The 115,343-nt window shown below is 48.9% G+C and carries 93 protein-coding genes, 1 tRNA gene, 1 other RNA gene and 5 pseudogenes (2 of these 100 running past the window's edge); 48 read left to right on the forward strand and 52 right to left on the reverse strand.

From position 1 onward, the window contains the following. Nucleotides 1-1,887, reverse strand: partial view of a chitinase gene (locus FIU95_RS21365; RefSeq protein ID WP_152454748.1) — the 5' portion only. Its footprint begins 516 nt before the window's first position; only the first 1,887 of its 2,403 coding nucleotides appear in the window; its start codon is at nucleotides 1,885-1,887; the stop codon falls past the left edge of the window. Nucleotides 1,888-3,026: 1,139 nt separating this feature from the next. Here FIU95_RS21365 and FIU95_RS16205 point away from each other — a divergent pair. Both FIU95_RS16205 and FIU95_RS21555 read left to right on the forward strand, forming a co-directional pair. Continuing rightward, nucleotides 3,027-3,488, forward strand: a complete 462-nt coding sequence (locus FIU95_RS16205) for a helix-turn-helix domain-containing protein (protein WP_172975433.1) — start codon at nucleotides 3,027-3,029, stop codon at nucleotides 3,486-3,488. Nucleotides 3,489-3,895: 407 nt separating this feature from the next. Next, on the forward strand, nucleotides 3,896-4,957 hold the full coding sequence (locus FIU95_RS21555; protein WP_152454749.1) for an NAD(P)/FAD-dependent oxidoreductase: 1,062 nt from the start codon (nucleotides 3,896-3,898) through the stop codon (nucleotides 4,955-4,957). Between the two features lie 31 nt (nucleotides 4,958-4,988). On the opposite strand, the gene cueO is transcribed toward FIU95_RS21555, so the two are convergent. After that, the gene (gene cueO / locus FIU95_RS16215; RefSeq protein WP_152454750.1) at nucleotides 4,989-6,560 is read right to left on the reverse strand and encodes a multicopper oxidase CueO; all 1,572 of its coding nucleotides are present in this window, start codon (nucleotides 6,558-6,560) and stop codon (nucleotides 4,989-4,991) included. Nucleotides 6,561-7,463: 903 nt separating this feature from the next. Between cueO and FIU95_RS16220 the strand changes: the two genes are divergently transcribed. After that, complete coding sequence (locus tag FIU95_RS16220; RefSeq protein WP_152454751.1) at nucleotides 7,464-8,819, forward strand: hypothetical protein; 1,356 nt, start codon at nucleotides 7,464-7,466, stop codon at nucleotides 8,817-8,819. Nucleotides 8,820-8,942: 123 nt separating this feature from the next. On the opposite strand, the gene FIU95_RS16225 is transcribed toward FIU95_RS16220, so the two are convergent. Continuing rightward, nucleotides 8,943-9,911 (reverse strand): IS30 family transposase, encoded by a 969-nt coding sequence (locus tag FIU95_RS16225; RefSeq protein ID WP_152454752.1) that lies wholly within the window; start codon nucleotides 9,909-9,911, stop codon nucleotides 8,943-8,945. Between the two features lie 647 nt (nucleotides 9,912-10,558). Then, nucleotides 10,559-11,104 carry a hypothetical protein gene (locus tag FIU95_RS16230; RefSeq protein ID WP_152454753.1) on the reverse strand — a complete coding sequence of 182 codons (546 nt, stop codon included), beginning with the start codon at nucleotides 11,102-11,104 and terminating at the stop codon, nucleotides 10,559-10,561. Between the two features lie 439 nt (nucleotides 11,105-11,543). Here FIU95_RS16230 and FIU95_RS21815 point away from each other — a divergent pair. Further along, nucleotides 11,544-12,659, forward strand: a pseudogene (locus FIU95_RS21815) (IS3 family transposase). 62 nt (nucleotides 12,660-12,721) lie between these two features. Here FIU95_RS21815 and FIU95_RS16240 read toward each other — a convergent pair. The 21 genes and pseudogenes from FIU95_RS16240 to rlmE form a co-directional block, all read right to left on the reverse strand. Then, nucleotides 12,722-13,678: pseudogene (locus FIU95_RS16240) on the reverse strand (tyrosine-type recombinase/integrase); the annotation flags it as partial. 2,008 nt (nucleotides 13,679-15,686) lie between these two features. After that, entirely contained in the window at nucleotides 15,687-15,893 is a 207-nt protein-coding gene (locus FIU95_RS16245) for a hypothetical protein (RefSeq protein ID WP_152454756.1), read from the reverse strand. Further along, nucleotides 15,890-16,234: a hypothetical protein gene (locus FIU95_RS16250; RefSeq protein WP_152454757.1), complete on the reverse strand. Its 345-nt coding sequence runs from the start codon at nucleotides 16,232-16,234 to the stop codon at nucleotides 15,890-15,892. The genes FIU95_RS16245 and FIU95_RS16250 overlap by 4 nt, the downstream gene beginning before the upstream one ends. Before the next feature lie 339 nt (nucleotides 16,235-16,573). Then, complete coding sequence (locus FIU95_RS16255) at nucleotides 16,574-17,332, reverse strand: hypothetical protein (RefSeq protein WP_152454758.1); 759 nt, start codon at nucleotides 17,330-17,332, stop codon at nucleotides 16,574-16,576. Between the two features lie 404 nt (nucleotides 17,333-17,736). Beyond that, nucleotides 17,737-18,318: a hypothetical protein gene (locus FIU95_RS16260; RefSeq protein WP_152454759.1), complete on the reverse strand. Its 582-nt coding sequence runs from the start codon at nucleotides 18,316-18,318 to the stop codon at nucleotides 17,737-17,739. Nucleotides 18,319-18,853: 535 nt separating this feature from the next. Beyond that, nucleotides 18,854-19,789 carry a hypothetical protein gene (locus FIU95_RS16265; RefSeq protein WP_152454760.1) on the reverse strand — a complete coding sequence of 312 codons (936 nt, stop codon included), beginning with the start codon at nucleotides 19,787-19,789 and terminating at the stop codon, nucleotides 18,854-18,856. Nucleotides 19,790-20,851: 1,062 nt separating this feature from the next. After that, nucleotides 20,852-23,668, reverse strand: a pseudogene (locus FIU95_RS21560) (DUF927 domain-containing protein). Nucleotides 23,669-23,898: 230 nt separating this feature from the next. After that, the gene (locus FIU95_RS16280; protein ID WP_152454763.1) at nucleotides 23,899-24,339 is read right to left on the reverse strand and encodes a hypothetical protein; all 441 of its coding nucleotides are present in this window, start codon (nucleotides 24,337-24,339) and stop codon (nucleotides 23,899-23,901) included. After that, on the reverse strand, nucleotides 24,329-24,817 hold the full coding sequence (locus FIU95_RS16285) for a hypothetical protein (protein WP_152454764.1): 489 nt from the start codon (nucleotides 24,815-24,817) through the stop codon (nucleotides 24,329-24,331). The genes FIU95_RS16280 and FIU95_RS16285 overlap by 11 nt, the downstream gene beginning before the upstream one ends. Further along, the gene (locus FIU95_RS16290) at nucleotides 24,817-25,065 is read right to left on the reverse strand and encodes a helix-turn-helix transcriptional regulator (protein ID WP_371416934.1); all 249 of its coding nucleotides are present in this window, start codon (nucleotides 25,063-25,065) and stop codon (nucleotides 24,817-24,819) included. The genes FIU95_RS16285 and FIU95_RS16290 overlap by 1 nt, the downstream gene beginning before the upstream one ends. A 153-nt stretch (nucleotides 25,066-25,218) precedes the next feature. Continuing rightward, entirely contained in the window at nucleotides 25,219-25,770 is a 552-nt protein-coding gene (locus FIU95_RS16295) for a hypothetical protein (protein WP_152454765.1), read from the reverse strand. A gap of 93 nt (nucleotides 25,771-25,863) precedes the next feature. After that, nucleotides 25,864-26,433, reverse strand: a complete 570-nt coding sequence (locus FIU95_RS16300; RefSeq protein WP_152454766.1) for a hypothetical protein — start codon at nucleotides 26,431-26,433, stop codon at nucleotides 25,864-25,866. An 82-nt stretch (nucleotides 26,434-26,515) separates the two neighbouring features. After that, nucleotides 26,516-27,469 (reverse strand): tyrosine-type recombinase/integrase, encoded by a 954-nt coding sequence (locus tag FIU95_RS16305; RefSeq protein ID WP_216646365.1) that lies wholly within the window; start codon nucleotides 27,467-27,469, stop codon nucleotides 26,516-26,518. A 27-nt stretch (nucleotides 27,470-27,496) separates the two neighbouring features. Continuing rightward, nucleotides 27,497-27,670, reverse strand: coding sequence for an Arm DNA-binding domain-containing protein (locus tag FIU95_RS21820; RefSeq protein WP_216646263.1), 174 nt, complete (start codon nucleotides 27,668-27,670; stop codon nucleotides 27,497-27,499). 246 nt (nucleotides 27,671-27,916) lie between these two features. Further along, nucleotides 27,917-28,002 (reverse strand) — tRNA-Leu (locus tag FIU95_RS16310). Nucleotides 28,003-28,009: 7 nt separating this feature from the next. Then, complete coding sequence (gene secG, locus FIU95_RS16315) at nucleotides 28,010-28,447, reverse strand: preprotein translocase subunit SecG (protein WP_152454767.1); 438 nt, start codon at nucleotides 28,445-28,447, stop codon at nucleotides 28,010-28,012. A gap of 68 nt (nucleotides 28,448-28,515) precedes the next feature. After that, on the reverse strand, nucleotides 28,516-29,250 hold the full coding sequence (gene tpiA, locus FIU95_RS16320) for a triose-phosphate isomerase (RefSeq protein ID WP_152454768.1): 735 nt from the start codon (nucleotides 29,248-29,250) through the stop codon (nucleotides 28,516-28,518). Nucleotides 29,251-29,377: 127 nt separating this feature from the next. Beyond that, nucleotides 29,378-30,730: a phosphoglucosamine mutase gene (gene glmM / locus FIU95_RS16325; protein WP_152454769.1), complete on the reverse strand. Its 1,353-nt coding sequence runs from the start codon at nucleotides 30,728-30,730 to the stop codon at nucleotides 29,378-29,380. A gap of 93 nt (nucleotides 30,731-30,823) precedes the next feature. Continuing rightward, nucleotides 30,824-31,672, reverse strand: a complete 849-nt coding sequence (gene folP, locus FIU95_RS16330; protein WP_152454770.1) for a dihydropteroate synthase — start codon at nucleotides 31,670-31,672, stop codon at nucleotides 30,824-30,826. 93 nt (nucleotides 31,673-31,765) lie between these two features. After that, nucleotides 31,766-33,694 (reverse strand): ATP-dependent zinc metalloprotease FtsH, encoded by a 1,929-nt coding sequence (gene ftsH / locus FIU95_RS16335; RefSeq protein WP_152454771.1) that lies wholly within the window; start codon nucleotides 33,692-33,694, stop codon nucleotides 31,766-31,768. Between the two features lie 174 nt (nucleotides 33,695-33,868). Beyond that, nucleotides 33,869-34,492 (reverse strand): 23S rRNA (uridine(2552)-2'-O)-methyltransferase RlmE, encoded by a 624-nt coding sequence (gene rlmE / locus FIU95_RS16340; protein WP_152454772.1) that lies wholly within the window; start codon nucleotides 34,490-34,492, stop codon nucleotides 33,869-33,871. 151 nt (nucleotides 34,493-34,643) lie between these two features. Between rlmE and yhbY the strand changes: the two genes are divergently transcribed. Beyond that, the gene (gene yhbY / locus FIU95_RS16345) at nucleotides 34,644-34,946 is read left to right on the forward strand and encodes a ribosome assembly RNA-binding protein YhbY (protein ID WP_152454773.1); all 303 of its coding nucleotides are present in this window, start codon (nucleotides 34,644-34,646) and stop codon (nucleotides 34,944-34,946) included. Nucleotides 34,947-34,989: 43 nt separating this feature from the next. Here yhbY and FIU95_RS16350 read toward each other — a convergent pair whose 3' ends face one another. The 4 genes from FIU95_RS16350 to FIU95_RS16365 all read right to left on the reverse strand — a co-directional run bounded on the left by FIU95_RS16350 (nucleotide 34,990) and on the right by FIU95_RS16365 (nucleotide 40,194). Then, nucleotides 34,990-35,370, reverse strand: a complete 381-nt coding sequence (locus FIU95_RS16350; RefSeq protein ID WP_152454774.1) for a hypothetical protein — start codon at nucleotides 35,368-35,370, stop codon at nucleotides 34,990-34,992. Between the two features lies 1 nt (nucleotide 35,371). Continuing rightward, nucleotides 35,372-37,018, reverse strand: coding sequence for a S41 family peptidase (locus FIU95_RS16355; protein WP_152454775.1), 1,647 nt, complete (start codon nucleotides 37,016-37,018; stop codon nucleotides 35,372-35,374). A 203-nt stretch (nucleotides 37,019-37,221) separates the two neighbouring features. Next, nucleotides 37,222-38,613 carry a Re/Si-specific NAD(P)(+) transhydrogenase subunit beta gene (gene pntB, locus FIU95_RS16360; RefSeq protein WP_152454776.1) on the reverse strand — a complete coding sequence of 464 codons (1,392 nt, stop codon included), beginning with the start codon at nucleotides 38,611-38,613 and terminating at the stop codon, nucleotides 37,222-37,224. A 15-nt stretch (nucleotides 38,614-38,628) separates the two neighbouring features. Further along, complete coding sequence (locus FIU95_RS16365) at nucleotides 38,629-40,194, reverse strand: Re/Si-specific NAD(P)(+) transhydrogenase subunit alpha (RefSeq protein ID WP_152454777.1); 1,566 nt, start codon at nucleotides 40,192-40,194, stop codon at nucleotides 38,629-38,631. A gap of 685 nt (nucleotides 40,195-40,879) precedes the next feature. Here FIU95_RS16365 and FIU95_RS16370 point away from each other — a divergent pair. The 9 genes from FIU95_RS16370 to FIU95_RS16410 all read left to right on the forward strand — a co-directional run bounded on the left by FIU95_RS16370 (nucleotide 40,880) and on the right by FIU95_RS16410 (nucleotide 53,576). Further along, nucleotides 40,880-41,467, forward strand: a complete 588-nt coding sequence (locus tag FIU95_RS16370; RefSeq protein WP_253868693.1) for an ANTAR domain-containing response regulator — start codon at nucleotides 40,880-40,882, stop codon at nucleotides 41,465-41,467. 37 nt (nucleotides 41,468-41,504) lie between these two features. Next, nucleotides 41,505-42,539 carry a CmpA/NrtA family ABC transporter substrate-binding protein gene (locus FIU95_RS16375; protein ID WP_253868695.1) on the forward strand — a complete coding sequence of 345 codons (1,035 nt, stop codon included), beginning with the start codon at nucleotides 41,505-41,507 and terminating at the stop codon, nucleotides 42,537-42,539. 183 nt (nucleotides 42,540-42,722) lie between these two features. Continuing rightward, nucleotides 42,723-44,186, forward strand: a complete 1,464-nt coding sequence (locus tag FIU95_RS16380; protein WP_152454779.1) for a NarK family nitrate/nitrite MFS transporter — start codon at nucleotides 42,723-42,725, stop codon at nucleotides 44,184-44,186. Beyond that, entirely contained in the window at nucleotides 44,176-45,954 is a 1,779-nt protein-coding gene (locus FIU95_RS16385) for a bifunctional protein-serine/threonine kinase/phosphatase (protein WP_253868697.1), read from the forward strand. The genes FIU95_RS16380 and FIU95_RS16385 overlap by 11 nt, the downstream gene beginning before the upstream one ends. Before the next feature lie 347 nt (nucleotides 45,955-46,301). Further along, nucleotides 46,302-48,839 (forward strand): nitrite reductase large subunit NirB, encoded by a 2,538-nt coding sequence (gene nirB / locus FIU95_RS16390; RefSeq protein WP_152454780.1) that lies wholly within the window; start codon nucleotides 46,302-46,304, stop codon nucleotides 48,837-48,839. An 88-nt stretch (nucleotides 48,840-48,927) separates the two neighbouring features. Further along, a complete protein-coding gene (gene nirD / locus FIU95_RS16395) occupies nucleotides 48,928-49,359 on the forward strand; it encodes a nitrite reductase small subunit NirD (RefSeq protein WP_152454781.1) in 432 nt (143 codons plus the stop codon). A gap of 5 nt (nucleotides 49,360-49,364) precedes the next feature. After that, nucleotides 49,365-52,133, forward strand: coding sequence for a nitrate reductase (locus FIU95_RS16400; RefSeq protein WP_152454782.1), 2,769 nt, complete (start codon nucleotides 49,365-49,367; stop codon nucleotides 52,131-52,133). Between the two features lie 269 nt (nucleotides 52,134-52,402). Beyond that, nucleotides 52,403-52,816, forward strand: a complete 414-nt coding sequence (locus tag FIU95_RS16405; RefSeq protein WP_152454783.1) for a VOC family protein — start codon at nucleotides 52,403-52,405, stop codon at nucleotides 52,814-52,816. A 34-nt stretch (nucleotides 52,817-52,850) separates the two neighbouring features. After that, on the forward strand, nucleotides 52,851-53,576 hold the full coding sequence (locus tag FIU95_RS16410) for a dienelactone hydrolase family protein (RefSeq protein WP_152454784.1): 726 nt from the start codon (nucleotides 52,851-52,853) through the stop codon (nucleotides 53,574-53,576). 82 nt (nucleotides 53,577-53,658) lie between these two features. On the opposite strand, the gene soxR is transcribed toward FIU95_RS16410, so the two are convergent. Next, nucleotides 53,659-54,147, reverse strand: a complete 489-nt coding sequence (gene soxR, locus FIU95_RS16415; RefSeq protein ID WP_152454785.1) for a redox-sensitive transcriptional activator SoxR — start codon at nucleotides 54,145-54,147, stop codon at nucleotides 53,659-53,661. Between the two features lie 262 nt (nucleotides 54,148-54,409). Here soxR and FIU95_RS16420 point away from each other — a divergent pair, with 262 nt between their 5' ends. The 4 genes from FIU95_RS16420 to FIU95_RS16435 all read left to right on the forward strand — a co-directional run bounded on the left by FIU95_RS16420 (nucleotide 54,410) and on the right by FIU95_RS16435 (nucleotide 57,867). Continuing rightward, entirely contained in the window at nucleotides 54,410-55,639 is a 1,230-nt protein-coding gene (locus FIU95_RS16420; protein WP_152454786.1) for an MFS transporter, read from the forward strand. A 61-nt stretch (nucleotides 55,640-55,700) separates the two neighbouring features. Next, complete coding sequence (locus tag FIU95_RS16425) at nucleotides 55,701-56,666, forward strand: ABC transporter ATP-binding protein (RefSeq protein WP_152454787.1); 966 nt, start codon at nucleotides 55,701-55,703, stop codon at nucleotides 56,664-56,666. Further along, nucleotides 56,663-57,424, forward strand: a complete 762-nt coding sequence (locus FIU95_RS16430; RefSeq protein WP_152454788.1) for an ABC transporter permease — start codon at nucleotides 56,663-56,665, stop codon at nucleotides 57,422-57,424. The genes FIU95_RS16425 and FIU95_RS16430 overlap by 4 nt, the downstream gene beginning before the upstream one ends. 17 nt (nucleotides 57,425-57,441) lie before the next feature. After that, the gene (locus FIU95_RS16435) at nucleotides 57,442-57,867 is read left to right on the forward strand and encodes a GFA family protein (RefSeq protein ID WP_152454789.1); all 426 of its coding nucleotides are present in this window, start codon (nucleotides 57,442-57,444) and stop codon (nucleotides 57,865-57,867) included. A 27-nt stretch (nucleotides 57,868-57,894) separates the two neighbouring features. Here the strand turns inward: FIU95_RS16435 and FIU95_RS16440 are convergent, their stop codons facing one another. Beyond that, nucleotides 57,895-58,536, reverse strand: coding sequence for a TetR/AcrR family transcriptional regulator (locus tag FIU95_RS16440; RefSeq protein ID WP_152454790.1), 642 nt, complete (start codon nucleotides 58,534-58,536; stop codon nucleotides 57,895-57,897). Between the two features lie 134 nt (nucleotides 58,537-58,670). On the opposite strand from FIU95_RS16440, the gene FIU95_RS16445 reads away from it, so the two are divergent. Next, nucleotides 58,671-59,789 (forward strand): efflux RND transporter periplasmic adaptor subunit, encoded by a 1,119-nt coding sequence (locus tag FIU95_RS16445; RefSeq protein WP_152454791.1) that lies wholly within the window; start codon nucleotides 58,671-58,673, stop codon nucleotides 59,787-59,789. Between the two features lie 52 nt (nucleotides 59,790-59,841). Beyond that, nucleotides 59,842-63,012, forward strand: coding sequence for an efflux RND transporter permease subunit (locus FIU95_RS16450; RefSeq protein WP_305848661.1), 3,171 nt, complete (start codon nucleotides 59,842-59,844; stop codon nucleotides 63,010-63,012). 126 nt (nucleotides 63,013-63,138) lie between these two features. Here the strand turns inward: FIU95_RS16450 and FIU95_RS16455 are convergent, their stop codons facing one another. The 3 genes from FIU95_RS16455 to FIU95_RS16465 form a co-directional block, all read right to left on the reverse strand. Next, complete coding sequence (locus FIU95_RS16455) at nucleotides 63,139-64,050, reverse strand: MBL fold metallo-hydrolase (RefSeq protein WP_152454792.1); 912 nt, start codon at nucleotides 64,048-64,050, stop codon at nucleotides 63,139-63,141. 64 nt (nucleotides 64,051-64,114) lie between these two features. Next, a complete protein-coding gene (locus tag FIU95_RS16460; RefSeq protein ID WP_152454793.1) occupies nucleotides 64,115-65,026 on the reverse strand; it encodes a glycerophosphodiester phosphodiesterase in 912 nt (303 codons plus the stop codon). A gap of 74 nt (nucleotides 65,027-65,100) precedes the next feature. Then, the gene (locus FIU95_RS16465) at nucleotides 65,101-66,582 is read right to left on the reverse strand and encodes a hypothetical protein (RefSeq protein WP_152454794.1); all 1,482 of its coding nucleotides are present in this window, start codon (nucleotides 66,580-66,582) and stop codon (nucleotides 65,101-65,103) included. Nucleotides 66,583-67,402: 820 nt separating this feature from the next. Between FIU95_RS16465 and FIU95_RS16470 the strand changes: the two genes are divergently transcribed. From FIU95_RS16470 to FIU95_RS16520, 11 genes are all read left to right on the forward strand, one after another. Beyond that, nucleotides 67,403-67,996, forward strand: coding sequence for a LuxR C-terminal-related transcriptional regulator (locus FIU95_RS16470; protein WP_152454795.1), 594 nt, complete (start codon nucleotides 67,403-67,405; stop codon nucleotides 67,994-67,996). After that, nucleotides 67,993-68,421 (forward strand): CsgE family curli-type amyloid fiber assembly protein, encoded by a 429-nt coding sequence (locus FIU95_RS16475; RefSeq protein ID WP_152454796.1) that lies wholly within the window; start codon nucleotides 67,993-67,995, stop codon nucleotides 68,419-68,421. Before FIU95_RS16470 ends, FIU95_RS16475 begins: the two co-directional genes overlap by 4 nt. Continuing rightward, nucleotides 68,421-68,840, forward strand: coding sequence for a curli assembly protein CsgF (locus tag FIU95_RS16480; RefSeq protein ID WP_152454797.1), 420 nt, complete (start codon nucleotides 68,421-68,423; stop codon nucleotides 68,838-68,840). Before FIU95_RS16475 ends, FIU95_RS16480 begins: the two co-directional genes overlap by 1 nt. A 30-nt stretch (nucleotides 68,841-68,870) precedes the next feature. Beyond that, on the forward strand, nucleotides 68,871-69,743 hold the full coding sequence (locus tag FIU95_RS16485; protein ID WP_152454798.1) for a CsgG/HfaB family protein: 873 nt from the start codon (nucleotides 68,871-68,873) through the stop codon (nucleotides 69,741-69,743). A gap of 42 nt (nucleotides 69,744-69,785) precedes the next feature. Continuing rightward, nucleotides 69,786-70,325, forward strand: coding sequence for a hypothetical protein (locus FIU95_RS16490; RefSeq protein WP_152454799.1), 540 nt, complete (start codon nucleotides 69,786-69,788; stop codon nucleotides 70,323-70,325). 775 nt (nucleotides 70,326-71,100) lie between these two features. Then, complete coding sequence (locus FIU95_RS16495) at nucleotides 71,101-72,051, forward strand: hypothetical protein (RefSeq protein ID WP_152454800.1); 951 nt, start codon at nucleotides 71,101-71,103, stop codon at nucleotides 72,049-72,051. Between the two features lie 508 nt (nucleotides 72,052-72,559). Further along, the gene (locus tag FIU95_RS16500) at nucleotides 72,560-73,579 is read left to right on the forward strand and encodes a hypothetical protein (protein WP_152454801.1); all 1,020 of its coding nucleotides are present in this window, start codon (nucleotides 72,560-72,562) and stop codon (nucleotides 73,577-73,579) included. 298 nt (nucleotides 73,580-73,877) lie between these two features. Next, nucleotides 73,878-74,900 (forward strand): hypothetical protein, encoded by a 1,023-nt coding sequence (locus FIU95_RS16505; protein ID WP_152454802.1) that lies wholly within the window; start codon nucleotides 73,878-73,880, stop codon nucleotides 74,898-74,900. Between the two features lie 390 nt (nucleotides 74,901-75,290). After that, on the forward strand, nucleotides 75,291-76,181 hold the full coding sequence (locus FIU95_RS16510) for a hypothetical protein (protein ID WP_152454803.1): 891 nt from the start codon (nucleotides 75,291-75,293) through the stop codon (nucleotides 76,179-76,181). Nucleotides 76,182-76,449: 268 nt separating this feature from the next. Continuing rightward, nucleotides 76,450-77,331, forward strand: a complete 882-nt coding sequence (locus tag FIU95_RS16515; protein ID WP_152454804.1) for a hypothetical protein — start codon at nucleotides 76,450-76,452, stop codon at nucleotides 77,329-77,331. Nucleotides 77,332-77,755: 424 nt separating this feature from the next. Further along, on the forward strand, nucleotides 77,756-78,634 hold the full coding sequence (locus FIU95_RS16520; RefSeq protein ID WP_172975436.1) for a hypothetical protein: 879 nt from the start codon (nucleotides 77,756-77,758) through the stop codon (nucleotides 78,632-78,634). A 64-nt stretch (nucleotides 78,635-78,698) separates the two neighbouring features. Here the strand turns inward: FIU95_RS16520 and greA are convergent, their stop codons facing one another. From greA to dapB, 7 genes and pseudogenes are all read right to left on the reverse strand, one after another. Then, on the reverse strand, nucleotides 78,699-79,175 hold the full coding sequence (gene greA / locus FIU95_RS16525) for a transcription elongation factor GreA (RefSeq protein ID WP_152454806.1): 477 nt from the start codon (nucleotides 79,173-79,175) through the stop codon (nucleotides 78,699-78,701). An 86-nt stretch (nucleotides 79,176-79,261) separates the two neighbouring features. Next, nucleotides 79,262-82,489, reverse strand: a complete 3,228-nt coding sequence (carB, locus tag FIU95_RS16530) for a carbamoyl-phosphate synthase large subunit (RefSeq protein ID WP_152454807.1) — start codon at nucleotides 82,487-82,489, stop codon at nucleotides 79,262-79,264. Nucleotides 82,490-82,869: 380 nt separating this feature from the next. Continuing rightward, nucleotides 82,870-84,018, reverse strand: coding sequence for a glutamine-hydrolyzing carbamoyl-phosphate synthase small subunit (carA, locus tag FIU95_RS16535; RefSeq protein WP_172975437.1), 1,149 nt, complete (start codon nucleotides 84,016-84,018; stop codon nucleotides 82,870-82,872). 330 nt (nucleotides 84,019-84,348) lie between these two features. Further along, nucleotides 84,349-84,927: a YfiR family protein gene (locus FIU95_RS16540; protein WP_253868699.1), complete on the reverse strand. Its 579-nt coding sequence runs from the start codon at nucleotides 84,925-84,927 to the stop codon at nucleotides 84,349-84,351. A 187-nt stretch (nucleotides 84,928-85,114) separates the two neighbouring features. Continuing rightward, on the reverse strand, nucleotides 85,115-86,053 hold the full coding sequence (rimK, locus tag FIU95_RS16545; protein WP_253869128.1) for a 30S ribosomal protein S6--L-glutamate ligase: 939 nt from the start codon (nucleotides 86,051-86,053) through the stop codon (nucleotides 85,115-85,117). 84 nt (nucleotides 86,054-86,137) lie between these two features. Next, a pseudogene (locus tag FIU95_RS21565) lies at nucleotides 86,138-86,539 on the reverse strand (ATP-dependent zinc protease); the annotation flags it as partial. A 191-nt stretch (nucleotides 86,540-86,730) separates the two neighbouring features. Next, the gene (gene dapB, locus FIU95_RS16550) at nucleotides 86,731-87,546 is read right to left on the reverse strand and encodes a 4-hydroxy-tetrahydrodipicolinate reductase (protein ID WP_152454809.1); all 816 of its coding nucleotides are present in this window, start codon (nucleotides 87,544-87,546) and stop codon (nucleotides 86,731-86,733) included. Between the two features lie 237 nt (nucleotides 87,547-87,783). Between dapB and FIU95_RS16555 the strand changes: the two genes are divergently transcribed. Then, entirely contained in the window at nucleotides 87,784-88,239 is a 456-nt protein-coding gene (locus FIU95_RS16555; protein WP_152454810.1) for a hypothetical protein, read from the forward strand. A 131-nt stretch (nucleotides 88,240-88,370) separates the two neighbouring features. Here the strand turns inward: FIU95_RS16555 and dnaJ are convergent, their stop codons facing one another. The 3 genes from dnaJ to grpE all read right to left on the reverse strand — a co-directional run bounded on the left by dnaJ (nucleotide 88,371) and on the right by grpE (nucleotide 92,437). Next, nucleotides 88,371-89,495, reverse strand: a complete 1,125-nt coding sequence (dnaJ, locus tag FIU95_RS16560; RefSeq protein ID WP_152454811.1) for a molecular chaperone DnaJ — start codon at nucleotides 89,493-89,495, stop codon at nucleotides 88,371-88,373. A gap of 225 nt (nucleotides 89,496-89,720) precedes the next feature. Continuing rightward, a complete protein-coding gene (gene dnaK, locus FIU95_RS16565) occupies nucleotides 89,721-91,670 on the reverse strand; it encodes a molecular chaperone DnaK (protein WP_152454812.1) in 1,950 nt (649 codons plus the stop codon). Nucleotides 91,671-91,795: 125 nt separating this feature from the next. Then, a complete protein-coding gene (gene grpE / locus FIU95_RS16570; protein ID WP_152454813.1) occupies nucleotides 91,796-92,437 on the reverse strand; it encodes a nucleotide exchange factor GrpE in 642 nt (213 codons plus the stop codon). A gap of 232 nt (nucleotides 92,438-92,669) precedes the next feature. On the opposite strand from grpE, the gene recN reads away from it, so the two are divergent. Further along, nucleotides 92,670-94,340 carry a DNA repair protein RecN gene (gene recN / locus FIU95_RS16575; RefSeq protein WP_152454814.1) on the forward strand — a complete coding sequence of 557 codons (1,671 nt, stop codon included), beginning with the start codon at nucleotides 92,670-92,672 and terminating at the stop codon, nucleotides 94,338-94,340. Nucleotides 94,341-94,614: 274 nt separating this feature from the next. After that, nucleotides 94,615-95,220, forward strand: a complete 606-nt coding sequence (locus FIU95_RS16580) for a 1-acyl-sn-glycerol-3-phosphate acyltransferase (RefSeq protein WP_152454815.1) — start codon at nucleotides 94,615-94,617, stop codon at nucleotides 95,218-95,220. A 42-nt stretch (nucleotides 95,221-95,262) separates the two neighbouring features. Here FIU95_RS16580 and fur read toward each other — a convergent pair whose 3' ends face one another. Beyond that, nucleotides 95,263-95,673 carry a ferric iron uptake transcriptional regulator gene (gene fur / locus FIU95_RS16585; RefSeq protein ID WP_020414626.1) on the reverse strand — a complete coding sequence of 137 codons (411 nt, stop codon included), beginning with the start codon at nucleotides 95,671-95,673 and terminating at the stop codon, nucleotides 95,263-95,265. A 276-nt stretch (nucleotides 95,674-95,949) separates the two neighbouring features. Between fur and FIU95_RS16590 the strand changes: the two genes are divergently transcribed. Beyond that, nucleotides 95,950-96,294: an outer membrane protein assembly factor BamE gene (locus FIU95_RS16590; RefSeq protein ID WP_152454816.1), complete on the forward strand. Its 345-nt coding sequence runs from the start codon at nucleotides 95,950-95,952 to the stop codon at nucleotides 96,292-96,294. Here the strand turns inward: FIU95_RS16590 and FIU95_RS16595 are convergent. Beyond that, a complete protein-coding gene (locus tag FIU95_RS16595; RefSeq protein ID WP_152454817.1) occupies nucleotides 96,291-96,644 on the reverse strand; it encodes an RnfH family protein in 354 nt (117 codons plus the stop codon). The genes FIU95_RS16590 and FIU95_RS16595 overlap by 4 nt on opposite strands. After that, complete coding sequence (locus FIU95_RS16600; RefSeq protein ID WP_152454818.1) at nucleotides 96,641-97,081, reverse strand: type II toxin-antitoxin system RatA family toxin; 441 nt, start codon at nucleotides 97,079-97,081, stop codon at nucleotides 96,641-96,643. The genes FIU95_RS16595 and FIU95_RS16600 overlap by 4 nt, the downstream gene beginning before the upstream one ends. A gap of 194 nt (nucleotides 97,082-97,275) precedes the next feature. Between FIU95_RS16600 and FIU95_RS16605 the strand changes: the two genes are divergently transcribed. From FIU95_RS16605 to FIU95_RS16640, 8 genes and pseudogenes are all read left to right on the forward strand, one after another. Further along, nucleotides 97,276-98,694 (forward strand): sodium-dependent transporter, encoded by a 1,419-nt coding sequence (locus FIU95_RS16605; protein ID WP_152454819.1) that lies wholly within the window; start codon nucleotides 97,276-97,278, stop codon nucleotides 98,692-98,694. 15 nt (nucleotides 98,695-98,709) lie between these two features. After that, nucleotides 98,710-99,189, forward strand: coding sequence for an SsrA-binding protein SmpB (gene smpB / locus FIU95_RS16610; RefSeq protein ID WP_152454820.1), 480 nt, complete (start codon nucleotides 98,710-98,712; stop codon nucleotides 99,187-99,189). A 39-nt stretch (nucleotides 99,190-99,228) separates the two neighbouring features. After that, nucleotides 99,229-100,575 (forward strand): sodium-dependent transporter, encoded by a 1,347-nt coding sequence (locus FIU95_RS16615; RefSeq protein ID WP_152454821.1) that lies wholly within the window; start codon nucleotides 99,229-99,231, stop codon nucleotides 100,573-100,575. A gap of 160 nt (nucleotides 100,576-100,735) precedes the next feature. Further along, nucleotides 100,736-101,125, forward strand: a transfer-messenger RNA (tmRNA) gene (gene ssrA / locus FIU95_RS16620). A 364-nt stretch (nucleotides 101,126-101,489) separates the two neighbouring features. Then, nucleotides 101,490-101,738: a hypothetical protein gene (locus FIU95_RS16625; protein ID WP_152454822.1), complete on the forward strand. Its 249-nt coding sequence runs from the start codon at nucleotides 101,490-101,492 to the stop codon at nucleotides 101,736-101,738. A 105-nt stretch (nucleotides 101,739-101,843) separates the two neighbouring features. Next, nucleotides 101,844-102,422: a hypothetical protein gene (locus tag FIU95_RS16630; protein WP_152454823.1), complete on the forward strand. Its 579-nt coding sequence runs from the start codon at nucleotides 101,844-101,846 to the stop codon at nucleotides 102,420-102,422. Nucleotides 102,423-103,337: 915 nt separating this feature from the next. Next, nucleotides 103,338-103,670, forward strand: a complete 333-nt coding sequence (locus tag FIU95_RS16635) for a hypothetical protein (RefSeq protein ID WP_152454824.1) — start codon at nucleotides 103,338-103,340, stop codon at nucleotides 103,668-103,670. 24 nt (nucleotides 103,671-103,694) lie between these two features. Next, nucleotides 103,695-104,111 (forward strand): annotated as a pseudogene (locus tag FIU95_RS16640) (integrase core domain-containing protein); the annotation flags it as partial. Between the two features lie 105 nt (nucleotides 104,112-104,216). Here the strand turns inward: FIU95_RS16640 and FIU95_RS16645 are convergent. The 5 genes from FIU95_RS16645 to FIU95_RS16665 all read right to left on the reverse strand — a co-directional run bounded on the left by FIU95_RS16645 (nucleotide 104,217) and on the right by FIU95_RS16665 (nucleotide 112,577). Beyond that, nucleotides 104,217-107,393: a type I restriction endonuclease subunit R gene (locus tag FIU95_RS16645; protein ID WP_152454825.1), complete on the reverse strand. Its 3,177-nt coding sequence runs from the start codon at nucleotides 107,391-107,393 to the stop codon at nucleotides 104,217-104,219. 14 nt (nucleotides 107,394-107,407) lie between these two features. Continuing rightward, nucleotides 107,408-108,646, reverse strand: coding sequence for a restriction endonuclease subunit S (locus FIU95_RS16650; RefSeq protein ID WP_152454826.1), 1,239 nt, complete (start codon nucleotides 108,644-108,646; stop codon nucleotides 107,408-107,410). Nucleotide 108,647: 1 nt separating this feature from the next. Then, nucleotides 108,648-111,413, reverse strand: coding sequence for a type I restriction-modification system subunit M (locus FIU95_RS16655; protein ID WP_152454827.1), 2,766 nt, complete (start codon nucleotides 111,411-111,413; stop codon nucleotides 108,648-108,650). Between the two features lie 64 nt (nucleotides 111,414-111,477). Next, nucleotides 111,478-112,383 (reverse strand): restriction endonuclease, encoded by a 906-nt coding sequence (locus tag FIU95_RS16660; protein WP_172975439.1) that lies wholly within the window; start codon nucleotides 112,381-112,383, stop codon nucleotides 111,478-111,480. Nucleotides 112,384-112,394: 11 nt separating this feature from the next. Further along, the gene (locus FIU95_RS16665) at nucleotides 112,395-112,577 is read right to left on the reverse strand and encodes a helix-turn-helix domain-containing protein (RefSeq protein WP_152454828.1); all 183 of its coding nucleotides are present in this window, start codon (nucleotides 112,575-112,577) and stop codon (nucleotides 112,395-112,397) included. A 156-nt stretch (nucleotides 112,578-112,733) separates the two neighbouring features. On the opposite strand from FIU95_RS16665, the gene FIU95_RS16670 reads away from it, so the two are divergent. The 5 genes from FIU95_RS16670 to FIU95_RS16690 all read left to right on the forward strand — a co-directional run. After that, a complete protein-coding gene (locus tag FIU95_RS16670) occupies nucleotides 112,734-112,994 on the forward strand; it encodes a restriction endonuclease (protein WP_253868701.1) in 261 nt (86 codons plus the stop codon). Between the two features lie 219 nt (nucleotides 112,995-113,213). Then, on the forward strand, nucleotides 113,214-113,786 hold the full coding sequence (locus tag FIU95_RS16675; RefSeq protein ID WP_152454829.1) for a hypothetical protein: 573 nt from the start codon (nucleotides 113,214-113,216) through the stop codon (nucleotides 113,784-113,786). Beyond that, nucleotides 113,783-114,106 (forward strand): hypothetical protein, encoded by a 324-nt coding sequence (locus FIU95_RS16680; protein ID WP_152454830.1) that lies wholly within the window; start codon nucleotides 113,783-113,785, stop codon nucleotides 114,104-114,106. The genes FIU95_RS16675 and FIU95_RS16680 overlap by 4 nt, the downstream gene beginning before the upstream one ends. Nucleotides 114,107-114,682: 576 nt before the next feature. Beyond that, nucleotides 114,683-114,868, forward strand: coding sequence for a carbon storage regulator CsrA (gene csrA / locus FIU95_RS16685; RefSeq protein WP_152454831.1), 186 nt, complete (start codon nucleotides 114,683-114,685; stop codon nucleotides 114,866-114,868). Between the two features lie 372 nt (nucleotides 114,869-115,240). Beyond that, nucleotides 115,241-115,343 carry the beginning of a hypothetical protein gene (locus FIU95_RS16690; RefSeq protein WP_152454832.1) on the forward strand. Its footprint extends 716 nt past the window's final position, so the window shows 103 of its 819 coding nt (coding positions 1-103); the start codon lies at nucleotides 115,241-115,243; its stop codon lies off the right edge, out of view.

Consider the following 115,343-nt stretch of genomic DNA (forward strand, 5'->3'; position numbering starts at 1 on the left):
CAGGGTGTAAATATCACCGTACATGGCCTGAGAGAAGGGACCGTAGTTATAGTTCCAGCTCAGCTGTTTGGCGCCGCGACCAAAGTAACTCTTGTAGCCACCATCCGCATTGATGGCGCAGGGCCATACATCTGCCGCCCAGCTGCTGCTGGATTCACAGGCACCATAGCCACCAGAAGTCTCTTCGGTCCAACCGATTTCGCGAATCCAGTAAAGACCCTGGCGCCATTCCGGCTCATCCCAGGCAGCTGCATGGGCACCAGTCTCCTGGCCGAAGTGGGCAAACATCACCGCCAGTACCTTGCGACAGATGGCATCGGAATCGCGGCCATCGGTGTACTCACCACAGAAGGCTGGAAACTTGGCCACCGCGCGCAGAAAATTGGTGTAGGTATATTCCTCGGCCCGCAACGGGAACAGATAATTCCAGGTATCTTCGGATATAACACTTTCAACGCGCTGCACGTTTTCCGGATTGGCATTGCGACCGGGCTGAACCGCTTCCACAATACTGTTATCACGGGTCTCAACGGTATGCTTCACCTCTTGCAGAAGCGAGTCGGTGGTACGGGTAGTCTCCTCCGCCTCGAGTTCACTCAGGCCCATCACATGACCACTGGCAGAGGCACAACCGGTTTGGTTGATGCTCACTTCCGCAACATCACTGGCCGCTGAGGAATCGGTAGCCGTCAACTGGAAGGTGTAAGTCACATTGCTGTACACCTCAGACAGGACCGCCTGGGTGGAACTGCCCACGTAGTTGGAGAGCTTGATCGAGGGACCACCGGTCTGGCTCCAGATATAGCTCATGCCACTGCCGCCGGTGGATTCGGAACCATTCAAAGTGATACTGCCGGAACAACCCACACTATTGGCGGAAGCGGAGATCACCGCATTCACTGCCCCACCGGAGTTGTCGTTATCGGTGGAATCGTCATCATCGCCAGTATCGACAGCGAAATTCTGCACAGTAATCTGTGCCTCTTCGGTGGTCTCGCCATCACTGACAATCAGGCTGAAGACATAACTCACATCATAGGTCGTAGCCGGTAGGGTCACAGAAGTGGAGGCACTGGCACCTGAGGCAATATTCGCTTCGGGGGAGCTCGGTGAGAGCTGCGCCCAGCTATAGCTAAGTGTGTTATCGCCACCGGATGCGCTGGCACTAAGTTGAACAGTACCGCCACCAGTCAGTTGCGATTGCGAGGAGGATACGTTTAGGGAGATCGGCGTGGAGCCTGAATTGCCATCGTTGCTGTCGCCGGTATCACCGTCATCGTCGTTGTCATTGCTTCCGCCATCGGCACAACCATCGGCCTCTTTGAGGATCCAGGGGGAGTCCCATGTATTTTGTGCGGTCAATGCATCAGAAGGTAAGTCGCTCCCATTGGCCCACCACTGAGCAAGGAAAACATCACCGGCGTAGCAAACTTCACTGCCCTTGCGGTAGCTTTGTCCGGATTGATAAGTGGCAACATCACTGGAACCGGAGCTACCAGAGCCACCCGTACTACCGGAATTGCCGGAGTCTGAGCCTGAACTATTACTGTCATCGTTGCTGCCAGAATCACCGTTGTCGGCACTATCGTCGGAATCGCCAGTATTACTACTATCTCCCGAGTCCCCGCCGGAAGCATCACAAGCTCCCGCCTCTTCCAAAATCCAAGGGGAATCCCAGGTGTTTTGCGCAGTTAGCGCCTGGGCTGGACGCTGTTCAGCAGTAGCCCACCACTGAGCTTTAAAAAGATCGCCGTCATAACAGACTTGACTGCCCCCTTGGTAGTGTTGGCCTTCCACATAGTCTTCAGCAGGCTGATCGGCAGCCGCGCTCTGGGCACCAATCACCAGTGCCGAAGCAATGGCAGTGCGTATAAAAAGGTGGTTCATAGAATCTCCGCTATTCGTTTTTAGGCTTCTATTAAAAACGTTGATATATGCGATGAGGTGGCTTAGCCGGCTGGCGTTATTTCAGGAACAATGAATTAAGAATTCGTGGATAAAACCTACAACGGTTTTTCTATCAATAATATATGACCCGAACGTCCCATATTTTCAGTCGAGCCTTCATTTACTGACAGGAATAATATTCCTAAACCCCGCTTACTCTTATTTCGGTACAAATAGCTGCACCAGTTAATATTTTCGACAAATACTTAAAATTGTTCTGTGCCCTAGCAAAAGCCCCATACAAGCACTGCAGATTCGATTGAGGCATGATGGAATGGTTCCCATAATGAAAAACAATTCTTTACAAAACGGAAAGCCTAGAAAAGCCAAAAAGTACCCTAAAAGACTCAAAGCGAAGAACTTTAATACCGTTTAAAAACCCAGATAACTGACAAATAGCCAGCCCTGCCCAAGCAAAATAGAAATTTAATTTAAATAAATAAATCCAGAACCAAGAAAGCCAGCAACTTCAATAGAAAATTTCTTCAATTAGAGCAGGTGAAAAACTTCTTCCATATTTCCTCCACATTTATAGGTTATCGGGCGTCACTTAAAGCCAATTTGCAGAGGCGCAAGGTAAGGAAAGGATCATCATAAGCTCTATCCAAGAGCAAATCCCAGCACTCATATTTAGTTCATAGAGCTAACACTTCGAAGGAAGAGCTACCGACAAGGAACACTAAGCTTGGAAAATAAAAAGTTATCAGTATTAAGCTACAATAGTGGTGCTTTATTTTAGCAATACGAAAATCCAGGTAGGCATCCCCTCTTCACGCTTGCCAAAAATAAGAGATACAAAATCTAACTTTCAAGCACAAAAGATTCGAACCCCCAAGAAAATCTGCCTTATCTAAACAGCAACTAAGCTAATAAATTAGCAATCAGGCAGAAAAATGAATATTAATTATCCTCCGGCACTCATTGGCAGGTCTAAGCTAAAGAAGTAAAGGAAAGTCTCTTAACTGTCGTTTTACAAACCATACTCTACCCCCTAGCCAATAAGACATTGCATTAAAGGCTTGCCAGGGAGAGCAGCGAAAACTAGGATACAACTTCTAGTCTGCTTGAGGTTGTTACAGATGGGTGATCCACGAGAAATAGATATTCGCCAAGTGTCCAAGCTTAGCGGGCTTCCCTCTTCGACTCTTAGATATTATGAAGAAAAGGGTTTGATTCAATCCATTAGCAGACGAGGTATCGCCAGAGTCTTTCATGCTAGTGTACTTGAGCAGCTCTCCTTGATCTCCCTAGCACGCTATGCCGGCTTCTCGCTTGACGAAATTGCCTGCATGTTCACTTATAGTGACAAACCCAATATCGACCGTGATCAGCTGCTTCAAAAAGTAGAAGCTCTGGATAAAAATATTCAACGCCTAGTAGCTATGCGCGATGGCTTTAAGCATTTAGCCAATTGCCCCGAAGACAACCAGCTGGAGTGTTCTAACTTCCAAAATCTTGTGAAGGGGGCAATGAATCTGCAACATGAGGATGAGCAAACTGTAAATCCAGACTGCTGTGTAAAAAAGACAAGAATAAAATAAGGCCCACGGTAAACATCACTAAATCCCAGATTTACTTCTCCCTGTCAGTCAAGCAACCTAGTTGATTAGTTATTTAGTTACTAGCGAATGAGAAGTAGAGTGATGTTCTGATAGTTATATTCTTTCAAGGATATTTCCTCTAAGATCTACCCACTCTAAAGTGTATATCCTCTTAGATCGACCTTGATTAGGTACTCATAGTCACAAAAGGATTGATGCAGAAACCCATTCGCACTCTTCAAGATCAATGCTACTCCCGTACAACACTAATTGACTAGGATAACGATTCTAGTCGATTCATTGCTGATTTTACGCCCCCCACTAACCAGGAATAAAGGGTCGGTGGCAGCTACCACTCCTGATTACTGTACTATTGTTGTAAATAAGAGAGAAAGCATCTGGTTTCTATGAAGGTACTAATTGTCGGTGCGGGGCCAACGGGTCTTACTCTTGCCGTGGAATTAGCACGTCGAAAAATATTCGCCAAGATTATAGATAAACGCGATAGCGCCTCGACTCTGAGCAGGGCTGTTGGAATTACCTCTAAAAGTTTGGAATTACTCTCCCATTCAGGGGTATCCAAAAAATTGATTGAAGAGGGGGTACCCATTCAAACAGCTTGCATCTATCGAGGTAGTCACCTTGCCTTGACTATGCCCCTGCACTCCAGCTCCTCTTATTTTCCAACCATCTTAGGTCTACCCCAGGATCGTACCGAAACCATCCTAGCAGAATCACTGGCTTCAAAGGGTGTGCAGGTCGAATATAAACTTGCGCTCAATACCTTTCGTGAGGAAGCGCAATACGTTGTGGCCCAGTTCTCTAACAACGAGGAGGAAAACTTCGATCTTATTATCGGCGCTGATGGTGTTCATAGCGTAGTTCGACAGAATGCCAACATCCCCTACCCCGGATTCGACTTAAAAGAACTTTGGTCTATAGCCGATGTAGAGGTTGATGATTGGCCTCACCCTCAAACATTTACGTTAGCTCAGATTAAGTCCGGAGTTGTGGTGGTTTCAGTTCCTATAGGCAAAAATCGATACCGCTTTGTAGCTAGCTGCGAAAAGGCATTGGAGGCATTTCCCCTCCCTCTAAGGATCCACAAAGTACGACGGGAGGGCATTTTCAAAATCTCTATCCGCCAAGCAAGGAGCTACTCCAAAGGAAGAGTGCACCTAGCAGGTGATGCAGCACACTGCCATTCTCCAGTTGGGGGGCGGGGCATGAATCTGGGGATTGCGGATGCGGCCGAGTTAGCCCGGTGTATCGCGGAAGGTCAACTGGATAGATATTCTGCGCTTCGTCATCGAGAAGATAGGAAGGTCATCGATATCACTGAACATGGAAGAAAAATTGTCACTGAGCAATCTTTCCTCAGCAAAATTGAATTTAGCGCCCTCTTGGCTGCCGCCAATCATCTGCCTTTTATTAAAAGGAGACTTAGCAGGTTTGTGGTGGAGTTTTAATAAAAGGAAATTCTCCCCAAACAAATTCACCTCAAGTCACACTAAATTCTGTCATCATGCCAGAATCCTCATGCTCGAGAACGTGGCAGTGTACCATGTAGGGCATATCCGGCATTGCCTCAAGGGGAAAGCGAACATAGATCTCCGCACTGCCAGCATTGGATATGGGTACCGTATCTTTCCAGCCACGCATATACGGGGGCGGAGTGGCGTCGTTAAGCTTGATCAGGCGAAACTGGCAACCATGAATATGTACAGGGTGCAGCATTGTGTCGCTGCCTTCTGAAATGCGCCAGCGCAAATCCTTGTTAATGGGGACCTTAAAGCCCGGCTCAGTAAATGAAAAGGAAACACCACTGACCGCATTGGCTGTCAGCTGGGCTTTCAGTGGCAAAGCCGGTGCCTCGGTTATCAATTTGAGAACCTTAGCTACCACTGCAGGATCAGTTGTTCCTGAGTTAACCATTTTCTCCAGGCCTGTGGCATCAATTAGCTTATCGGAGATCTTTCGGCGGTTCATCTGCATAACCAACTGCTGACTGACCGGAGGCAATGTTGTGGGTATGTCTGGCATTGAGACCAACTGCTCAGGCAGGGTTCCCTGCCCCTCCGAATTGCTAGGCAAGACACTGAGAAACACCACTGGTCCATCGAATGGAGGCAGGCGCATCACCTGCTGGGGCACCGGCAAGGTTAAAAAATCAAAGGGCTGGCCATTGCGGGCATCCACCATCACCTCATAGCGCTCCCCAGCAGCAATTGGTAGTTCTTTCACCTCTACCGGTTCCGGCAAAAATCCACCATCAGTGGCAATCACATATAGGGGCCGTTGATCACTAGTGGAAAGCCGGTAGTTGCGACCATTTGAGCCATCCAGGATTCTGAAACGCAGCCACCCTTTGGGAGGTTTGACCACCGGATTGATCACGCCATTAGTGAGTAGGTGGTCACCACAATAACCGGCGGCAACAGTAATTTCATTAAAGCAATGAAAGAAACTGCCATCTTTATTGAAGCGTCGATCCTGGATAATCACGGGGATATCATCCACGCCCCAGCGCTTAGGTAGAGGCAACGCATCACTATTTTCATCATCGATAATAATAAGCCCTGCCAATCCCTTGAGTACGAGCTCAGCAGTAGTGGGATAGAGATGGGGATGAAACCAAAGTGTCGCCGCCTGCTGGATAATAGGCAGTTTTGCAGTCCAAGTCTGACCTGGCTTGATGGGCATATAGGGGCCACCATCGGCATGACCAGGTACAATTAACCCGTGCCAGTGTGCAGTTACATTTTGAGTTAGCAGGTTATGTACATTGGCTACCACCGTTTCACCTTTGTGGAAGCGCAAAGCCGGCCCCAAAAAGGGCCCATTAAATCCATAGGTTGGCGTTGTTACTCCTTTCAGGAAAGTCTGCTTGGCTGGCTTAGCCACTAGATCAACTTTGCCCGATGAGTCAGCTCTCAATACAGGGGGAATTGGCAGTAAGGGCCTTGTAGAAGAGTCTGCGGGGCCAGTAGATTGGGCCTTCGTATGGGCTCCAGTCAATAGAGAAGCCGCCAAGGTACCTAAACAGAAGTCCCGACGCGATAAACGAGACACGAATAACACCTCCTTGTAACCCCGGCATTAGCAGTTAGATCTTTTATAGTGCTGCTTGAACAGTGTGTTTACAGTAACCGCGTCAAGCCTTAAGGCAGCATAGACCTTAAAAAACAACCAGTGAAATGGAAAATGAAATCGAAGCGCCAGATACTAAAGAAGCAAATGCAAAATCCAAAATTAACACTACGAAAAAACCATTGATGTAGGCAATATATTTTCATCTCTAGCGGGCGAAGAAACCACATAACTAAAAGAATTATACGGAATCCAATTTACTGGATATCCTGCAGTTTCCCACAAGCAAATATATCTAGCCCCTTAGGTAAAAACGACTCTATATTGATGCAGACAAACATGAAATATGAGAAATTTTTCTCGTATGCGAATCTCTTAAATTATCGATACTGGCAGGGAAAACTTCTGTGCAATCTTAAATAAATGATCAGAACTTTCACTTTGATGCAGTTGGCAATCCCAAAAATGGCACACAAGAAAACAATAAAAATGGTCTGGCCGCCAACCAATCGTTTATCACAGTTCCTCAATCTACCAATTATCCAAATTAAAAAATCGACGCCAATGAACGACCTTCGTGAAAATGGATGCCAGCACCATACTTTCTTCTCATATAATTAGTACTTATCTCTTATGGCGTGAAATCTGGCCTACTCCGATACTTTATGAGAAGTTTTACCCACATGCACGAAGGGGACTCAAAGTGAAGTATCTGGCCTCACAATATCTGGTTACTCAATAAATGGTTGAGTACAATTAGTCCTTCAACGAAAAGCCTCTATCTTTTTTGGCTTTTTACAACCTGTTAAATAAGGTCATAGGTTTCCAAAAGCCGACCTCCGATACTGACGATTTCCTTAGATTTAAGTAGTAAAGGAGACACTAATGCCCCCGTATATCAATTTTATTCCTGGGGTGCTTATTTTTCTCAGCGCCACGACTCTTGCGGTAGACAGCTCTATTCCACGAAACCAATTAGTCTCGAAAAGCAGCCTTAACAGCAATCAATTATCACTGGAAATTGACAACTCTATCGAGGAAATTCAGTCAGGTCATAACAATAAGACCATTATTGAACAAAAACCTGAAACTATTGATAGCAGTATTCAAGCCACCCAAACTGGCCAGAGAAACCAAGCCACTATTTACCAGATTGGCAGCATCTCATCGTCTATTACAACCCAACAGTTTGGTAACGCCAACATAGTATCTGCCAGCCAGAATAATAGCCTCGATAGCAAAATATCCATATTACAGATAGGCAACCAAAACTCATCTAACGCCACTCAAAATGCAGGGAAAAATAATAACATCACAAGCATTCAGGAGGGACATAATAATATATTTACCTCCACGCAAGAAACCAGCACTTCCAGCAATATAAAAGCTACTCAATATGGAAATAAACATAAAATTGCTGTAAAGGAAAATGAAACGAGTTTCTCCAACACCATATCGTCCCTTCAATTTAACAAAGAAAACTTTGCCTCTATTTATTTGGTTGATGTTAACAATAGCAATATTGACCTACTCCAAGATGGCGGTAAGAATTTCATTGAGATATCTCAATCTTTGTCTACCGAAAGCAGGTTAGAAGTCCGGCAGTATGATGAATTTAACCGCGCACTGATTAGTCAGGAAAAAAGCTTTTTTAGCAATATTACGATGTTGCAAAGGGGCGAAGCCAACCAGGCCTCAGTTATGCAGTCTGGGACATACAATACCATTGAGCTCAACCAGAGGGGGAAAGATAACGATGCCCTCCTAAAGCAAGTTTCTGATCAAAGCACAATGGAAATTCAGCAATCCAAATCAGGTAATCAGATCACCGCTAATCAACTCATTACAGAGCTAAGCACATTAAAATCTAACCAATTTGGCTCAGACAATATACTCACAGCGAATCAGAGTGGTCTCTCCATCAGTATCTCCAGCGAACAGCTTGGTGCTAAAAATATTAGCGAAATTGAACAAGCAGGAGAATACCTTAGTATTATCACACACCAGACAGGCTCTAAAAATTTTGCAAATATTATCCAGACAGGGGAAGATCTGAGCATATCTGCTAGTCAAGTTGGTGACCGAAATAACCTCTCTATCATCCAAAAAGGAATTTCAAACTATATAAAAAGCATACAAATCGGCAATGAAAACAGACAGGATATCGTGCAAAACAGCCAAAACAATTACATCATGGTTATTCAGGTTGGGCAAAATAATAGTAGCGTGATATGGCAATAAATTATTGATAAACCCAACTTCTAATACTGAGAAATACGTTAAATAACTCATCAATAAAAGCTGCATTATGTATCAACTGCAAATTTAAGACTATCTTGGTTTCAACTATTAAGTGCAATCTTTTTATACCGCAAGCAGATCATCTTGCAGCCCCATAAATAACTCATTCGGTGACCTTCCACCCCGACTCGCTCTTGGTCTACTATTCAGGCGATCCATTACAAATTTAACCTGCTCGCCTGTTACTTTATTAAAGTCGGTATCCTTTGGGAAATACTGTCGAATGAGGCCGTTAGTATTTTCATTAATCTCCCTCTCCCAGGATGAATATGGGTGAGAAAAATAAATATTAGCTTCTAAGCCTTCTGCAATTGTTTCATGACCAGCAAATTCAAGACTATTATCGAAGGTAATTGTTTTGAATTTATTTTTGAAACTCACCATGTGACTAACCGCTGCTTCAGCCAATAAGTCTGATCGTTTACCTGTTAATCTGACAATAACAGTAAATAGCGTCTTGCGTTCAATCATGGTCAGCAAAGCTCCACCACACCCCTTGTCTATAACGGTATCACCTTCCCAGTCACCTATCAGATTCATCCGATCAACAACTCCTGGCCGTTCATCTATGCTCACTCTGTTTTTAATTTTTCCACGTCGATCATACTTACCGTAGCGCTTACGATAAGGCTTTGATGCAAGCCTAAGATGCTTGTATAAGTCTCCACCATTTGCCTGATCTAAATAAATAAGTTGGTAGATCGTTTCATGATGTAACGATACACGTGTATGTTTCTTTAAATAGCTTGCAGTCTGCTGGGGACTTAATTCTTTCCGAGTCAGGATGTCTATTTGTTGCCAAACTCCATCAGTCACTTTCTGTGCCTTATACGCTTGTCGGCGTCTAAGCTCCGAGAGCTTATGTGCTTGCCCTGGGCGATACCCCCGCAAGCCTGTATTGCGTCGCAGCTCTCGGCTGATCGTCGAGGGATGTCTCTCCAACAGGTCTGCTATTGCTTTTTGAGAGTGTCCGGCTTTTCTTGGGCTGTAAATCTGGTATCGTTCGTTCTCGCTCAGTTGGTAGTAGCTCATTAGCGTCTTTCTCTTGGTCGGGAGAGGTGTCGACTCTACCAGCTGAGCCCTCCCTTACCAATTGCACTTATTATCCGAAACCAAGTATTATTTAACTGAACTTTTAAAATCAAACATTACCAGGCTGTCACCATAAGCAAAGCACGCTTACCTACCAGAAATTTCAGTGGATCAGAGAAAATGGACCCTTCCCTGATAAAACATTTATCCGAAACACTGCATCATGAATACAGATTCTTTGCACCGTGCTAATTCCCACTCCTTTCGTAAAGAAGGGTCTTAAAAGATTTTGGTTTTAGATAATATATGCAATTGGTAATGAATAGCCTGAGGGAGTCAAAGTAGAGGGTAACCGAATGAACTTTTTAAGTGGTTACAAGACAATCTACCTACAGGATAAGAGAATTCCAGTTATCACTTGGAACCAATCGATGTTAACCAACCAGAGCTAAGCCTCTTCATCTTTTGATGTATCCGCTCACTATTAATAGTAATGCTAGTTCTTCACGGAGTTCTGATTATTTATTCTGGAAAGCATTTAGATAGGGAACGAAGGTAGACTAACACTTCTGGACAAACTGCCATATGAATTTTTAGACTGATTAAAATGGTGCCAATAATTTTTACCGGCACCACCACTCTACTAACTAAAACTTTTCGTAAGTAAAGACTTTTAAATCTACATCGTTAATTACATCCAAGTCACCCTGGATATCGATGGTTAAGGTTTCACACTTCTCGCCAGAAATTGAGGCGTTGTCTATAGTTAAGACCACCTCACTACGAAAATCTGAAATAGGTACACTGGTGTAAACATTCTTATTATCCCTGTCAGCTCCTATTGCCGTTCTACTACCATCTTTAGCAACACAGTTTGCGGTGACCCTAACATCATAAACAAAATCGAAAATCCTGGGATGATTTCTTGTGTAGCAATTATCCCTTCCGTATGTATAACGACAGATAACATCGGGGTTCAACCGACCTAAACCTGAAACGATTGCGGTAATATCAAAAGTTATTTCCTGCCCCTCATCACCTAGGATATCAATGTCGGCAACTCGCTGAGTATCTGAACTATGAGAGTATTCTGTGACACTATGCTTAACTCCGCTAATAAAAACCACTTCAGCAAACGATTGATTCACAAACAGTAAAGCCAGTGCGGGCAGCATATACTTCAAAAACTTCATTTTTCATCCTTAAAAAAATATATACGAGCAGGCAGTATAAATACTCTGTTATTAACTAACAAGAAATCACCAACCTCACTCAGAAAAACTGTTAAGATTCCCTAGCCATAAGAATCCCTCCACCGCAGTCATTTTAGGAGGCGGCAAATATACTTCGAGCTTTAAAACCGCCAACATGCTTCTGAGAATGTACCAAGGTGCCACTAACTGACAAACAAATTGAGTAGCGACAGGTCTGGCAGACAGACTTCTTATATGAATCTCGAAAACCCTTTTCAAGGGACCAAGAACATCAATAATTCCTCTGTCTATTTCGAGAGTAGCTCTAGGCTTCGCACATCAATTTTGTACTCTTGTGCTGAATTGTAAAGTGTAATGTTCTACTAAATCCGGACACCAATTTAGATGGTAAAGTTGCCACCGAAGATAGAGGTATTAAATTAGCAAGCAACTTCGATTTTTTTCTCCTGAATTTACACTAGCTAATCGTAGAAGAAAGCTATTCGAGCCTGGAACCAGCCCCATCAACGGGTGTTGTGCAACGGTTATCCGGCATTGGGTGAAGCAACTAGAGGCTGAGCGTCGCGGATAGACGCCTACAAGTAAAGTGCTGATCACCAAGTAAAAGAAAATTAAGGAGCATGAAGCTCGTATCAGTCCCTTAAAAAAGGAGAAAGAAATCCGAAAAAAGGCTACCGCATCTTAGTGTCTGGCGAGATGAATCGTATGTGTTGATTGACCAATTAAGTAAACAGGAGTTCGTGGAACTGGTCCGCGAAGCGTTTGAAATATTTCAATCAAGTTACCACGAATATAGGAAACAAAAGAACCCCTCTGATTTACCCAGAGTGTAACTCTGCTCCAAAATCATTGAGGCCTTCGAGCGCGGTCGTAGCTCTGCCAGAAACCGTACAATCGTAGCTTTACTCTGCGAGCAGGGGTACCAATCGGGCACTTTAAAGCTCGAAGGCTCATGTATGAAACGGACTTGGTATGTAAGCAACCTGGTCCTCATAAGTAAAAGAGAGCAATCGTAGAGCGCTTAGATATAGCAAATAAACTTAACCACCAGTTTATTGTAGATAAGCCCATCCAAGTTTGATGAGGTGATATTACCTATATTCAAGCTGGTGTTATCTAGCTACGGTTATAGCGCCGTATCGTTGGGTAAGCCTTCTCCCGGTAACCAAATGGATCATTAGCTATAAAAGGCCTGGAAGCAGTGAGGAAAGCCCGATGGAGTTATGCTCCACCCGGATCATGATAGCCAGTATGCCAGTCATCCGTTCCGCCAACGGCTGTGGCGCTACCAAATGGCTCAGAGTATGAGTCGGCATAGAAATTGCTGGGATAATGCACCAACGGAAAGACCGTTTCGGAACCTAAAAGTGAATGGATACCGTCTCTCGGTTACACATCCATCACAGAAGCAAGGCGAGACATCAGTCATTACCTGATGACTTACTACAATTGGAAGCGTCCCTAGCAACACAATGACGAAATACCGCCAGCGAAAGCTGAAGAAAACCTTAACTTACTATCCGGAAATAGTTGATCACTATAAGTGATCGCTTTACTTCTTCCCTCTTGAGAGCCGTCCCACCCCATTTTAAAAATTGCCCCACGCATAGTGTTATCGGACATTGGCCGAGCCCTTTCCCACTCAGAGGGGAAAAGAAGAAAGTACTGGCCAGTTAAAGACTTCAACTCTTCAAGTGCACCAAGAGCTTGTGAAGACAGCGGCACAATATGATCCGTGCCCATCTTCATACGCTCACCGGGGATTCGCCAAAGAGAGGATTCAAAGTCAAACTGCTCCGAACGTGCACAACGTAATTCGCCCGGTCGAACAAAGGTGAGTAATAATAACTGGATAGCGAGCTTGGTTAATATCCGCCTTCGCTCCTGATAAAGCTCTAACTCTTTCAGGAAGTAAGGTAACTCTTCTCGTGGGAGGGAAGCCCGATGGCTACTTTTTCGGCCACGCAAAATACCCGTAAACTCAATCGCGGGATTATGTGTAAGCTTGCCAACTTGAACCGCATAGCGACAAACGCGGCGAATATCTTGCAAAACCCGTTGCGCAACATCCATCGCATCCCACTCCTCAATATCACGAACAATGGCTATTACATCTTGGGGCTGAAGATCAACTATGGGCCTTTGGCCAATTCGAGGGAAGGTATCATCTCGCAGCTTAGTCCATACACAGTTGGCATGGTCCTCTGTCCAAGTTCCTTTCTGGTGGTTCCACCAGTCTTCAGCAACAGCAGCAAAGCTTTGGTCAATATTGACTCTAGCTTGGTGTTTCTCAACTTGCTTTTGTACTGAGGGGTCGCGGCCCTCCTCCAACAACTGCTTTGCTTCAGCTAACTTCTGTCTCACCTGCTTGAGACTTACAGAGGAGTAAACGCCCAAGGCCAACGTCTTTTGTTTTCCTTGGAATCGATATTTAAGCCGCCAATACTTGGAGCCAGTAGGTTTGATCAACAGGCGCAGTCCCTGTCCATCCGTAAGCCACTGATCCTTGTCGCTTGGTTTGGCTTGTTTGATTTGAGTATCTGGCAGGACCAAGGTGGTGCTACCAGTTTCTAAATTGAACTAGGTAGCACCAGATTAACACCGGATGTCAACGAACGAGAGCGGAGGGCTGTGTACCCTCCAGACAGCAAAAAGCCCGGATTTACCGGGCTTTTTGGATGATTCCGAATTTCTTCGGATCTTGATGTGGTGCAGGGCGGGACTTGAAAATCACTCTATAGGCCAGTAATTACGGGATACACATGGAGCTTCAACAGAAAAATAGCACCATATGTAGCACCACTTTGAATTCCTACCCCCAACTAGAGGGGTTTAACAGCAGTACGTACCACTGAAGCCTCTATACACATCTTGCCGTACCACCTGCCTTTGACCCTAGCCTTAGCCTGTTTCCATGTACCTCAAACCGCGAATCTGGCGGTTTGGCTAGCATTCGACAGGGGATCGGCTTGAGTATGAACGGCTTCTTGAGCGCATAAGATGGAGCCGCGAATCGCGACGTCACCTCAGCATTCAGGTCGCCTATGTTTCATCACCTCCAAAACCGCAGGACTGGCGGTTTTGAGAGTTAAACCAAAACCGGCAAATCACCGGTTTCACTGCCAGACAAAAACCGACGCTTTGTCGGTTTGAAACGCCCAGAACAACTACCTAATTATCACTCCCCCCTACCTGAATTAAGCCATTGTGAAATCTAAGCTAGGACGGCAGTGCCGGATACAAGGCTGCCAGATATCCAACCTACCCCTCGTGGGTTCAGCCGGTCAGAACACCAAACCCCGAACTAGGGGTTTACCCCTGACTGACTCTAAGGAAGGTATAACCCCCTTAGGAAAAATCAGATATCTGCTAACAGAGCAGGGTCCGAATTACCCGTGTGTTCGCTCCTCAGGAGGACCCCTTGAACCCTAAGCTTGGCTTAGAGTTCAGCCATAGCCACCAAACCGATTAGCGGGCAGTTAATCTACACTCTGCCCCAGTAGCAGAAATATTAGATGTCGTCGCCCACCTAAGGCTCAGTCATAAACTAGAGCTACTTCGTTACGTCAGGTAGATATTCACAGTCTGGGCCAATACAAATGGGAGTGAATTAAACTCACACTCCTACCATCAGGGGCCGGCACAATCTACCGATCCTGTACGAGAAGCAACCACAGTCAAATAGATTCGCCAATCCGTTAAGAGTGGAGTCCCTAAAGTAATTCAGAAATGCTCTCTCTATATTCTGTTGAGGGCATCCCCCCAACATCTCACAAGTTGATGATACCCCCTACTCCGCAGTCCCAGTCTAGTCAAAGGGGTGAGGGGGGAGCAGCCAACTCCTACCTCTATCAAATAAAGGTGTTACAGGTGTACAGGTGTTACAGAATCGCTGTAAGCCGCATGGTTACTGGCTTTGCACTGTCACACCTTTCTGTTACCCCCAATTTCTCACAGTCCAAAGGTGTTACAGCATACTTTTAAACTGCGGCAATTTTGGCTAGGTACAACTAGTAATCTTGTGACCAAACATTTCAGAACCGATAGCGTCTTACAGAGAACCAATCAGTAAAAGACAAAATGATTGAGCCAAGCCTGCCCTCACTATGGTCAAACCACTGAGGCAGGCAGATTTTGAGCAGGGCTAAATTAAGAAAGGAGAGTAAAAATCCACGCGAAGCGGGTTGATGATTCCAGTAGCTGCATGACTGCAAGAATTGCCAGCCCGATAGCAATAATGAAAGCAATATGCAACGGATGATTAGATATAAATATTGATGTCACACTTGCCACCAGAATAGTAAGCAATACTGGACAGGATAGAAAGGTCCCCCGGATTAACGTTGATAATGACCTGTTCTGCGCATGTTGACCAAAATACATACCTCTACTGCAATCTTGATTACTCAACAAGGGGGTACCCCTTTATTTCAACTTAGCTCCTTTACTTTTCATCCGAGCCTTAATCTGAGCTGCAAAAATAGTGGCCTTAGTGCAAGCTTCTTCTGGGGATACCTCTCCCTTCTAAGGCACCTGTTGCTTTTCCAAATCGGACAGTTTCTTAGTCTTCTTTGTCGTCATCCTTACATATCTCTTCGATAGATTTTTGGGTTCCAGAAGCTAGATGATCAGGCTCCTCAATATCCTCGGAAATTTTCTTTAGTTCACGGCTGCGGCGCTTGGCAAATTCTTCGATTTCCTTTTGTGTCCAGCCTTTCTTTTGTCTGGCCTCAGCCAGGCGTTTCACTTTATCTTTATCAGTCATCACAATATATCTCTTGTCAGGTAGTTGCCCTTGGCGATGTACTGATATCCGTATCTCTCATAGAAGGCTCTCACCGTTTCATTAACCGGATTTATGATCCTAATACGATTGGCATTGATCATCCGCGCATAGATTTCATACGCTAGGATAATTGTATCGAATACATTGGAGCGTTCGCCTAGGTCGCGCGGCATGGCTTCCACTACGTCCAGGCGCATCCCTGTAGCATGATAGGTAGGGCGGCCTAGAGAGATAGCCGTAAGTATGTTGTTTTTCCACACGGCGATTTCAAAACGCTTGGGGTAGCTTTCTTGTAGTAGCTGTAGTTTTGCGGCCAGTCCCATTTGTACTGCCGAAGCCTAGAGAATTCCCAGCTTTGGGTGGCCTCTAGGGCTTGAGGGGCAAGACTATGATTTTTTTCTTAATAATCTTTTTACATAGTTGTGAACTAGATAAACGTTTTAGTCTCAACCATATTGCTTGATTAGTATTTTCTGCAACAAACCATTCTGTTTCTTTATATCTCATAGAGTTCCTGATTCAAAATCTCAAAACGCTATCACCTAACGTCTGCTTAAGTCGCACCAAAACCAGAGTGTTATTATGTTAATCTTTAGGTATATAAAGCTATACAATAACACGGAAACTTAGGTGGTCAGACTGCAAGCGTGCGTCATTTATTTTTAATTAAATACCTGTTCAATGAGTCGTTTAATCGTTTGGTTCTCTAGTTTCGCTGCTATAGGTGAAATATTGTCATGTCCTTCACGCCAATGCATTCCATCATTGTAGATAACACCAAGTAAATAGAAATATTCAGGTATGGTTACTCCACTCCTCTCAGCGAAGGAAAGCTTTTCCCTGGTTTTAAATGTAGATAGAAAAATCTGTCTGCTGGCATCATTATTTAGTTGCTGATAAACAGATTTTTCAATTGCTACTCTCACAGCGCAACAGACAGCCAAAGGATCGAGTTCATCCTCTTCTTCAATGTACTTCCTGGCTTCTGCTTTGGTGAATCTTGAGAATTTATCACCTTCACCCCAAGTCTGGCGCAAGCCGAGCGCATGAAATTCTGCGCGCTTGTTAATTTCATTAGGATGATAGTGCAGTAAAAACTTAGATACATCGTTCTTAATTGAAAGCTCATCGCGCTTCCTTAGAAGCTTGACCATTGCTTGATTTGGTTGGATCTCCTTTTTATCTAAGTAGTAAATTTTTTGATTGCTAAATGCAAAATTTTTAAAATAATATGGATTGAGGTGAGTAAGAATAAGTGGGTATAAGCGGCGACCATCATTATTAAATTTATCGATAAGTTTCGTAATGTAATATTGAACAGCAACTAGATTGGCATCATCTAGATAGTCAAAAACTTCATCAATTACAAGAATGGCATTGAGTCCGGTTAGCTTTCTTTCGGCTCGATACAATAGTGCCACAAATGTAATGACGTCCCTCTGACCATTTGATATATGGTTCGCCTTTGGGAGCTCTACAACAAGCTTCTTCCCTCTCTCCTTAGGGGAGATGTTGCACCAAGAACTATTAAATGCTTCAAGTATTTCTTTGAATCCATTTTTTCAATAATGTAGCGACTATATTTTACCGCCCTTTTAAATTTTTCTTTATCTTTTCTGTATTCAGAATGCAGCTGAATTGCAATCAAGAAAGCTAACTCGCGTCTATCTACACCTAAGTTTGCGGCTAATATATGGTTAGCTATATTATTTAATGGTTCTACTTCAGCAAGCGTGTCAGATCTGTTATTTAAGATCCAATCTTTTAGCTGCTCTGCATTTCCATTCTGTCCATTAATTTCAGAAATTACCTTGTCTACTTTTGCTTAATTTCTCACCTGGGACATTCGATTAAATTCAATGAAAAAATCACTAAGCGAACTGGAAAAATAAGGGTTTTTAAGATAAGAAGAAATGTTGGGTAGCACTTTCCCATTGATCCCAAAATCGCTTTTTTGTGAGAGATATGAGTAGCTGAAATCCTCCTTCTTAGGAATGGTGTCAATCAGTGTGACTGGTTCAACGGCTATTGAAGCGCTAACAGCGGTCCTGCCCCCAAAGTTTCTACCTATTCCTTTCGCTTTTATTTTATTGTTAATTACAAATGAGGAAAAGTGATTGGTAATATTGTTATTCTCCAAATCGGCTGCTAAACAATATTCATTTCCGTCGCCATCCTTATATTCTATAGATAGTTTTGGCTGTAAACCTGAGTCGCTTTTATGCTGGAGGTCATCATGAACAGATATTTTTTTACTCTGGAGGCTAAGGAATGCTGTGGCAAATGAACTTTTACCAAAGCCATTTGGAGCCACTAATAAACTTGGCTTATTTGGAATTATATCCAATTCAAAAGATCGATCTGATATTCCTTTGACGTTTTCTATTCTAATTTTCTTTAGTGTCACATCTATATCCACTTAAATAACTAATTCTAAGGGCAATACACTAAACATCCTTTGTCGCCACCCTTCGCTAGGGATTCTGATGCCAGCCAAGACCTATATGCCTTGGACAAAGAACGCCAATTGCATAAGCTTCCAGCAAGACTCTGTGTCTTGAGTTTACAACAGTGAGGCATTTGAAAGAATGGCCCTTTCTTAGTTTTGAGCCGTCGCCAGACAAATATTTTTTTGTGAAAGATGAAGAACCACCTAGGTGGTTCTTTAGCCTTTGATGAATGCCATTCTTACCTCTAGGTGTATTTCCCACGTGTAGAATAGAGCCACGATTGGTTATAATAATGTAGACCCCTCTTTGATTCGGTGCGTCCAGGCGCTGACCTTTCTCCGGGAACGGGTAAGCCTCTGATGCGATTAACTTCTGGAATAAAGCTTTAATCTTATTTAATTCCTGACTCAAAACTAACCCCCTAACTTCACGCTTACAGGCAAATCTGAAAAGCAGCGGAAATTATTTCCAATTAGAACACACCGTCAAACATTAAGTTTGATCGAGGATTTGTAATATATCGCCATCAAGACTTACCTTTGCTTTTACAAAGTTACGTACTACGCCACCAAAAGCATTTTTGCCGCGATATGTAGTTCTAATGACTAAGTGATCCCCCCTGTCCCAGTAAACCGTTTCATCATGTTCGTAACTATCGGGGTCATTCATTGATCTTTTGATAAGACGCTCCAGATTGTTATGTGAACCATCCCACGCGCTGAATTGGCGGTCAATTCTTTTCTTCCTTGCTTCCACTGCAATTTTGGCCTGCTTCTCCTCTTCAATTTTTACGGTGTAATGGGTCAGCTTCTCTTTGTATTTCTCATTACTCGGATGCATAATTAACAGCTGTTGATACAAATCTCTGTTTTGCTCAAATTTAGATGCAGGAATGGTTTTGAGTTTAGCGAGTAGCGATTCTGTCTTTTGAACTTTTTCTTTCTCTGCTATTGCAGCTTTTGCTGAATTGCTAATTTTTATTAGCTGCTCATCACCAGAAACTAAAAACTTAGACGTTTGAGAAACTACCGCTTGATAATTCTTTTGAGACAATGCCGTATTCGCTTGCGCTAGGATTTCCTCTTTATTATTATTGAAATAGTCGATATTTTCCTGTCGTACTTGCGCGGCCCTTTCTGCCTGTTCTCGAGCTTGCTGTGCTGCTAGTTCTTGCTCTTTCCTACTCTGTGCCTGTCCAACAAATAAGCCAAAAGCCATAAATAGAGCAAAAACAGTTACTGATCTAGCTTTAACCGATAACTCTTTGTTAGTTTTTGAATAAGCGAAACTTCTTGAAGGAGGGAGCAGCAACAAAGCAATTGCAATTAAACACAGAGCACCCACAGGAGACTCGAATAAAGATGTTAGACCTGCTAGTAAAAATAGAACTCCAAATGCCCAATTGAGTATCAAATACACATATTTCATTATTGTATCCTTTCTTTGAACTGCGGTACTTTTATACCTAACAATTTATTAAAGAGCCGATGGGTTACTATCCATCTTGCCTTCATTTCTGAAATTTATCCTGCGGGCTTGTAAAAAATCTATTATTTACAGTATGTTATTAATTCTTATCAAAATAGCAGCCAGAGCTAGTAAATTATCACCTAAAGTCCTCTAGTTTACCCTCCCGCGCTTGAGCACATTTTACCCAAAAATAAGCCAATAAGTTAGGAAAAATTTTCTGCGGCTGTACGCCATGGCTCTATAATTTGCTCCTTGACACTAGTGATTCTCACATCCATTAATGCATGTAAATACTTATATAGGGGTACTATCATTGATGATGTTCATCACAGGCTGTCCAACATTCAATAAAGTTCATCCTCTGCTTTCGACGTTATATACACTAGACAGGTCTAGCTTATCGGATAAAATAGACATACGTTCATCGAATAAAGCGCTTTATCCATTTTCTTAAACTACGATATCCTCAGACGATCGGGTCGGCCTTGCTAGGGCCGGTAACTCTTTATCCATCTGTCGGCCAACCACCATTGCTCCATTAACACCCGTGGATTGCACTAAATACGCAGGTGTGTCTTTATAACCGTTTTTTTGAAGCCGGTACTTACAACATTGGCTTTATGTCAACAAAGCAATTTTGCTGCCTTTCAGTTGTTTATAGCCGGGAAGAGATTAGAGCCATCATCTCAAAGCTGAAAGAAGACTACTTCCTTCAACTTGTACTAGTACGGCACGGAACTCAAATGTGCCGTATGCCTGTCATTGAGAGTTCAGGACATTGATTTTGTCGGCTACAATGTGGTCGCGATGAAGTAAAGGTAATAAAGGCCGGACCACACTACTACACATGTTCAGGTCCGCAACGCTGCAAATAGAATCCCCTAGGAAATTGGCCAACTTAAGCCACCAGCAAGCTTTGGGTTTATCCCCTACAAGCTAACTGTTTACTAAATAGCCAGCAACTTATTTGGAGAGTGTAAACGGCTGCACACCGTTTACAACACCTGTAAACGGCATGGGCTACGCGGCCTTTTTCGTAAGTAGTCCCTTTTCTCCATCATCCTCAACAGGAATCAAGTGAGGTCGAATGATTAGCACCCGTTCAGGGTTACGCCCACTATTCGGCAAGCGCGTTGGTATCGAGAATTTCCCATTGCCATCACGCTCCAAAGCACCACAGGCGGCCAGTAGTTGCTTTGCCTTCCGATCACTTAGCCCTTTGCAAACCTCTGCTTTGAAGGTGGCCGGGTAAACGTAGTAAACGGTCTCAGAACATGCCTGTCCCTCAAGGGCATTACTGTCCTGTAGCGTTTTTCGGTATCCGCAACGCTTCAAAGTACGAACAGTGTGATCATCAGCCGTGAAGTCCTCTCGATCCCAGCGGGTAAAGTGGGACTCTCCGTAGAGATCAAAGAATAGCCTCAGCGCTGCCAAGGTCTGCCGGTCCTCCAGGTTTCCAACACATACCCAAGCGCTAAAACAGGTTTTGGCTGCTTCCATGGCCATGCCTTTAGGCCAGCCTGTAATTCCCGCAGTGGAAGCCAGCTCTCCGGCAAAACCAACGAGAGCAAACTTCTCTGCTGCCCTGCGTACTTGGCCACTCACATCATCAGACAGCTCTGCAGCAAAGTTCACCAGCTCTCGGCGAATCTGGGTTGCCAGCTTTTCCAAGTTGCTAGCGCAAAGCTCTCTGATAAACGTATAAAGAGCCACTCCATGGAATAAGGACGCTTCCTCAACCATATAGCGGGATAACGCAGCCCCCCCGGCAAACCCATGCAATTCATCAAAGATGCCGGCACCGCTCCCTGTATCTGAGGGAATAGCCAGTAATCGCACTTCTTGCCCGGCTTTTGCTTTCTTACCCACTTCAGCCATCTGTTGATCAAGAGTGCGCTCGCCGGTTGAGAGGAAGACAAGCCTCCATTCAAACGCATTCCCGCGTACGCCTCCGCGATCATTAGCCCTTGCTTTGCCAGTGCCATTTCCCAGCATATAGGCAATATCTCCCACAATACGGGGATCGCATTGGCTGATCTCATCGAGAATTAAGAGGCCGTCTGAGTGGGAGGCTGCAATACTTTCCAGCGCGTTATCAGTACTCCGCCAGGTACGAACAAAATCAGGCCCACCATAAACAGAGGCAGCCACTTTAAGTAAGGTCGTTTTTCCTTGGGAGCTATCGCCAAAGAAATGAAAGCCAGTCGTTTCCATACCAATGAGATTTAATAGGGGTCCTGCAAATGCCGCTGAAACTGCAAATAACAACCGGGTATTGTTCTTACAATAGCTCGCTATATGCTCACGCCATTACTGAAGTTCACCACTAAACTTTATTTTATTGAGATCTGGACTTGTGGAGTAAAAATACAGGGGCTCTACAGGAGTTCCCAGGGTTTCATTTGGTAGTAAGTAGGCATTGCCATGCCAGCCAAGTTTATTCACCAAGACATAGCGATTGGGGCTTTTTGCCGTTTGTAAGTACTGAACGATTCTGCGTCTTGGTTGCTGCCCCGCCTCAGCACGAAGGCCCATGCTATACAGTTGCTTGAGCACTTCTGCACCGCCTTCAGTTGCTAGATACTCACTGGGTATATTCCATTCTTTAACAATGCCATCAGGGTCAAGGAATCGAACCAAGGTGCCCCAGTTTCTTCCTTTGGGGTCACGAGTTAAAGCAAGCACATCCAGACGATCACAGATTCTCATTAGTGAAGGCTCATCATCTGTCCCCTGAATCGGGAAGAAAACCCCGCGATCATTTACTACAAATTGTCCAGACTCGGCCCCTTTATTACTTCCTCCCTTATTTTGGGCTTGATGTTCCGTTGCTACGGGCTGATAGGACGTTAAAAACTTTCCTTCTGTAATTAAAGCTGAAAGCTGCTCTCTTGTAATACCGGCAGCTTCCACATCAGCCGCATCGCCTTTAGCTGGCCACTTAGGTCCTAAGGACTCTAAACACACCATAGAAATCTTACACTCCATAGTGTGTAGCATCGCAGCCAGCTTAAGCATACAGTCTTTACCTGCTGCATCATTGTCGGGCCAGAGAAGTACCTCCCTTCCATGTAGAGGCTTAAAATCTGCTTTGCCCAGCGCTTTACTACCACCGGGCCAGGTCATACAAACATAACCCGGCAGCAGGCTAGCAGCTGCATCCGCAGCCTTTTCACCCTCGGTTAGCAATACCGGAGCTTTAGAGCGCTTTGCCAATAGATCCAGCTTATAGAGTGGCCGCTTTTTTACCGGCTGCTTCCATCTCCAAGAATTGCGACCCTTCGAATCCCGGCAATAGGTTAAGGGGCGATAGTCTTTTGATCTTGCATCGCCTTTCTGAATGTAAAAACGCATCACCTTCATTAACAATGAGCCGCACTGCCCACGGTACTCCCAAACTTTAGAGGGTTTACCGTTATGGGGATGGGTTGTTGGGCAAGATTGCTCTGCTTCTAAAGGTACCGGCAATACGGCTTCCCAGGAGTTACCGGCTGGCTTTTTGGGTTTCGACTTATAGGTTGAGCGAGGTGGAATAGACTCCCTTTCAGAGAGCCCCAGAAAAGCAGCAAGCCTTTGCGCTGCCTCTCCATTGTTAACCCTCTCAAGATAGGCAACCAGCGATACGAGGTCCCCACCTTTTTCATCCGCTGCAAAATCTGCCCATGCGCCAGTGTTGCGATTTACAGAGAAGGAGCCTTTGCTGCTATCAGATCGAGTTGGGTTAAGAGCATTATATTCAGCTCCCTGATATGAGCCATCTGGAGCCCAGTGCGCCAAGACTTCATCAGCCCGATCAAGGGCGAGGTCTGCCACTCGTTTAATATCAAAGCGTGCCATTAGCTTTCCTTATATTTAGTTTTAACCCCAGCCCCATAAGGCTTCCAACAGAACTGCGGGCCTCACTCCTGTTACACCTTTTTGCTGTAACACTCTTGGGGTAACAGAAAGGTGTGACAGCGGAAAGCCAGTAAATACGGAGCTTTCAGCCATGCTGTAACACCTGTACACCTGTAACCCTTTTTTTAAAGAGGGGGTAAGATCGCCCCGAATAGAGGCAATAGTCTTATTTACCGTGGTGATAAATTTGGCGGTAGGGAAACCGCTACGCCCTTAGGTTCCGTAAACCGTTTTGCATCGCGTAAGTTGGCCAGACGGATACGTTTTGCTTTGTCCTGTGCGTGATATTCATCATCACTGTAATGATGTAATCGTGCCAAGATCGCTAATTTAGCCTGATAAAAAAGCCAGGTTTCCGAGTCAGCGGTAGGGATACAACCATCGTTATAAAGAATAATTCGCCTCGGATCAGGATCTCCTTTCAGGGAGATTGCTGCTGCTCTTTTGGGTGTAATTCTGACATTGAAAAGCACAGGGTATTCTTCATAGTAGACAAATGATCTACTGCTAAAACCAACTGGCTTGTAGTTTCGATTGAGTAGTGCGTAGCGACCGCATGGCTGCAAATTTAGGCAATATGGCATGGCGAGGGCACGTATATTAGCTGACATTTCTAAGCCCTCCATTGCGAAGCGCTAGGGCATCAGCTTCTTCTGATGGGTGGTATTCGAGTTGGATACCATCCCAAACTAACCAACCTCCCAGAGAGAGACCTGCTCTAAGGCGGTAAAGGTTCACCACCTCAGTATCAGGAAGGCCTAGTACTGTTGTATTAGGGGAGGAGAGATACCAATGGGCACGGCCATGTTGCTGATCAACAATAGGGTTAAATGAGTCAGAACCTACAGCTAGAAATGCTGCCTCACCCGTTGGCCATAGAAATAAAAGCAACTCATAACCAGGGATAGAACAGCCTCTATCAAATGTCTCCATGACAGAGCTGAGGAAGAGTTTCTGATCTTTAGGGCTCAGGTTTGAATTTGAGAGAAGTATTTTCTGCTCAAACTCAGCGCTTTCTGTTTTCCGATAGCTTCGAGCAAAATCAGCTACTTGCTGGTGTGTGTAGGGAGAGTAGGCACGAAGAGTCATTACTTGCCTCCCGCACGAGAAATAGCAACTCGATCTTGCACCCATTGGCAGACCTCAGAAGAAAGCCAACCACTAGCGCGCTCACCAAGCTTGATAGGGGTGGGGAATTCGCCTTTTTTCACCAGGGCGTAGATATAAGTCTTCTTGAGTCCAGTCTGACGCTCTACCTCGGGTAGGCGCAAAATAGGGTCATTCGTGAGGCTAGATACAGCATCTGGCACTTGGCGGTGAGTATTTGAGAGGGTCACATTCAATCTCCTTTAATAAACCACAGTGAACGTCTGTGGCGGTGAGGAGATTGAATCAATGAAAGGAAAGCCAGGATATCCGCTTACCGGTTAAAGATTCTTTCTACCGGTTCAAAGAATCTTTTTACCGGTAGAAAGATAAATTAGACAGCATTACCAATTGCAGTACGATTCCTTGTTGTTTCGGATTTTACCGATTTCCTGCTCAAGAAACTTCTTAGCGGCATCATCATCCTTCCACTGAGAGCCATCAGCCGATCTTCGCCTCTCCTTAGCTTCTTGAAGATACTTATATGCAACTTTGTTCGCAGTTCCATAGCTTTGGCTAAGCTTTTCACGAATATCAAATAGCCACTTTCGAATACTTGATGTCCACCGATCGCGCTTTTCTCTTCGGCTCCGCTGATCATCGCTAAGTACCTGCCCGGCTTTATGCTCACCTTGAAATTTTACGGCCTGGCGAATAAAACCTTCAGCCTCAGCTAAACAATGGTCGATCCATTTCCTGTCTTCTCGCATTATTGGCTGAGCGTCACATTCAAGAGCATCAAGCAAATCAAGGCCCTTATGAGCCCATATGATCGCATAGAGGGAATATATCTCAGCATCTGTAACTCGCTCATCCAACACTGGGAAAGGCCGACTAATCTTTCGAGCAAAAGGTAAGACAAATTTCGGGTCTATCTGACTCTCCAAGAGATTCATAGGGCTTTCGTCAGTAGCAAAAGCAGCGGGTTTCCACTCATTTCCAAGACGTTCTGCCTGTTGAAATACAGCGTCTCTACAATGTTTTAATTGTCAGGCCTGCACTTTTTTCCACTCTTCGATGCTATCCGTCTGACCCCAAATTTTTCTTCCTTGTTGGATTATTGAGGCAAGCCGGCCTGCCTTTGAGGATGGAGACATATCTTCTAATCTGGGCCATGGGCCGGTTAAAGGATCGAAGTCAGTCCGCCCTAACTTTGGATTTGAATGAGTAGAAGCCCTATGAGTAAGACTCGCCCCAAGCTCCATTGCATAGAGTATCGCTTCCTCATAGTCACGATTCTTTAAGGCCGCTTCAAAACACGCCCCAGTAGCAAGTATATGTAGCACCCGAAGAGGCGAGTCTATTTCGTTCGCTGCATTATCTTTTTTGACTTGATCAACAAGCTCGAAAAATGAATTTGGGGCTAAAGTGCTTGTTTTCTCTTCATTGGCAATTAATCCCTCACTTTGAAGAGAGAAGGAAATCTGACTCCTAAGCTGGGCAAGGAAATCTTTCAAGTTTTCTTCCGGTGCCCGAGTATTTCCTTCAAACTGCTTCAAAGCTGTTTCAATACTCATTACAAGCTTATCGGTCTCAATAATTCGTAGTGAATCATCCATAACTGTATCCCTACTGAACCCACAATGAGCGAGCTACGTTAAAAATTACCTCAACCTAACATTCAACCTTCGAAGGAAAGCTCTAACTTTGCTGTGCAAATATCGGTACTACCTTTCCACTTCCCCGCATCTCATCAAGATAATTTGCCCACCACTGCATCATCTCTTTTCGCTCATCCATATAACGAGCATGGTGGGTATACGCAGCCCGTACCCCATTCCTTTCCATGTGGGAGAGTTGCCTCTCAATAGCATCAGGATTGAAGCCAGTCTCATTTAAGATTGAGGAAGCTGTAGCGCGGAAGCCATGGGGGTTTGCTTTACTTCTTCCTTCTTGGGAACCATCCCAGCCCATTTTAAAAATTGCTTTACGCATAGTGTTATCGGACATGGGCCGGGCCCTTTCGCGCTCAGAGGGAAAAAGTAGAGAGTACTGGCCAGTTAAAGACTTCAACTCTTCAAGTGCAGAAAGTGCTTGTGAAGACAGCGGCACAATATGATCCGTGCCCATCTTCATACGATCACCAGGGATACGCCATAGAGCAGATTCAAAGTCGAACTCTTCCCAGCGTGCACAACGCAATTCGCCAGGTCTAACAAAGGTGAGTATCAGTAACTGAATAGCAAGCTTGGTTAATATCCGGCCCCGCTTTTGGTAGAGGTCTAACTCTTTCAGGAAACCAGGTAACTCTTCTCGTGGGAGGGAAGCCCGATGATTACTTTTTCGGCTACGCAAAATACCCGTTAACTCAATCGCTGGATTGTGAGTAAGTTTGCCAACCTGAACGGCATAGCGACAAACGCGGCGAATATCCTGTAAAACCCGTTGCGCAACATCCATAGCATCCCGCTCCTCAATATCGCGGACAATGGTTATTACATCTTGGAGCTGAAGATCGGCAATGGGCCTTGGGCCAATTCGAGGGAAGGTATTATCTTGTAGCCTAGTCCATACACGGTTGGCATGGTCCTCTGTCCAAGTTCCTTTCTGGTGGTTCCACCACTCTTCAGCATCAGCAGCAAAACTCCGGTCAATATTAACTCAGGCTTGCTGCTTCTCAACTCATTTTTGTGCTGAAGGGTCACGGTCCTCTGCTAGTAGCTGTTTTGCTTCAGCTACTTTTTGCCTCGCCAGTTTGAAACTTACAGAGGGGTAAATGGCCAAGGTCAACGTCTTTTGCTTTCCTTGGAATCGATATTTAAGCCGCCAATACTTAGAGCCAGTAGGCTTGATCAACAGGTGCGGTCCCTATCCATCCGTAAGCCACTGATCCTTGTCGCTTGGTTTGGCCTACTTGACTTGCTTGATTTGAGTATCTGGCAGAGCCAAGGTGGTGCTACCAGTTTCTAAATTGAACCAAGTAGCACCAGATAACACCGGATGACAACGAACGAGAGCGGAGGGCTGTGTACCCTCCAGATAGCAAAAAGCCCCGATTTACGGGGCTTTCTGGATGATTCCGAACTTCTTCGGATCTTGATGTGGTGCCCAGGGCGGGACTTGAACCCGCACGAGCATAGCTCACTACCCCCTCAAGATAGCGTGTCTACCAATTCCACCACCTGGGCTAAAATTTTACTGTTGTTCCTCGTCACCATCCTGACCAGCGGCTGGCTCTTGAGATTCGCCGCTTTCTGCTGGAGCCTGAGGAACATCACCGGCTTCCAGATCTGTTTCAAGTTGCGGTATATCGCTTTCGATTTGTGGCAACTCATTGGCCGGTCCAACTTGCTCTACTGCAGCAGGTACTTGCGGCAAATTAGGATCGATGTTGGCATCTGCGTTTTGGCGAGCCAGGAAGGCCAGCCCCAAACTGGTGACGAAGAATACCGTCGCCAAAATTGCTGTCAAGCGGGAAAAGAAATTTCCGCCACCTTGACTGCCAAAAACAGTCTGAGAAGCTCCTGCACCAAAGGAAGCACCAGCCTCAGCACCTTTACCCTGCTGCAATAAAATCAGGCCAATGATACCTAATGCAACCAGAACATGTATACCTAAAACAATTTTTTCCATTTTCTGGAAACTCTCTGCCGGGGTTATACTAACCCGTTTTCAGTATTCCCTAATTCGCTCGCTGAATATTATCCAGCAGCGCGACAAATTGCGGCGAACTCTTTCGCATCAAGCGAAGCGCCACCCACAAGGGCGCCGTCAATATCAGCCTGCGCAAATAACGCGCTGGCATTAGCGGATTTTACACTACCGCCATATAAAATCTGTACTTCATCGCCCACATCTCCGAGTTCTCCTCGAATAAACTGGTGGACGTCCTGAGCCTCTTCAGGAGTTGCGGTCTCACCGGTGCCAATGGCCCAAACTGGTTCATAGGCCACAACCGAACGCTTCCAGACATCACTCTCTGTGATATCGCCGACAGCTTTAAGCTGGTCTGCGACTACCTCGAGAGTTTGCCCTTGCTCGCGCTCTTGCAAGGTTTCCCCCACACAGAGGATCGGAATCAAACCCGCCTCTTGAGCAGCCACAAATTTCTTGGCTACCAGCTCGCTTGTCTCCCTATAGAGACTGCGGCGTTCGGAATGCCCGACAATGACATAGCGGACATTCCAGTCGAGCAACATTTCAGCAGATATTTCACCGGTGTAAGCACCACTGGACTCCTGACTGAGGTTTTGCGCACCGACGCTAAAGCGCTCCTTATTCTCTCCAACCTGGGAAACCAAGGGGATATAAGGAAACGGTGGACATACAACAACCTGAGCAGCAATAGCCTGCAAGTCGAAGTCAGAAAAAAAACGCTCGGCAAATGCTTTACTGCCGTTCATTTTCCAGTTTGCTGCTACCAGCGGTATTCGCATGTGTGCTCCTTCAAGGGGCGCAAATCTTAGCGACATTGCCGCCAACATACAACCAAAAATATACGAGTTTGTTTAAGTCTCTGGTGGCGCCCTATAGAACACAGCAAAGGCGACCCGAATAAAGGGCTCAGCCGCCCCCAACCCTTTGCACTACAGAGGAAATTTGCTGTGCCAGCTGCTCTACTTGAGTGCTATCACGACCTTCCACCATCACGCGAATCAGGGGCTCCGTGCCAGAGGGGCGCAATAACACGCGTCCATTCTCAGCGAGCTGAAGCTCCGCATCACTGACTGCGGCCACCACCTCTGGGTGATCGAGTATACCATCGCGATGCCCAAGTCGCACATTGATCATGTGCTGGGGAAGCATCTGCATACGCGCCTTGAGTTGGTGCAGTGGTTGATCAAACTCTGAAAGGGCACGAAGTACCTGGAGAGCAGCAACAATACCATCTCCTGTTGTGGAGGCATCGGCACAGATAATATGACCGGAAGACTCGCCACCCAGCATCCAGCCATTTGCCTTCATTTTTTCGAGCACATAGCGGTCGCCAACTTTAGCGCGTTCAAACGGGATATTGCGCTCGCGCAAAGCCAGCTCAAAGCCATAGTTGCTCATCAGGGTGCCGACAATGCCTTTACATCCGCCGAGATGCTCCTGTTGATACAAGCCAATGATAAAGAGCAGTTGGTCACCATCGACAAGCTCACCGTTGCGGTCAACAAACAAGACTCTGTCGCCATCACCATCAAAGGCAATCCCCAAGTCTGCATCCTGCTCCACTACCGCGCGCTGTAGCTGCTTGGGTTTGGTGGAACCGCACTCCAGGTTGATATTCAGTCCGTCGGGGCTTGCGCTCAGGGCTGTAACTTCCGCCCCCAACTCACGAAAGACCTTCGGCGCTATGTGATAAGTGGCCCCATTTGCACAATCAAGGACAACCTTCAACCCACCCAGGGAGAAGTTCCAGGGTGTCGACGCTTTGCTAAATTCGATATAGCGTGAGGCAGCATCATCGACTCGATAAGCCTTGCCAAGGTTTTCAGCCGCTTCCATCGGAAGCTCTAGAGCGGCTTCGATCTCGCGCTCTACTTCATCGGGAAGTTTATAACCTTCACCACAGAAGAACTTGATGCCGTTATCATGGAAAGGATTATGCGAGGCACTAATAACAATTCCCGCTCGGGCATGGAAAGTGCGGGTGAGGTAGGCAATAGCGGGGGTAGGCATGGGGCCAAGCAAACCCACATCGACTCCAGAATAGATCAACCCCGCCTCCAGGGCCGCTTCAAACATATAACCGGAAACCCGAGTGTCCTTGCCAATTAAAATGTAGGGGCGATTGGACCGTTTTCCCGCAGACATTTTCCCTAGCACTTTACCGGTGGCGTATCCCAACCGCAGCATAAAGTCTGGGGTAATCACCCCCTCTCCCACATGACCACGAATTCCGTCAGTGCCAAAGTACTTTCTTTCCATATCTTTTCTCTATAGACGTTAGTTGCACCGCATTATTTGACTGGTATAGGACAGATTGCCCCCACAACTTGAAATCGTTAAAGATTGTGAGAGTTAAGCGTTAAAACCATCAATGATTTGCTGCAAACGCAAAACATCTACCGTTTCAGCAACGTCGTGCACCCGTAAGATCTTTGCCCCTCGTTGGGCTGCCAGCATAGCCAGTGCCAAACTGCCAGGCAGTCGATCCTCTACCTCTCGCTGCAAAAGACGCCCGATCATAGACTTGCGTGATAAGCCAGCCAGTATAGGAGTTTCCGCTGGTCCCAGTTGGGATAAAGCCCTCAAGAGAGCAAGATTATGGGCGTCAGTCTTCCCAAAACCAAAACCTGGATCCAATAGGAGGTGTTCTCGGCTAATACCCGCGGCCTCGCAGGCCTCAATGCGCCCTGCCAGGTAATTTGCGACTTCAGAAACGACATCTCCATAAGCGGGAGCGCTTTGCATAGTATTGGGCTGTCCCTGCATATGCATCAGGCATACTGGCAGACCTGTTTGAGCAGCAGCCTCAAGAGCCCCATCTCGCTCTAGCGCGCGAACATCATTAATAAGCCCTGCGCCCACTACAGCAGCTTCACGCATAACCGCTGGTGTACTGGTATCAACCGAGACGACAACATCCAGCCTAGCGCAAATAGCATCCACTACAGGCAGTACCCTGTCGAGCTCCTCCTGCTCGGAAACGGGATCGGCTCCGGGGCGAGTGGACTCACCGCCTACATCAATAATTGCGGCTCCCTCTAATAGCATTTGCTCGGCCCGACGCAAGACAAGGGATAGATCTAGCATCCCGGCCTGATAGTAACTACCGCCATCGGAAAAGGAATCAGGGGTGGTATTTAGAACCCCCATCACCACAGGTGAGGAGAGATCCAGGATGTGTTTTCCACAGGTAATTTTCATATACAGAGATAAAAAAACGGAATGTCGAATCGGGTTGGATTGACGCCATCCCGATCTACATTCCGTTTATGTCCTTTGAACTTTTGCTGAGAATCAGTGCTCGTTTAACGGGCCACCAACCGAGTTACTTTTGTCAGCCTCGGTGGAAGCTTCAGAAGTATCGGTTTTATCCGTTTCATCGGTAGAACTGTTGCCACCGGAGCCGAAGTTATTGTCTTCCCAGTCTTTAGGTGGGCGCACCTTGCGGCGAGCCATCAGGTCGTCCACCTGTTCCGCATCCAAGGTTTCGTATTCCATTAAGGCATCTTTCATTGCCTCGAGAATATCGCGGTTTTCCTCCAGCAACTGACTAGCACGCTCGTAGCAGCTATCAATGATACGGCGAACTTCCTCATCGATATCATTAGAGGTCTTGCCGGAAACCGGGTTACCTTGCCCCGGCTGACTACTCTCATCTTCCCCATAGTGTAAGGGGCCTAGCTTTTCAGAAAGTCCCCATTTGGTCACCATACTACGTGCCAGGTCGGTAGCACGCTCGATATCGTTGGACGCACCAGTTGTCACACCATCTATACCCAGAGTCATCTCTTCAGCAATACGACCACCAAACAGTGAACACAACTGGGATTCAATCGCACGTTTGGAAAGGCTGTACTTATCCTCCTCAGGCAAGAACTGGGTGACCCCCAGAGCCCGGCCACGAGGGATAATGGTAACCTTGTGTACCGGGTCATGCTCAGGCACCAGGCGGCCAATAATCGCGTGGCCAGCCTCGTGATAAGCGGTATTCACCTTTTCCTTCTCATTCATCACCATGGACTTACGCTCAGCACCCATCATGATCTTGTCACGGGCGCGTTCAAACTCTTCCATGGTCACCGTACGTTTGTTGGCACGGGCTGCAAACAATGCAGCTTCATTGACCAGGTTGGCCAAATCGGCACCGGAGAAACCTGGCGTGCCCCGAGCAATGGTCTGGGCATTAACCTTGTCATCCAGCGGGACCTTGCGCATATGCACTGTCAAAATCTGCTCGCGCCCACGGATATCCGGTAGGCCGACAAACACCTGACGGTCGAAGCGACCCGGGCGTAGTAAGGCGTGATCGAGCACATCCGGGCGGTTAGTGGCGGCGATCACGATCACCCCTTCACTGCCTTCAAAGCCATCCATCTCTACTAGTAGCTGGTTGAGGGTCTGTTCACGCTCGTCATGACCACCGCCAACTCCGGCGCCACGGTGACGGCCTACAGCGTCGATTTCATCAATAAAGATAATGCAGGGAGCTTGCTTCTTGGCCTGATCGAACATGTCACGCACGCGAGAAGCACCCACGCCGACAAACATTTCTACGAAGTCGGAACCTGAAATAGAGAAGAAAGGTACCTTTGCCTCACCGGCAATGGCCTTAGCCAGCAGGGTCTTACCGGTTCCGGGAGGACCACACATCAGTACACCACGAGGGATATTCCCCCCTAGGCGCTGGAACTTGGTGGGATCACGCAGGAACTCTACCAGCTCCTGTACCTCTTCCTTTGCTTCATCCACACCGGCTACATCGGCGAAAGTGGTTTTGATCTGGTCTTCGCCCAGCAGGCGCGCCTTGCTCTTGCCAAAGGCCATAGGCCCGGAGCGACCACCAGCACCGCCCTGCATCTGGCGCATGAAAAACATAAAGACGGCAATAATAATGAGGATCGGGAAGCTCGCTACCAGCAGCTGCTGCCAGATACTGGGGGACTCAGGTTCACGGCCAACGAACTGGGTATTACTGCGGACCAGCTCATTAGTGAGCTCATCGTCAATAATCTGTGGCTGGATAGTCTTGAAGCGACTGCCATCGGCTTTTTCGCCAGTGATCACCAGACCGTCCACAACGACACTTTTCACCTGTCCCGACTGCACATCCTGAACAAAGTCGGAATAGCTGAGAGCCTCATCCCGTGTCTGCGGCTTAAAGTTCTGAAATACCATCAGCAGCACTGCCGCGATGATCAACCACAGTACCAGGTTCTTTGCCATATCATTCAAAGGGATAGCCCTCTCGCTTTCGCACTCAAAATCCGTTCATTTTGCTGTGCCGATCCTATCTATACCCATCAAGTCAGTATAGGTGTAGGAGACAACAGCCCTGCCGCCTTATGGAATAATGCTTATACCATATCCAGCCGACAGACTAGAAATACGCCTTCGCACCTAATTGCCCTTAAAGCCCCTGGCCACCAGGTAGACTTCGCGAGAGCGAGGCCTGGAGGCGCCAGGCTTACGAGTCACAACACTGTTGTAGCTCGCGCGCAAGTCGCGGATCAGCTCGTCGAACCCTTCGCCCTGGAAGACTTTGGCCACAAAGGCACCGCCGGGCTTTAAAACCTGCCGGGCCATGTCTACCGCCAGCTCTACCAAATACATGGAGGCGGGCTGATCAACATCGCGTATCCCACTCATATTGGGGGCCATATCGGAAATCACAAGGTCTGCCATCTCATCGCCAAGATGTTGCAACAACGCATTTAGCACTGACTCCTCAGTGAAGTCACCTTGCACAAAGTCCACACCGGCCAGGGGGTCCATCGGCAAGATATCAGACGCCAAAACCCGGCCTTTGTGCCCTACCAGCTCCATCGCCACCTGAGACCAGCCTCCCGGTGCTGCGCCCAGATCGACCACGGTCATGCCCGGCTTAAACAGACGGTCCTTATCCTGCAACTCCTGCAGCTTATAGCTGGCACGGGAGCGATAGCCCTCTTTCTGGGACTGTTTGACGTAATGGTCATTAAAATGTTCACGCAGCCAGCGGTGGCTGCTCTTAGATCGGCCCATCGGGTACAATGCCTACAATCACTACAGCTTAATTGTAAGAGCGACCATAGGCCGCGATCGAACACGCCGAACAACTAATAAGTGTTGGCTACGATCACGGCTAACTTGCCGCTCCCATATCGATATCCACAAAGTGGTAATGGAGTATTGTATGCCTTTAACCGCCGACCGCAAAAAAGCACTTCGCTCTCTCGGTCACAATCTCAAACCTGTCGTGACCGTAGCGGGCAATGGGCTCAGCGAGGGCGTGATGGAAGAACTGGAACGTGCACTGGAGGATCACGAGCTGATCAAGGTGAAGCTAATGATCGCCGACCGTGAAGTCCGCCACCAGGTTGTGGGGGAGCTCTGTGAGAAATCCTCCTCGGAGCTAATCCAGGAGATCGGCAAGATTGCTTTGATTTATCGGGCAGCGCAGAAGCCGGATGTGCGCAAGTCCAACTTGCTACGTTGAAGACATGACAAGAAGCGGCCTTAGCCGCTTCTTGTCAACTCCGTCAGCCGTCTGTATCAGCAGCAAACTTACATGATACAGGTAGTTCCCAAGACTCACCACTAGACAATCTAGTGAGCCAACACCTCTTCCCATCAGTAAGCAGCTGGAACTTGATTGGCTTCGCCATATTTCGGCCAATTAATGCCATATGCTGCCGATCACTCTCTACTACCAAAAGACTCTTTTCCAAAAATACATCAGGGCCTAGAGTAATTTTAATTCCACCCATAGCTTCTGATACCAAGGCTCGAATCTTCTCTCTAACTTCCGGACTAGTATCTTCTAGCAGCGCCGGCTGGGCACTTTGAATATTTGACTGAGAGGCGCAGCCAAGACATATCAATGCGAGACAACAGAAACCTATCAGGGCTGCAGTTTTCATTCTATCTCACCATTATCCTATTGCTGCGAGAAATTTCCTTTGGTACTTGAGCATTCGATAATGGAATACGTGTATTGACCCCAGACTCAGAAAATGCACTCACGGCAATTTCTCCACAATCCCCAGTTTCAATATAGTTAAGAGCCGCAGCAAAACGCGCCTCGTTAACATCGCCCAGTAGATGATTAAAATCATCGCCGATGTTACAACCTGGCAAATCAGCTTCTGTGCCGTAGGTGCCATTTGGTACAAAGCCATCAGAATAATCGCCAAATCCTTTGGCATTTACACCAGAAAACTGAATTGTGAAATAAGTAGTACCGCAATTATCCAGTGGATAAAAACCATAGGGCTTACCACAAGTTGTTTCACCAATCTGAATAACCTCTACATCTATTCCACGTAAACCATTAATAATGGCTTCACTGGCCGAGCAAGTATTTTCACTGGTCAAAACAAATACGCGTGGAAGATTTAGTGTAGGTAGAGAATCTCCTTTTAAAGACTCATCTATAAGGCCGAGAGCTGAAGTATAAAACGGAGTTGGGTCAATTGGCTCACCCGTGATTGGATTTGTTTCTGGGTGCTTATCATTGAACTCAGCTCGTTCGAAGGGTTGGCCAATTGAAGCTGAACCAGCAATCATATAAGCCAACTCCGCAGCGATATCCAAATAGCCACCACCGTTGTAGCGTAAATCTAGCACCAAATCTTCAACTGCAGCAGATTCCAGCTGGGTAACGGCATTAATTAGTTCCGCCTCTGCTGTTGCAATATGATCATTGAAAAGCATATAGCCTACTTTACGACCAGAGTCTGTCACCTCAGCTTTTACATACTGAACAGGGTCAGATTTCAATGCCGAGGCAACAAGAGTAACTTTTTCAATGGTAGATGAGCCCAATGGCCTAATTTCAAAGGTGTGGGATTCACCTTCATTCTCAGGCCACATGCCATAGTTTAAAGTGTCTACATCTTCGCCATTGGCCAAGTCGACACCATCCACGCTGATTACCTCAGCACCTCTGGTAATAATACCCGGCAGATTTCCTCCATCTTCTTCATCCAGATAGGCAACGACCGCTTTTCGCGGCGGCTTACTCGACAGAAGCGCCCATTGCAGGCCATAGCCAACGTATACTCCAGACTCAGTTTGCGAAAGCCACTCATTAGTGGGGACTGTGTAGTGAAAACGGTCCTTATCCTGACCGGAAGGTGTTTTCGCAAAGGTTTTTAGCTCATCAAAATAAGCCAATGAGTCATCAAAGCTTGCTGGATTCTTATCTGTGATTTCATCGTACCAAAGATAGATCTCATTACTCATTGAGCGAAGCCAGTTGTTCTCATCTTCTCGCGTCCCTAGCTGATCGACATATTCATAACCGGTTGCTGGATCAGTACCAGTTCTTGGAGAAGCACATCTGCCAATAAAAGTTGAGGATAAAAGGAAATTATTCTCAATCCAATTACCTCCAACTGGAGACGGCTTCTCGGTATCAACAGAGCCGCCATCCGCATTCGCGCTTTCAGGCGTATCACCGCCACCGCCACCGCCACCGCCACCGCCACCGCCACCGCATGCAGCCAAGCTGAACACACTAAGCGCAATCAATCCCCGAATGACAAGCTCACGAAAATGGGTCCCCATCCCCCAACTCCTTTAATTTTATTAAAAACTGTAAAGGCCGGGAGATTATCACTATTGACAAAGGCGAGCGACAGTCAATTAAGCTTGAAAAGAATTATGCCTACCGAAAAACAAACGGGCCTGGAGTGTTTAATGCCAATCTGGCACCAACGCCCCAAGCCCGAACGAAGCTACCTGACAATTCATCGTCAGGTATTATTTAATCAGTCGCACACTTTACCAAGTACACCCTGCAAACTATCTTTGGCATCGCCAAATAGCATACGCGCGTTTTCCTTATAGAAAAGGGGATTTGCCACACCGGCATAACCGGAAGCCATGGAACGTTTAAGCACCACTACTCTACGCGCTTTCCAAACCTCCAGTACTGGCATTCCGGCAATTGGCGAGCCCGGTTTTTCTACGGCATCGGGGTTAACCGTGTCATTGGCTCCGATCACCAGTACCAGGTCTGTACTGGGAAAGTCGGGATTGATTTCATCCATCTCCAGAACAATGTCGTAAGGCACGTTGGCTTCGGCTAACAAGACATTCATATGGCCTGGCAGCCGTCCCGCAACAGGATGGATACCAAAACGCACCGTTTTACCCATGCCGCGCAGGCGATCGGTCAGGTCACTGACCGCTTGTTGGGCATGGGCAACAGCCATTCCGAATCCAGGCACAATGATAATACTATCCGCAGCCTTGAGATCATCGGCCAGCTCCTGCTGGTCAATAGCAATAGCCTCACCATCAACCTCCTCATCGGAGACTTCCCCACCGTCGGAGCCGAAACCACCGAGAATCACGCTGATAAAAGAGCGGTTCATGCCACGACACATGATATAGCTGAGGATCGCACCAGAAGAACCGACCAGTGCACCCACTACAATAAGCAGATCGTTACCCAGCATAAACCCGGTTGCCGCCGCGGCCCATCCTGAGTAGCTATTCAGCATTGAGATAACCACCGGCATATCGGCACCGCCAATTGCAGCCACCAGGTGAATGCCGAGCAATAACGCAATAGCTGTCATTACTAACAAATTGAGAACCGTGGCCGCATTTACTTGCGCAGGCACAAAGAGCACACCCAATACAATACAGGCCAGAATAGCAATCAGGTTAAGCCAGTGGCGGGCCGGCAACATCAGCGGCTTACCGGAAACCAGTCCCTGCAACTTACAGAAAGCGACTAAAGAACCCGTTAACGTAATGGCCCCAATAAAAACGCCGAGGTAAATTTCGGTGCTGTGTACAACATGCGCTGAGCCATGCAAATTCACTCGGGGATCAAGAAATCCACCCCAACCAATGAGTACTGCAGCCAAGCCCACGAAGCTATGCAGCAGTGCCACCATTTGAGGCATCTGGGTCATAGCCACGCGTTTCGCCAAGGATAGGCCTATTGCAGCACCAACCACCATGGCAATGATGACCATCCAATAGGCACCGGAGGTAATACCGGCAATGGTAGCAATTATGGCAACCGCCATACCGACCATGCCGTAGATATTTCCACGCCGCGCAGTTTCATGGCTGGACAAACCGCCCAGACTCAAAATAAACATTACTGCGGAAAAAAGATAAGCCATTGCAATCATACCGTTCATCACTTATCTCCTTTCTTACCGGCGAAACATTTTCAGCATTCGGTAGGTAACAAAAAAACCACCGAATATATTAATACTGGCTACAAGAACTCCTACAAAGGCGAGCAGGGTAACAAGCCCCGAGCCAGTAGCACCCAACTGCAACAGCGCCCCAACGACCACAATCCCTGAAATGGCATTCGTAACACTCATTAAGGGTGTATGCAGGGCATGGGTGACATTCCAAATCACCTGCCAGCCAATGAAGATGGCCAATACAAAAACCGTAAAGTGAGAAACAAACTCTGGCGGAGCCACTCGACCTAGCCACAAAAGCAAAACAGCAGCGATTGCCCAGAAAACAAAAATTGACAGCGGCGACTTGCGCTTATCTTCCTTTTCTTCAACTTTAACCCTGGCTACTTCAGCCGCTTTAGGTGATTTCTTAGGCTGAGCAGAGACTTTGGGAGCGGGGGGTGGCCAGGTAATTTCTCCAGACTTCACCACAGTCGCCCCACGAATAACTTCATCGTCAAAATTCAGGTCTATTTCACCGTCCTTTTCTGGAGTCAGCTCGCTGAGCAAATGAGCAAGATTGGTAGAGTACAATCTTGAAGATTGTGTGGCCGCACGACTGGGTAAATTGGTATAGCCGATGATTGTCACATCACTGTGCACAGTTTTTTGGTGGGGCACGGTGTAATCACAATTCCCCCCCATTTCCGCCGCCAGGTCTACCACCACAGAGCCCGGTGCCATACTATCGACCATATCGGCAAGCCATAGTTTTGGCGCAGGCTTACCGGGTATAAGTGCCGTAGTAATAACAATATCGACTTCCTTGGCCTGCTCACGGAACAGAGCCATTTCAGCATCAATAAATTCTTGGGACATTTCCTTGGCGTAACCGCCAGAACCGGAACCCTCTTCCTCTACCTCTACAGTGAGGAACTCAGCGCCCATGGATTCAACCTGTTCCCGCACCTCGGCACGGGTATCGAATGCCCGCACAATGGCACCCATACTTTTGGCTGTACCTATCGCCGAGAGCCCGGCGACACCGGCTCCGATAACGAGTACTTTGGCTGGTGGAATTTTTCCTGCCGCGGTGATCTGTCCAGTAAAAAATCGGCCAAAATTATGTGCGGCTTCGATAACGGCGCGATAGCCAGCAATATTAGCCATGGAGCTGAGCGCATCCATTTTCTGGGCACGGGAAATCCTGGGGATGGATTCAACTGCAAGCGCGTTAATATTGTTTTCAGCAAGCTTTTGCAAGAGCTCGGCATTTTGTGCCGGTTTTAAAAAGGCGATCAGCGTTGCACCTTTAGGAATCAATGCCAACTCTTCATCCGTGGGTGACTGTACTTTTAGAACAACATCCGCCCCCTTAAAGCAAGTCGCCATGTCTTCACGAATCTCAGCTCCAGCTTGCCGATAAGAATCATCATTGAAACTAGCCCTGTCACCAGCCCCTGCCTGCACAACAACAGAAAAACCCAAATCAAGTAAACGTTTAACGCTATCTGGAGTTGCCGCAACACGCGCCTCCCCCTCTGCGGTCTCTCTAGGTATGGCTATTATCACCGCCGTGCCCCTCATAGTTAATATTATGAATTTACAACTACATCTACCTCAAAAAGGTCTGGGTTGCCCAATTTATAAACAGGCCGAGTGTAAACGCCGAAAAGAGGGATTGAAAGGGAAGACACCTAATAGCCACAATTGGTGAAATTTATAAGGCTAACAATCTTGTTTCAAATGAAACCACAATTCACATACGTAGAAAGGTTACAACAGCAACAGGAAATCGCTAAAAAAATGGAGAGAATCTCATTTAGCCGCAAATTATTGGATACCCAACATCGAAGCTTAAAGATTAACTTTTTCAATATTAAAATTCTTACTCTTACCTCACCTTCCTTATCTAAATAGAGCTCGCAGTGAGACCTCCATAACAAAATTTGATGCAAAAATAGGACCATCCAACTTTAACAATCAAAATTTAATGTGAAATATTTTTTCCATAGGCCCCCAAAGTTTTTTCGAAATAGAATTTCTACAGGATTTTCTACTAAACAATAGCTCAAAGCCTCTATAAATTTCGCACTTGTACTAAAGATCCAATAGTCGCAAAATGGCGCGGCAAGAAACAATTTGGAACTCTCGCACACTTCATGGAACTAGAAGAATTTATTTTATTTGACCCCTATCGCACTTTTGGCACAAATTTTGATTAACTCTTGATAAATAGTATCAAGCCCTTGAACGAGTGCCATATCAAGCCGTGTCAAACATTAGCCCCGCAATCATGTTGGTTGACGACAACCACGAGCGTGCTCATTCGGTCCGTGAGCGTTTACAAGCTGCCGGATACACAATTGTTGCGCAAATAAGTAGCGCAGAAGGGCTTCTTTTCCAAGTGGAAGAGTATCGACCTGACATTGTACTAATCGATATCGAATCTCCCGATAGAGATATTTTAGAGAGTCTCGCTGTAGTTAATCGCGAAGCCCCCACACCGGTCGCTATGTTCTCCAGTCACAATAGTGCGGACTTTATCAGTCGCGCGGTCGAGTCTGGAGTGAGCGCTTATATGGCCGAAGGGATGACACCGGAGCGCGTTGCACCGGCGATAGAAATTGCCATGGCTCAGTTCAAGAGCTTCCAGCAACTGCGCCAATCTCTTGAGAGGATCCAACAGCAGCTCAGCGACAGAAAAACCATTGAGCGAGCCAAGGGACTATTAATGGCAAAGAAAAATCTCACAGAGAAAGATGCCCACAAGATTTTGCGCAATCTTGCTATGAGTAGTAATGCAACCATGTGCGCAGTAGCCGAGCAACTTATCTACTATTTCCAAAGCGAGCATTGAATCACCGATGTCTTCTTTACTATGCCCGGAAAAAAAATTGATCAAACTGCTGTATCTGCGACTCACCGACAGTGCCCCTCTAATAGTCGCTCAGGAGAAAGGGTACTTTCACCGATTTGGTCTAGAAGTGCAGCTGCAAAGGGAGACTTCCTGGGCAACCCTGCGTGACAAATTGATTGCTCGCAAGGCCGACGCAGCAGCCATGCTGGCCCCAATGCCATTAACCTTGTCGCAAGCCTTGCCTGGCTGCAAAGAACGGTTCATCAGTGGTTTGATACTCAGCTGCAATGGCAACGCTATAACTCTTTCGGAAGACCTCTATCAACGCCTGCACCACTACACATCCCAAGCAACGCAACTCGATATTGCCTCAGCATTAAAAACTTACCTGCAAAAAAATACGGGTGCTGCACCAATAAGACTCGCTACAGTGTATCCATTCTCCAGTCACACCTTACAATTGCGCCATTGGTTGCAGGCTGCAGGTATCAACCCCGATCAGGATTTACAGCTTATTGTGCTCCCCCCCGAGCAAATGCTAGAGAACCTCCACAGAGGAGTGATTGATGGTTATTGCGTTGGAGAGCCATGGAATAGCCTGGCGGCCTACAAAGGAACCGGTGTAATAGCCACCGCCTGCAATGCCCTACTGCCAGCAATGCCGGAAAAGGTATTGGCAGTAACCCAAAGCTGGCATGAAGCCAACCCAGCCAGTCATTTGGCGCTCCGCGCCGCATTGCTACAGGCTTGCTCATGGTTGTCCGCCCGGGAAAACCGCCACGAAGCAGCTGGAATACTCTCGCAAAGGCATTATATGGATTTACCAAAATCAGTATTACAAGGTTCCCTCAATGACCAGATTCTCTACCGTCGGAACACTGACATCATAGCTAATCCGGGCTGGCATTTGTTCGCTCATACGGATAATGACAACGGTCACCCCAATGAAGCAAAAGCCCAGCAATTGATAAAAATGTGCAGCGACTTTAGCGAGACCGACTCAGCGAACAATCAGAACTTTAGATCGGACCTCTACCATCAGACTTTGGATTATCTCTGCACTAAAAAATAATGGCACATTAATTGAATGGAAATATATCGATGGTGCAATGTCCTGCCGCAAGGCGCATACGCACAGTCAATCCCTCTTTCACCAAAGATACCGGGCAATGAAGTCCATTGACTGTGACCCAAAAAAGGGCGCGGCGGTGGGCTTTTTTTGTGCCTGCGGAGTTTGCAAACAAAGGAAATGCACATGTCCAGTGAATCCCTCAATCTTTTCTCTTTTCGAGGAAAGATAAAAATCCTACACCTAACCTGGGTGGCTTTCTTCATTACGTTTTTTGCCTGGTTTAACCATGCCCCATTATTGATGGCTATATCAGAGAGCCTGTCACTCACGCCCGATCAGGTAAAAACGCTTCTTATTTTAAATGTCGCCCTAACCATTCCCGCACGTATTGTGATCGGAATGCTCACCGATAAGTACGGCCCAAGGCTCACCTACTCCCTGCTGCTTGCAATCGGCAGTGTTCCCTGCTTTATCTTTGCCTTAGCGGAAAACTTTACCCAGGCAGCAATTGGGCGCTTTCTGCTCGGTTTCATTGGTGCGGGCTTTGTTGTCGGCATACGCATGGTTTCGGAGTGGTTTCCCGCTCGCCAGCTGGGTACCGCTGAAGGCATTTATGGGGGCTGGGGTAATTTCGGATCGGCCGCTGCCGCTATGAGCCTGCCCACCATCGCACTGTTTTTTGGTGGCGATAATGGCTGGCGCTATGCGATTGGTATCACTGGGGTTATTGCACTGGTCTACAGTGTGATTTACTACTTCTCCGTGACCGATACGCCCAAGGGCTCCACGTATTTCAAGCCGAAAAAAATTGGGGCAATGGAGGTCACCAGTTCAGGAGACTTCGCCCTGTTACTGATTATGAAGGTACCAATGTATGCAGCCCTGGCATTGTTAACCTGGAAACTTTCAAGTGGTGTCGGTTTGATCTCCAGCCTTGCTGCCACCTTGATTTATTGTGGGCTCGGCTTACTTTACCTGCTGGATGCACGCAAGACATTTAGTATCAACCGCGAAGTTTTCACTAATCCTCCAGCTCCCGTACACCGCTACAAATTCAAGCAAGTGGCCGTACTCAATTTACTCTACTTCGCCACTTTTGGTTCCGAACTGGCCGTGGTCTCTATGTTGCCACTGTTTTTCTCTGAGACTTTTACCCTGGACCCAGTAAAAGCGGGCTTGCTTGCCTCCGCTTATGCGTTTATGAATCTGATGTCCCGTCCAGCGGGGGGCTTGATTAGTGATCGCTGGGGACGAAAGTCCACCCTGCTGGTACTCACTGCGGGCCTGGCATTGGGTTACTTCACTATGAGCTTGATCGATGCCGAATGGCCACTCTACCTAGCCGTTGCCGCTGCAATGGCGTGCTCTTTCTTTGTGCAGGCCGGTGAAGGGGCGGTATTTGCTGTAGTCCCCCTAATCAAGCGACGCCTTACCGGGCAGATCGCAGGTATGACGGGTGCTTATGGCAATGTAGGTGCAGTGTTTTATCTCACCATGTTGAGTTTGGTTTCCTACCAAACATTTTTTATGGTTATCGGCATCACTGCACTTCTCGGCTTTGTCGCACTGTTATTATTAGAGGAACCCGAGGGGCAAATGGCCGAGGTACATCCCGATGGCAGTGTATCAATGATTGATGTCGCCTGATAAAGAGCAGCACGTAAAATCTTCAGAAGAGGGACAGAACCTCTCCGAAGTATCTGAGAATTTGCAGAACAAAAAGATGGGTGCCTTGCAAATTTTCAGCGCCACCTGTGCCGGCCAACGCCGGCACAACGACGATGCCTGTGCAGTGCGGCTACCAAAGGGGATAGAATTCAAGCGCTATGGTGCGCTCGCAGCTGTTGCCGATGGTGTCGCCAGCGCTGAGGCTGGCGGGGAGGCCGCTCGCGCAGCCATCAATGGTTTTTTCTCAGATTATTACAGCACCCCGGAAACCTGGTCTACCCGCCACGCAGTAGCGCGGGTTCTCCACTCTCTCAATAGCTGGTTATATCGGCAAAGTGGAGGCAGTGTAGAAATTCAGCGTGGCTGGCTCACCACTTTCTCAGCCATTATTTTTAAGGGTACCAGCGCCCATTTAGTGCATGTTGGGGATACACGCATCTACCGTCTGCGCGCCGGCAAACTTGAGTGTCTCAGCCGCGATCATAGTCACCAACTGTCTCCCGGGCGCACTTTTCTCAGCCGGGCACTGGGTATGGATGTCCACATCGATGTGGACTATCGCTGTGAAGCGCTACTACCCGATGATATCTATTTGCTGAGTAGCGATGGGATACACGATTTCTTGCCCGAAACCTCTATCCAGGAAAGACTCGCTGATTTCGACAGGACCACACCGCAACAGCTGGTTGATGCGGCCCTGAAGGCTGGCTCAAGCGATAATCTGAGTGCAGTCGCTGCCAGGGTCAATCACCTGGACTTCCCGCAGTGCGACGAACTGACAATGCACAACCGGAAGCTGCCCTTCGCCCCGGATTTAAATCCCGGCCAAAAACTCGATGGCTTCCTTATTCTGCAGGAACTTTATGCCAGCAAGCGCAGTCACCTGTACCTGGCCCAAGATCTTGAATCCGGTGTACTTCGCGCTCTTAAAACCCCGTCAGTAAATTACTGCGATGATCCGCATTATATCGAGCGCTTTATCGCCGAGGAGTGGACTGGCCGGCGAATCAACCACCCAGGGATTATCAAGTTATATCCCCCAAGGGCAGAGCGCGCTTGCCTTTACCATATTCTCGAATATGTCGAGGGACAGACCTTACGACAGTGGATGCAACTTAATTCCCAGCCGCAAATATCCCAGGTACGGGAGCTGCTGGCGCAACTGGTAAGTGCCTTGCGCAGCCTGCAACGCCTAGAAATTGTGCATGGCGACCTGAAGCCAGAGAACATCATGATGCGCAGCCATGGGCGTCTGGTCATCATTGATCTGGGAGGGGTTGATGGGCCCGGCCTCCGGGAGCAATTACATTTCTCAGAAACTGGTGCTCCAGGCAGTAAAAATTATGCGGCTCCCGAATTCTTTTTTGGGGATAGTGCCAGCCACCGTTCAGATATCTTTTCCCTTGGAGTCATCGCCTATGAATTACTTACGGGAAAATACCCCTATCCCGAGCGCCTGGGCAACCTGCACTATCAGCTAAAAAGTTATCAACAAATGCGTTATACGAAAGCGTATACGCACCGTAGGGATATTCCCCATTGGGTGGATGACGCCCTGCAAAAAGCCTGCGCTGCCGACCCCAGACAACGCTACGACAGCCTGTCGGAATTCATTCAAGATTTACAGCACCCCAACCCGGCCTTCAAACCACCCAATAGCCGCCCACTACTGGAAAGAAACCCTGTTTTGTTCTGGCAACTGATAGCGCTCATCCTGCTGCTTTCTCATCTCCTGTATATTTTCTAATAGCCCATCAGCGGATCTCAGTTTTACCTACCAGCAGCCCGAAAATAAATTCTCCACGCCTCCAATATTCCACAGAATTTCATTAAGCACTAATACAGAGCAGAAAATTAGTTTTTCGCACCAACTTGTCGCAAGGTGTCGCAAAAATTGTGGACAATAGGCACAGATTGGCGCCATTCCAGGGATCAATATTGGCACGGAGATTGAATACATTAAATGACCAACAAAATTCTCCCCCAATTCGAGGCAACGGCGCCTGTACTCTTCGGCAGAAGAGGAGGCGCCCCTGCCATATCAAGCGCTTCCCCTCCTGCCGAAAAAATTGACTTCAGATGGCAGGAATAGCAATGAAGGTAAAGAAAGAAAAGCAAAAGCTGGTTGTGATTGGTAACGGCATGGTCGGGCACCACTTTCTTGAACAGCTGGTAGAAAAAAATAAAAGCATCGTTTTTGAAGTCACCGTCTTTTGTGCGGAAGCCAGGCCCGCTTATGACCGCGTACATTTGTCCGATTATTTCTCCGGGTGCAGCGCTGAAGATTTGGCCATGGGCCATATCGAGCAGTACCATGAATGGGGCTTCGAGCTAGAACTCAATAATCCCGTTATTGCCATTGATCGCGAAAAGCAAACCGTTACTGCCCAGAACGGAAGCTTATATACATACGATCAACTAGTACTCGCCACAGGGTCCTATCCTTTTGTACCCCCCATCCCAGGACACCAGCACGAGCGCTGCTTTGTCTACCGTACCCTCGAAGATCTGGATGCTATCCGCACAGCCGCATCTACAGCGCAAAGCGGTGTTGTTGTCGGTGGTGGTCTACTCGGTCTGGAAGCGGCAAATGCTTTAAAAGCCCTTGGGCTAGAAGCCCATGTAGTGGAGTTCGCGCCGGGGCTTATGGCCACTCAGCTCGACGAGGGCGGCTCCGATTTGCTGCGCAAAAAAATCGAAGCTCTCGGTGTAAAGGTACACACCAGTAAGGCCACTGAACTTATTGCAGAAGTTGATGGCCGTTTGCGTATGCAGTTTAAAGGAGGAGATGAACTGCTTACCGATATGATTGTCTTCTCCGCGGGAATTCGCCCTCAGGATGCGCTGGCAAAAGCTTCGGGACTGCAGGTTGGCGAACGCGGTGGCATAGTCATCGATAACTGCTGTCGCACATCAGACCCTAAGATTTTTGCTATTGGAGAGTGCGCGCTCTATGAAGGGCGGATCTTTGGTCTGGTAGCTCCGGGCTACAGCATGGCACGCACCGCCGTCGCACAACTTACCGGTGCAGAGATATTTTTTAATGGTGCCGATATGAGCACCAAATTAAAGCTGCTCGGTGTTCAGGTCGGTTCTATTGGCGATGCCCACGGGCGCAGTGAAGGTGCGACCGCAATTACTTTTGTAGATGAGCAGGGCGGCGTTTACAAACGTATGATAACCGATGCCAAAGGCCAGAAACTGCTCGGGGCAGTGCTGGTGGGTGATACCGGTGATTACGATACTCTACTGCAATATCACCTTAATGATATTGAGCTGCCAGAGCACCCTGAGCAACTTATCCTTCCCTCAGTTGATGGAGCAGGGTCTCCTCTCGGTGCCTCGGCTTTACCTGCCAGTGCCACCGTATGTTCCTGTTATAACGTAAGTAAAGGACAGATTATTGATGTGGTACACGGCGGCTGCCAAACCTTGGCGGAAGTCAAGGATGTGACCAAGGCCTCCACCGGCTGTGGTGGTTGTGCGGCACTGCTAAAAAATATTGTCGATACTGAGTTAGCGGCACTAGGTATGGAGGTAAATAATCACCTCTGTGCGCATTTCACCTATAGCCGCCAAGAGCTATTCCATATTATTCAGGTTGGGGAAATTAAAACCTTTGATGACCTCCTCGATAAACATGGCAGCGGCCAGGGCTGTGAGGTGTGCAAACCCACTGCAGCTTCCATCTTCGCCTCTCTGTGGAATGAACATATTCTGGAACAGGCCCACGTTGGCCTGCAGGATACCAATGACACTTTTATGGCGAATATGCAGAAAAATGGTAGCTACTCTGTAGTACCGCGTATTCCCGGTGGCGAAATCACACCAGAAAAACTCATTGTGATTGGCGATGTTGCCAAACGCTATGACCTTTACACCAAAATTACCGGTGGCCAGCGTATTGATCTTTTTGGTGCTCGCCTCGAGCAGCTACCAGAGATTTGGCGAGAACTGGTTGATGCGGGATTCGAAACCGGCCATGCCTATGGAAAGTCTCTGCGCACGGTTAAGTCTTGTGTAGGCAGTACCTGGTGCCGCTTCGGGGTGCAGGACAGTGTTTCAATGGCCCTGCGCGTGGAAAACCGCTACAAGGGATTGCGCTCGCCCCACAAAATCAAGATGGCCGTATCTGGCTGTACCCGCGAGTGCGCCGAAGCGCAGAGTAAGGATGTGGGAGTTATCGCCACAGAAAAAGGCTGGAACCTATTTGTCGCCGGTAACGGCGGCATGCGCCCACGGCACGCTGACCTATTCGCCACCGATCTGGATGACGAAACCCTCATTCGATATATCGATCGCTTCCTGATGTTCTACGTGCGCACCGCCGATAAATTGCAGCGCACCTCGGTCTGGCTGGAAAGCCTTGATGGTGGGCTCGACTATCTACGTGAAGTCATTATCGATGACAAATTGGGAATCTGTGCCGAACTTGAAGCGCAAATGTCGCGCGTGGTTGATAGCTATCAATGCGAATGGAAGTCCGCTATTAACGATCCGGAAAAGCTGAAGCGTTTTCGTCAGTTTGTTAATAGCGGCGAAAGTGATGACAAAATTGTTTTTGTTAAGGAGCGCGGTCAACCCCGCCCGGCTACCACCGAGGAAATATTGAAAGCTGCAGAGTCTGCCTAGTGGCGCATTCCAAGAAGTACTTTCATTTGAATGAACAAGAATTAATTTCAATTTCTGATTTTTTTCACAATCCCGTAAGGAAATTGTTATGTATCAAGCCAGCGCCAAACCAGATCCATTTAATTCTATTGCCATAACCCGCCCCCAATGGCTGCCAATCTGTCGACGCTCAGATCTGGTCAGCAATTCCGGGGTGTGTGCCCTTTGGGGCGATACCTCCTCAGAAAAAGCTGGCAACACGTTTAGATCTGAGAAGAAAAAAGGTATCGCCCTATTTTTTTTACCCGGGCAGGATCGACAGCTTTATGCCGTTGACAACTGGGATCCGATCGCACAAGCTGGGGTTATTTCGCGGGGAATAATTGCGGAGCTGGAGGGTGAATTAACTATTGCTTCACCACTTTATAAACACCATTTTCGCCTTGAAGATGGTGTTTGTATGGAAGACGCCAATATCCAGCTCGCCACTTACCCTTTGGCATTTAATGGAAATACCGTTTATATCGGTTGCAATAAGTAAGAATAATGGCAGTAAAGGAATACCTGAGCACGCAGCGCTCCTGCACCACTTGTCCCTATTGCGGGGTAGGCTGCGGAGTAACAATTAACAAGGAAGAGCGGCAAAATACCTCTGTGATTTCCGTCACAGGTGATAAACAGCATCCCTCTAATTTTGGCCGACTGTGTGTAAAAGGTTCTGCCCTAGGGGAAACGCTCGGTGATCATGGGCGGCTCTTACGGCCGCACCTGCATGGCGAAGCCTGTGATTGGGATACTGCCATGTCTTATGTCGCCAGTGAATTCGCCAGCAATATCCGCGAATATGGCCCTGACTCCGTAGCTTTTTACCTTTCTGGGCAGCTGCTGACCGAGGATTATTATGTTGCCAATAAATTAATGAAGGGTTTTATTGGTAGCGCAAATATTGATACCAACTCGCGTCTTTGCATGTCCTCAGCCGTAGCAGGGTATAAGCGTGCCCTAGGCGCGGATGCCGTACCCTGTTGCTATGGAGATCTGGAAGAAGCGGACCTCATCGTTTTAATTGGCTCCAATGCCGCCTGGACCCACCCGATTCTGTTCCAGCGAATGCAGGCGGGCAAGGCCAAGCTGGTGGTGGTTGATCCGCGGGCGAGTGCTACCAGCGAGATGGCCGATCTGCACCTGGCAATAACTCCCGGCAGCGATGCCGCACTGTTTAATGGGCTGCTTAATTTCCTCGCTCAACACAACCGCCTCAATCATCACTATATCCAACAATATACTCAGGGTTTTGAGCAGGCACTGGAAACCGCCCAGCACTGGTCCCTACAGCAAACCGCACTGAGTTGTGGAGTGCCAGCAGAAAAGTTACTGGCTTTCTTTCGCTTGTTTGCTGAAACAGAAAAAACACTCAGCTTCTATTCCCAAGGTATTAACCAATCCAGTAGTGGCACAGACAAAAATAACGCAATCATCAACTGCCACTTGGCAACAGGACGTATTGGCAAGATTGGAGCTGGTCCTTTCTCTATTACCGGCCAACCCAATGCGATGGGCGGCCGCGAAGTGGGTGGTCTGGCCAATATGCTCGCCGCCCATATGGAATTTAAAGATAGTGATATAGACCGGGTGCAGCGCTTCTGGAATGCACCCAATATGGCACTGAACCCCGGATTAAAAGCCGTGGATATGTTCCGCGCAGTGGAAAGTGGGCAGATCAAGGCAATCTGGATTATGGCCACAAATCCCGCCGTGAGTATGCCGGAAGCGGAGCGTGTGACTGAGGCTCTGCGTAAATGTCCGCTAGTGATTGTTTCCGATTGTATCGCCGATACCGACACCGCCCGCTGTGCCGATGTACTGCTGCCGGCCACTGGCTGGGGGGAGAAAAATGGCACCGTCACCAATGCTGAGCGGCGTATCTCCCGGCAACGCTCCTTTCTCGACCCCACCGGAGAGGCCCGCCACGACTGGCAGGCAATCTGCGATTTAGCCAGCCGCCTGGGGTTTGGCGAGCAGTTTAACTTTGCGCACCCTGCAGAAATATTCCGTGAACATGCACAATTGTCAGGGTTCGAAAACAACAACAGCCGCGCCTTTGATATCTCCTATTTTAGTGATATCAGTCGCTACGAGTACGATACGTTAAAGCCGGTGCAGTGGCCGGTTAACCGGGAGAACCCCCAGGGCAGCGCACGACTATTTGGCGACGGGAAATTTTTCACCGAAACTGGCCGAGCCAACTTCATTGCGGTCAAACCGCGCATGCCCCAACAGCAAATCGACATCAGTTATCCCCTTTGGCTGAACAGTGGTCGTATGCGCGACCAATGGCACACCATGACCCGCACCGGCCGTGCGCGCAAATTATTGGATCACAGTGAAACAGCCGAGATTCAAATAAACCCTGTGGATGCACGCAAATACGGTGTAGATGAGGGCGCGCTGGTAGAATTGCGCAGTGCCCAGGGTCGCATGTGTGGACGTGCAGTACTCAATAGTGGGCAAAAGCCCGGTGAACTGTTCGCTCCCATTCACTGGAGCCAGACTCTGGCTCAGGAATCGAAGGTCAGCGCCCTTATCAAAGCAGAGGTAGACCCAATTTCCGGCCAGCCGGAATTCAAACAGGTACCGGTGCAGCTGCAAGCCCTCCCTTGTAAAAGCTTTGCCACCCTTATTTGCCCGGAACCACTTGCACAAAATCTTTGGCACTGGCTGCAGACCCATCGGGAAGAAAATCTGCTGCACTGGTATCGAGTGCCCTGCCAAAACGGATATCGCTTTGAGTTGGCACTGAGCGCGCCATTAAATGGTCGCCAACTGGGCGCACAATTATTACAGGAAAATTCAGGCGTTCACTGGCAGCAAATAGAAACATTAAACAGCCAACGTTGGCTCGCTTATAGTGAACAAATAGAACTGCTTATTTTTGCCAGTAACGATTGGCAGCTTCTTCCTGACCGGCGCACCCTGGAGCGCTATCTACAACTGGAAGCCCCAGAAAATCCTGCCCATTTTCTCCAGGTAATTCCTCCAGGTGAACGCATTGTATGTACCTGTATGCAGATTTCCCGCCCCCAGATTGAAAAAGCAATCAGCCAGGGGGTTAATTCGGTTGAGGCATTAGGTGAGGCTCTGGGCTGCGGCACCCGCTGTGGCTCTTGTAAACCGGAAATTTCCCAGCTTCTGCGCATTAAACTACAACAAAGCGCAAAAAAACCAGAAGTTGCAGCGATGCTGGAAACGGAGATTGTCAGGTCCGCAAAAGAACTGCACCCCCAAAAGGGTTTAGGCAAGGTTTATAGTGCTTAAGTCCAATATGGCTCATTGATTCCAAGTTCATTCAAGCGCGGAGTGCCGTTTTTCTCAACCAACACTCCGCGCGAAGTCCTCACTAGATGCCTGAGACGCCCACTTAGCCCTCCTAGCCCGCCTACACTTAGAATCCGTATAAGATTGGCACAAATCTCTAAATCAGCACTTCTTACTGCCTCGTCTAACGATCTATAAAACAGTGGCGGTTTTTCCTATAAAGTAATTTATTCGTCAGGTTAATAATCATTAAAATTTCAGGAGTTCCTGTGTTTAAGATTCAACACATTGATCATGTGGTGCTGAGGGTCAAATCCCTGGCTGCCATGCGCAATTTTTATGAGGGGGTGCTCGGCTGCACCATGGAGCGAGAGAATCAGGAGTTGGGCCTCTATCAGTTGCGCGCCGGGCACGCCTTGATCGACTTGGTTCCAGTGGATCAAACTATTGGCCGTGAAGGCGGTGCCGCGCCGGGTGTCGAAGGGCGTAACCTGCATCATTTCTGTTTGCGTATAGATCCATTCGAACCCGATAAAATTATTGCTTATATAAAAGAGAACAATATCGAGCCTTCCAAGCTACAACAGCGCTACGGTGCCGAGGGCATGGGGCCGTCGATCTATATTTCCGATCCCGAACAAAATCTGGTGGAACTCAAAGGCCCGCCAGACGAATCTAAATAAGACCATCAATTATTCGCCAAAGAGACATGCAAGAATGAAAACTGAAGAGATTGATTACGCGGTAGATGGCAAGCCCTACAGTGGTTACCTTGCTTGGGATGACAGCACTCAAGAAAAGCGCCCCGGTGTCATGCTGGTTCACGAATGGTGGGGACACAATGCCTTTGTGCGCGAGCAGGCTGAAAAGCTCGCCAGACAGGGTTACTGCGCCTTTGCGGTGGATATGTTTGGTAGTGGCAAGCAAACGGACGACCCCGCCGAAGCGCAGCAGTTTCGCGATGAGGCGCTTGAAAATCCAGTCTCTCTGGAAGCCTGTTTCCGCACCGCACTTACCCTGCTGCAGCAGCACAGTGTAGTCGAGGAAAATCAAATTGCCGCACAGGGTTATTGCTTTGGCGGTGGCGTTGCCTTGACCATGGCGCGCCTCGGTGTGGAATTGCGTGGAGTAGTCAGCTATCACGGAGCCCTGGCCAGCGAGGTCCGCGCGAAAAAAGGGAAGGTCCAGGCGGAACTGCAGATTTACACCGGCGGTGCCGACAGTATGATTCCGCCACAGCAGGTCGGGGCTTTTGTCGAGGAAATGCAGGAGGCCGGTGCTAAATTCACCCTAGTGAGCTATCCCGGAGTACTCCACGGCTTTACCAATCCCGTCGCCACAGAGCGCGGTCAGAAATTTGGCTTGCCGCTGGCCTATAATCAGGAAGCGGCGCAAGACGCATGGCAGGGCACTCTGGATTTTTACCAGAAACTTTTCCAGTGACTTCAAGCAGTAAAAAATTGTGAGAACTTCATTATTTTCTCAAGCGTGAAGCGCACCATTTGCTTCCCATTAGCTCACCAAGTCAGCTCCCCACATCCAGGTAGCGAGCCCCAGCGCCCTGCTCCGCGGCTTGATCTCCTGGGTTGCGGAGCGGACAGCTCTCCATAGACAGGCAACCACAGCCAATACAGCCCTCCAAACGGTCGCGCAATTGAGTCAACTGGCGAATACGCTGGTCCAGTTCCTCGCGCCAGCTGGCGGAAAGCTTGGCCCAGTCTTTGGCAGTGGGTGTGCGTCCATCGGGCAGAGTCGCCAGGGCTTCGCGAATTTCGGCGAGGGGAATACCGGTGCTCTGCGCCACCTTGATAATGGCCACACGTCGCAATACATCCCGTGAGTAGCGGCGCTGATTACCGCTGGTGCGCCAGCTGCTGATCAGGCCTTTGCTCTCATAAAAGTGCAGTGCACTCACCGCCACATCACTGCGCTCAGCCACCTCGCCCACGGTCATCTCGCGACGGCACTTCTTATCGCCACAAGAGGATACTTTCTTTTCACTGGTACCAGGCATCAAAACACTCCGGCTGCTATTGACCTCAATATTACTTGAGGTTTTACACTGCGCCGCATTCCATTGCAAGCTCAGGGAGACTACCGATGATCAGGAACAGTAAACAAACCTACCCCATTACAGAAACCCCCTCTACTAACACCACGTCTCTTTTAGTGGCTGCACAAAGCCAAAGTATCAGCTTGGCCGTGCAAGAGGGGCTGTGTCTATCGGTAACTCCGTCCTTAACAAAGGTGAGCAAAGGCAAAAAAGGGATTCGCCAATGATCCCTGTCCACGCAGCACCACCTCTCAACGTGGCAAAACCCGCTATCCCGCTACAGATGCGGTTGACACTTTTGTGCCTGGCGGCGCTCACAATAATGTCTGGCGCCACAGTGGCGCCATCACTACCAGCACTGGAGGCACACTTTGTCCAACATGAAGATATTGCCCTGCTGAGCCGGTTAATTTTGAGCCTACCGGCCTTAATGATTGCTCTATTCGCCCCTCTCGCCGGGTTTGTATCTGATCGCTATGGACGCAGGCGGCTGCTGTTGCTGGCGGTCACTGTTTATGCCCTGGCCGGCATCTCGGCATTGTTGCAGGAAAGTTTGGCAGGGCTATTGGCCAGCCGTATCCTGCTGGGTATTGCGGTGGCAGGCACCATGACTTCAGTCACCGCCCTGGTAGGTGACTATTTCAACCCCGATCAAAGGCGTACCTATATGAGTCAGCAGGGGGCCTTTATCAGTCTCGGCGGGGTTATCTTCCTTGTGGCCGGTGGGCTGTTGGCAGATATACATTGGCGCGCACCTTTTGTGATTTACGCGGCGGCACTATTACTGATTCCAGCAGTAATACGCTACTTGCCAGAGCCTGAGCGCAATAAAATTGAGCGATCGTCTGACCACTCCAGTGATGAGCAACCCGACTGGATGGGCTTTGCGTTACTCCTAGCTGCAGCATTACTCAACAGCCTGGTCTTTTTTCTGATCCCCACCCAGCTCCCCTTCCTTCTCAAGGAAATTGGGGTCGATGCTCCCAGCCTCGCGGGTATTGCCATCGCCGCCAGCAATTTAATGGGCGCCCTGGCCTCACTGGTGTTCTATCCTCTCGCGCGCAACCACCTGGGGAAAAGTGGCGTTTTTGTTCTGGGTTTTGCTGTTATGGCCTGCGGCATGGGGCTAATCGCCGAGGCAGATTCATTCAATGCGATTATGATTGCCACTGCAATTTATGGCTGTGGTATGGGTACCCTGATCCCCCATATCTTTGCCTCCGGGCTGGAATCCGCCACCCCCAATATTCGTGGGCGAATATCCGGTGCTCTCGCCGCCAGTGTTTTTATTGGGCAATTTCTCTCGCCACTCATCAGCCAACCCTGGATAGAGCGCTTTGGCCTCGCCAGTAGCTTTTCCGCAGCGAGCACTGTGCTGCTGTTTTTGGCCACCCTGGCGCTACTCCTGCATTGGTTGAAAGCAAAACCATCCAGTGAAATCATTTTGCAGTAGGATATAAACACGCCCAAAAGTATTAAGACCGGCTCGTTTTAGGATTTTACAAGGAGAAGAAGTGGAACCGATTATTTCCGTTAAAGGTCTCGACAAGACTTATAGTGGCGGGTTTAACGCCTTAAAAAGTATCGACTTGAATATTCAACGGGGTGAGATATTCGCACTGCTCGGCCCTAACGGTGCCGGCAAAACCACACTGATCAGTATTATCTGTGGCATCGTGAACCCCGGTCAGGGCAGCGTTACTGTTAACGGTTACGATATCCAGCGAGATTATCGTCGTGCCCGACGCGAAATTGGCCTGGTCCCCCAGGAAATTGCCACCGATTCCTTTGAGAGCGTGTTGGGCGCAATCAAATTCAGCCGCGGCTTATTTGGCAAACCACCTAACCCCTCTTACTTAGAGAAAATCCTGCGGCAGCTTTCCTTGTGGGAAAAAAGGAATAACAAGATCGTCACTCTGTCGGGCGGTATGAAAAGGCGTCTGATGATTGCCAAGGCCCTATCCCACGAACCCAGCGTGCTCTTCCTGGATGAACCCACTGCCGGAGTCGATGTGGAACTGCGCCAGGATATGTGGGAAATGGTACGAGGCCTGCGCGAATCCGGGGTAACCGTCATCCTCACCACGCACTATATTGAGGAAGCGGAAGAAATGGCCGATCGGGTCGGGGTTATTAATCGCGGTGAATTGGTATTAGTTGAGGATAAAAAAACGCTGATGCAGAAAATGGGGGAAAAAGAGCTTAGCCTGCAACTACCCTCGCCCCTGGAAAGCATTCCCGACAGCCTCTCCGATTTGCCACTGCGTCTCAATGGGGATGGCAGCGAGCTGATTTACCGCTTTGATATTAAGAGTGAAAACACTGGCATTCCGGAATTCCTGCGCCGCCTCAGTTCGGCAAATATTGAATTTCGCGATTTATACACTCGGGAAAGCTCTCTGGAAGAAATTTTTGTCAACCTGGTGCACTCCGCACGTCACGATGGTGAAGAGCAATTCAGTGGGGAGGCTCAGCCATGAACTGGTACGGCATAGCGGCTATCTACAAGTTTGAAATGTCGCGCACCTGGCGCACGCTGATACAAAGTGTCGCCTCGCCGGTGCTCTCCACATCCCTGTACTTTATTGTATTTGGTGCCGCCATTGGCTCGCGCATGGGGGATATTGAAGGTGTGAGCTATGGAGCCTTTATTATCCCCGGACTGATAATGTTGGCGCTCTTGGGGGAAAGTATTTCCAATGCCGCTTTCGGTATCTTTTTTCCAAAATTCTCCGGCACCATATATGAAGTCTTATCGGCACCGGTGTCGCCCTTTGAAATTGTCGCTGGCTATGTGGGGGCTGCAGCCACCAAGTCGATCTTGCTCGGGCTATTAATCCTTGTCACCGCGCGCTTTTTTGTCGACTATGACATTCTCCACCCTTTCTGGATGATCGCATTTCTGGTGCTGACCGCCGTAAGTTTTAGTCTGTTCGGCTTTATTATCGGCATCTGGGCCGACGACTTCCAAAAACTGCAAATTATTCCACTGATGATTATCACTCCACTGACTTTTCTCGGCGGGGCCTTCTATTCCATCAGTATGCTGCCGGAATTCTGGCAAAAAGTGACCCTATTTAATCCGGTGGTTTACCTGATCAGCGGTTTCCGCTGGGCTTTCTATGGCGTGGCCGATGTCAACATGGGTCTCAGTGTGGGGATGACACTGCTATTCCTCTTTCTCTGCCTGACAACGGTCTGGTGGATTTTTCGCACCGGTTACCGCATTAAAACCTGATCATTGAGGATGTGGGGATGGAGGCAATTCACGAAGGTGGCTGTGTCTGTGGTGCCGTGCGATTTCGCGCCATCGGCCAACCACGCCGGGTGAGCCTCTGTTCCTGCAGCTGGTGCCGGAAGCGCACCGGTAGCTTAATAGGCGTATCGGTGTACTTCGACAAAAACAATGTCCAGTTCATCAACGCAGAACTAAAAACCCACCAGCTATTATCCGACGCAGGCCGCTGGGTCGAGTGCCAGTTCTGTGAGCACTGCGGCAGCGCCCTCACCTGGACGCTGGAATTCCTACCGGAATATCGCGGTATTGCCGGGGGCGCCTTCGACGCGCCTATGTTTATTCAACCAGAGCGCTACGTCTACTACCAAAACAAACCGGAATGGCTGGAAATAAATGGAGATATCCGCCGCTGCCCTTTAATGCCGGAAAGCCCGAGCCATTAGCCTGTCAGTGATAACCTGCATAATCAATCAGCGGTAGCTCCGCATAAATAGCGCCACAGCCCTGCGCACCCGTTCACGCCGCTCCTCCTCAGCCTGTACCTCACAGCAACCGATCAATACCCGCATATGCCGACAACCCAGCAAGATGCCCATAAAGTCCTCGGCGGCCTCTGCCGGATTGGCTACCTGCAGCTTGTCCATCTCGGTAGCGCGGCGTAGTAACTGTTCAATGTCCCGAAGGATTCGCTGGGGGCCCGCATCAAAAAACAACTGGGCCAGTTTTGACTCCTGCGACTCCTGCGAAGCCAGAGCGCACAAAAGCCGTAACAGGCGAATACTATCCTTGCTATCCACCATGCTTAGAAAAGCCTGACCAATGCGCTCCAGTACCTCTGCCACCGAATCGCCCTCTTTCAGGTTGAAAATGGGCAGGGGCATCATCATCTCGCAGCGGGAAGTGATCGCGGCACTGAACAGCGTCTCTTTATCGGAGAAATGACTGTACACCGTCAATTTCGAGACACCCGCAGCAGAGGCCACCGCATCCACACTGGTGGCGGCAAAACCATTGGTCAGAAACAGCTCCTTGGCTGCATCGAGAATGGCCTGGCGTTTGGCCAAGTCCTTGGGACGCCCGCGCTGGGCGGCCGTCTGAGATTGTTCAGACATAGCACTCCATATACTGGACTCACCAGTTTAATAAATTTACTATACTCGCCAGTATAACATTACCGGCCGCCCGGCCATGACTTGTCCACTTCCGGACTTACCTTGTCGCCTCGCCGCCGAGGAAGGGAGCCCCTATGTACCGATCGCTACTCTTCGCCGCACTCTCGTTCAGCCTAATGTTGTCCGCCTGTGCGCCATCGGAGTCCACCGAACAATCAGAAAAACCCCGCCCAGCGGTGATGGTCCAACCTCAGTTGGCCAGCGCCCAACTGGATTTTTATCCCGGCGAGGTACGTGCCCGCTTCGAACCTGCCCTGGCCTTTCGTATCAGTGGCAAGCTGCAGCGGCGCCTGGTCAATGTGGGCGACCGCGTTGACCAGGGTCAACCACTGGCCGAACTGGACACCGAAGACCTACTCCTGCAACTGGATTCCGCCCGCGCACGCCTCACCTCTGCCGAGGCCGACCAGCGCCTGGCGCGCAGCGAGTTGGAACGCCACCGCAAACTATTAGAGCGCCAGTTGGTCAGCCACTCACAGTTCGATGCGGTGGAAACCCGCTTCGAAGCCAGCGATGCGCGCCTGCAACAGGCAAAAGCACAATTAGATGTGGCGCGCAATCAAGCAGCTTACGCAGAACTGAAAGCCCCGGAGAGTGGAGTTATCGCCCGCCGTATGGCGGAGGCCGGCCAGGTTGTTGCCGCCGGCCAGGGAATTTTCGAGCTCGCCGCCGACGGAGAACGCGAGGTACGTATCGATTTGCCGGAGCAGGCGATCGGGCATTTCCGCGTCGGCCAGCCCCTGACCGTTGAACTCTGGTCACAACCCGGTAAATCCTTTCCCGCACAGGTACGCGAGCTCTCTCCCGCTGCGGACCCGGTATCCCGCACCTTTGAAGCGCGCGTGGCTTTTACCAATAAAACCACCGGCATAGAAATAGGCCAGAGTGCCAGAGTCTTCGTACCTAAAGCGACAACCACCGATGTTTTACAAGTGCCCATGTCGGCAGTCAGCGCCGATAACGGCAAGGCCTTTGTCTGGGTTCTCAATCGCGAGCATCAAACCCTGCATAAAACCGAGGTCACTGTGGGCCCCTATGGCCAGGAGTTTGTACCAATTTTCTCCGGCCTGCGCGCCGATGATTGGATCGTTGCCGCCGGTACCCACCTTTTATTGGAGGGGCAACAGGTTCGCCCTGTGGATCGAATGAACCGCCCGATTGATCCAGACCGCGCCCTCGCCCAGCAGGACTAACTAACGGCTACCCCAAAAATAAGAACTGGACCGAGCGCAAGAAAACGCTCCAATGAAATTGCCGAAGCGCGGCTCGCTCAATCAGCCCGCACTTCAACACAGAGAAATTGCCATGGGTTTTAATCTTTCCGAATGGGCGCTGAAAAACCGCCCGCTGGTACTCTACGCCATGATCGTACTGGGGCTGCTGGGCGCTGCCTCTTACACGCAACTTGGGCAGAGTGAAGATCCGCCCTTCACTTTTAAGGTAATGGTGATCAACACTCTTTGGCCCGGCGCCAGCGCCGAGGAAGTCTCCCGCCAAATTACCGAACGGGTAGAGAAAAAATTACTGGAGACCGGTGACTACCAACGCATCTCCTCTTTCTCCCGCCCCGGCCAGTCCCAAGTGCTATTTGTCGCCCGCGACGATATGCATTCGCGGGATATCCCCGATCTGTGGTACCAGGTGCGTAAAAAGGTCAGCGACATTCGCCACACTCTACCACCGGATATCCAGGGCCCATTTTTTAATGACGAGTTCGGCACGACTTTCGGCAATATCTATGCGCTGACTGGCAGCGGCTTTGATTACGCCTTAATGAAAGACTATGCCGAGCGTCTACAGCTGGCGTTACAACGAGTTAAGAATGTGGGCAAGGTGGAATTGCTGGGGCTGCAGGATGAAAAAATCTGGGTGGAAATTTCCAACACCAAACTCGCCTCCCTCGGCATTCCCCTTAGCGCGGTGCAAAGCGCGCTGCAATCACAAAACCAAGTTGCCGACGCAGGCTTTATTGATACGGTCAGCGACCGTGTGCGTATTCGCGTTAGCGGCCAGTTTCACTCGGTCGACGAAATTCGCCGTTTCCCCATCACCGCCGGTGGGCGCACCCAGAGGCTGGGGGATATTGCCGAAGTACACCGCGGCTTCAGCGATCCTGCGCAGCCCCGTATGCGCTTTATGGGTGAGGACGCCATCGGTCTGGCCGTTTCCATGAAAGAAGGTGGCGATATCCTCAAGCTGGGCAAAAAGCTGGACGCCACATTTGCCGAACTGCAGGAAGACCTGCCTATCGGCATGCAATTACGTAAAGTATCCGACCAACCCGCAGCGGTGAAGCGCGGTGTGGGGGAATTCCTGCAGGTGTTGGCGGAGGCGCTGGGCATTGTACTGCTGGTGAGCTTTTTCTCCCTCGGCACCCGCCCCGGCTTGATCGTAGCGCTATCGATACCATTGGTGCTGGCCATGACCTTCGCACTGATGAGTTACTTCAATATCGGCCTGCACAAGATTTCCCTGGGCGCTCTGGTACTCGCCCTTGGCCTGATGGTGGACGACGCCATTATCGCCGTAGAGATGATGGCCATTAAAATGGAACAGGGGCTCAGCCGGCTAAAAGCAGCCGGCTTCGCCTGGACCAGTACCGCCTTCCCCATGCTCACTGGTACCCTGATTACCGCCGCCGGTTTCCTGCCAATTGCCACAGCCGAGTCCGGCACCGGGGAGTACACCCGCTCGATCTTCCAGGTGGTCACGCTGTCACTGATCGTTTCCTGGATTGCCGCGGTAATATTCGTACCCTACCTTGGGCATTACCTGTTGCCCAATCTGGCGCGCCACGATCACAGCGGTGAGGTTCGAGACCCCTACCAGAAACCCTTCTACCAGCGCTTCCGCCGCCTGATCACCTGGTGCCTGCGCCACCGCAAAACCGTCATAGTGGCAACCCTGGCGATCTTTATTGGTTCCCTGGCCCTCTTCCGCCTGGTGCCGCAACAATTCTTCCCCTCTTCCGGACGCTTGGAACTGTTAGTGGATCTCAAGCTGGCCGAGGGCGCATCATTGAAATCCACCGAGTTTCAAGCCAAACGCCTGGAGGCACTGCTGGATAAAAATGAGCAGGTAGAAAACTACGTGGTCTATGTGGGCACCGGCTCACCCCGTTTCTACCTGCCCTTGGACCAGCAATTACCCGCGGCCAGCTTTGCCCAGTTTGTGTTGATGACCCGCAGTGTTGAGGAGCGTGAACAGGTGCGCAGCTGGCTGATCGAGACCATGCAGGAGGAGTTCCCCACCCTGCGCAGCCGCATCTCCCGCCTGGAAAACGGACCCCCGGTTGGCTATCCGGTGCAGTTTCGCATCTCTGGTGAGCATATTGGTGAGGTGCGCAGCCTGGCCCGCCAGGTGGCCGAGCGCATTCGTGATAATTCGAAAGTGACCAACGTGCACCTGGACTGGGAGGAACCCAGCAAAACGGTCAACCTGAATATCGATCAGGACCGAGCGCGCGCCATGGGCGTGAACAGCGCCTCGCTCTCCCGTGCCCTGCAAAGCTCTCTCACCGGAATCACCGTAAGTCAGTACCGCGAGGACAATGAGCTGATTGATGTGCGCGTGCGCGGTGATGAGCAGGAGCGATACGCCCTCGGCCAACTAGGCAGCCTGGCAGTACAAACCAGTAGCGGTCGCAGTGTCCCCTTAAACCAGATCGCCACCCTGGAATACGGATTCGAGGAAGGCATTATCTGGCACCGCGATCGCCTGCCCACAGTGACCGTGCGTGCCGATATCTACGGTGAGGAGCTGCCCGCAACGATAGTCAAAGAAGTCTGGCCGCGCCTGCAGAGTATTCGCGATCAGCTGCCTCCCGGCTACCTGCTGGAAGTGGGCGGCACAGTGGAGGAGTCCGAGCGGGGGCAGAAATCGGTTAACGCCGGCATGCCGCTATTTGTATTGGTGGTCTTCACTCTGCTGATGCTGCAACTGCGCAGCATGTCTCTATCCGCTATGGTGTTCCTCACCGCCCCCTTGGGACTGATCGGGGTCACCTTGTTCCTATTGCTGTTCGGCAAGCCATTCGGCTTTGTCGCCATGCTCGGTACCATCGCCCTGGCCGGCATGATTATGCGTAACTCGGTGATTCTGGTAGACCAGATACAGCAGGATATCAGCCAGGGCCTGAGTGCCTGGGAAGCGATCGTTGAGTCCACCGTAAGGCGTTTCCGCCCCATCGTGTTAACCGCCCTCACTGCGGTACTGGCGATGATTCCGTTGTCACGCAGTGACTTCTTCGGCCCCATGGCAGTTGCCATTATGGGCGGGCTGATCGTGGCTACCGGCTTGACCCTGATCTTCCTGCCAGCACTATATGCAGCCTGGTTCCGGGTGCGTGAAGAAAGCACAGAAACAGCAGTAGAAGATTCATCAAATTTAAATGGTGCTGAGCCCCAGGCGTCCTAATAATTTTTAGTATCTTAATTAAAAGACTCAAGCAAACGCCAAAGCAAAAGGCCCGGGTATTTCACTCCGGGCCTTTTTTTTCTCAACAGTTTTTTCCGGCTTTAAATAGTCGGTCTCGAAGTATGGTTAGGACTTCTTGGATTTTGCAGCCAGGGAGTCGTAAACAATTCCAGTCCAAATATCCGGGGTCATAAAGCCCTTGCCATACTGCTCGTCAAAATCCTTAGTCGGCTTGGCGGCAAGCACTTGATCGCGGCTTTTACCACTATCGACCAGTTTCTGGATGCGATCCCGAAGGGTCTCCAGCATATCCCGTTGCACTTTTAACTCTGCGGGACTACTCAGGCGGCCATGCCCGGGAATAATTTTGGTATTTGGTCCAGATAGCGCCAATGCAGTATCCATAGCTTCAATCACGCCATCCACCGAGCCGCCAGACGACAGATCGATAAATGGATAGGTACCGTTGAAATAGATATCGCCCATATGAATCACGTCAGCTTTGGCAAAATGCACAATGGAATCACCATCGGTATGAGCCGGGCCGACATGCTGCACCATCACCTCATCACCATTCCAGTAAAAAGTAGTGGCATCGGTAAAGGTAATTACCGGCAGTGCTGTCGGCGGTGAGGGCTCAACCTTGCGCTTGAAAGCTTCAATAAATTGCTCGGTATTCATACGCTTCCGCACATTTTCATGGGCGACGATCAGGGCACCGCTTTTACCCAGGTTTTCATTGCCGCCGGTGTGATCACCATGCCAGTGGGTATTGATCACAAAGCGCAACGGCTGATCTGCCAGACCTGCCACCGCTTTCTGTATCTTCGCAGTGAGTGGCGCATACTGGTCATCCACCATAAAGGTACCGTCCTCTCCAACCAGCACTGCGATATTGCCGCCAGCCCCCTGGAGCATATATACATTACCTGCCACCGGTTCACTGCTGATTTCAACCTTGGCAAAACGGTCCTCCGCCAATATCGGCGTGCCTATTAATGACGCCGCCAGCGCCGCAATAGCTGCGATCTTTTTCATAAAGCTTTCTCTGTTTTTATAGTCATAGTGTTATTGTCATATTTTTATCGCAACAGTGCTCAATTCAGGAGGCCTGCTCGAGCAACTTAGTCTCTGTTTTCGTCTCCCGGCCGGGCAACATGGCTATTAATAAATCCGGGCGGTCGGTAACAATACCATCCACACCCAGGTCGATATAGCGTTGTAGATCCGCCCGTCCGTTTACGGTCCACACAGAGACATGCAAATTGAGTTTATGGGCTGCCCGCAGGGTACCCTTAGTGACGACATCTAACCCCCAGAAAAACATGGATAATTGCATTGTCTGGTAGCGGGGCGCCAGCAAGCTCTCTGCCCGCAGCAGCTGGGCAAAAAATAAAAGACCCGCCTCCCAGCTAGTAGAACCTGTCGCCGTATCCGGGCTCAAGCGCCGAAATTCTTGAATAACCCTGTGGTTAAAAGAGGAGACAATAACCTGACTCTTCTTACCACTAGATTCCAGCACATCACTCAAAACATGGGCAGCTCGTAGTTGCTCACTTTTTATATCCAAAATTAGCGGTATCGAACCTACTAACTCAAAGGCTTCCTCTAGGGTGAGGATTCTTAAGGGCTTTTGGCGGTAGGGATAGGTCTCATCATCCCTACTCCAGTGGTAAGCGGCATTTAAATTGCGTAAATCAGTCAGGGTTCTATCTTCAATAAAACCACTGCCATCCGTTGAATCTTCCAGATCCGGGTCGTGACGCAACACCAAATGCCCATCGGCACTGAGCCATAGGTCTATTTCAATGGCATCTACTCCCAATGCCACCATATTCTGCAGATATTCCTGCGTATTCCCTGGAAACAAACCATTACCGCAGTCATTGCCATGGGCTATGACCATAGGTCCTTTGCGCGAGGGAAGTTTTAGTGCAGATTCAGGTGCGACACCGGAGCGTGCATAAAAGAAAAGCACGAGTAACAACACACAGAAAATAAAAAGCATCCACATCTATTTCAGTCACCTAAACTTAATAAAACGGAAAGACATTAAGCCTATTTACCCAAGCATCACCCCTCAAACATTTAAGCACCAGCGGTTTGCCCGGTAGGTACCCTTTCTCCAACCGTTTCCTTATGATTATATCCATTTATCTGCACTTCATTTTGTGCCACCACAGTATCCGGCCTTGATGTATTGCGAGCATGCCAGTAGGCTCGCTGCAGCCAAAGTGGCAGGAATATAATGAGATCATAGGTACGGTTGAGCAAAATGCCACAATGCATTGAGAGAGTCGCTAAAAGGCGTAAGCCCGTAGCGAATAAATCCAGGAATAACACTAATAAACATCCAAATACGGTACGTGCAGAGTTTATGAACTGCTCCAGTGGTATTGCTATAAAAGCAAGAACCAGAGGAAGAATAAAACCCAGCAGCATTTGTACCAGCCCGAGTGCCCAGTAGCTCTTTGCCCCCTCAAACCTAGGTTCGCTCACCCCAGGTATACCAGTAAGTAACTGATCGCCTTGCAATAATAGGTCCCTTGAGAGTGACAACCCCGCCTCAACACTGGAAAAACACAACAGTAGGAATAACGCGGACCATAGTATGCGTTTGCGTATAGGGTCTGCCAGTGAAGCAATAGAGGGAAACAAGCGCGAAATCCGCAAAGATTCCATAATTACAAGGCCAACAAGGATTTGCAGAAAAATCAAAATTGAGGCAGCAATATCGGCTGTCGAGTAACTCCCCAGAAAGCCACCACTTCCAACAATCTCTGTCATTGGTCGTGCGATTAATTGATGATTCAGCCAAACCCCTGCTACTGCCACGAACATCACTAGTGAGGAAATTAAAAAACGACTGAAAGAAGAAACGGATAGAAGGTGTAAGCTGCGGTCGCTCTCCTGCAAAATATTCTCGTAGCGTGACATATGCTCATCCAACACTTTGCTACGGTGAATTACAGACTCCACGCTCCTATTAATTCGCCCCAGTTTTTTTAGCATTGCGCGCCAACCAGGCATCATCCGCTTCAGTAACTGATGGCGTTCCCTTATAGACTCCCGGTAAGCTTCCAGGGCTTTACTTTCAGCCTTACGCATTGAGTGATTGATAGTCTCTAACACATCCGCCACAACCGTATCATCTGGAGTGGGAATTTCCGCGACAGAGCGAATCGCCCTAACCCAATTTGACGGCTCAGGAGGCACCTCTGCGCTGCGCACATAGTCATCATCTATAGCCGCCATCTGCTCACAGAGCTGGCGATGTAACGAAGGATATTGCGTCAACTCGCGTCTCAGGGAGTCTTCTATTCGCTCAAACTCCCGCTCAATTTGCCACTCTGTCATCTCGCGGCCTGTGGCAAGTAGCACTTCCCGATTACGCTCACGCAGACTCAGCCCCGCTTGCCCCACCGAGTTAGCAGCAAACAATAAAGAGCGGTGACATAACCTTGCAAGTGAGTAAATCGTTCGATGAGCAGGTCTCCTAAGGAAAAATAACGAAACAGCCGCCAAACCAGCCCACCACCAAAGTGGTAGTAACTCTAATAAGTAATTCATGACATCACTTTTCCTATAGAACCGTGCGATAGGTCATCCTAACAGCAGAAGCATCGACAATCGTCCCAAATGTCACACTTTATGTTGCTTTATTGCGACACTCGTCTACAGCGTTCATTTCACACAACGATGATTTACCCGGAGGTAAAAAATTCCAGGCTTTCCTGGTTTAACTTCGGCATACACTTGGACCGTCTTCCGAATTAAGCCTTCTGGCAATTTTCACAGCTTTAGTACAACCCTAACCGCCCCACCCAACGCCTAAATACCGAGGCAGCAATCCAATCAAACCCAAATAGAACTAAAGATTTACCTAGAAATCCATTAAGAGTGAAATCATGCTTTCGATATAAAAATCCCCAGAAATATTTATTTCTGAAAAACAACTCACCACCTAGAGATAAAATGTGCTACCAGACATAAATTTTTCGTCATCTTCACCCCTACAAATATCCGCAATATCAGCAACAATAGAAATAAGTGACACATATAAAACTGTACAATAAAAGCTGAAAAAGCTTGCACGCTCAGTTAATTCAACGAATTAAACAGCTAGACGACACCCGCCATTGTTGAACATTTTTAATACAAAATAAGGCATCTTTTTTTCCAGACGCACTCACGCCCACGACTACACTCCAAACTAAATTCTCACCAAGTGAGTCATTTTCCCTAAAACAAAGAGGTACTTTGCGTTAGCAGCGATATTTTCTAGCGATCATGAAGATCAACCAGGAAACTTTTACGACAGGAGTCGATAACGGATCCAGCTCTTAGCAATGGGAGCGGTCCATCTGTTTCAAGGAGAGGTACGAGGTATATGCCGGTTCTTTTTTTTAGCAATTCCGGCCTTCAGGGCGATCTTTTATTTTCACTGTTCTCCCAGTCTATTCCCATGCCATGGGAAAAAGCCTGCATAGGAAAACAGAGACACTGTCTACAACACTACGAGGCAATCATAATCGACTGCTGGCAGATAGGTATCAACAGCTGCTCCAAGGATTTTATCTCTGACTTAAAGAAAATCAGACACTCAAAAGCGATTCTCATCAACTTTCCCGCGGACTTACCAAACCACATCTCAGAAAAACTCCGCCAGAATGGCTTCTACTTGTTGTGTGACAGCAACATCAGCCAGGAAAAACTCATTCAGAGGCTCAACATTGCTATTCACAGTTGTGAAAGTAGCCACTCTGAAGGTATGCAGAATCCGTTACCCCTTACACGAAGAGAACAGGAAATCCTTGGGCAACTAACCACAGGAGAACCCAACAGTGTGATCGCAACCAAATTACATTTGAGCGAGCATACCGTTAAGAATCACATGTATAACATTTTTCGGAAAATCGGCGTAAAGAATCGCCTGCAAGCCAGCAACTGGGCAAAACTCAATCTCCAGGAAGAGCGAATATGAGATTAAGCCCGCTGATTTTCGCCTTCTTTGTAGCTGCAGGAGTTGCTCAGGATGACACCACAGTCCCTGAAGCAGACACCGATTCAGGCAGACTGGAAGACGAAATCAGCGGGTTTAACATCGATCGAACAATTACCCGGACAGGTCATGATTTTGCTAGGTATCTCAGTGAATACAGAAATCTAAATTATCCAGATGCAACTTATAACTTAACCATTTATGAGCGTCCCTCAGCTCGCTGGGGGAACCTGATATGGGTTACCTATAACGACAAAATAGTATTTCGACGCTTTATCAGCCCAAGCACCAATAACATCCATCGCTTGGCCGATGAAGCCGCTCAATATATTCATCAGGCGGTGTTAAAAGATCGGGTGAGCAGCGCCTTTATAGATAATTTTGATTTGGGAAAGGACGAATTCTAATGAACAACAAGAGCCTCATTTATCCGACATTATTGGCGGCCAACTTATTTGCCTATAGTACTGCGCTTGCAACCGAATTAATTTATGAACCGGTTAATCCGAATTTTGGTGGCAACCCATTAAACGGTACTTACTTATTACAAAATGCACAGTCGCAAGATGATCATGATGACCCAGATAAGCATGACAGTATTTATGAACAACCTAGCGCCCTGGACCGCTTTACCGACTCCCTAGAAACACGACTACTCAACCAGCTCTTGACGGATGTCGGCGATGGAAACAGTGGCGAATTAATTACCGACGATTTCGTCGTACAGATTGTCGACAATGACGGTGTTCTCACCGTGTTGATTACTGACAGAAACACGGGAGATAAAAGCGAGATCGTTGTTAGTGGACTCAACCCCACAAACTAGATAAGAATCAACTCTGAAGGAAAACTGGCAATGCGCAATGCAATAAAAAAAGCCCTAGCCTTGCCCGCACTGGCGTTCACACTCACTCTAAGCGGGTGTTCTGCAGTAAAAAGTGTTGGCGATGCCCTTTTCGGCCCTGGGCGGACCGATGCCATGCTGACCCCACGTATGAACACTTTTCGGGATTTGATAAATCTCCCCGAGCCAAAAGGAAAAATCCTGGCTGCGGTGTACAGCTTTCGCGATCAGACCGGGCAATACAAACCCGCTCCTAACAGCAGCTTCTCCACCGCAGTAACTCAGGGTGGTGCAGCCATGTTGATGGATGTGCTCAACGAGTCTGGATGGTTTATCGCGTTGGAGCGTGAGGGCTTACAAAACCTGTTAACAGAGCGCAAGATTATCCGCGCGGGGCTCAGTAAACCGGATGCGCCAGCCAATAATAGTATTCCATTGCCAACCCTAATTGCAGCCAACGTACTCCTGGAGGGCGGCATTGTCGCCTACGACCAAAACATACAGACAGGTGGTGCCGGGGCGAGATATTTTGGCATCGGTGCTGATGAGCAGTATCGTGTCGATCAGGTAACGGTTAACCTGCGTGCAATAGATATACGTTCGGGCAGAATCTTACACTCGGTATTGACATCAAAAACGGTCTATTCGAAAGCAATCAGTGCCGATGTATTTCGCTATGTGAAATTCCGGCGCCTATTAGAAATGGAAGCTGGAGTAACCTATAACGAGCCCGCTCAGCTTGCTATGCTTTCAGCGATGGAATCTGCGGTGATTCACCTGATCAGCGAGGGCATTGTGCACAACTCCTGGGCATTGGCGAATCCCGATGATATCAACAACCCTATACTGCAATACTATCTAAACGACAGCACAGTTATTATGTAGCCTCGTGATGGGTATTAGTAGTTAACAGTGATAGAGGGAACTATGCCAAGCAGTCATAAATATCCTGTTTTGCTCGCAACCGCTTTTTTCAGTTTATTCACAGAGGTGTGCGCCGCCACTGATCTTGATACCAGCAGCGAGCTTGCCATAAGTAGCGAATTGAGTTCGGCAAACCTACTGTCCGTTTCCAACCTCACGGTAATCAACCAAGAAGGTGGCGTGAACAATGTTAATGTACGCCAGTCAGGGAGAACCAATTACACATCTGCACACCAGGATGGCAATAGAAACAAACTTTCGGTGACACAGACCGGTGAGAATAACGTTGTACTTTCACGTCAAGTAGGCGAACAAAACCTTAGCGGGCTAATCCAGGTGGGCTATGAAAACCTGATAGATATTGAACAATATGGTGTAGGTAACTCCGCCGGAATTACCCAGTTCGGCATGCAAAACAGCGCCCATGTGGAGGAAATCGGTATGCTACACAAAGTGAATATCTACCAGAGCGGCCATGGATTGCATACCTCAGTCACCGTGATGGGCACAGCGACCACAACTTCTATCCGCCAATTCGATTAAATATACGTAACTTACAAAGGCACACGATCTCAAAAAAAATCACTGAAGACTTTCCCATAAAACGCCCCACAAAGAAGCTAGGCCTGTCAGCCTGGCTTCTTATGACAAACCTCATCAGACTATTCTCTCTACACCCCTAACCCCTAACCCCTAACCCCTAACCCCTAACCCCTATTAGCATTCTTCTCTATTTTCATCATAAAAAGCTTCTAGCAGATGATCCAATAAAATTTGGTTACGTAAAAACGTGTGTATCCAATTTTTACTTCAGCTTTACCCAAGCAAACGGCATGAAATCAACTCAAAATTCAAACCAACCTTCCTATTAAAGAGTCAGTAAAAATAAAAGAACTATATTCCTACTTTTTAGTGACTTATGTCCTATAGCGAACCGCTCTATTAGCGGCAAAACTCTATATATATCTGATCGAATGTTGTTTTACACCTCTTGGACATTTTGTCATGCAGACATTAGGTTGTTTAGAGATCAAAATCTCAAAGCCAAACTGGCCCTCTCTCAAGAGTGGTCCCCAATGCAGTATCTGGGAGACAACTAACCTCCCCTATCGGCAAAAGAGCAGTTAAGCCATCCAAGTAAAGTAAATGGTAGATTGAAGTACTAATCGCTGATTACTTTATTCAGCAAGAATTCAACGATGCAGCTTTTCCAGGAGTAAAGGAGTCCTGCATTGTGAATCCATGACATCTGGAAGATGTCAGTAATTTCAGCACAGTGTGTGCTGAATCTAAAACGTCCAGAGTAAAGGAGTATCGCATGAAGGCGTTAACACCCATCGCAGCCGCTATTCTGATCGCCACAAGTGGCAGTGTATTTGCAGCCAATAATACCACCACGCAAAACCAAGCTGGTGTTGCCAACCTGGCTGTATCTACTCAGGTAGGGCCCGGCAACGATAACAACACAGTGACTCAAACTCAGATCGGTAATGTCAACTTCTCTAATGCGTTGCAAGCATTAGGCAGTGATACCAACCAAATAAATCATTCACAAGTTGGCAACGGGAACAGTGCAAATTCCTTTCAGCTTGGCGGAAGCCTGAATACGGCTTCTGTTACTCAGGTTGGTAATGGCAACGGTGCCCTTACCACCCAGGCAGCGCCCGCACTAGGCTCAGCAGCCGCTATTAATCAAGCTGGGGATACAAACTTTGGCTCGGTATTCCAGACCGCTTCATTGGGAGATGTCGGAACGGTTAATCAATTGGGAACCTCAAACTTTGCAACAGTCACTCAAATTCTGAGCGCCGGAAACAGTGCTCTTGTCAATCAGGCTGGCACCGCAAACATTGCAAACCTGGGTCAGGTTGCTGCCGTTGGGAATACCGCTGTCGCGAACCAGGCTGGCACTCTCAACATTGCTACCCATGCTCAATCAGGCCTGCTAAATAGCTCGAGCTCTTCACAGTTGGGTACACTGAACAATGCCACAGTCCTCCAGGCCGGTCTGGGCCACGACTCCACCACCCTTCAGGCTGGTTTCGGCAATATCTCAATCCATGCACAAACAGGCTCACTTCACGACGCTTTCACCGCACAAGCTGGCATAATCAATATTGCTACCATTACTCAAGGTGGTGTAGGGCATAGTGCACAAACCTTACAAGCTGGAACTCTCAATGTGCATACCACTGTCCAGCTCGGCTCCAACGAAACAGCAATAGCAAATCAAGCTGGAGCATTTAACGTCGGTTTCATTTTCCAGTAGCTCTTACTGTAGCTTCTTAGAGAGAGAATATCTTGTGGCGGTCATCATTTGACCGCCTTTTTTATGACTGGATTTTCTTTTACGAAAAATATTCTTTTAGCTTTATTAAGGTCAGCGGTCCAGAAAGATGATCAACCATCATTAATTTGCGCGATATACATCACCCTATAACTCACTGCTATTTAAGTAAAAATCCTATGGCACTCGAATATTCACGCAGCTAAAAAACATACTTTCTTCCTAGATTAACGAAACTTATCTCCCATAGCCGTCTAGCACTTTTCCCACAAAACTCTACACAGCATCAAGCTGATATTAACGAGGTCCTATGATTTTTCCTAGAACTCAATATGGAACAAATATCCAATTGAAATTCTTGGGAAAAAACCTCAATGATTTCCCCCTACACCAGGAAAAGAAATTTTCACGTAGGCTTCCGATGCTGTTTTGATAATCTCTCTAGCAAAAAAGCTTTCAAGCTAAATCTGATATCTCTAAGGAGTAACCGATGAAAAAGTACACCCCGATTGCCGCAGGTGTTTTCCTGGCAATTGCCGCCAGTGGCGCTATGGCCGCCAACAACCTAATCATCAATCAGAATGGTGCGGGAAACATGGTCGCTCCCGTACAAGATGGGACAGTGACCGACAGCACTATTTTCATTAACCAAAATGGAGACATGAATTTCTCCGCCCCACAGCAAATAAATAACACCAGTAATAGCTTGATTCTTCACAACCAAATCGGTAACACGAACGGAGCAGCATCCGTACAAGATGGTGCCTCTGGTTCATCCACTGTGATTACCCAAGTAGATGACGATAACAGCGCAACCACTACCCAGGTCTCTACCACCAGCTCAGCAATCGGAATCACGCAAAGTGGCTGGGTAGGCCAGGTGGCAACGGTTAATCAGTTTGGCACTACCGCTAACTCTGCTCAAGTCAACCAAACAAAGAATTTGAATACCGCCACGGTGAATCAATTTAGCGGAACAGCTAACACTGCGGTTGTTACCCAGGAAGGGCATTTTATTGGTAATAATGAAATCGAGACAAATCAAGGAAATGGTGACTCTAACTCTGTTGATGCCACCCAGATTGGTAATGCACAAACTGGACTCGTTTCCCAGATAGGAGGATCAGGTAATTCATCTTTCTCTTACCAGTTTGGTAAGTACAACGATATTAGTGTCGCCCAATCAGGAGATAACAATATCAGTGATATCGAACAATACTGGGAATCTAACGTAGCTGTGCACAATCAGTCTGGTGATAACAACTGGGCTATGACTGTACAGGACGGCATGTCAAACGTTGCAGGTGTGAACCAAATTGGCAACATGAATACCTCTGATATAACTCAACTGGGCGACATGAACACAACATTCGTCACTCAGACTTCCAACGGCGGTATGTTTCAAGCCTTGCAGGATGGCAACTCAAACTTTCTTTCAGTGTTTCAAGCAGCTCCCGGGCTGATAGCAGTCAGCCAGATTGGCGATGGTAACTTCCTTATTATCCCATAAAGTTACCATGTAGTCTCATACTTAAGCTGGCCCTAACGGGCCAGCTTTTAATTTAGATCCATTCACTTATCAGCTTAAGTACTCATCTTATATTTTCAATCAATTAATATTCGAGAGCACTTATGTACATATTTAAATCATCAAATATTTAACCTGCCCATGTATTACACATCATACCAATTGAGACCACCAAAACAACGGAAGCGTAATAACAAGGCCCCACAAACAGCTTAACTAACGGTTTATCACAACATACTAAAAATTTTCATGTAAATCTGACATCTGCAAGGAGCAATCGATGAAAAAGTACACAACGATTACCGCGGGTGCTTTCCTGGCAATTTATGCTAGCAGTATCTCTGCCAATACACTAATTATTTTGCAAAATGGCATGGGAAATACTGTTGCCCCAGTACAAGATGGTACTGTAACTAGTAGTGCCATTCTCATTAACCAGTTTGGCAATTTAAATTCCTCAACTCCGGAGCAAATTAATAACACCAATAGTAGTACAATTGGTCATTTTCAGCTTGGCGACATGAACACAGCAGTATCTCTGCAAAATAATGCATCATCTTCTACCGCCTTCATCACCCAGGCAGATGATAATAACAGTGCATCCACTACTCAGGCCTCTACTACCGATTCAGAAGCATTCGTTACCCAAAATGGCTGGAGCGGTCAGGTCGTATTTATAAATCAGGGTAGTACTACTTCAAGTAGCATTTTTATCAACCAAACCAAAAATTTCAATTCAGCCACAATGGGACAGTTTAACGGAACTGGAAACACAGCTGTTGTTTACCAAGAGGGGCATTTAATTGGAAATAATTTCATCGAAATACAACAAGGGAACGGCAACTCTAACTCTGCTGATGCAACTCAGATTGGTAATACCCAAAGAGGATTGGTAATCCAGAACGGAGGTTCAGGCAACAAATCTTATTCCTATCAGTTCGGGAAGCAAAATTACATTGATGTCACACATACTGGGGATAATAACACTAGCGAAATCGAGCAGTTCTGGGAGTCTAACCTAGCTGTACACATCCAGTCTGGGAATAACAACTTGGCACTGGCCGAACAATCTGGTCAAAATAACGTTGTAGACGTGTTTCAGTCGGGTGACATGAACACATCAGATATAACTCAAGCCGGAGGCAATTCGAATGAGTATATCTTAACTCAGAGCGGCAACTCAAATACCTTCTTAGCAATACAGGATGGCAATTCCAATTACATTATGGTAACACAAGCGGGTAACAGTAACCTCCAAATGATCAGCCAAATTGGCGATGGTAATGTGTATGTTTTTCCATAGAATTTCAGTTTAAAGTCATACTAAAGCTGGCTATAACGAGCCAGCTTTAGTATTAAATATTTGCACCTACATAGAATTTAATTTTTAAAGTTCCATTTTATCTTATTAATATATCATCACAAAAACCAAGCTTTTCTACATGACAGATATTTTATCTTCATTGCATATAAATACACACTTGAACTCTTAATAAAGGCTAGTTATATCTAGAGAACAAATTAGAACACCGAAAGTATAACCATTTATCAAAGATTTGAATGTCAATATATATCTTTTCAATACACCTCTACTAAAGTTATATGAGTGATAAAAATTATCAAAGCAAGGAAACACATTAAGCATGTAAGCTTACTAAACGATGATGGATTAAGTAGTATACAGGAGTTAAACGTGAGAAAGATTACAGCCCTGTCTCTGGCAATTATGGCCTCTGTCAGTGGGCTCACACATGCGTCAGGAAACACAGTAACTTTTGAGCAAAACGGCAACAATAATCACGCTTTGGTTGATCAAACTGACAGCAGCACTATCGACAGTACTGTAGAAATCTCTCAAAGCGGCAATCTTAATAACGCTGAGGCCGTCCAGACAAATGAAACGGATAGCCTTATATATCAGGTACAAGAAGATAAGTTAAACGAAGCTTATAGTTTACAAATGGGGGGCATCGGAAATGAAGCCTTGATTTTTCAGGGGGGCATGGATAACCACGCTAATTCGTTCCAGATTTCTGCACAAAATAGCCAGGCCAAAATTCTCCAGAATGGCATGGGCAACGAAGCTGAAATTCAACAGCATTTAGGTAGTGATAATGTCTCAGTTATTGAACAAATAGGAAATATTCACGGCGCATTGGTAGGACAGTATGCCAGCTTTAATTCAGAGGCATATATTTTCCAAGACGGCTCATACCACGAAGCAATGATCAGCCAAAAGGGAACAGGCCACTATGCCAACATCTCTCAGTCTGGCATGTCGCATCACGCCGAAATTTCCCAGTCCGATATGTATAACGAAGCAGATATCTTACAAAAAGGCGAAAGTAACAACAGTACAATTGTTCAAGTCTCTTGGTACAACAGTGCCTTTGTTACTCAGGATGGTTATCTGAACCAAGCTACGATTATGCAGTCAGGCAATGGTGGTTTGGGTGGTGGGCACATGGTAGTTGTTAATCAATCTGGCGGCATGAATACAGCCACAGTGATACAAAGCGGTTTTTCTGAGTCGGCAAATATCACCCAAACCGGCTACGGTAATACTGCCATAGTGAATCAATAAATATCTCCTATCCCAGTAGAAGCCAAAGATTAAAGTTGGTCTTTGGCTTCTATAACTATTTACCCCACCGTAGGTACAGCCCTTTTATGCTTACCTTTTAGCACTTATCTTTAAGTACCTACCATATTTTAAAAACTTACTTATAGAACCATTTACTGAGAATTAAGTCTCAGAAGTTACCCACATTTCTCTCATGGTGGCACTTATTTTTTGCATCAAGAATTAACAAGTACCCGAGCCTCCCATTTATGCAGTTGTGGAGAAACCTATGACGCATTTTAGCAAGCTACTTTTAGCAACCACCCTATTAACCGGCTACTCTCTTTCAGCTCAAGCTGATGACCAAACTGTTCGTCAAGTTCAAGTCGGAATTGGGAACAATGCAACAGCCATTCAACAGTTCCCCCTCAACCAGAGTAACTTAATCATTCAGGAGCAGATTGGTTTCTATAATGACGCAATAGCAAATCAAGCAGTCGAAGTCGGTAGTACCGCTGCGCAATATCAGACGGGACAACAACATTCATCTGAGGTCAGCCAGGCTTTCGGGAGTGGTAATGCTGGTCAAAGCGTGCAGATTGGCTCCAATAGTCAGTCAGCAACCTTTCAGATCAATCAGGTTCAAGGCTTCTCTTTACACACCCAGGATGGACAAAGTCACTTTGCTTTAACCATTCAAAAACTAGGGTCCAACAACAGTATTCAAATTCAGCAAAGTGACCGCCTGAATATAGCAACGGCCAGCCAGATAACAAACTTTAATGGTGACATCAATATTATGCAGGCAGGCCTATTAAATAGCGTTGAAAGTCACCAGCAAGGGTTTTCTCATGAGGCCTCTATCGTTCAGAGCGGAGGATTCAATAAGACCGATACTATTCAGCTAGGCAGCAATCAATGTGCAACGACGATGCAAACCGGAGTGGATAACCTGATTGATCTTGCTCAATCAGGTGACAGTAATATTGGATCAGTCACTCAGTTAGGCATTAGCAATGAAGCTTATGTGGTTCAATCTGGCATCAATCTCAAGGTAAACGCTGAGCAATTTGGCGGCTTTAATCACGTATCAATTTCGCAATCCGGCATTAATCAGAGTAGTGACACTCTACAAGTAGGATTTAATAATCAAAGCCATATTGTTCAATAGGTCTTACCAATATCACTTTCATTCAATGCCAGTTTCTGCTGGCATTTTCTAATTGTTTTTTTATGTTTGATTTTATCTTGTCTAAAACTTCCCTCCCAGCTAAATAGTACTTCTCTCCTATGGCTTTTTTTTATCACTGAAGCAACACTAAAAGGGACGGAACGAAATTATGGACTCCTAAGCAGTATCAGGGATGTCAATCAAAATGCGCCAGTTTTACCCCCTCTTCGACTTTGTATCAACTCGATCTTTTTTCTTAAGCACTTTGCGTGCAAGTTTGCCTAAACAGTTTACAGGGGCGCTGCCAAAAAAATTTTAGCGCCTCACTGTAACAGCTCACGCTAACTACACAGTATGCCGGCTTAGCAACTTTACGCTGCCCCCTATCGTGATGCTCTTTTTTTAAGTAGTAATGGAGATACTCATGAAAGTTTTACCCCCAATTCCTGCCGCTATGATTTTAATTCTAAGCGGTACCGCTTTTGCCGATAACAATACTGCCTACCAGGATCAAAACGGCTTTGGTAACAACGCCTTTGTTGATCAGGCTGGACCCGGCAGCCATCACAATTACGTTAATCAGGAACAGCATCAGGGGTTAAATACCGCCGTTAGTCTTCAGGTCTATGAACACCACAGTACGGTTCTTCAACTCCAGGATGGGACTAGTAACTACGCGAATGCTTTCCAGAAAGGTGGGTCTGAAAATACAGCGATGAGTGAGCAATTTGGTATCGACAATAGCTCCTTAACTTTCCAGTTTGATGAGCACGGTAGCTTTTCTCACCATATACAGGAAGGCCATGGTAATACCGCTTGGACCTACCAACAATCGGGTAGTAGCAACCAGGCAACCATCCTGCAAAACAGCAACTACAGCTATGCGACTGTAACTCAAGTAGGTAGCCATGGTAGTGAGGCCATGCTCTCGCAAGGTGGTGAAATGAATCAGGGAGATATTCTCCAAATTGGTGAATTTCACAAGGCCCACCTGATCCAGGGAGATGGTGGTAACAACGACGCCGATATTCGCCAGCTAGGCCACAGTCTTGAGGCCAAAATGTATCAGGAAGGCTGGTTTAACGAGGCGGATATTTCCCAGGCTGGTAGCAACCATTTTGGTAAGACCATGCAGTTTGGCCACGGGAATGATGTGTACCTGGGCCAAATCGGTGAAAATCATCACGCAGAAGCCATCCAAAATGGCTCGAATAACAACAGCCTCGTCGCCCAGTTTGGTTTCAATGAAACCGCCAAGGTTCACCAACACGGTGAAAACAATCAAAGTTTCGTTTCCCAGTAAAGCTGCTCCTGCCCCAAAGAAAAAAGGCGGCCTTTGGCCGCCTTTTTTCTTACTAAGAGATCTTTTATAGGTGCTCTACCGTATCAATTTCATATTCCACTGCACCGGAAGGCGTGTGTACAACAACGACTTCCCCCACTTCCTTACCAATAAGTGCGCGGGCAATCGGCGAATTCACTGAGATTTTTTGTTTTTTCACATCCGCCTCATCGTCACCCACGATTTTATAAGTCACTTCAGCATCGTCATCCAGGTGAATGATGGTTACCGTGGTGCCGAAAATTACCTTATCGCTGGGCTCAATCGACTTCACATCGATCACTTGAGCGTGAGATAACTTGGCTTCAATCTCTTGAATACGCCCTTCAATAAAGCCCTGTTTTTCCCGCGCCGCATGGTATTCGGCATTTTCCTTCAAATCACCGTGTTCGCGAGCCTCGGCAATGGCTTCCACCACCGCTGGGCGCTCGACTTTTTTCAGATTTTCCAATTCTGAACGCAGCGCTTCTGCGCCTTCGACGGTCATTGGTACCCGGTTCAATGTGGGACCTCCATTATTGTTACTACGCAACCGGGCCCTGTGTTGCCACAAGGCCCGGTCGGAAATGACGGATTGTTTTTAGATGATTAAGACAGCTTTACCACACGCTGGTGCAGGTCCTGCAGGCGGCGTACCTGTAGCGGCTGCTCCTGGCGCATGGCCATCGCCATGGCCTGGGCTGCCGCCAGGGTGGTGGTGTAACACACCTGGTGGTTCTCGGCACTGCGACGGATATCCGCGGAATCGCGGATCGCCTGGCGACCTTCAGTGGTATTCACCACCAACGCAATCTCGTCGTTCTTAATCATATCGACGATATGCGGGCGACCTTCACTCATCTTGTTGACGGTTGTAACGGGAATATCATTATCTTGCAAGACCTTGGCGGTGCCTCGGCTGGCAATCACCTCGAAGCCAAGCTCCACCAGATCCCGGGCTACGCCTACGGCATCGGCCTTGTCGAAGTCGCGCACAGAGATAAACACGCGGCCGGATTCCGGCAGGCGGTCACCAGCGGCAACCAGACCCTTGTCGAAGGCTTCTGCGAAGGTCGCGCCCACGCCCATCACTTCGCCGGTGGACTTCATCTCGGGGCCGAGGATCGGGTCCACTTTCGGGAACTTGTTGAAGGGGAATACTGACTCTTTAACGGAGTAGTAGTCCGGTACGATCTCTTCGGTAAAGCCCTGTTCCTGCAGGCTGATACCGGCCTGACAGCGCGCAGCCACTTTCGCCAGTGAGGTACCGATGCACTTGGACACGAACGGTACAGTACGGGAAGCGCGCGGGTTCACTTCGATCACGTAGATCTCGCCGTCCTGGTAGGCCAGCTGGGTATTCATCAGGCCAACTACGCCCAGCTCGCGAGCCATGGCCTTCACTTCTTCGCGCATACGGTCCTGCACATCCGCCGGCAGGCTGTAGGGCGGCAGGGAGCAGGCGGAGTCACCGGAGTGAACACCACACTGTTCAATGTGCTGCATGATGGCGCCGATCACAACGTCCTGGCCATCGGATACCGCATCGATATCCACCTCAATGGCGGCGTTGAGGAAGTGGTCCAACAGTACCGGCGCTTCGTCGGAAACCTGTACCGCTTCTTTCATGTAGGTGAGCAGCTCGTCTTCTTTGTAGACGATCTCCATCGCGCGGCCGCCCAATACGTACGACGGGCGCACAACCAGTGGGTAGCCCACATCTTTCGCCGCCTGGATGGCTTCGGAGACAGAGCGCACGATAGCGTTCTTCGGCTGCTTGAGGCCGAGACGCATAATCATCTGCTGGAAGCGCTCGCGGTCTTCGGCGCGGTCGATCTGCTCTGGTGTAGTACCGATAATCGGCACACCTTCGTTGGCCAGGTAGCGCGCCAGGTTCAGCGGAGTCTGGCCACCGAACTGTACGATCACGCCTTCCGGCTTCTCTTTGGCAACAATTTCCAGCACGTCTTCCAGGGTTACCGGCTCGAAGTAGAGGCGGTCGGAAGTGTCGTAGTCGGTGGAAACCGTCTCCGGGTTACAGTTGACCATGATGGTCTCGTAACCGTCTTCGCGCATCGCCAAGGCAGCGTGTACACAGCAGTAATCGAACTCGATGCCCTGGCCGATACGGTTGGGGCCACCGCCGAGTACCATGATTTTCTTCTTATCGGACGGCTCCGCTTCGCACTCCTCGTCGTAGGTGGAGTACATGTAGGCAGTGGAGGTGCTGAATTCAGCGGCACAGGTATCCACGCGTTTGTAAGAAGGGAATACACCCAGCTTGTGGCGGAATTCGCGCACAGTCTTCTGGCTCACCCCCAGCAGATCCGCCAGGCGGCGATCGGAAAAGCCTTTGCGCTTGAGGAAGCGCATATGCTCGGCAGTCAGCGCCGAGGTGGGCAGGGACTTGAGCGGCTCTTCGATTTTGATCAGCTCTTCGATCTGCACCAGGAACCAGGGATCGATACCGGACAGGTCGTAAACTTCGCCGACGCTCATGCCCATGCGGAAGGCATCGCCCACATACCAGATGCGCTCGGCACCCGGTACGGAAAGCTCTCGGCGCACACGGTTCTCGGCACCGTCTTTTTTCGGGTTGACCTTGCTTTCCAAGCCAAAGCTGCCCACTTCCAGGCCGCGCAGGGCTTTCTGCATGGATTCCTGGAATGTGCGGCCAATCGCCATGACTTCACCCACTGATTTCATCTGGGTGGTCAGGCGCGCATCGGCTTCACCAAATTTTTCGAAGGTGAAGCGTGGAATCTTGGTGACAACGTAATCAATAGACGGCTCGAAGGACGCCGGAGTAGCACCGCCGGTGATATCGTTTTGCAGTTCATCCAGGGTGTAGCCCACTGCCAGCTTGGCCGCGACCTTGGCGATCGGGAAACCGGTGGCCTTGGAGGCCAGTGCGGAGGAGCGGGATACGCGCGGGTTCATCTCGATCACAACTACGCGGCCAGTCTTCGGGCAGACGCCGAACTGTACGTTGGAGCCGCCAGTCTCAACGCCGATCTCGCGCAGTACGGCGATAGAGGCGTTGCGCATCAGCTGGTATTCCTTGTCGGTCAGCGTCTGCGCCGGGGCGACGGTGATGGAGTCACCGGTGTGTACGCCCATCGGGTCGAAGTTCTCGATGGAACATACGATGATGCAGTTGTCGTTCTTATCGCGAACCACTTCCATCTCGTACTCTTTCCAGCCGAGCAGGGATTCGTCGATCAGCAGTTCGTTGGTGGGGGAGAGATCGAGACCGCGCTTACAGATCTCTTCAAACTCCGGCCAGTTGTAGGCCACACCGCCACCGGAACCACCCATGGTGAAGGACGGTCGGATAATCACCGGGAAGCCGAACTCTTCCGGTACCTTCTTCGCCTCTTCCATGGAATGCACGATCTTGGCGCGCGGGGTTTCCAGGCCGATCGCTTTCATCGCCTTGTCGAACAGGTCGCGGTCTTCCGCTTTTTCGATGGCGTCTTTGTCCGCACCGATCAGCTCTACATCGAACTCCTTCAGGACACCGTGCTTGTCCAGGTCCAGGGCGCAGTTCAGTGCCGTCTGGCCGCCCATGGTGGGCAGGATGGCGTCGGGGCGCTCCTTCTCGATAATCTTGGCAACCGTGCGCCACTCCACCGGCTCGATGTAGGTGGCATCGGCCATGGCCGGATCAGTCATGATGGTGGCCGGGTTGGAGTTCACCAGGATCACCCGGTAGCCCTCTTCGCGCAGCGCCTTACAGGCCTGGGCACCGGAGTAGTCAAATTCGCACGCCTGGCCGATCACGATGGGGCCTGCGCCGATAATCAGAATGCTTTGGATATCTGTGCGTTTTGGCATCTTTCTTCCGTTCTACTACCGGCTAAGGCCGGCTGCGCTAAATTTCATTCGTGTCTTGTTAAGGAGACTCTAAACAACTCCGTGATGCCTCTGGCTTGCAGAGCGGTTCACAATCAAGGCGCGGCTTCGCAGGAATGTCTAGACCTTTCAAGAAGTCGCAACGCGGAGTGTGAATCGCTCTGCAAGCCCCGAAGGGCGGGCCTTGAAGGCCACAGCTGCTGCGTTGCAGCTCTTGCAAAGGGCTACGGCCATTTGCGGCAAGCTGCGCCTAACATCTGCGGCCTTCAAGGACCCGCAGAGGTATTACGGCGTTATTCAGAGTCTCCTTATAACCGCCGCAAAAGCGGCGGTTATTTGCCCAACCCTGGGCGGCTGCACCCTTAGGCGCGCTCTTTCATCAAATCGATAAAGTGGTCGAACAGCGGCGCCACATCGTGTGGGCCCGGGCTCGCTTCCGGGTGCCCCTGGAAGCTGAAGGCCGGCTTGTCTGTCAGGCGAATGCCCTGCAAGGTGCCGTCGAACAGAGACTTGTGGGTAACTTCCACATTGTCCGGCAGGCTGTCGGCGTCCACTTCGAAACCGTGGTTCTGCGCGGTAATCATCACCTTGGTGCTGTTCAGGTCCTGTACCGGGTGGTTACCACCGTGGTGACCGAACTTCATCTTGGCAGTTTTGCCGCCTACCGCAAGGCCCAACAACTGGTGGCCCAGGCAGATGCCGTAGGTGGGGATACCGGCGTCGAGGATTTCGCGAATAGCGGTGATCGCGTACTCACAGGGCTCGGGGTCACCGGGACCATTGGACAGGAATACGCCGTTGGGATTCATCGCCAGGACTTCGGAAGCCGGGGTCTCTGCCGGTACTACGGTGATGTCGCAGCCGCGATCCACCAACATACGCAGGATATTGCGCTTCACACCGAAATCGTAAGCCACCACTTTGAAGGGCTGTTCCGGTGCGGCCTTGTGGCCTTCACCCAGCTCCCAGGTGCCTTCACTGAAGGGGTAGGCTTCCTTGGTGCTCACTACCTTGGCCAGGTCCATCCCTTTCAGGCCGGCAAATGCCTTGGCCTTGGCCAGGGCTTCTTCGCGGTCGATATTGTCACCGGCAACGATGCATCCGCTCTGGGCGCCTTTATCGCGCAGCAGGCGTGTCAGGCGACGAGTGTCGATATCGGCGATACCGACGATATTGCGATCGCGCAGATAGTCTTCCAGAGACTGCTCACTGCGGAAGCTGCTGGCCATCAGCGGCAGGTCGCGGATCACCAGGCCGGCAGCCCAGATATCGGCGCACTCCTCGTCTTCCTGGTTGGTGCCAGTGTTGCCGATGTGCGGATAGGTCAGAGTCACAATCTGGCAGGCGTAGGAGGGGTCGGTAAGGATCTCCTGGTAGCCGGTCATTGAGGTGTTGAACACCACCTCACCAACAGAACTGCCGTGGGCGCCGATCGCGCGTCCTTCAAAGACGCTACCATCTGCGAGCACCAGCAGGGCGGGAGTTGTACTCTGCATAAAGTTGTGGGGCATGAAGGCCTCCGACGTAGGGACAGCTTTAGTCAAATTGAACTCCAATCTTCAGAACTGCTTCCGGGCGGGGTTTTCGGGCTTTGGAGCATACAGGCTCCTGACTGGCGCGCGCATAAAAAAGCGAGATGAAACATCGCAGCTTCATCTCGCTTTAAAAATCTATTCACGCGCGGCTCTCACAAATTGGCCGATGCTTGCCACCGGCTTTTAGCGGGCTCGCGCTGTGCGATTTAGCTTCGCGACACCAGCCCAAATTCGGGCGCAGATTCTACGCGAATTCCCCTCTGGACGCTAGTGCAAAAATACGCCAAACGCGGCAGGAAACTTTCCTCAGTCTGGTTTCTGCCCAAGACGGAACAAGCTGTTGCCCATTTTTAACTCCGCCTTCTCCAGCATGGTTTTATTCATGCGCAGTGCCACTTCGCCACCGGAATCGGCAAACTCGATCATTCCTCCTGTTGCGGCAAAGCGATCGGCATCGCTCACCGTAAGAACCGGGAAGAATTCTACAGTAACCAGCGCTTTAAGCAGATGGGCGCGATCCATAGAGCCGAGAATTACGATCTGGCACTTGCGCGCGCGCAGTATATCCTTGAAGTCAATTTTCTCCAGCGCCACCTTGCGACCGTCAATACGCTGGTTTCGGAAGCGCTCCGCCAGCGTCTCCCCCAGGGAATCCCCTCCCATCAGGCACACCTTGAATGGGGCGGTGTAGTTATCAAACGCATTGACCGGCCACTGCAGGTTGTAGGCGAAATGCACGATGTAATCCACCATCACACGCCGTCCCAGGGGGGTATCGGAGAGGTGTACCGCGGCCTGAGTCAAAGGCGCAATCAGCAAGCTCAGTAATAGGGTAAAAATCAGGGATAGGCGGGGAACAGAAGGTCTGTGGCAGTGTGTCTTCACGGTTAGTAAAACCCTGCGGTTTACACCAGCTGCCGGCGGCAGGGGCGGCCCCGGCAGAGAGTGTCTATCGGCGGATACCTGGGCAAATTATTTGCCGAGGCTTGATGAGCGCGCCAGCGAAAAGCCCGGCCACCTCTGAAGGTTAGCCCACTGGACTTAGTGCCGCCGGCGCCCCAATCAACATCGACTATTCAGACGTACTCTTCTCCAGATCGACACTGCTCTCATTCGATTTTGTCGCCGGACGCCATTTGAGCGCCTTTTCAATCGACATGATCATAGACCCAGCAATATCTTTACGGGTTGCGCTCTCAATGCCTTCCAGACCGGGGGAGGAGTTCACCTCAAGCAGCAGCGGCCCTTTGCGCGAGCGAATAATATCCACACCCGCCACTTTCAAACCCAGCGCTTTTGCCGCTTTAATCGCTATCCGCTTTTCATCTGCGGTGACCTTGACCACTGAAGCGGTTCCGCCCTGGTGGATATTGGCCCGGAATTCACCCGGCGCCGCCTCCCGCTGAATAGAGGCCACCACCCGCCCATCGATCACGAACAGACGCAGGTCTTTGCCCTGAGCTTCGCGGATAAACTCCTGCACCAACAGGTTGGCCTTCAGGGATTTAAACGCGTTAATGACCGACTCCGCCGCTTTGCGGGTTTCCGCCAGCACGACACCGCGTCCCTGGGTCCCCTCCAACAGTTTCACGATCAGTGGCGCGCCGCCAACCATCTCGATCAGCTCATTGGTATCCACCGGCGAGTTGGCAAAACCGGAGGTGGGGATACTCAAGCCGCTCTGCTGCAAAAGCTGCAGGGAAAACAGCTTATCCCGAGACTGGCTGATCGCCGCAGAACCATTCAGGGCAAACACTTCCAGACTCTCAAAGTGGCGAGTCAGGGCACAACCGTAAAAGGTCTGGCTCGGACGAATTCGCGGGATAATGGCATCCAGATTGTTAAGGACTCTGCCATCGCGGTAATGCACCTCGGGCTCATCCGCATCCAGCTTCATATAACACTGGCGAACATCCAGGAAGGTCATACGGTGGCCGCGCTCGGCACCCGCTTCCATAATGCGGCGGTTGCTATAAAGGTCTGGATTGGAAGCCAGCAAACCGATACGCAGGCCTGTGCCGGCGATATGGTGCTCGTCCCGATAAAATTCATCCAGCTGGCTTTGTGGCAAATCACCCAGGCAGAAACCCTCCGAAGGGTCCACCATCATGCGCCCAAGCATCGCTTCACGCCCGAGCAACATGCGATAACCCATGCTGTCACGATTGGTCAGGGTCAGCTCGATATCCCAAACGCTACCGCCGATGGAAAGTGCGGTACGAATCACTGGGCGCCGCTCAGATTCACCGGAGGAGCTGCGCACCACACGTTTATCCAGCATTCGGGCCTCGCAGCGCACCGTTGGGCGGCGCTGGTGCTGCAATGGATGCGCCTCAAAGCTGACCCAGGGCTCACCATCGCGCTTAAACGTCTGAATATTGTAGGCATGCAGGCAAGATGTCTTAGCCCCGGAATCCACCCGAGCCTTAATCGCAGGAATTCCCAGACCGGGAAAAGCACACCACTCTTCGCTACCGACAATCAGCTTTTTTTCCAAACGAAAAAATCCTCAAAATATTTTTTGGTTTATCGAGCGAGCAAACGACCCGAATTACTGTTATCCATTGCGAGGCCAGGCCTCGCCAATCCACAGCATTGATTTAACCCATATTACCGATCAGCTTATGGGCAGAGTCTACGAAGTTAACCCGAGGCTAACCCACGAATAAAACTATTGCAGAGGGAAAATTAATTTAATCCCAGCACATCGCGCATATCGTAGTGGCCAGGGGTGCGCTGCGAGTAATCATCGCCACTCAGCCACAGTGCGGCACGCACTGCGCCGCGAGCAAAAGAAAGACGGCTGCTGGCGCGATGGCTGATTTCAACTCGCTCGCCTTCGGCGAGAAACATCACCGAATGCTCGCCAACCACATCTCCTCCTCGCACAGTGGCAAAGCCGATGGTATCGCGCTCCCGAGCACCAGTCTGCCCCTCGCGACCGTAGATCGCCACTTTGTCGAGATCACGCCCCAGGGTCTCGGCCAGCACTTCCCCCATACTGAGAGCCGTGCCAGAGGGGGCATCTACTTTATGGCGGTGATGGGCCTCGACGATTTCAATATCCGCATCCTCACCCATTACCCTTGCAGCGGTCTCCAGCAATTTAAAACACAGGTTTACGCCTGTGGAAAAATTGCTGGCCAGGCACAGTGGAATTTTTTTTGCGTGAGCGAGTACTTCGCTTTTCTGTTCCGCGGTAAATCCTGTAGTACCTATCACTATGGGGCGACTGTGAGTGGCGCAATAAGCAGTATTTGATAGGGTCGCGAGAGGCGCGGAAAAGTCGATCAACACATCAAACTCGGCTTTTTCCAGGTTATCCACAATGGCGACACCATTACGGCCCAAGCCCGCTACTTCACCGGCATCGGCCCCCACCAGGCTGGAACCAGGCCGGACAACAGCGGCGCTGAGCTCCGCTTCCCCAGTGAGCGTCAGTGCCTCCGCCAGAGCCCGGCCCATTCGCCCACCAAATCCGCTAATCGCTATTTTTACTGCCACAACAACACTCCTGTCTACGCCCATGAGGTTGCGAATCTTACCCCGCTCCACCTGAGGGCAGCTACAAAAACAGCGCCTTTAAAAGTGATCACTTATACCTGAGATTACCCTGGCCATGAGATTGCTGCATGAGGAAATAACAAGGCACAACTTTATTACCAACTAACTGCAACGCAGTGAAAGCGATGACAAACCGCGATGCTAGGCTTAATCCAGAGGGGTAAATGGAGCGCCAACATGCGACTTATGATTCGATCAAACCACCTGCCACATTTATTGGTGGTGGTTATCTCTTTAACCCTGGCCTTTGGCAGTGCGCCTGTATCCGCACAACAGCAAAGCACAAACCCAGACTTTTGGGAGAAGTATGACGACATAACAGATTGGGTGACGCTGCGTCTGCAGCTCACCCCTGGCCAGGAAAAAATAGTGCTGCCCATCATGCAAAAGAGCCTTGTAGAAAAAAAGGCCGTGCTGGAACGCTATGGCGTATTGAACAACCCTAAGCTGACTTTGACTCCCAAGCAGCGCGGGGAAATCGGTGCGCAATTGGCCACGATCACCGGCCAAACAAACAAACAGCTGGAAGGGATACTAAAACAACAACAGATGAAGGAACTGGGAAAGATTCAGCACGAATTTTTGATGGAGCTGGCTGCTCGCCTGAGGGCCCGATCTGGCCAAGGTAACTAACCCGGCAGGGACACCGGGCTAGCTTTCGCTATTCTTCCTACTTTTAACCTCTCAAAGGTGCTCGTCAGTTAAACAACGACAAGCTTTAGGTTGCCGATGGTCGAATAGCGATTAGGGATACGCGCTTAGAATTAAAGCTTCATATCTCCAAAGAAGTTCTTCACCCCTTCGAACCAACCGGTCTGACGAGGCGCATTTTTCTTCTCACTGAGGGTGTTGGCGAACTCCTGCAGCAGCTCTTTTTGCTTGCTGGAAAGGTTCACTGGTGTTTCCACAACAACCCGACACAGCAGGTCGCCAGTGGCGCCACCGCGCACAGGAGTTACCCCTTTGCCACGCAGGCGGAACAGCTTGCCGGTCTGGCTCTCAGCGGGGATCTTCAGTTTTACCTTGCCATCGAGCGTCGGTACTTCCAGCTCGCCACCGAGGGCGGCTGCGGAGAAGCTGATCGGCACTTCGCAGTAGAGGTTCTTGCCATCGCGCTGGAACAGCTCGTGTTCCTTCACCACGACTTGCACATACAGATCGCCAGCGGGGCCGCCATCGGGACCGGCTTCACCCTCACCAGACAGGCGAATACGATCACCAGTGTCCACACCGGGCGGCACTTTCACCGACAGAGTTTTGGTTTCCTCTACTCGACCTCGACCGTGACAGCTGCCACAGGGGTCGGAAATAATAGAGCCGCGCCCACGACAATTCGGGCAGGTCTGCTGAACAGAGAAGAAACCCTGCTGCATACGCACCTGGCCAGCACCGCCACAGGTACCGCAGGTCTGCGGTGAAGAACCGGGCTTGGCACCAGAGCCATGGCAGGTATCACAGGAAGCCAGAGTCGGTACGCGAATCTTGACCGTGGTGCCACGCACCGCGTCTTCCAGGTCTAGTTCCAGGTCATAGCGCAAGTCGGAACCTCGCGCAGGGCCGCCGCGACGGCCGCCACCGCCCCCACCGAAAATATCGCCAAATACGTCGCCGAAGATATCGGAGAAGCCGCCAAAACCACCGGCACCGCCACCGCCCATCTGGCCTTCCACACCGGCGTGGCCAAACTGGTCGTAGGCCGCACGCTTCTGTGAGTCGGACAGTATCTCGTAGGCCTCGTTGGCCTCCTTGAATTTGTTTTCGGCTTCCGCGTCATCGGGGTTGCGGTCCGGGTGAAACTTCATCGCCACCCGGCGGTAGGCTTTCTTCAGCTCTGCATCCGAAGCGCCACGCTCGACGCCGAGGACTTCGTAATAATCGCGTTTCGACATAAAACTATGTTCTCTGGTCCGGCATCAAGAACGGCCAAACTCTTTCTACTTCTCGGTTTCTAACTAAACTCCGCGTGCGGAGCACCGCCAAACTGCACAATCACAGCAAATTTTGACGGATACCTGAAACAACACAGGGCGCGGGCCTCTGAAAGTAAGGCGCCGCGCCCCTGAAGTTCTCCGGCAGCTACTGTAAAAGTTGCCGCCGGAAATGCAAGCGAACGCTTACTTACCTTCTTTCTTGTCGTCCTTTACTTCTTCGAACTCAGCGTCAACCGCATCGTCGCCAGCGGAGGACTGCTGCTGTTCACCTTGAGCGCCTGCACCAGCGGCACCTTCAGCGCCAGCGGCCTGGGCCTGCTCGGCGTACATCTTCTGCGCAACCGGGCCGGAAGCTTCGGTCAGCTTATTGGTAGCGGCTTCCATAGCAGCCTTGTCGTTACCTTTCACCGCCTCTTCCGCTTCTTTGATCGCCGCTTCGATCGCAGACTTCTCTTCAGCGGTGGCTTTGTCACCGGCTTCTTCCAGGGTCTTCTTGGTGGCAGAGATCAGACCGTCGAGGGTGTTGCGGGTCTGCACCAGCTCCTCGAACTGCTTGTCCGCTTCGGCATTCGCCTCGGCGTCCTGAACCATCTTATCGATCTCGTCCTCGGACAGACCGGAGGAGGCCTTGATCACGATGGACTGCTCTTTGCCAGTCGCCTTGTCCTTCGCGTGCACATGCAGGATGCCGTTGGCATCGATATCGAAGGTCACTTCGATCTGAGGTACACCGCGGGGGGACGGCGGGATATCGGCCAGGTCAAAACGACCCAGAGATTTGTTCTGGGAAGCCTGCTTGCGCTCACCCTGTACCACGTGAATGGTTACCGCAGTCTGGTTATCTTCCGCAGTAGAGAACACCTGGGACTTTTTGGTCGGGATAGTGGTGTTCTTGTCGATCAGCGGAGTCGCAACGCCACCCATGGTTTCGATACCCAGAGTCAGCGGGGTTACGTCCAGCAGCAGTACGTCTTTCACGTCACCGGACAGTACCGCGCCCTGAATAGCAGCACCCATGGCAACGGCTTCGTCGGGGTTAACATCTTTGCGCGGTTCTTTACCGAAGAACTCGGTGACTTTCTGCTGAACCAGCGGCATACGAGTCTGACCACCAACCAGGATCACTTCGTCTACGCCAGAAGCGGACAGGTCGGCGTCCTGCAGGGCAATTTTCACCGGCTCCAGAGAGCGGGTTACCAGCTCTTCCACCAGGCTTTCCAGCTTGGCGCGGGTCAGCTTAACCACCAAGTGCTTAGGACCGGTGGCGTCTGCAGTGATGTACGGCAGGTTCACTTCGGTCTGCTGGCTGGAGGACAGCTCGATCTTGGCTTTTTCTGCAGCTTCTTTCAGACGCTGCATTGCCAGGGGGTCGCCTTTCAGGTCGATGCCCTGGTCTTTCTTGAACTCGTCTGCGAGGTATTCGATCAGGCGCAGGTCGAAGTCTTCACCACCGAGGAAGGTGTCACCGTTGGTGGACAGTACTTCAAACTGCTTCTCACCATCCACGTCGGCAATTTCGATGATGGAGATATCGAAAGTACCACCACCCAGGTCGTATACCGCTACGGTGCGGTCGCCACCCTGCTTGTCCAGGCCGTAGGCCAGTGCAGCTGCAGTCGGCTCGTTGATAATACGCTTCACATCCAGGCCAGCAATGCGGCCGGCGTCTTTGGTAGCCTGACGCTGGGAGTCATTAAAGTAAGCCGGTACGGTAATTACTGCAGCTTCAACTTTCTCGCCGAGGAAATCTTCCGCGGTTTTCTTCATTTTTTTCAGTACTTCGGCAGAGATCTGCGGCGGAGCTTTTTTATCGCCTTTCACTTCTACCCAAGCGTCGCCGTTGTCGGCTTCGGTGATGGTGTAGGGCACCATCTTGATATCTTTCTGGACAACGTCGTCCTTGAATTTACGGCCGATCAAACGTTTAACCGCAAACAGGGTATTCTGGGGATTGGTCACCGCCTGACGCTTGGCGGACTGGCCCACCAGGATTTCGTTGTCGTCAGTGAAGGCAACAATAGAAGGCGTAGTGCGATCGCCTTCGGCGTTCTCGATTACGCGCGCTTTGTCACCATCCAGTACCGCCACACAGCTGTTGGTAGTACCCAGGTCGATGCCGATAATTTTTCCCATTTGTAAAATCCTCGATTGATGCGCGCTGCCAGATTTGTTCTGTCTACAACGCGCGAATAATTCTTCTGTTGTCAGCTATATTGGTGCCGGCCGATAAAATTCAAGGCCGTTTTCCACACCTGCCGTTACGGCGCTTTGCTAACCACCACCATGGCCGGGCGCACCAGGCGACCGTTGAGGCGATACCCTTTTTGAAACACGTCCATCACCGTATTTGGCTCCACCTCCCCGTTCGGCACCTGGGTCATAGCCTGATGCAATTCCGGGTCGAAGGGCTCGCCGGCCGGATCGACAACTTCCACGGAATTTTTCGTCAAGGTATCGACGAAAGATTTGTGGGTTAGCTCGATACCTTCCACCAGCGCTTTGTTGGCTTCATCTTTGGTATCGATAGTGGCGAGGGCACGCTCCAGGTTGTCTACAACCGGCAGTAAATCTTGCAGTAGCTTTTCTACTGCAAATTTGCGTGCGCGCTCCACATCTTGCTGAGCACGACGGCGAGCATTCTGCTCCTCGGCCTGGGCGCGCAGGGCGAGGTCCTTCTGCACCGTTAACTGCTCTTGCAGTTTGATAATTTCATCGTGCAGCGCATCCGCACTTTCGGCTTCTTCGTGCAAGGCTTCTTCAGCCTGCTCTCGCTCGGCTGCGGAGGGGTCTTCAATTTCCGCGGAAACCGCCTCGTCTGCCCCTGTCAGGTGCTCATCAGCCAGGGCTTCCGGCTGCACCCCCTCGGTAATCTGATCTTCTTCGCTGCGCTCTCTGGCCACTGCTTTCTCCGTCGCGTCGACTCTGTCAGTAATGAGTTGGGCCCGTCCCGCGGGCTCTGGGGGCTATATGGGGCCATCCCCGCACAGTTCAAGTGGTTTTTAGCGCCCAGGCATTCCGGCAGGGTAATGTGGCCCAGCCCCTATAGCTAACCGGATGGGGATACTGTATAAATAACCACTACAAAGTGGGCCGCGAGCCTATCGATACAACAAGGACATAAAAGCGATACCTATGTTGCTGCACCTGTCTATCAGCCAATTCACCCTGGTGGACCAACTGGAGTTGGAGTTCGGTCCCGGAACCAGCACGCTCACCGGCGAGACCGGCGCGGGAAAATCCATCACATTGGATGCCCTAGGGCTCGCCCTGGGCGGCCGCGGCAGCGCCGAACTGGTGCGCGCAGGTGCCCGGCGCGCCGATATCTGTGCCACCTTCGATATCTCCGGCTACCCAAGTGCGAGCGATTGGCTCCAATCCCAGGAGCTGGATAGCGGGCAGGAAGTCATACTGCGGCGCACTCTCGGTGCCGATGGCCGCTCACGGGCATACATCAACGGCCAGCCGGTCACCCTGTTGCAGCTGCGCGCCCTGGGCGAACAGTTGATTGATATCCACAGCCAGCACGAACACCAATCCCTGCTTAAAAAGGAAACCCACCGCCGCCTGCTCGACGAGTTCGCCCAAGCCCAAGAGCTGACCGCCGAGACCCGCAGCCGCTACAAGACTTGGCAGGACCAGTACCGCCGCTACCGCAATCTGGCCGACAGTGCCGAGGAGGCCGAGGCCCGACGAACCCTGTTGCAGTACCAGCTGCGTGAACTGGAGCAGCTGGATCTGAGCGAAGGCGAGATAGAAGCGCTGGAGAGTGAGCAACGGCAGCTGGCTAATGCCGGCGACATTCTTAATGGCAGCTATCAACTCGCCGCGCTTTTGTCTGGTGGAGAGGGGGATATTGCCGAACAGCTGCACCGCGCCCTGCAACTGCTTTCCGCCATGCCCGAGCAGGCGCCGGCCTTAGTTGAAGTGGCGCAAATGCTCGATAGCGCGCGCATCCAGATTGATGAAGCGGCCGGCACCCTATCCCGGCATATCGACCGTTTCGAAATGGACCCTGAGCGGCTCGCCGAAGTTGAGGAACGCCTTAGCGCAATTTATCAATCTGCGCGTAAGCACCGCGTGCAGCCCACTGAGCTACCCGCTCTTCAGCGACAATTGCAAGAAGAGCTGGACGATATCGGCACCGAGGACACCCTGGAGCGCCTCGCCGACACCTGCAGCAAGTTAGAAAAGGAATTTCGCACTGTCGCCACAAAGCTGAGCAAGTTGCGGCAACAGGCGGCGTTAACACTCGCTGAGTCAGTTAACCGACAGCTGGTGGATCTGGCTATGCCCCACGCCAAGGTCGAACTTGCCCTACAGGCTCTGGATAAACCCTGCAGCCACGGCCTGGAAGAGGTGGAAATCCTGATTTCCACCAACCCCGGCCAGCCACCGCGCCCCCTGGGTAAGATTGCCTCCGGCGGTGAGCTTTCTCGGGTAAGCCTCGCCATTCAGGTGGTGACGGCGCAGACTTCGCGCACCCCCACCCTGGTTTTTGATGAGGTGGACGTGGGCATTGGTGGTGCCACCGGTGATGTGGTTGGCCGTCTGCTGCGCCAGCTTGGTGAGACCCGCAATGGCTGTAGCGGCCAAGTGATTTGTGTCACCCACCTAGCACAGGTGGCGGCGCGGGCCCACCGCCAATATCTGGTAGAGAAACACAGCGATGGGGAACAGGCGTTTGTCGCCCTGCGCGAGCTAAAAAATGACGAGCGCCGCGAGGAGATCGCGCGCATGCTGGGCGGACAACCCAGCCCCCAGTCACTGGCTCACGCGGAGGAGATGCTGACCAGGGCGCTATGAGCTGAACCCAACGTCCATTACAAGCCATCGAGACAAGCCACCGAACGCATTATCGAACTGACCAGCAAGACAGCCCACCCCTCCCACTGAGGAGGTGGGCAATCATTACGCGTAGATCAATAAATAACCGTCAACAATCCGGCAAAATAGCCGGCCAGCCGGTGATAAATGCCGTTTTAGGACAAATAGACCAAATATGACTGGGTGTGGCAGCGAAAGTCACCATATACTGGGCCGCTTGTTTGACTTTGTTTGAGTAGTATCGGCCGAGTTTATGCAGAGAACGATTTTTAACACCCCGGTTGTCACACCGATGTTGCGCCAGGTAGCCAAGCTACTGCTGAAGCTGCACGGTTGGCGCGTCAAAGGCGATCAGCAATCCCTGAAGCTGAAAAAATATGTCTTGATTGGGGCTCCTCACACCACAAATTGGGACGGCTATTACTTTATTCTGGCCGCACTTAAACTGAAGATGACTCCGCAGTGGATGGGTAAGGATAAACTGTTCCAATTCCCCCTCGGAGGCCCCATGCGCTGGTTTGGCGGTATCGCCGTGGACCGCAGCAAGGCCAACAACCTAGTGGATGCCACCGTCCGCCAGTTCAAGCTGCGCAAGGAACTGATCATTGCCATTCCACCCGAGGGCACTCGCGGCCTGAGCGAGCGCTGGAAATCCGGCTTTTACCATATCGCGCGCAGCGCCAAGGTGCCGCTGGTATTGGGCTTTATCAACTTTTCCAAGAAAGAAGTGGGCATTGGCCCTATTGCGCAACTGGGGGAAAACCTGGAAGCGGAACTGAATAAACTCAGGGAGTTTTACGCGGATAAAGTCGGGAAATTCCCGGAACTTTATACTCCGCCCTGCCAACCTCAGCAGTAAGCGGGCATGTAATGGGTGCGGCGGCCGCCGCACCCGATAGGCTTACTTCTCTTTCGCCTTCACATACAGCACCAAGCTGTGACCTGTCAGCTCATAGCCATGCTCTTCGGCGATCTGGCGCTGTAACTCTTCGATTTCCTCATTGTGAAACTCGATGACCTTTCCGGTATCGGTGCACACCATATGATCGTGGTGATCTCCACGATCCAGCTCGAATACGGAATGGCCACCATCGAAGTTGTGACGAACAACCAGGCCCGCGCTCTCAAACTGGGTCAACACCCGGTAGACGGTAGCCAGCCCGACATCCTCCCCCGCTTCCAACAGTAGCTTATACACATCTTCAGCACTCAGGTGCTGTTCACTGGTGCTTTCAAGCAACTGCAGAATCTTAACCCGCGGCAGAGTGACCTTCAGACCGGCCTTGCGCAATTCCTGGTTTTCGTTCGACATGAATAGATATTTCCCGACAGGATTTATGAATTGTCTTTACTTGCATCAGCCCACTGAAGAGGTCTATACCCGAATAAGACCACAGATTCCCGCCTGTCAGCGAGCCGACTCTTCGGGTATTATCCCATGCCGAACGGAGTCAGCGGAACCCCAGCTATCCAGACAAGGGGAAATCGCAGCGGGAGGGAACTTTCCCTGTACACAGGGGCCTATTCCGGTTAGCCGTTAAATATCGGTGCCAGAGATGCCGTATGAAAGAACATAATGGAGCAATGAATGCCGCCTAGCCTGAAATTTATCGCCATTGCCAGTCTGTGCGCCCTTCTCGGAGCCTGCACACTGGTTAAGTTTCCCGGTGTGCACCGCATTGAGGTACAGCAGGGCAATATCATTACCCAGGAGATGGTCGACCAGCTGAAGCCCGGTATGACCCGCCGCCAGGTACAATTTGTTCTCGGCACTCCGCTGCTGGAAGACACTTACAATCCCAACCGTTGGGACTATATCAACCGCGTTCGCGACAAGAAGGGCAAAATCACTCAGAAACGCTTTAGCGTTTATTTTGAAGAGGATTCCCTGGTGGCCACCAGTGGCGACTGGCAGCCGGCAGGCTGGCCTTAAGCCTCAGGGCCCTCAGCGTCTTTCTTTTTCTCGGCCAATCGCTTGGCCTTCTCGGCGCGCTGCTTGCGCGCCTCCTTCGGGTCAGCGATCAGCGGGCGATACACCTCAACACGGTCGCCCGGTTGCAGCTCATAGCTTTCCGCCGGCGCCAAACCCTTACTACCCAACACCTGACCAAAAATACCCATTTTGGCAGTGTCCGGGTCCACTTCCGGGTACTCTTTGGGAATACCCGAACGAATCAGAGCCTCTCTTGCGGTAGTCCCCTCTTTTACCAGCAAGCGCATCAAGCGCTGTTCGTGTGGCAACGCGTACACCACCTCCACCGAAATCGTTTTTTCTTCCGTCATTGGGGCTTCCCGTAAATTTCCTCAGCGCGCGTACACATCACCGCCACCATTTGATTGGCCAGATCGCTAAACAATTTGCCCGCAGCCGCGGCGATTAAGCGGCTTTTCATAGAGAAAGACAGAGAGAAAGTCACCTTGCAGGCACTTTCTGCCAAGGGAGTAAATGTCCAGTGCCCGGTAAAATTCTCGAAAGGCCCATCCACCAGGGTCAGAGTCATACTGGTTGGACGCATCAATTGGTTGCGTGTGGTGAAACTCTGGCGAATTCCCGCACGCGATAAATCCAGACGTGCCTCCAGGGTTTCTTCATCCCGGTACAGAATTTCGACACCGCGGCACCCCGGTAAAAACTGTGGGTAACTGGCCACATCATTGACCAGATCAAATATTTGTTCCGCGCTGTACATCACCAGCGCGCTGCGCTCTATTTCAGTCATTCCTGTTGTCTAATCCAGTCCGCCAGGCTAAATCGCCTGGGATTGTCGTTCGGCCGCTAATTTTGCCAGTCGGCGCTACTCAAGCAAGACAATTCCTGTAACAATCGCATTTTTTGCCGGCGGGACAAACCCGGCCCCGTCGGAATAACAAAAATGACAAGCTGTATCTGATAAAAAATAATAGCGAGAGTACTATGACCGCAGTGAGAGAGCATTTTGGGTCAAGGCTGGGCTTTATCCTAGCCGCAGCTGGTTCCGCAGTTGGCATTGGTAATCTGGTGGCATTCCCCGTAGCGGCCACTAAGAGCGGAGGCGGTGCTTTCCTGCTGGTCTATGCACTCTTCGTTTTCCTGATCTGTCTGCCAGTCATGATGGCGGAGCTGGCTCTGGGGCGCCGCTCTGATAAAGACCCGGTTGGCGCCTATCGCCAGCTCTCCAACGGTTCACATTTATGGCGCATTCCCGGCTGGTTTGCCCTGATCACACCTTTTATGATTGCCGTATTTTATTTGGTGGTCACCGTATGGGTACTCGGGTACCTGGTTGAAACCGTCACTGGCAACCTCAACCTGCTCGCCACGCCCGATTTCTTTATCCACTTTATCAACACCCCCAAGGTATTTATTTACCTGGTGGTATTAATGCTGATTATTAATGCCATTCTCGCTATGGGCGTAAAAGACGGTATTGAGCGCGCGGCAAAAACCCTCATGCCGATGCTGTTTGTGATGCTGCTGGGCTTGGTCATTTTTGTTCTGACCCTGGACAACGCCCTCTTGGGAGTGAAGTACTACCTGGTACCAGATTTCAGCAAGATTGATGGCAATGTAGTGAGCAAAGCCATGGCCCAGGCCTTCTTCTCGCTGTCCCTGGGTATGGGCATCATGATCACCTACGGCTCTTATATGAAGAAGCGGGACTCTATCCCCGGCTCCTCCCGCGCCGTTGCCATCACTGATACTCTGGTGGCATTTACCGCGGGCCTGTTGATTCTGCCCAGTATTTTCCACTTCAACCCGCAGATTGATCCCTCCGAGCTGAGCGAATCCTCCGCCGGTATGATCTTCCTGTTTTTGCCGAAGATCTTCCTCGCCCTGCAGGACAGCATCGGTTATACCGGAGCCAGCGCAGTGGCCGCCGTGTTCTTCTTTTTGGTACTGGTGGCCGCGATCACCTCGCTGGTTTCCATTATCGAAGTACCCATCGCCACCCTGCGCGACGAGCGCGATATGGAGCGTAAAACAGCCATTTACTGGGTTGCCGGAGTACAGTTTGTACTGACCATCGCTTGCGCCGTCTCCTTTGGCATGGTCAACTGGTTCACTGAATTTGTACAGTTGGCCGGCGTTAACAAGTCCTTCTTCGATCTGGTAGAGATCATTTTCTACGACACCATCCTGCCTCTAAACGGCCTGCTGGTGTGTCTGTTTGTGATCTACAAGTGGAAGAAAGCCAACTTTGACAAAGAGCTGCAGGAAGGCGACTCCGCCTTTGCCGGCTCTTTCTCACAAAAATACGTAAACTTCTCCCTGGGCACCTTTATCCCATTGATACTGCTGTTGATCTTTATCAACACCGTGGCCCTGAAGTTTTTTGGACACAGTTTTATCTAGTCATTAGAAGTTTTCATGGCCAAGAAAAAGAAAGCGCAAACATCCAATACCATCGCCCTCAACAAGAAGGCCCGTCACGACTACTTCATCGAGGAGAAGTTTGAGGCGGGCGTTGAGATGCAGGGCTGGGAAGTGAAAAGCTGTCGCGAGGGCAAAGCCCAGCTCACCGACAGCTATGTCATTTTCAAAAATGGCGAAGCCTGGCTGCTGGGTTCCAATATCCAGCCCCTCGCCAGCGCCTCCACGCACTATGTGACCGAGCCCGACCGCACCCGCCGCCTGCTACTCACCAAGCGTGAGCTATCCAAGCTGATCGCCGCCGTGGAGCAAAAAGGCCACACCGTGGTTGCCACCGCGCTGTATTGGAAAGGGCATCTGGTCAAGTGCGAAATCTGCCTGGCCAAGGGTAAGGCCATGCACGATAAACGGGAAACCGAGAAGAAACGTGACTGGAACCGCGAGAAGCAGCGCCTGATGCGCGCCACGCACAAGTAGTGCACAAAAACCATTAGAAGAATAATTACGGGATTTAGTATGAGTGCACCCCGAGGACAATTCAGCTCGAATATTGGCTTTTTGATGGCCGCCGCCGGGTCCGCCGTAGGCCTCGGCAACATTTGGGGCTTCCCCACTAAAGCCGCCAGCAACGGCGGCGCCGCCTTTGTCGTGGCCTATCTGTTTTTGGCCTTCGCCCTCGCCTACCCAGCGTTGATGGCCGAACTTACCATTGGCCGCTACGCACGGCGCAATATGGTACAGGCACTGCGCGCCATCTCAATTGGCCCAGTCAGCCGCTTCTTCGGCGGCCTCACCGGTTTTGTCGGTATCTTGGTAGCCTCCCTGATTCTGAGCTTTTACGCCATTGTGGCCGGCTGGATGGTGGCTCACCTGGCCGAGCCTTTCGCCGCCCTGTTTGGCGCCCAGGAAGCTGTCCAATGGCTCACTGAAAACAGTACCCAACGCAATCTGATTTTTACCGCAATTTTCAGTGGTCTCACCATGCTGATTATTGCCAGCGGCGTGGAGAAGGGCATTGAGCGCTGGTCCACCCTGTTGATGCCCTCGCTGATTATCCTGCTGCTGCTTTTGATCGCCTATGTACTCACCCAGCCCGGCGCCTTTACCGGCCTGGAGGTGTACCTGATGCCAGACTTCAGTCACTTCACCCCGAAGCTACTGATCTCTGCTATGGGCCAGGCCTTCTTCTCTCTGTCTCTAGGGGTGGGTACCATGCTGATCTATGGCTCTTACCTGAGCCAGCAAGAGAGCTTGCCGCGCCTCGGCGCCCTGGTCACTCTGATCGACGTGGGAATCGCCTTCACCGCAGGCCTGCTGATCCTGCCCGCTATGTATGTGGCCCAGGAAGCCGGCACCCAGATCTTCGCTGCTGACGGCGCCCTGATTGCCGGGCCCAACCTGATCCTGCAGGTGTTGCCAGCGCTGTTCGATACCATGGGCGAAGCTGGTGTATTCGTCGCCATTGCCTTCTTTGCCCTGATGGTGATCGCCTCCCTCACTTCCTCTATCTCTATGCTGGAAGTACCGGTGGCTTTCTCTATTGAGAACCTGGGCATCCCCCGCCGTATTGCCACTCCGGCTGTGGGCCTGGTGATCTTTGCCATCAGCAGCACCATTATTTACAACTTCGACAGCCTGTTTGGACTGGCAGTCAGTATCAGTACTGAATACGGTCAGCCCCTGCTGGGTATTGCGCTGTGTATCTTTGCCGGCTGGATCTGGCGCCGCGACCAGCTGCTGAGCGAGCTGAAGAAAGGCCACGAAGATATTGAGCACACCCTGTTCTGGAAGATCTGGCCCTGGTATGTGCGCATCGTGTGCCCACTGCTGATTCTGGTAGCCTTCGCCCAATCGATACTGTAACGCCTTTTCTAACTGTCCCGGCGGCCACCGCTGCCGGGACTCCCCACTCGCCCCCTACCCCCCCTCATCAAAGCTCCCAAAAACTCCCTGGCGTATAAAAATTTATTGTAATGCCCGAGTTTGAGGTATACTTAGATGACACACGAGAGTGTTTCTTATCGGGGATGACTTGGATTCGACGCCGGTGACGAAACCTTGGGTGCATGCCGTGATGGCAGCGAATCACGTAAATCCAAAGCTGTATTTTATTAGTTGCCAACGACGACAACTACGGTGCCCAACTCGCTGCGTAAGCAGCTTGTGAAGCACTAACTAAGGGTTCGTCCCTTAGCAGTCTTCAGCAAGGTTCCAGTATCGCGCTGTAGACTGTTATATAGAACTGGATCGCCGCAAGCCATGTCCGTGGGCAAGCGGTTAAACAACTTACGGGATCGCCCTATACGTCCTGACCGCCGGGCTGTAATGGGTTAAATCAATTGACGGAGCTAAGCATGTAGAGCCTCTGGCAGAGTGCTGACGGACGCGGGTTCGACTCCCGCCATCTCCACCAAATCGCTGTCTCAGACAGCCCACGAAAGCCCCGCAAACCCAGTGTTTCCGGGGTTTTTGCTTATCTGGACCAACCTACGAGCAGGTTTGCGCCACTGCCCCCATCAAATTGCCGGAGGGCAAGAAAGTACGCGGGATTGGCCCGGCGCACTCACCGCCACCAAGAAAAACACCTGGCAGCAATGACAGACCCAGCTGAAGTTGGGCGCCTACTAACTGCCATAGGCAAATACCAGGGCACCCCAGTAGTAAGAGCAGCCCTAAATCTATCCCCTCTCCTATTCTGCCGCCCTGGAGAATTGCGAAAACTTGAGCCGACGGATATCAATTGAGATGCCAAGCACATAGAACTGCCCAGCGAAAAAATGAAAATGGGCCAGCTGCACATTATCCCTCTTGCTGAACAAGCTCTTGCCTTACTGCAAGAACTGGAGCCGCTAACAGGCCATGGCAAATATATTTTCCCATCAGCTCGAGGCCAAAGCCGTCCACTGTCTGATAACGGTGTGAGGACTGTGCTCAGGTTACTGGGCTATGACAATGAAACCATGATCGCCCACGGCTTCCGTGCAATGGCCCGTACTCTAATCGACCACGACACTCGGCAGATTTGATTTAGAATTCGCGTATTCATCAAGGAAAAAAATGAATGTGGCACATGCATCTCAAATCAGAGAGGTAGAACACGTTCTTCAATGGATATACGAGGATAAAAGGATATGTCTATCAACGAACATGCAACCAAGGTACAGGTGAGTCGACTGATTAACACCGCGCTGGTAGCGATTAAGAATAAAGACCCAAGATTTGATCAGACTCTGGTTCACACCTTGGATCAACTCAACTTAATTAGCCGCAACCTAAATACCGCCAAGCATAACGTACAGCACTTTGGTGGAATAATGGCGAGCGGCGCTCATGGACAAAACGCCTACCGAGCCAATCAATCCATGAACTCGAAGCTTAGGACCCTCTCATCACTTGAAGCCTTCCTCGCAGAAGAATGGAAAAAGCTTGGTAAAGCAGTTGACGCATATAGGAAACAGCTACCATGGGATGGCAAGACCGAATTGGAACTCCTGGATATGCTTGCGGGAGAAATCGAGTCGTTCGATAAATTACTTCAGAAAAACGTCATCCAGATTTCAAAGCACCAGTCCAATCCACATCAAACAATGACCATTCAAAGAGAAGTCACCCAATTAAAGGCAATGCCCGCTCATACAGCACCAAGTATGCTTGTCTTAATTACCATCGGCCTTCGGTTATTTGCGATGTACGTCGGCTCTAAAAAGTGACTAGCAATTGATAGTCTCGATTTCCCTTTTAGCAGCTCGCTAGGCGCAGGACGTTTTTCATCCGACAGGATCAATGCCTGTCGGAGCCTTCTAAGTAAGTGGGGGTTACTTTGCTCTAGTGGTGGGGTTATCTTTGGTTTTTTGTGATTGAGCCAAATAGAAACCAAGCAAATACGATAGCTACAGCAACTATTCAAGTCCCTCCATCTCCACCAAATCGAAAAAGGCCAACCGCGTGGTTGGCCTTTTTTATTTCTAAGTCACGTCCAGAAAACCTTCAGCTTCAAGAGCTAAACAAGTTCCTTAACCAAGAAGTTGACACCATCAAAATGCAACTATCCCGCATTGCATACACTACTTATTAACTTCTTTTAAATCCGGCTTCCCATCGGGATTATCATCCCGCATTGCATCTTTACCCCCACTCAGAAGCCCCGTCTGATCCACATCTTCAGAACCTGATAACAGCTCTTCAGCACGCTTTTTGGCGCGCTCCTTTCTTCACTTTTCATATTCAGGAGTGCCCTTTAGGGGGCGTTTTTCATTGGTCATACAATGCTCCTCCAACAGTAATCACCATAAGAGTTATAAGTAAAGCCCTTGCTTGAGTAATAGTCGCGTACATTTTCGTTAACAGGCTTCATAATACGAATCTCATGAGCGCCTATTTGTTCTGCATATTCCTCCAATGCCAATAGCGTTAGAGGTAAAATCTTCGCACGCTGGGGGTGGTTATGTGGTGTCGCTTCAAGGGAGTCTAGCCGAAGTCGTGCCCCACTCTATGTGGGGCGCCCCAATGACAGATGAGGATGCCAAATACTCAGTTCAAAACGCTTTGGGTTGGTAAATGGATACAAGTCATATTCCCTGGACCAGTTCCAATCAAGCTTTCTAAGAGGGCTATCTTCCCAGGACTTGGCTTGCACCAACGCCCGAAAGTTGATTTTATTATTATGGGAAGAATATTTTTCTGAAAAGGAAGCAAAAAATATAGATATTAAAAATTTCGTAGAAGGTATCAAGGAAATACACAAACCGACAAACCATTGCTTCCACAAAGGTTATGGGATCGTACTGCAAAGAGTAAACTCACTTATCGCAGAATATGTGCTGGAATTTTTTGCAGAAAATCACGAGCTATACCTATGTGTTCATGACTCATTTATTGTGCGAGAATCAAAAAGCGATTACCCACAAAAAGCCATGGACATAGCCCATGATTATGCACTTAACAACATCATGTCTTGACAAGATGAGTCTTAGCTCAGCATAGCTGCCGACTTGCCAAATGACCGATTGCTACCTTTCTGTGCTGCTCCTGAGCTGCCTGTACTACGCATACTGACCGATCGTGGTACCGAGTACTACGGCAAGCTGGAGCAGCACGATTACCGGTTGTACTTGAATGTGAATGAGATCGAATACACGAAGACGAAAGCTCGCCATCCGCAAACCAATGGCATCTGTGAGCGTTTCCATAAAACGATTCTACAGGAGTTATACCAGCCCTCACTACGGCGCAAGATATACGGGTCGATCGTAGAGCTGTAGGCGGATCTGGACGAATGGCTCACGCACTACAATAATGATCGCGCCCACCAAGGCAAGCAGTGCTGTGGCCGGACTCCAATGCAGACGCGCGAGGATACCAAAGATATCTGGTTGGAAAAACTCGTAAACAGAACCTGACCTGACAGAACACCTTTTAAAAACCGGTAACTGTCAGATCAAGTCTGAACTATTGTAAATCAACCTCTTCTGCTCATTAGACCGAAAAGCACTCTGAAATTAAGGCTATTCAACAAGATCCTCATAAGTCTGCTCAAGAACATATTGCTTCAGAAACTTGTCAATTCGTATATTCAACTTAAAAGGTGGTATAACCTGCTCATCTAGTTTCTCGAAGTAGGCTTTCGCTTTGTCCCTATCCACCGTTGTCTTTAGTGCGTCGAAGCGACCAAAATTGTTCAGATTCTTCTCATCTACATTGTCACCCATTAAAGTGGTAAGAAGGTTTTTATCCAAACCTAACGCACTCACGATTGCATTGAGTTGGGCGTTTTCAGCGTTATTTTTGTAGTCGTTGATGTAGTCCCTGAAAGTGTGACCCTCAATTAATTGTGCGTCGCCGCGCTGCAAGTCATGCAAGAAGAGTTTCGCGTACTTTTGTTCGGATTGAGTGAGCGTTGAAAATGATTTATGCAGTTCGTTTAAGGTTACCTCTACATTTTCTTGATCCTGATTTAGCTCTTTTAAATATTTCTCAAAGCGGCTGTTCATGTAATCAGAGTCAATTTTACCGGTATCGATTTCGGTAAGATGACCGCTAATGTCAAAAGGAACGTCTCCTCCTGCACCACCACCTCCACCGGTTCCTGCGAGTTCTTTGTAACGAAGAACCAAGCTCAAATAGGTTTGCTCATCTACGGCTAGTGTTACTTCACGCTTGTCATCATTTTCATCAAATGAATAAGTCAGTTCATTCCAATGAAAGCCTTGCACCTTGGCGGCTTCTAAGTGTTGATTGAAGTCTTTAAATAAACCGGCAAATTTCGCGCAAGCATCAGAGTCTGAAGACAACTTTTCAAAATTCGAAACGCCCGCATTAGCAAACAATTCGGTGATTTCAGCTATCAGTTCATTCATAGCTTCGAGATTGTTTTCCAGACGGTCTACAAACAAACCGATGGGTCTATCACCTGAATAGAGTTTTACTGCGGCCTCAATATGCCGTTCCATTGTATGCGGGTAGCGGTAATAGCGAATAGTCCCATGGGGTTTATCGGGGCCAAATAAACGGTTGGTGCGCGAGAATGCCTGAATAATGTTTTGATACTTGATTACTTTGTCTAAGTACAAGGTATTAAGCCATTTAGAGTCAAAGCCAGTCAGCATTTGGTCAACAACAATCAGCAAATCCAACTGCTTTTCAGGTTCAGTATGTATACGCTCATAAGGTTTTTTATGAGCAAGTCGTGCGGCTAGGTCTTTTTTGAATTTAGCGTATTTAGCGAAATCGAAGTCTTGGCTATAGCGTGCATTGTAATCAGCCATTATTTCCTCTAAGCCATCACCTTTAAAAGTGGGGCCACGGCCTCCGCTGCCGTCGTTATCGATATTAGGATCAAACAGTGCGGATATTTTTAGCTCAGGTTTAGCGACTTTTAAAAGGCGGTAATAGTCAATGGCTTCCGCAATACTGTTGGTAGCCAATATGGCATGAAACTTATTGGCTTGGCTGAGCACATCCCAGTTTTGCAGAATATCTTCAACCACCTTGGCTTGGTGCGTATCCGTTAAATATTGTTCTTTTGGCACATAATCTTCTATGCCTTTTACGTATTTGCCCGTTGTGTCTTTATGGCCCGCCATCTCGACACCGTTCATAAAGTGGTTAAATTTTTTCTTTTTAGCTGGTGTAGATAGTGCATCGGCTACGGACTCAGCCTTAGCTTGTTCTAGGGCAACAGCTTGGCGAAGGTCTTTATCTTTAAAGGTACTGACTTTATAGGGATCAAAACCCAACACATTGCCGTCGCGTATACCATCGGCAATGCTGTAGCGGTGCAACTCATTACCAAAAACAGTATTGGTGGTGTTACCGCTTTTTTCGTTTTCTTCCTGAATGGGTGTGCCCGTAAAACCAAAAAACAAGGCTCGTGGGAATGTGCGCTTAATAGTGATCAGCATATCGCCAAACGTGGAGCGATGGGCTTCATCAATAATAAACACCAACCGCTTGGCGCGGATTTTTTCAATATCTGCCGAGTTGGTGGCGGTTCCTTCGTCGTCCACTGCCTCAAAAATATTACTCATCTTTTGAATCGAGCTAACGATCAAGGTTTGGGCGGGGTCACTACTTTTGAGTTTGGTTACTAAAATATCGGTATTTTCGGTAGCCTGTACCTCTTCGCCATCACCTGCAAAGTTGTTGTATTCGGCGAGTGACTGGATGCCCAGTTCAATGCGATCCATCAAAAAAATCACCTTATCGGCATCTTTCGACTGAGCAATCAACTGTGCCGATTTGAAGCTGGTCATGGTTTTACCTGAGCCAGTGGTATGCCATACGTAGCCACCGAGACGATCTGAATTGTTTGCGCTGCCGCCTATTTGTTGCCAGTTGGTTTTTGCCACTTTATCGGAGATAGCATTGGCTGCGTAATATTGATAACTGCGCATCACCTTAAGAACCCCATCGGTATCATCGGCGACGGTATAAAAACCTATCAACTGATGCGCCATGGGGATAGAGAGCAGTGTCGAGGCGATGTCTTTCCAGTGATTGACGGGTTCGTTGTTAAAGTCTGCCCAATTGAATTGGTAGTCTGGATTCAATTTTCCATCCGGCCCAAGGTTGGCGAAATATTTAGTCTCTTCTGGCTCCATGGCCACAAAGATTTGGATTAGCGAAAATAGCCCATTAAAAATGCCTTCAGCGCTGTATTTTTCAATTTGGTTGACTGCTTGGCTTACGGGTATTCCTGTGCGCTTAAGCTCAACATGGATCACCGGCATGCCATTAATCAATAACAACACATCACCGCGCCTATCGTTACGCAACGGGCTACCACGCTCAAACTTAGGCTGCTGAACAATTTGGTAACGGCTTTGACCAGCGGCAATCTCTTGGCGATCATAAATTTTGAGGCTGACTTCTTTGCCGTAGTGTAGTTTATCGGCAGGATTGTCTCGCTTAATGGCGACGGTTTTACCATTAATAAAACCATTGAGCTTCAGCGGTGTTCGAAGCTCCTTAATTTGCTCAATAATTTGCAGCATTTCCGTATCGGTTAACGGCACATCATTAAGGCGGTCTTGCTGCTTATTATTTTCGAATAATATATTTGCCCAGTTTTGTAAAAGTTCAGCTTCGGTCTTGTGCTTTAAAATCTCGCTCTCCCACCCTTTGTGGGTGAGCACCTCAACAAATGCCTGCTCAAACTGCGCTTCTGTTTTAAAAGTGGTCATCCTGGAGCTCCCTGCTAGACAAACATTTTGCTCAAGCAGGCTTGCTTGATGTTATTGAGTTTAGTGATTTGTTGTTGGTGTTGGTTAATCAATGCGTCGAGTTTTTGAAAGTAGTTTCCGATGGCGGTTTGCTCTTCCTTTGAAGGGATACTGACTACCTGACCTTTCACAATATCGGAGTTGAGGTTAACTTGGCTTCCCGGCTGGCCATACTGTTGCCAATCTTCCTCGAAAGATTTCAACCATTGATACATGAACTCAAGCTCAAAAAGCGGTTTTTTAAATATTAAAAAACCATCGTGAACACCAGTTTCAACATAATTGACAACCGGTTTTCCTACACTTGCAGCGATACTCAAAAGCAAGTGCGGCTCGAATAAGACGCGAGTTTTCTCTTGACCAAGTTTTGAAATTCTCTGCTCTAAAACATGAATTCTGCCATCTTGTTCAGTCACATCTCTAATTCGCAACCACCCAACAGTTGAGCTATTGTCGAACCATTTAGGGTCTTCAATAGGGCGAGGGCTAGCACCGCGAACAATTTCCGCTAATTCACCTAGCTTTTTCTCCACCCACTCCCCTCTAAACCCTTTAAAACGGACTTCTGGGATAGTTTCGCCTTGTTTTGGGAACATCTTTTCCAGCATGGCTTTTTTAATATTGCTGAGCTTTTCGTGCTTTTGTTGATGCTTATTGATTAGGCTGCCTAGCCGGTGGAAATAGCTACCGATTTGGGACTGCTCTTCCTTATCGCAAGTATTAATTGGTGTTGCCTTAGCCTGCTTAATCGTATAGTGAGCAATCGTTCCCGTATGAGAAATGCTTTTGATATACTTTTTAAAAGTTTCACTAAACAGGAATGTATAAAAAAAGTAACCATCGAACTTTTTATCATTCTTAAACCAAAGTAAATCAGCATCCTTAAAATATAGAGGCTCGTCATTTGGTACCAAAAAGGGAATGCCAATCGAGCCGCCACCAGTAACAAGCAGATCGCCACTGGCGACTTTACCAATTTTTCCAGTTAGCTCTTCATAAACATCATAAGAAATAAAAGCTTTAGCGTTTTCCTGCCCTTTATATATGGAAACGACATCACTGGTTCTAAAAAATGGAACCCCAGCTTTAGTCCATTGTTCTTTGTGAACTCGCGCGGCAGAGCGAATGTCAATGAGTTCACCTAAGTCATGTTGCACCCACTCATCATTAAAACCGTCGAAACGAATTTGAGGAGTATTCTTATGCTCTCTCATCTTATTCGCCCTTCAACAGGTTTGTTAGCTCGGCCAGTCCCTGCATATCAAACTCATTGCCGGTAAGTTCGCCCGTCATGCCTGACAACTCTTTTTCAACACTAACAATTTCTTTAGCTACCTGAGAATAGGTCACAGCGTATTTATCTCCTAAGGCTTGTACTTTAGTGGTGAGCTGTGTAATGACGTTGTTCGGCATGGCGGCAAGTTCGCGACTTAATGGCGCTATCCATTTTAGGTGCAGTATCTCTTTTACTTGCTCGTCCGTTAAACCTTCTATGGTGGCTTTGGTTTCTAGGTGTAACGCATTCGCTTTCGCCTTAATATCCGTCTTAAGCTCAGTTTGTTCAGATAACAACTTATCTGCGTTTACGATTTTTCCTTCATACGTTTCAGGATCGAATTCAAACCCTGCTCTTAGTACTTGTAGATAAGCGTTAACCTTGGCTTTTCCATAGGTGCCATCTTTATTGGCTTCAATTTTATGCCAGTCGACTTCCACATGAGCTTCGATAAAGATCAGCTTTTCAGGCTTTTTGGCTTTATCATCAAGCAAGGCGACATATTCATTGAGCGTTTGAATTTCTTCTGAATCAACATCAGCGTATATCTCTTTAATTGCTTTGGTTAATTCAGATTTAACGAAGGCGTCATTTTTGTCATTAAGTATGGGCGAGTCTTTTTCTTCTTCGGTAAATGACTCAATTATCTCTTCAATTTGAGAGATCACTTCCGTTAACTTTGTTTCTTGGCTTTCTAACGCCTGTAAGTCTTCGCTTAGGTAAGTTTGCTGCACTAATTCAAATGGCAATATATGGCCTTTCCAGCCGTCTTGAACTTCTACATCTTTGCCATTTTTTTTCTTTATGACCATGTTGGGATCAACTTGTTTGGTCGCAGCAAAGCCTTCGGTTTGCATCATTTCCAAGTCGGCACTAATGACTTGCCATTGGTTGCTTAGATATTGGTAGGCTTGGTATTTATCGATTAGTGGAACAGGCGCAAGTCGCTTAAATAGATCAGAACTTAACTCGCTTTCCTGCTGGTTTCGGGTAACCGTTTGCCAGTTTTTTATCAGGGTTGTGTTTAAACTGTCATCATGGCCTTCAAAGGCTTGGTTATATGTAGCTACGAACGATTCCACTTGCGGATGCTGGCTAATCGTGGCGTTAACTGCTTCTTTCGCGATAGCAAGTTCGCTATAAGCCTCTGACTTAGAAACAAATAAAGCGCTGCGTAATTGCGGTAAAGCTTGCCAAAACTCTTCAAGGTTTGATATTTCTCTGTTGGGTATACCGCCTAGCATAGTGGCGTGTAAGTCCCAGCTTTCAGGCGCTGCCGAAGAATCTACATAGCGCGGAATATTAAGGTTATAGCCGTTATCACGGAGGACTTGTTTTTCCACGACCTCCGAGAACTTATGGTGATCCTCTCGATTGATTACAGCATCGACGATGCGTTTGATATCACTGGCTTGCAGCTTGTTATTTTTTCCCTCTTTTACGAAATGCTTGGAGGCATCAACGATCAGCACATCGCCATTGGTACGTTTTTGTTTGAGCACCAAAATTACAGTGGGAATGCCGGTGCCAAAAAAGATATTGCTTGGCAAACCGATAATCGCATCAATATGGTTATTCTCGATGAGCTGTTTACGAATTTCCCCTTCCTCACCACCACGGAACAATACACCATGTGGCAATACAATGGTCATGATCCCATCGGGTTTTAAGTGGTAAAGATCATGCAGCAAAAATGCAAAATCGGCTTTGGTTTTTGGGGCTAAGCCAAAACGAGAATAACGCGGATCATTTTCTTTATGGTTGGGATCCCATTTTTGCGAGTAAGGCGGATTTGATACCACAGCATCAACATATAACGCTTGGTACGAACCCTGTGGATCGCTTTCATCAAAATACGGCCAATCGTCTTCCAACGTATCACCGTTGCGAGTTTTGATGTTACTGGCCTTTATGCCACGCATGATAAGGTTCATACGGGTCAGGTTGTAGGTATTGGCTTTTAGTTCTTGAGCGTAATAGGTAATACTATCTTTATTTTTCGCATGTCTTTCGACTGCTTCACCGATATTAATCAACAAGGAGCCAGAGCCTGATGTGGGGTCATAAATTTCAATAGTGTCTTTGTGTTTTAGCTCATGCGCGATGATATGGGACATAAGTACCGACACTTCGTGCGGGGTGTAAAACTCTCCAGCTTTTTTACCAGCATTTGCAGCAAATTTTTCAATCAAGTATTCGTATATGTAACCCAATACGTCATAGCCTTGCTTGCCATTCATGGGGATACTCTTAATGAGGTGCAGTAAGTCGCTGATGGCTTTGGTACGTTTCCCTGCACTTTCACCAAGCTTACTCAATCCTGTTTCTAACGTGGTAAAAATACCTTCAAACAATTTCTTGTGATTGGGGTGAATCAAACGGCTAAATGCTGATAATGCATCGCGCACATTTGACTCATCAAAGTCAGATTTAGGGTCAACCCAAGTAGAAAAAAGATTGTTATAGCAAATAAAATAGCCAAGGTTGCTTTGGATAAAAGCAACGGTTTCAGCATCGTCTTCACTCAAAGTTTTGATTTCTTCGCTTGTCATGCCTTGAGTGGTTACGAACTGTAAAAGTTGATCGCTTAGGTATTTGTAAAAGATAAAGCCAAGTATGTAGTCTTTATATTCATTCGCTTCAATTTTGGAGCGCATCTGGTTAGCTGATTCCCAGATTTTGGCGGCGAGTTGTTGCTTGTTCAAACTCTCTGTCCTCTATATCTTAAATTCTGTGCAATATCTGATGTACTTGCAATTAATGTAGGTATTAAGACTCAAAGAAATCTTCATCGATTTTCTTTAGATACAAAACATCTTCGTTTCGACAACCGATGTTATATCTAAGCATTAACTTGGCTAACTCCACGCCATCTATTAACACGATTCGACTGCCTAAATCTTTTGCCGTTTGTGCTGCCGAAGGACTAAATGTTGAAGTGGTAATAAAGATACCTTTTTGCGCCTTTTTAAGGTTTAGTGCTCCGAAAAAGTCACGTATATCACTCGCACCTACGTTATTACCTTCCGCGTAGCGTTTTGCCTGTACATAAATTTGATCAACACCAAGCGGATCTTGATCAATTACTCCGTCCACACCATTATCACCGGAACGACCTAAAGCACGCCCAGCATCTTCTACTGCACCGCCGTACCCCATTGCCAATAGCAATTCCACGATCAGTTCTTCAAAGAATGCAGGTGTTACTGTTCGTACTCTTTGCAAAATATCTGTTTGAAGTGCTGTATTGATTTTTTTGTAGGCTATTCTCAGTTCTTCATCAGGAGTGGTTTTGGCCAAATCTTGGTCTTGTTCAACGGTAGCTTTGTTGTCGTTCGACAGCCCCTGAAAAGCTCTGAATTCATCGAATTGCTTCAGGTAGGTGTTATCAATTGTCGCCGAGGTATTTATAAGAGCTTCTTTGCCTCGTTGAGTTATGACGAAGTATCCTCGTCGTGTAGCTTCAACAAGCCCAGCTTTCAGAAGATACGTTTTTGCCCAATGAACTCTATTCGCAAAAATGGCCTGTTTTCCACTGGGTAAAAGCTCTTCCCTCTCCTCGTAAGTCAGCTTGAATTCGCCTGCTAGCATGTCCACTACGTTACGAATACGGACTTCTCCCGCTTCAGAGCATTGGAGTACCGGCGTCATTAATGTTTGATAATCAGGTATCACGACAATTCCTTTCAGTCTTGGCTCGCATTCTTTTGTTCTTCGATCCACTGGTCAATATCTTCACGCTTGAAGCGCCAGCTCCCCCCGACCTTGAAGCCCGGCAATTTGCCTGCTGCGGCCAGCTTATAGGCTGTTTTTTCGGCGAGTTTTAAGTACGCCGCGACCTCTTTTAAGGTCAATATTTGATCATTCATAGCATTTCTTATCTCCATGCCATAGGGGAGAATATGGGAAAATCGAGGAATCGACAATAATAAAGGGCTTTTACTAGCCAGCTTTCTACATTAGATTATTCTGAGGAAATCAATAGCTTATTAGCTCTGAATGCCTCACCAGCCAAGCAGACTGTAGTGAAACATCGCGATGGCTCCATGGGTGCCCCCGCCATACGCGGCTTTATCGGCGCCCTGCGGGAAGGAGATTCCGGCCTATTCGTCAGCACCGGCGGTTTCACCCGCGAAGCCCGCTACGAAGCCGACCGCTCCACCTTTCCCCTCACTCTGGTAGACCTTGATGACCTGGCCGATTTAATCGTCAACCACTATGAAAGCTTCGTTTTGGAAGGCCGGGCACTAATGCCGCTGGTGCGAATTTATTGGTCGGTGGATTAGATGAGATCTAATCTACTGCCGCAATTAATAAACCTATGAAAGCCTCTAACCCCTTTATCGATCTTTTTATATTTTATAAAATAAAAGAAATGGAAAGCTTATTGTACTTTAGTACAGCTTCACCGCTCGGCGCTTTGCCTAAGACATAAATGCACATGTACTTCATAGCGAATAAAGTAGTTTTCCTATATCTAGGAAGTCCCAAAAAAGGAGATAGGGGTGGGAAAATCAAAACCTTATGTTTTTCAAAATCAACTGAAAACATTGGCATCTATTGAAGATCGAATTAACAAGCTCATTGCCCAGCACAGAGACATGAAAGGTAAGTCTCAAGATGTAATGTTTAGAACGACGATTGAGCCACACTCTCCTACTGTATATCACACGGAAAGTTTAGGGAAAAAACGTGTAATCTTTGGCGATGAGCAGTCACAAGGTGGGCTAAAGGAAGGGGATTACCTCTTGTCAGAAAGTAACCCTGACTGGGTATTACCAAGCAAGACTCATGGCCTTTCATTTTCTTCAACATTTAATCAAACAAAATTTACTTTAGATCTTTTAGGCAGATTCCAGAAAAAAGGCACAAAGATAAGCGTGGCCTATTGGATTTTAGAAGACAGTACAAGCATACCTAAGGGGCTTGGATTCGAAGTTGACCCAAACAATAGCGAACATTTCTTCCTTGTTGTAACCGAGAAAATGCTCGTTTCACAACTTATTGAAAAATTGAACTTTATTTCTCAGAGAATGGCCATAATGAATGATCTAGATCTTGAGGCTTACAAGAAATGATGGAATTTAATGAATACGAAATCACAGCCAAGCAAGTCGCTGTTCATTACTCAAAAAAATTGAAAAATCAATTTGCTGAAAACATAGTACTCGGTAAGAATGACATTGCTTCAGCCGAAGATGCAAAGCGGTTAACCCAGTTTTTTTGGGATATGGCAGACCAAGCAGCTGAAGATTACCAGGCCGACGAAGAGTTAGAGCTTGAAGTAGACCTTGAGAGCTGCATGGAAAGACTAATGAATATCTTCATCGGCTATACCAAAAGAGCAGGCTTTAACCAACAATGGATTGAGGAATCCAATAGGATTAACGGCTCATAGCTCTCATTAAAAGGATCACTATTTTGGGTTCCATTTTCAATGAGCCATTGCCATTCGGCAAAATGAGCTCATAAAAAATATAGGCGCCCAAATAATCTTATTGGATTTTATTAAGTTTTCTCCAGCGTCAAAGCTGCGTAGAATCGAGTGATATTTATTAAGATTCTGGGCAATGATAAAACCGGCTTCTACAAGCCAACAGCCCAAGATAGAACAAGAACACCGAGAATTTTCTAAAAGATCCATTCCCCAAAGGAGAACGGTAGCGTGACGTAAGAGTAAGTAAAAGGCGCTGACCCAAGGTGCGGCAACACCCGGGGCCAGCTAACCAAATTGATACCATAGTTATCAAAGTGGCTCCATGAATGGTACGCTAGAAACCCGCTCGTCTTCAATAAAAGGTTGCACATTCAGCAGCCTGAGGCGACTCCCCAAGCACTGGGAGTCTAGCGCCCGCCTTTTCTTCTTTTATGCCTACCGTTCTCGCGCCCCTCCTCGTCTTTCCGACTGCTTCTTCCCAAGCTTTCCCATTGTGGAATAGTCATCCCATAACTTGCTGACCAGAAGGAAATACACATGTTGATTTTAAAACGCCGGGCCGGAGAGAATCTTAGGATTGGAGCCAATGTCTCAGTCACCATATTGGAGGTTAAAGGTAATCAAGTGAGGATAGGAATAAACGCTCCCAAGTCTTTACCTGTTCACCGAGAGGAGATTTATAGACGTATTCAAAAGGAACAAGACATGATCAATGAGGATTGACGAGAAAGTGAACGTTGCAGCTGGGTTTCCTCACTTGAAATCTAAATTTTTTATAAGGCTCCAACCATGACCCCTGAAATATAAAGAAATTTCCCACCAAACTTGTATAAACCACAAAAATTCACCACATCTTTGAGCATACCGACCATCAATGACAATGTTATATTGAAATCAATAATGATTGATCCGCCTACATCTGATATTTTAGTAGGGCTGTAATCACATCAATGGATTAACCGACCAATAAGATATTTATTAACGTGTAAGGAATCATATTCTTAGCCGCTAGTGTAAATACGTCTATTTTTTGGCGACCGCTCCATTGCAAGTAAGACAGCAAGATTTACAAACACAATTAAACTGGAAGTAACCGTGAAGCTTATTCTGAAACTCTTCGCATTCACTGTATTGATTTATCCTCTCCTTACTTCTGCCGAGCTCGCTGAGAATAGCTTAGAACCGAAGGAAGAGGTGG

The sequence above is a fragment of the Microbulbifer sp. THAF38 genome (assembly GCF_009363535.1).
GTDB lineage: Bacteria > Pseudomonadota > Gammaproteobacteria > Pseudomonadales > Cellvibrionaceae > Microbulbifer.

Coding starts and splice junctions, on each gene's coding strand:
- FIU95_RS16205 (WP_172975433.1), top strand. CDS start 3,027: ATGGGTGATCCACGAGAAATAGATATTCGCCAAGTGTCCAAGCTTAGC.
- FIU95_RS21555 (WP_152454749.1), top strand. CDS start 3,896: ATGAAGGTACTAATTGTCGGTGCGGGGCCAACGGGTCTTACTCTTGCC.
- FIU95_RS16220 (WP_152454751.1), top strand. CDS start 7,464: ATGCCCCCGTATATCAATTTTATTCCTGGGGTGCTTATTTTTCTCAGC.
- FIU95_RS16225 (WP_152454752.1), bottom strand. CDS start 9,911: ATGAGCTACTACCAACTGAGCGAGAACGAACGATACCAGATTTACAGC.
- FIU95_RS16230 (WP_152454753.1), bottom strand. CDS start 11,104: ATGAAGTTTTTGAAGTATATGCTGCCCGCACTGGCTTTACTGTTTGTG.
- FIU95_RS16250 (WP_152454757.1), bottom strand. CDS start 16,234: ATGGGACTGGCCGCAAAACTACAGCTACTACAAGAAAGCTACCCCAAG.
- FIU95_RS16265 (WP_152454760.1), bottom strand. CDS start 19,789: ATGAAATATGTGTATTTGATACTCAATTGGGCATTTGGAGTTCTATTT.
- FIU95_RS16280 (WP_152454763.1), bottom strand. CDS start 24,339: ATGTCAGCTAATATACGTGCCCTCGCCATGCCATATTGCCTAAATTTG.
- FIU95_RS16285 (WP_152454764.1), bottom strand. CDS start 24,817: ATGACTCTTCGTGCCTACTCTCCCTACACACACCAGCAAGTAGCTGAT.
- FIU95_RS16295 (WP_152454765.1), bottom strand. CDS start 25,770: ATGAATCTCTTGGAGAGTCAGATAGACCCGAAATTTGTCTTACCTTTT.
- FIU95_RS16300 (WP_152454766.1), bottom strand. CDS start 26,433: ATGGATGATTCACTACGAATTATTGAGACCGATAAGCTTGTAATGAGT.
- secG (WP_152454767.1), bottom strand. CDS start 28,447: ATGGAAAAAATTGTTTTAGGTATACATGTTCTGGTTGCATTAGGTATC.
- tpiA (WP_152454768.1), bottom strand. CDS start 29,250: ATGCGAATACCGCTGGTAGCAGCAAACTGGAAAATGAACGGCAGTAAA.
- glmM (WP_152454769.1), bottom strand. CDS start 30,730: ATGGAAAGAAAGTACTTTGGCACTGACGGAATTCGTGGTCATGTGGGA.
- folP (WP_152454770.1), bottom strand. CDS start 31,672: ATGAAAATTACCTGTGGAAAACACATCCTGGATCTCTCCTCACCTGTG.
- ftsH (WP_152454771.1), bottom strand. CDS start 33,694: ATGGCAAAGAACCTGGTACTGTGGTTGATCATCGCGGCAGTGCTGCTG.
- rlmE (WP_152454772.1), bottom strand. CDS start 34,492: ATGGGCCGATCTAAGAGCAGCCACCGCTGGCTGCGTGAACATTTTAAT.
- yhbY (WP_152454773.1), top strand. CDS start 34,644: ATGCCTTTAACCGCCGACCGCAAAAAAGCACTTCGCTCTCTCGGTCAC.
- FIU95_RS16350 (WP_152454774.1), bottom strand. CDS start 35,370: ATGAAAACTGCAGCCCTGATAGGTTTCTGTTGTCTCGCATTGATATGT.
- FIU95_RS16355 (WP_152454775.1), bottom strand. CDS start 37,018: ATGGGGACCCATTTTCGTGAGCTTGTCATTCGGGGATTGATTGCGCTT.
- pntB (WP_152454776.1), bottom strand. CDS start 38,613: ATGAACGGTATGATTGCAATGGCTTATCTTTTTTCCGCAGTAATGTTT.
- FIU95_RS16365 (WP_152454777.1), bottom strand. CDS start 40,194: ATGAGGGGCACGGCGGTGATAATAGCCATACCTAGAGAGACCGCAGAG.
- FIU95_RS16380 (WP_152454779.1), top strand. CDS start 42,723: ATGTCCAGTGAATCCCTCAATCTTTTCTCTTTTCGAGGAAAGATAAAA.
- FIU95_RS16385 (WP_253868697.1), top strand. CDS start 44,176: ATGTCGCCTGATAAAGAGCAGCACGTAAAATCTTCAGAAGAGGGACAG.
- nirB (WP_152454780.1), top strand. CDS start 46,302: ATGAAGGTAAAGAAAGAAAAGCAAAAGCTGGTTGTGATTGGTAACGGC.
- nirD (WP_152454781.1), top strand. CDS start 48,928: ATGTATCAAGCCAGCGCCAAACCAGATCCATTTAATTCTATTGCCATA.
- FIU95_RS16400 (WP_152454782.1), top strand. CDS start 49,365: ATGGCAGTAAAGGAATACCTGAGCACGCAGCGCTCCTGCACCACTTGT.
- FIU95_RS16410 (WP_152454784.1), top strand. CDS start 52,851: ATGAAAACTGAAGAGATTGATTACGCGGTAGATGGCAAGCCCTACAGT.
- soxR (WP_152454785.1), bottom strand. CDS start 54,147: ATGCCTGGTACCAGTGAAAAGAAAGTATCCTCTTGTGGCGATAAGAAG.
- FIU95_RS16420 (WP_152454786.1), top strand. CDS start 54,410: ATGATCCCTGTCCACGCAGCACCACCTCTCAACGTGGCAAAACCCGCT.
- FIU95_RS16430 (WP_152454788.1), top strand. CDS start 56,663: ATGAACTGGTACGGCATAGCGGCTATCTACAAGTTTGAAATGTCGCGC.
- FIU95_RS16435 (WP_152454789.1), top strand. CDS start 57,442: ATGGAGGCAATTCACGAAGGTGGCTGTGTCTGTGGTGCCGTGCGATTT.
- FIU95_RS16440 (WP_152454790.1), bottom strand. CDS start 58,536: ATGTCTGAACAATCTCAGACGGCCGCCCAGCGCGGGCGTCCCAAGGAC.
- FIU95_RS16445 (WP_152454791.1), top strand. CDS start 58,671: ATGTACCGATCGCTACTCTTCGCCGCACTCTCGTTCAGCCTAATGTTG.
- FIU95_RS16450 (WP_305848661.1), top strand. CDS start 59,842: ATGAAATTGCCGAAGCGCGGCTCGCTCAATCAGCCCGCACTTCAACAC.
- FIU95_RS16455 (WP_152454792.1), bottom strand. CDS start 64,050: ATGAAAAAGATCGCAGCTATTGCGGCGCTGGCGGCGTCATTAATAGGC.
- FIU95_RS16460 (WP_152454793.1), bottom strand. CDS start 65,026: ATGTGGATGCTTTTTATTTTCTGTGTGTTGTTACTCGTGCTTTTCTTT.
- FIU95_RS16465 (WP_152454794.1), bottom strand. CDS start 66,582: ATGAATTACTTATTAGAGTTACTACCACTTTGGTGGTGGGCTGGTTTG.
- FIU95_RS16470 (WP_152454795.1), top strand. CDS start 67,403: ATGCCGGTTCTTTTTTTTAGCAATTCCGGCCTTCAGGGCGATCTTTTA.
- FIU95_RS16475 (WP_152454796.1), top strand. CDS start 67,993: ATGAGATTAAGCCCGCTGATTTTCGCCTTCTTTGTAGCTGCAGGAGTT.
- FIU95_RS16480 (WP_152454797.1), top strand. CDS start 68,421: ATGAACAACAAGAGCCTCATTTATCCGACATTATTGGCGGCCAACTTA.
- FIU95_RS16485 (WP_152454798.1), top strand. CDS start 68,871: ATGCGCAATGCAATAAAAAAAGCCCTAGCCTTGCCCGCACTGGCGTTC.
- FIU95_RS16490 (WP_152454799.1), top strand. CDS start 69,786: ATGCCAAGCAGTCATAAATATCCTGTTTTGCTCGCAACCGCTTTTTTC.
- FIU95_RS16495 (WP_152454800.1), top strand. CDS start 71,101: ATGAAGGCGTTAACACCCATCGCAGCCGCTATTCTGATCGCCACAAGT.
- FIU95_RS16500 (WP_152454801.1), top strand. CDS start 72,560: ATGAAAAAGTACACCCCGATTGCCGCAGGTGTTTTCCTGGCAATTGCC.
- FIU95_RS16505 (WP_152454802.1), top strand. CDS start 73,878: ATGAAAAAGTACACAACGATTACCGCGGGTGCTTTCCTGGCAATTTAT.
- FIU95_RS16515 (WP_152454804.1), top strand. CDS start 76,450: ATGACGCATTTTAGCAAGCTACTTTTAGCAACCACCCTATTAACCGGC.
- FIU95_RS16520 (WP_172975436.1), top strand. CDS start 77,756: ATGAAAGTTTTACCCCCAATTCCTGCCGCTATGATTTTAATTCTAAGC.
- carB (WP_152454807.1), bottom strand. CDS start 82,489: ATGCCAAAACGCACAGATATCCAAAGCATTCTGATTATCGGCGCAGGC.
- carA (WP_172975437.1), bottom strand. CDS start 84,018: ATGCCCCACAACTTTATGCAGAGTACAACTCCCGCCCTGCTGGTGCTC.
- FIU95_RS16555 (WP_152454810.1), top strand. CDS start 87,784: ATGCGACTTATGATTCGATCAAACCACCTGCCACATTTATTGGTGGTG.
- dnaJ (WP_152454811.1), bottom strand. CDS start 89,495: ATGTCGAAACGCGATTATTACGAAGTCCTCGGCGTCGAGCGTGGCGCT.
- dnaK (WP_152454812.1), bottom strand. CDS start 91,670: ATGGGAAAAATTATCGGCATCGACCTGGGTACTACCAACAGCTGTGTG.
- recN (WP_152454814.1), top strand. CDS start 92,670: ATGTTGCTGCACCTGTCTATCAGCCAATTCACCCTGGTGGACCAACTG.
- FIU95_RS16580 (WP_152454815.1), top strand. CDS start 94,615: ATGCAGAGAACGATTTTTAACACCCCGGTTGTCACACCGATGTTGCGC.
- fur (WP_020414626.1), bottom strand. CDS start 95,673: ATGTCGAACGAAAACCAGGAATTGCGCAAGGCCGGTCTGAAGGTCACT.
- FIU95_RS16590 (WP_152454816.1), top strand. CDS start 95,950: ATGCCGCCTAGCCTGAAATTTATCGCCATTGCCAGTCTGTGCGCCCTT.
- FIU95_RS16595 (WP_152454817.1), bottom strand. CDS start 96,644: ATGACGGAAGAAAAAACGATTTCGGTGGAGGTGGTGTACGCGTTGCCA.
- FIU95_RS16600 (WP_152454818.1), bottom strand. CDS start 97,081: ATGACTGAAATAGAGCGCAGCGCGCTGGTGATGTACAGCGCGGAACAA.
- FIU95_RS16605 (WP_152454819.1), top strand. CDS start 97,276: ATGACCGCAGTGAGAGAGCATTTTGGGTCAAGGCTGGGCTTTATCCTA.
- smpB (WP_152454820.1), top strand. CDS start 98,710: ATGGCCAAGAAAAAGAAAGCGCAAACATCCAATACCATCGCCCTCAAC.
- FIU95_RS16615 (WP_152454821.1), top strand. CDS start 99,229: ATGAGTGCACCCCGAGGACAATTCAGCTCGAATATTGGCTTTTTGATG.
- FIU95_RS16625 (WP_152454822.1), top strand. CDS start 101,490: ATGAAAATGGGCCAGCTGCACATTATCCCTCTTGCTGAACAAGCTCTT.
- FIU95_RS16630 (WP_152454823.1), top strand. CDS start 101,844: ATGTCTATCAACGAACATGCAACCAAGGTACAGGTGAGTCGACTGATT.
- FIU95_RS16645 (WP_152454825.1), bottom strand. CDS start 107,393: ATGACCACTTTTAAAACAGAAGCGCAGTTTGAGCAGGCATTTGTTGAG.
- FIU95_RS16650 (WP_152454826.1), bottom strand. CDS start 108,646: ATGAGAGAGCATAAGAATACTCCTCAAATTCGTTTCGACGGTTTTAAT.
- FIU95_RS16665 (WP_152454828.1), bottom strand. CDS start 112,577: ATGAATGATCAAATATTGACCTTAAAAGAGGTCGCGGCGTACTTAAAA.
- FIU95_RS16680 (WP_152454830.1), top strand. CDS start 113,783: ATGATGGAATTTAATGAATACGAAATCACAGCCAAGCAAGTCGCTGTT.
- csrA (WP_152454831.1), top strand. CDS start 114,683: ATGTTGATTTTAAAACGCCGGGCCGGAGAGAATCTTAGGATTGGAGCC.